The organism is Corynebacterium sp. HMSC074C05, from assembly GCF_001838325.1.
Lineage (GTDB): Bacteria > Actinomycetota > Actinomycetes > Mycobacteriales > Mycobacteriaceae > Corynebacterium > Corynebacterium amycolatum.
In genome coordinates this window covers 94645-193188 of the sequence record NZ_KV836291.1, presented here as the reverse complement: position 1 = coordinate 193188, position 98544 = coordinate 94645, and the positions used below count along the sequence as shown (strand labels likewise).

Below are 98544 nucleotides of genomic sequence, written 5' to 3'. Positions count from 1 at the left end.
ACCCCCACCAAAGACACAAAACCCCAGGTAGATAGATGCGAACTAGCGTTTTGCCTGTGCAGCAGAGCGATTCCCCAAAGACCATAAGCCCCCTCCCCTTAACGAGGGTCGGTAGCTTTCGCTCATCACTACCACCTTGGCTCCGGTTTCTACGCTCCCCTAAAACAACCAAGACTCCGGACTGACCAGGAGTCAATGATTCTGAAATCATCATTCTCCTAGCTTGCCCGGAGCCTTAGCCCAGCTACCTAAAAAAGAATCAAGCTGCATAAACACCAATTGATCTAGAGGCCAACAACGCACCTGTACGGAGACCAACCAGCGCCTACACGAACTTCACACCAGCGAAGTTCTTCTTACCGCGGCGCAGCACAATCCACTTGCCGTGCAGCAGGTCCTCGGCGGCAGGCTCCCACGCTTCGTCCTCGATGCGCTGGTTATTGGCGTACGCGCCACCTTCCTTAATAGTGCGTCGTGCTTCGCCCTTCGACTTGGCAAGGCCAGCAGCAACGAGAAGGTCGACAACAGTACGCGGCTCACCTTCGGCAATCTCCGCAACCTCAGTCTCGGAAACCGCACCCGCCAGAGTGGTCTCGTCCAGTTCGGTCAGCTCAGCGCGACCAAACAGTGCCTGCGCTGCCAGCTCAACAGCCTTGGTGGCCTCTTCGCCGTGAACCAGGTTGGTCATCTCCTGAGCAAGGCGGCGCTGCGCTTCACGCTTGAACGGACGCTCCGCAACAGCGACCTCGTACTCCGCGATCTCCTCCTGAGTCAGGAAGGTGAACCAACGCAGGTAGTCGATAACAACCGAGTCACCGGCATTGAGGAAGTACTGGTACCAGGAGTACGGCGAAGTCTTTTCAGCATCCAGCCACAGCTTGCCACCACCGGTGGACTTACCGAACTTCTGCCCCTGCGCATCGGTCACCAGCGGCACGGTCAGACCGTGCACCTTGGCGCCGTCGATACGCCTGTTCAAGTCGACACCAGAGACGATGTTGCCCCACTGATCGCCGCCGCCAATCTGCAGCACGCAATCGTAGTTACGGCGCAGCTGCACGTAGTCGTTGGACTGCAGCAGCATGTAGGAAAACTCGGTGTAGGAGATACCGTCGGACTCGAGGCGACGCTTCACAGTGTCGCGGTCGAGCATGGTGTTGAGGGAGAAGTTCTTGCCGACATCACGAAGGAAGTCAATGACGGACATGTTCATAGTCCAGTCCGCATTATTGACCATCGTCGCCGGGGCCTCGCCCTCAAAGTCAATAAAACGACGCAGCTGGCCCTTGATGGCCTCCAGGTTATGCTCAATGGCGTCCTGGCTGAGCATCGAACGCTCACCGACATCACGCGGATCGCCGATGAAGCCCGTAGCACCACCTGCCAGCGCAATTGGGTGGTGCCCGGCCAGCTGGAAACGACGCAACATAATCATCGGAACCAGGTGGCCCGCGTGCAGCGAATCGCCCGTTGGATCAAAACCGCAATACAGAGTAATGGGGTTTTCGCACGCCTCGCGCAGCGCGTCAACATCGGTGGACTGATTAATCAGGCCACGCCACTGTAGTTCGTCGATAATGTTCTGTTCAGTCACGTCCCCTATCGTAACGTTTCGCTTGCCGACGTTCACCGCGAGGGTGACCTAGAACTCCTCAACCGCCTTCTTGTGGCGTCGATAGGTCGATACGGAAGCGTCCGGAAGCCACAGCCGCCACGGCCTATTCGCAGCTCGGCGAACACCCACGCGCGGGCCTGCGTGGATGTCGCTAACTAAATCGGCGGTCTCCGGCTGCGCCACAAACACGCGTGACGACGGATCCAGCGCATCTGCCCCATAGTCGCTTAGGTCAAGGCCAAGCGCCTGACCAACATTGCCCGGACCACGTCCGAGACCCGCAACCGCGGGCTTTTCACCACGGCGACGACGCACCGCATCCATCCCCTGCTCAATGCGAACGGAACGGACTAGCACTCCCCCGCCCGTGCCGTCCGTAGCGCTGGTGATGTTGGCACAAAAGTGGATGCCATAGGAGCGGTAGATATACCAATGCCCCGCCGGGCCAAACATGGCGCGATTGCGTTCGGTTGGCCCCATAAAGCAGTGCGCGGCCGGGTCGGGATAGCGCTGGTCAGCTGGACCGCCGTAGGCCTCGACCTCGGTGATGGTGGCGATGACATCCTCAGCGCGGATGACAATCACGCAGCCGAGCAGCGTCTGCGCAGCATCGATGGGAGCTCCCGACAGCATAGTGCGGTCGAGGACGCTGTAGCCGTCGGGAAGCGGGAAAGGCAATTACTTGTCCCAGGCGATAGCTTCGTCGGAAAGCATGACGGGAATACCTTCGTCGATGCGGTAGGCAATCTTCAGGCGAGGATTGACCAGCACCTGCTCGTCTTCGAGGTATTCAAGCGGCCCCTTGTCACGCGGGCAAGCGAGGATATCAAGGAGTTTCGGATCAAGGCTCATAGTCCACTACCTTACCGAACTGAATTGCCAGGGTGTCACGCTGACCTTCCAAAGCAATCAGGTTGTCCTGGCCGATGGCATCCTGAATCTTCTGCACCGCGGAATGCAGCAGCTCGATGGACTCCCGAGCCGGATTCTCGGCCTTATGACGCAGGCGCTCCGGGACTGCGAGGTAGGAGTTGGCCGTCTGCGGCAAGTACTCCTGGATAATGCCGCCGATGACTACCTTCTGCTCGGGATAATCTTTGAGGTACTTCCACTCGCTCAAGACAGATTCCAACGTCGCACCCAGGTCATTTGCGGCATTGCCAAGATCATCGCCAGGCTGTGCATCGAAAAGCCTGCCCAATGTCCGATGGAGCTTCCTACACAGCTCAGCTGGATTGAGCGGGCGGCGCTGTGCAAGCGCTGGCTTCGGAGCCGGGCCAACGGACTTCTGAGCCCCCTTGCTCTGCCTCGGCAACAAAGCAACCGACGCGCCCCACGCGGCAATCGCAACAACCGGCCACAGGAAACCAAGCCCCACAACCAGGTGCAGCACCACTACTGAGATGGCAAGGACGAGCCCGACAATGTTGGCGGGGCTGTTAAGAAAGCCACCGCCAGAGGAAGTGCCGGAGGATTTACTGGTAGCCACGAATCTCCTTGAACACATCAGCAAGCTCGGTCTCACGGGATTCAAAGACCTTACCACCAGTCAGGTTCGCAAGTTCCTGCATTTCTCTCGGGTCCGCTTCGCCATAACGGATGACGAATACCGGTGGCAGATTCCCGCCCTTGGACTGGTAGAAGTCGCGGAATTCAGTAAAAGTCTTGCCCGATGTTACCTGTCCATCGGTCAGAACCACAATGGACGGGATGGAGTTCTTATCAGAGCTACCGAGAAGGTCGAAGGCTTGGATCAGGGCGTCGTAAAGCGCGGTTTCACCTTCGGCAAGCAGTCCATCAACGGCGGCGGTGAGCTGCGCGCGCGATTCCGGACCGTCGATTGTCGTGGTCGTGGGCTCGCCGACGCTCGTGCTGAACGGCAGAATCGTCGCGATCTCCCGGTTTCGCAACCCCACACTTCCCGTCTCGGTGCGCGCGCTGCCGTCGACGATGGCGCGCATTGTCGCCTGCAGATCAGCGATACGCTCACCGAACATAGAACCGGAGGTGTCGAGAACGAAGACCGACTCGCCGGGCACGCGCAGGTCATTGTCGTATGCCTCAATGAGGCGGTCCGTGACTGTGCGATCGCCCGGGAAAGGCAGCTCGATAATCACGTTGTTGGTCATGCTTTCCGGCAGGTTGGCGTCATCGGAGACCGGGCGCAGGAAGTGGTCGGCAAGAACCTGTGAGTTGGCTTCCAACCACTGTCCGAGTGCTTCCGTCTGCCGCGCGGCAAGGTCGTTAGCAGGCTGAGCTAGTGGCGTCAGCGGGTAGTCCGCACTGATGACACCGTCGCTCGGCACAACAACTTCCAGGTCAGAGCCCTCTTTGTTCATCTGCTGCAATACAGCTTCATAGTTGATGAGAGCGTCGACGGAGCCCGGCTCGCCCAGGAATTTATCGCGCAGCCACCCCGACGAACCCGAAGTCATCTTCTGCCCCTCGAAGAACTTCTGCAGTTCAGGCGTGGTGCGGTTGATATCCCCCGTAGTCAGCGCCGATCCGGTGTCGGCGAACGCGGTCGCAACCGACACCACACCGGAAAAGCCCGAGTTCGATTCCGTGGGGTTGGTCATGCCGTAGGTCAATTTTCCTGACGACGCAGCCTCCGCGATCTCACCCCACGTCGGCTGCTTGGTATCCCAACCGAGTTCCCGCGCCTTGGACGAATGGATGCCAAATGCGACCGGCGAGGTGGCAACTTTCTTGGCTTCACCGAGCTTGTCAGCCTCGCCGAGAAGATCAACGTACCGGTTGGTAGCAAACCAGGTGGCATCAAATTGGTTGTCGAAGTCACCGTCGACAAGTGCGTGGCTGTTCTTCACAGTGCCGTCGAGAAGCTCGAGGTTAATAGTAAAACCGAGGTCGTCGGAGGCCTTTTCCATCAGCCGCTGGAGCTCTGCAAGCTCCGTGGCACCGGCGATGCGCATGGTCGAGCCCTTGAGGTCCGAATCGACATTGACCTTGTTCGTCTTCTCATCGTCGGAGCCCAGCGACAGGTTCAGGCCACCGTCGGAGCAGGCCGCGACAGTGAAGATGCCGAGCACACCGACGAGAGCAAGAAGCATTTTGCGGAGGGCAGTTGGTGCCTTGTCCATAAACATTCTGCTTTACCCCTCTTCCGTTTCCGGCTTCGGCGGGCCCTGGTATCCGCGGGAGACACCCTCAATGAGCTGCTCGAGGATATCGAAACTCGGTGGGTCAATGGAGTCCACAAAATCGGTGGAGACCTCCTGCCCCGTCTTCAATTGCGTCTGGAACTCCTCCATCGCCTCAGGCTGGCTGGATCGGTAGCCGTGCTTGGCCGCCAGCTTCTGAAGCTCAGGGTCTTCTGCGAGAAGCCGTGCGACCGCAGCACCGTTGTCGTTAAAGCCCAATGCCACGTGAGTGCTCAGAATCGTCGGCGATGGATATGCCAGACGCATTTCCGGCTTCAATCGGCTGTTCTGGGCACCATCCTCCCCCAGGAATTGCGACTCGTAGACCATCACCATTGGCTTCGAACCGACGCCCTGCGAGAGGTAGTCCGAGAATGGCGCAGCCGACGAGGATTCCGTGTACCCCTGTCCAGTGAACAGCGGCGTGAGCTCCGGCAAGACCGCATTGACCTGCCTATTGTCGGACACAATCCGGCCTTCATTGGTAATCCAAGACATGAGCGACAAGTACATCGCGGCCGAGTTTGACGAACGGATGTCAGTCGTGGACATCTGCACTGTGCGTGGCGACGGGTAGTCATTCTCCGCGAAGTCACGCCAGCGGACATTGTCGTGCTGCATCGTGGCCAGTGCGGCCATATCTACCTGCCACGTAGTGCCCTGTTGGCGAGCAACATTTTCCCGTTCCAGCGCCTGCAAGATGTTGTCGAAAGTAGCGATCGCCATCGGGGTGTAAAAGACGTCGTACCGCTCAGCACCGCTCATCTTCTCAGCAATCTTCTCCGCTGCAGGGGCCGATGATGGAAACGCCATGTCGAAGGAATCCAGATTCACATCCGTGGCCATCCGACGCGAACCCGCCGTCTTTACTTCCACCGCAAAGCCGTGGGAGGCAAGAGCCTTTTGGACCTCTTTGTCTTCGAAGAAGGGCTTCTTCTCAGAGCCAACAATCGCCTTGACGACGGTCTTTTCACCACCGAAGAAATCACGGCTTCCTCCGGAGTTGCCACCAGAAAAACCTGGAATACTACCGCCACGACCGACATAGACCGCGACAGCCGCGATAACAATCAAAATGACTGCAAGAATTGCCCCCGGGCCCATACACCCTTTCTTGCTACCACTTTGATTTTTATTTTTATCTCGTGAGCTGTGATTTCCACCGCTCGACCGCGTACTTTCCGCCATGAAATTATGGTAAGAGACCCGGTCAAACCTGGCAACAGATATAGAAATAATCAGTAATCTGCGTCACTTCGGGCGTACCGTGGCATTACGGGTTTACTGGCGGCGGCGGGTCGATCCGAGTTACTGACTGCGTTTATGACTGGCGGCGGCGGGTCAATCCGAGTTACTGACTGCGTTTATGACAAAAATGGCCCGAAAAATGGCCTGAAAGTGTCATAAACTTACACAGTTTCACATTTGCAGCCCGTATTCGCACGTGGAGCCCGTAATTTTTCGGGTTGCCAGTTATCGGGTTGCTAGTTACCGGGTCATCAGTTGTCGGGTTGCTGGTTTTTCTACTCCCCCCCCCGGGCTGTAAAAAATCGGCGTGCGGTCGATTGACCGCACACCGATTAATTAGCTGCGTTAGCTGGGCTAGCAGGTTTGCTAGCTCTAGCAGCTTTAGCCGCGAACCGGCTTTTCAGCCCACTGCTTTAGCTCAGTGTTCTTCTCGTCGACACGAGCGAGTTGCTCTGCAACACGGACACCCGCGGTGCCACCACGGGTGTCGCGGGAAGCGACAGCGCCGTCGATAGTAAGCACTTCGCGGACCTTCGGAGTCAGTGCCGGGTGGACACCGGCGAGGTCCTCGTCGGAAAGCTCGTCCAGACCGATACCGCCCTTGGACTCTGCAATGCGGACGCACTGGCCGGATGCCTCGTGAGCATCACGGAAAGGTACGCCTTCGCGGACCAGCCATTCAGCCAGGTCAGTGGCCAGGGTGTAGCCTGCCGGAGCGAGCTCGCGCAGACGATCCTCGTGGAAGGTCAGCGTTGCCACCAGACCGGTCAATGCCGGCAGCAGCAGGGTCAGCTGCTCGACCGAGTCCACCAAAGGCTCCTTGTCCTCCTGGAGGTCACGGTTGTAAGCCAGCGGCTGAGCCTTCAGCGTGGCCATGAGACCAGCGAGATTACCAATCAGACGACCGGTCTTACCGCGAGTCAGCTCTGCCACGTCCGGGTTCTTCTTCTGCGGCATGATGGAGGAACCAGTCGACCAGGCATCAGCCAGAGTGACGTAGCCGTACTCAGGGGTGGCCCAGTAAATGATTTCCTCTGCCAGACGAGACATGTCCACGGCAATCTGGGCGAAGACGAATGCCGCCTCAGAGGCGAAATCACGCGAAGAGGTGCCGTCAATGGAGTTGTCCGTGGCAGAGTCGAAGCCGAGCTCCTCAGCGATGGCCTCCGGATCCAAGTGCAGCGAGGATCCTGCCAGCGCACCAGAGCCGTACGGGGATACAGCCAAACGACGGTCGAGATCGCGGATGCGGTCGAGATCACGCAGCAGCGGATGCGCATGTGCCAGCAACTGGTGCGCCAGCAGCACCGGCTGAGCCGCCTGAGAGTGAGTCTTGCCCGGCATGATGGCATCCGGATGTGCCTTGGACTGAGCAACCAGGGCGCCGACCAGGTCCGTGACATCCAGTGCGATACCGCGGACGGCATCGCGCAGCCACATGCGGAACAAGGTTGCCACCTGGTCATTGCGGGAACGACCAGCGCGCAGGCGACCACCGACCTCCGGGCCGACGCGATCAATCAGACCGCGCTCCATGGCACCATGGACGTCCTCATCCGTCGGCTCTGGACCAAACTCGCCGGAGGCAACGTCGCGGCCGAGCTGATCAAGGCCTGCAATCATGGTGTCAAAGTCGGCATCGCTGAGCAGCCCGCGAGCATGCAGCACTCGGGCGTGGGCCTTGGACGCAAGAACGTCGTAAGGCGCGAGCACCCAGTCAAAATGGGTGGACTTGCTCAATGCGGCCATCGCCTCGGACGGGCCACCGGCAAAGCGGCCGCCCCACAGGGAGCCTTCGTTGGTACCGTGCTTTTCGACCATTGTCTTTTCCAATAGGCCTTTCGCTCTAGTCGCTCTGGAGAATCTTTACAGGTTGAAGTCGCGCTTTGCGGCCATCTTCGAGGACAGGCCGTGCAGCTCGACGAAGCCGCGAGCCAGGGTCTGGTCGAAGGTGTCGCCCTCGTCGTAGGTAGCCAGGTTGAAGTCGTACAGCGAGGTGTTCGAACGGCGACCGTTGACGTTGCAGTGACCAGCGTGCATGACCATGCGGATATCACCGGAAACGCCCTTCTGGGACTCCTCGATGAAGGCATCCAGCGCGCGCTTCAGCGGCGAGAACCACAGGCCGTCGTAGACCAGGTTGGCCCACTCGCCTTCGACCTGACGCTTGTAACGAGCCAGCTCACGCTCAACGGTGACGTCCTCAAGAGCTGCGTGTGCAGCCATGATGGCCATAGCACCCGGTGCCTCGTAGATCTCGCGGGACTTGATGCCGACCAGGCGGTCCTCAACCATGTCCAGACGACCGATGCCCTGAGCACCAGCGCGGCGGTTCATCTCTTCGATGGCCTCGAGCACGGAAACCTTCTTGCCGTCGATGGCAGTCGGCTTACCATCCTCGAAGGAGATGATGACCTCATCCGGAGAGTTGAAGTTCAGGGTCGGATCCTCGGTGTACGCGTAGACATCCTTGGTCGGTGCGTTCCACAGATCCTCCAAGTAGCCGGTCTCAATGGCGCGACCGAAGAGGTTCTGGTCAATGGAGAACGGCGACGACTTGGACTGCTCAATTGGCAGCCCCTTTTCCTCAGCGAAGGCGATGGCCTTATCGCGGGTCCACGCGAAGTCACGAGCCGGAGCGATAATCTTCAGATCCGGTGCGGTGTTGGCGAAACCGACCTCGAAACGGACCTGGTCATTGCCCTTACCGGTGCAACCGTGAGCAACGTGGGTGCCACCGAACTCCTCTGCAGCCTTCGCCATGTGCTTAACAATCAGCGGGCGCGACAGTGCAGAAACCAGCGGGTACTGCTTCATGTAAAGACCATTGGCCTTAATGGTCGGCAGGCAGTACTCCTCGGCGAACTCGTCCTTGGCGTCGACAACGACAGCTTCGACAGCGCCGGCGTCCAGAGCGCGCTGACGCACGGACTCCATGTCCTCGCCGCCCTGTCCGACATCGATAGAAACTGCGACGACCTCGCCGTCCGTCATTTCCTTGAGGTACGGAATAGCAACGGTGGTATCGAGGCCACCAGAGTAAGCAAGAATAACCCGGTTGGTCATAGGGTAAGCGCTCCTTTAATCGGTGCTTTAAAGCATTTCGTGAAATAGTTTACTGGTTCGTTCCGGCGGCTAGACGCTGGGCTAGGTCAGCGCCGGAAAGTGGTTCTCTAGCCAGGCACATTACGGTGTCATCTCCCGCAATTGTGCCAACGATTTCTTTGAGTCCCGCACGGTCAATCACACTGGCTAGATACTGTGCGGCTCCCGGTGGTGTACGCACAACCGCGATGGTGCCCGAATGATCAATGGAGACCAGCAGCTCGTCTAAAACGCGCCGCATCCTGGCCACTGCCCCGCTGGAGACAGCGAGTGCATCTTCGACGATGGAATAACGCGAACCGTTGACTCCGTCGCGAATCTTTCGGGCGCCCAGCTCATCGAGGTCTCTGGACAACGTCGCCTGCGCAATCTCAATGCCTTCGTCGGCAAGCAGCTCGACGAGCTGAACCTGACTGGACACGTGATGCTGCGCCAACAGGTCAGCGATGCGCGTCTGCCGAGCTGTGCGAGAACCTGGTTGTGCTGCGGTCATGACCTTACTGCCTTTCCACCAGCCAGGTCAGCAACGCCTTCTGAGCGTGCATGCGGTTTTCCGCCTCGTCAAAGACTACCGACTGCGGGCCATCGATGACCTCGGCAGTAACTTCGTTGCCGCGGTATGCCGGCAGGCAGTGCAGGAAGATGGCATCCTCATTTGCCTTCGCCATCAGCTCAGCGTTGACCTGGTACGGCAGAAACGGAGTGCGACGATCCAGGCCGTCGTTCTCCTGCCCCATGCTGACCCAGGTATCGGTGATGACAACGTCGGCACCGGCAATGGCCTCATCGACGTCTGCGGTTACGGCCACGGCCGCACCGGTCTGCTCCGCGACCTTCTTGGCGCGGTCGACGTAGACCTGCTCCGGCTGGAAGTTCTCCGGTGCACAGATGGTGACGTCCAGCCCTGCGGTGGCGAAGCCTACTAGGTAGGAGTTGGCCATGTTGTTGGCACCATCGCCAAAGTAGACAGCCTTCTTGCCACGCAGTCCCGCCTGGCCTTCTTCCGGGCATTTGTGCTCGATGATGGTCTGCAGGTCAGCGAGAATCTGGCACGGGTGGAACTCGTCGGAAAGCGCGTTGACAATCGGCACCGTCGCGGTCTCAGACATGGCCTCCAGCCCTGACTGTGCGTAGGTACGCCAGACGATTGCCGAGACAAAACGGCTGAGCACAGCAGCGGTGTCCTGGTAGGTCTCACCCTTGCCCATCTGCGAGTTTCCGGTTTCAACCACAATCGCGTTGCCGCCCAGAGCCGCAATGCCAGCGTCGAAGGAGAAACGGGTACGAGTCGACGTCTTGTCGAACAGCACCGCAACCGACTGTGGCCCCTCAAACGGCCGGCGGGAGTACGGCGCTGCCTTCAGCTCTGCAGCCAACTGCAGCACCTCAGCCTGCTCCTGTGGAGTCAGGTCATCATCGGCGAGAAAATGACGGAGCATCAGTTCCTAATTCCTTCCATTGTTGGCGACAGCCTCGGCGGCGTCGTTCAGGCAGGCATCAATCAACTCGACGGCGCGATTGATTTCCTCATCACTGAGGTTCAGCGGCGGCACAATTCGCAGCACATTCGCCTGCGGCGCGTTCAGAATGACACCGCGCTCATAACCGGCGTTAACTGCTTCCTTCGCCAGGTTCTCGCACAGCACCAGCCCAAGCATGAAGCCGCGACCGCGCACGTGATCGACATGGTTTAACGACGCAAGCTTGCGAGCCAGAACCTTGCCCTTCTCGGTGACTCGATCGAGCAGCTTTTCTTCTTCCAGCGTCTCGATGACGGCCAGGCCGGCAGCGGCACAGACCGGGTTGCCACCAAAAGTGGTGCCGTGCGCACCGGGAGTGAACAGTTCCGCTGCGCGACCGTTGGCGATGACAGCACCCAGCGGCAGGCCGCCGCCGAGGCCCTTGGCCAGGGTCATGACATCCGGGACGATGCCGTCGTGCTGGTGGGCAAACCACTGTCCGGTACGGCCAATGCCGGTCTGCACTTCGTCGACGATCATGAGGACGTCGAAGCGCTTGGTCAGTCCGCGGACCTCGGCGAGGTATCCCTCTGGCGGTGCGACCACACCGGTCTCACCCTGAATTGGTTCCAGAATCACCGCTGCGACACCCAACGGATCGGATTCGATGGTCTTGGTGAGGAAGTCGATGTCACCGTAGGGCACGAACTCGACTCCACCCGGCATCGGTTCGAACGGGGTGCGTTTGTCCGGCTGACCGGTCATGGCAAGTGCTCCCATGGTGCGGCCGTGGAACCCGTGGTGGGTCGCGATAATACGGTTGCGCCCCGTCAAACGCGCCAGCTTGAATGCAGCCTCATTGGCCTCGGTACCGGAGTTGCAGAACATAACCCGGGTGTCATCAGTGTCCCAGCCAGTGAGCTCAATGAGCTTCTCGCCCAGTGCCAGTGGTGGCTCAGAGGCGAAGATGTTGGACACGTGCCCCATCGTGGAAATCTGCTTGGACACGGCTTCCACGATGGCCGGATGTGCGTGACCCAACGCGTTGACTGCAATACCGGCGAGCAGGTCCAGGTATTCCTTGCCCTCGGAATCGGTGACAATAGCGCCCTTACCCTGCACAAGCTCAATGCGCGGCGTGCCGTAATTGTTCATCATCGTGTGTTGCCACTGCTGCTTGAAGTCACTCATGTCGTCTTTCGACCTGCCTAACGTGTGTGTAGGTAAATTCTTATCCGTCTTTTCTGCCTTATCCGGGCTCTACCATTGTGCCGATACCGCCGGAAGTCATCAGCTCCAGCAGCACCGAGTGTGGCTGGCGGCCATCGATAACGTGGGCCGCAGGCACTCCCTGATCCACTGCGTTCAGGCAGGACTCCATCTTCGGAATCATGCCCGAGTCCAGCGTCGGAAGGATTTCTCGCAGGTGCGAAGTGGAAATCTTGGACACCAGCGAATCGCGGTTCGGCCAATCCGTGTAGAGACCCTCGACATTAGTCAGAATCACCAGACGGTTCGCGTTAATTGCCGATGCCAGTGCACCTGCTGCCGTGTCGGCGTTGATGTTGTAGACCTCTTTGCCGTCAGCGGACGGCGCAATCGTGGAGACCACCGGAATACGGCCAGCATCAATCAGGTCCAATAGCGTTTCCGAGTGCACCTCGGTGATATTGCCAACCAGCCCGATATCTGTCTCCTTGCCACCGACGTTTACCGTGCGTCGAGTACCGGTGAACAGGCCACCGTCCTCACCAGAGGTACCCACTGCATATGGGCCGTAGGCGTTGATGAGGTTCACCAGTTCGCGGCCGACCTGCCCGAAGAGAACCATGCGGACAATTTCCATGACCTCCGGAGTCGTGACACGGAAACCGCCTCGGAACTCTCCCTCCAGCCCCAGGCGCTTGAGCATCGCCGAAATCTGGGGGCCACCGCCATGGACAACCACCGGCTTCACCCCCACGGTGCGCAGGAAAACCATGTCCTGTGCGAAGGCCTTCTTCAGTTTCAGGTCGGTCATCGCGTTACCGCCGTACTTGACCACCACAATCTTGTCACGGTGGTGCTGCAGCCACGGCAGGGCTTCCGCCAGCACATGTGCCCGCTGTTCGAAGGACAGCCCTTCGGTCAACTGGTGAACCATTGCAGAGTCTCCTCAAACCCGTTACGACGAATATGCCGAGTTGATGTGAACGTAATCGTGGGAAAGGTCCGTCGTACGAATCGTGGCCTCTTCCGGATTACCAGTACCGAGGTCAACCTCAACGGCGATGTCCTTGCCGGACAGATCCACTTCACGAGCATCAGGCGTGCCACCGGTATCGCGACAGACTACGTGACCATTGAAGGAAACCGTGATGTGCTCCGGATCCATATCCACCGGCGCGGTGCCGACAGCCGCCAACACACGACCCCAGTTCGGGTCCGAACCGAACATCGCACACTTGAAGAGGTTGTCGCGGCCGATAATGCGAGCAGCTACCAGGGCATCTTCAGCGCCACCGGTGCCACGCACGGTCACCGACACACGTTTGGTCACGCCTTCGGCGTCCGACTGCATCTGGCGTGCGATGGAATCACACACGCTAAGCACTGCCTGATCGAGCTCCTCCTGCGAGGGCTTCACGCCAGAGGCACCGTTGGCCAAAATGATGACGGTGTCATTGGTGGAGGTGGAGCCATCAATATCTAGGCGGTTAAACGTAACCTCGCTCGCCTTGGCAATAGCCTCGTGCGCCATTTCTGCGCTTACCGACGCATCCGTCGTAATCACACCGAGCATCGTGGCCATCGACGGACTAATCATGCCAACACCCTTGCCCATAGCACCGACAGTGAATCCGTCACCATGCGCAACGGCCTGCTTTGCCACCAAGTCAGTGGTCAAGATGGCCTCTGCTGCAGCCGTACCTGCGGCGACATCGCCGCCCAGTTTCTCAATCAGCTTCGGCACACCTGCCAGCACAATGTCCATCGGCAACCGGTCACCAATCAAGCCAGTGGAACAGGCGCCTATCTCGGTAACGTCGACGCCGAGCCCATCTGCGACCTTTTGGCAAACTTCGAGGGCGTCGGCAATACCCGGCTGGCCATTGCAGGCGTTGGCATTGCCGGAGTTCAGCACCACTGCCGACAGCTTGCCGTCAGCGATGTGCTTCTTGGATACCGTCACCGGCGCAGCCTGGACACGGTTGGTGGTAAAGACAGCCGCCGCGGTCTTCTCCGGCCCCTGGTTTACGATGAGCGCCATGTCCGGGTTTCCGCTGACCTTGATGCCTGCAATGACACCGCTGGCCGCGAACCCCTGAGGTGCACATACGCCGCCTTCGTCACCGGCGACGTTGACGAGACCTTCTTTTTCTTCCTTCATCATGGGGCAACTCCTACCAGTGGAAGTCCTGCAGTTTCATTCTGTCCAGTAACCAAATTCATGCACTGAACTGCGGCACCACCGGTGCCCTTTGTCAGATTGTCAATCGCCGAGGTCAGCACCAGGCGCTTGGCGCGTTCATCTACCTCGACCTGAATCTGAACCAAGTTAGAGCCAATTACCGACTGTGTCTGCGGCAGCAGCCCTTCGGCCAACACCTGCACAAACGGCTCATCCTTGTAGAACTCGAGGTAGGCTTCCCGTGCGGCTGCCTCCGTAACCCCGTCGACAAGCGGGGCGGTAATAGTGGTGAGAATGCCGCGCGACGTCGGGGCGAGTACGGGCGTGAAGCTGACGGTGAGATCCTCTGCGTACGGCTTGAGGTTCTGCAGGAACTCTGCGGTGTGGCGGTGCTTGCCCGCAGTGTTGTAGGCGCGGAGATTGCCCATAACCTCGGACCCGAGCAGGGGCACAGCCGCCTTCTTGCCCGCACCGGAGGTACCGGTGATGGAAACAACGGACAGGTCCGGCTTAACCAGGTTCTTTGCAACTGCCGGCAGCGCCGTAATTGTACCCCCAGTGGGGAAACAACCCGGCACAGCAATGCGCTTCGAAGCAGCCACTACTTCCCTGTTGCCCGGCAGCTCTGGAATACCGTAAGCCCAGGTACCGGCGTGCTCCGAGCCGTAGTAGTGCTCCCACTCAGCGGCATCCTGCAGGCGGAAATCCGCGCCGCAGTCAATAATCACCGTGTCATCCCCCAACTGCTCTGCAATCGCAGCCGAATGACCGTGGGGCAGACCGAGGAACACCACGTCATGTCCAGCGAGTGTGTCACCATTAGTCGGCTCAATACGACGGTCAGCCAAAGGTGCCACATGAGGCATAATGTCGCCCACACGAGCACCCGCGTTGGATGCTCCCGTCAGTGCGCCGATGGTCAGTTCGCCGGAAAGGTACGCCGGGTGCGACAACAGGATGCGGAGGATCTCTCCTCCTGCGTAACCGGTCGCACCGGCAATGGCAACGGAAATACTCATGTCAAACATTCAACACTTTTATTCACTGCGTTGCAAGATATTCATAGAATTCGTTGCCAAAGTGCTGGAATCCTACCAATGTGACGTGAGTGATTTATGAATATAACGCCATCGTCGGTACATACACTTCGCTCAACCAGCACGCCGGACTATTCAACACCGGACTACTCAACGCCGGACTACTCAACGCCGGACTATTCAACTACGCCGCTTGACTCCTGGCGCATCACACCATCTGCCCACTGCGCCACCGATGACGTCGTGGTGTAGAGATAGTAACCCGACTCCTCCGGTGCGACGCTGCCATCAAAAGCCACCGCACCCGAGAACACCGCAGCCAGCTGGCCGTCGATAAAGAGCGGTCCGCCCGAATCGCCCACCTGCAACGCCGCGGGGCGCTCCATGTGCGCCAACACTGAGTCTTCCCGCACGCACTGCTGATACTTCACCGGGCACATCGACGCGGTGACGGTCGCCATCGGCAGCGCGCCATCCGCAACATCGCCGAGCAGCGATCGCCCATAGACCGTGCCTGCCGTTTCTTGCTCCGAAAACGCTTGACGACGTTCCATTGCGGGATACTCCCGAAGAGCTGCATCGCCCGCAAGGTGAATAAGCACTACGTCACCGCTGGGCGCAATCTCCCAGCGATCAATCGGTACACGCCGGGCATCCGGGCCGGAACCGACCTCGACTTCCCCAACCTGCTGCGGGACATCACGCACGCAGTGAGCTGCGGTCATTACCCACTGCGGGGCGATTGCAGTTCCCGTGCAAAAGTTTCCGGTATGGGGACTGGTCCGGACCATGACCGACACCACGGAGTCCGCCGCCGCACTGGGCGCAGCAGCCTCCCCACCAACCAGCGCAGCCGCACTCGGCGCGCCGGTGAGCAATAGACCTGCCGTGACAGCAGCTGCAGCCACAGTCGCCGCAGGCTTCGCACTGCTCACAGCGCGCGCTCCGACGCGCTGCTCTCGTGCCTCTGCGCTATTCAGCCTGTTGTCGCGGTGCCGCAAGATGCCAATCATGGGTATCTCTCCCTGGGGCCTCCCCTTTTAGCCGCGCAGCTGAGCGCCGTGACGGGTAGTGGCCAACTCAATGGCCGCCTCGCGAGCTGCGGAAGCTTCCTCTTCCTTCAGCGTACGGTCCGGTGCGCGGAAACGCAGGGAGTACGCCAGTGAGCGAACGCCTTCGCCCATCTGCTCGGAACGGTAAACATCGAAGACACGGATGGATTCGAGGAGCTCACCGGCACCTTCCACCAGAGTCTTCTCCACCTCTGCGGCAGAGACCTCATCGCTGACAACAAGCGCGACGTCCTGGTGGACGGCCGGGAACGGGCTGAGTACCGGCGCCGGCAGGTGCTCCGTCACTGGCAGTGCATCGAGATTGATCTCCATAGCGCAGGTGCGCTCCGGCAGACCAGCATCCTTGCACACCTTCGGGTGCAGCTCACCGGCGTGGCCGACGACGTGACCGTCGACAAACAGCTCAGCGCAGCGGCCCGGGTGCCACGGCAGCACCTCAGCGTTACGGATCTCCAGCTCGACGTTGGCGGCGCGGGCAACAATGCGTGCAGCTTCGATGGCATCGGCGACGGTGTACGCGGCCTCATTGCCCCACGGGCTGTCCAGGCGGATCCGCCCACAGGCGACAGTGGCGACGTGCAGTGGCTGCTCCGGCAGCGAGTCCAGAAGCTCAGCGCGCTCGGCCTCGCTCGGCAAGCCGGCAGTCGACGGCATCGGCGAGACACCGTTACCGCGCTCGATGGATACCTGCTCCACACCGTAGAGCGACAGGTCGACCTGGCCGCGAGCAACATTGCGCTTCAGCGACTCCAGCATGGACGGCAGCAGAGTCGTGCCCAGCTGAGCGTGGTCGGACTCCAACGGGTTGATGACCTTGACGGTGTTACGACGCGGGTCATCAGCGTCCAGGCCCCAGACGTCGAATACATCGTTGGCAATGAACGGCGTCGGCAGAATCTCCAGGTAGCCATTGTGGGCCAACGCGTGACCGACGAAGCGGCGGCGCAGCTGACGCTCGGTCAGACCGCGACCGGCCGGAGCGATTGGAAGGATAACCGGAATGTCTTCCAGACCCTCCAGTCGCAGGATTTCCTCAACCAGATCAGCGGACATGGTCAGATCCGAGCGCCAGGTTGGCGGAGTGACAGCCAGGCGGTCACCGTTGTCAACGACCTCGCAACCGACCTCGCGCAGGCGACCAATGACGGTTTCACGCGGGTAATCAACGCCCGCAACTTCGCTGGCGCGGTTGACGGCAAAGTCAATAGTCGGCATGGTGGCAACCTCGCCGAGCAGGGTGCGACCAGTGTCGATAGTGCCGCCGGCGATGTCAGCGAGCAGCTGGCAGGCCAAGTCCAGAGCCGGCTCGACAAGGGCGGTGTCCACGCCGCGCTCGAAACGTCGTGAAGCCTCGGAGCTCAGCTTGTGGCGGCGACCGCTGCGGAAGACGTGCAGCGGCGACCAGTTGGCGGCCTCGAAGACCACATCGGTGGTGTCGTCGGCAATCTCGGAGGTAAGTCCGCCCATGATGCCGGCCAGTGACTGAATACCGTTGTCGTCGCAGATGACGACGTCCGCCGGGTCGAGCTTGCGGTCCACGTGGTCGAGAGTCGTCAGAGTCTCGCCGGCCTTAGAGTTGCGGATGTGCAGGCCACCAGCGATCTTAGAGCCATCGAAGGCGTGCATCGGCTGACCGAGCAGCAGCATCACGTAGTTGGTGACGTCCGTGGTCACGTTGACCGGACGCTGACCAGCCAGCAGCAGGCGGCGGCGCATCCACCATGGGGTCTCGGCGTTCGGATTGATGCCGGTGACACGGCGCAGACCAAAGCGGCGGGTGTCGGTGTCCTCGTCGATGGTGACATCCAGGATCTCACCTTCGACCGGTAGCTCCTTGACCTTGGCCGGATCGGCGAAGTCGAGGTTGAATGCGGAGCAAATCTCGCGGCCAAGACCGCGGGCCGACAGCGCATAACCGCGGTCCGGAGTGATGTTGACCTCGAATTTCTCGTCATCGAGACCGATGAACTCCTTGGCGCACGAACCCAGCTCAGCCGGGGCCGACGGGAGCGTCAGAATACCCGCGGAGGAATCGGTCATGCCCAGCTCAGCTTCGGAGCAGAGCATGCCGTTGGAAACCTTGCCGTAGGTCTTCCGTGCGGAAATCTCGAAACCACCCGGCAGCACGCAGCCCGGCAGTGCGACGACGACAATCGAGCCCTCTTCGAAGTTGCGGGCACCACAGATAATCTCCTGCAGTTCGCCGGTGCCATTGGCATCGCCGACGTTGACCTGACAGAAGCGAATTGGCTTCTTGAAGCCCTCGAGCTCCTCAATGTGGTCGACACGACCGAAAACCAGCGGACCTTCGATCTTCTCCAGCGGCTCGTGCCCCTCGGTTTCAAAACCAACGCGGACAAAGCCCTCATCCAGCTCGTCCGGGGTAACGGACCAGTCCGGGTTGATGGTGTTCTCTGGGCCGCGAACGATTTCAGTGACCCACGACTGTGGAATGAACATGTAAGTAAAACTCCTATCTGTAGGTCAGTGAATTAGCCGCGGATACCGAACGGCTGCGTGAAGCGAACGTCGCCTTCGACCATGTCGCGCATGTCGGTCAGACCGTTGCGGAACTGCAGGGTGCGCTCCAGGCCCATGCCGAACGCGAAGCCCGAGTACACCTCCGGGTCAATGCCGGAGGCCCGCAGCACGTTCGGGTTCACCATGCCGCAGCCGCCCCACTCGATCCAGCCGGCACCGCCCTTCTTGTTCGGGAACCAGACGTCAACCTCAGCCGACGGCTCGGTGAACGGGAAATAGTTGGTGCGCATACGGGTCTTGGTCTCCGGACCGAACAGCGCCTTTGCCATGTGATCCAGCGTGCCGCGCAGGTGCCCCATGGTCAGGCCCTTGTCCACAGCGAGCCCCTCGACCTGGTGGAAGACCGGGGTGTGGGTGGCATCGAGCTCATCGGTACGGAAGGTACGCCCCGGGCAGATAACGTAAATTGGCAGGTCACGCGACTGCAGAGTACGAACCTGAACTGGAGAGGTGTGCGTACGCAGCACCTGCTTGGATCCTTCCGGCGCAATGTGGAAAGTATCCTGCAGGGTACGAGCCGGGTGATCCGGCAGGAAGTTCAGCGCGTCAAAGTTGAAGTACTCGGCTTCGACCTCCGGGCCCTCGGCAACTTCCCACCCCATGCCCACGAAGATGTCACCGATCTGCTCGGACAGGATAGTAATTGGGTGCATACCGCCACGCTGGCCTCGCGTGGTGTCCACCGACACGTCGATGCGCTCCGCGACCAGACGGCGCGCGTTTTCCTCTTCCTCCAGCACCGCAAGACGCTCTGCATAGTGCTTCTCGACGGCTCCGCGAACAACATTCACGCGACGACCAGCATCCTTGCGCTCAGCCTTCGGAATAGAGCCCAGCGCGCGGCGAGCCTGCGGAATGTAACCTTCATCCCCCAAGTGCTCACGACGGGCGACAGAAAGCTCATCCAGGTTGCCGGCAGCGTCAAAGGCATCCGTGGCCTTCTGCGCAGCCGCCTGGAGGGCGTCCTCGGAAAGATCGATAGGATTTGGCGAATCGCTCACGTGTCAACCACTTCTATATAGGACTATCAGTTCTTGTGATGGAACAATCATAGTCGAGGATAACTGCACGCGTGCACGCACCTCACCATCGAGGTTTCCTACTTACCCCGAACCGTCTCCCACAGGCACATAGCCGCTGCGGTGGCGAGGTTCAACGACTCCGCCTCGCCCTTAATCGGGATGGCCACACTCGCCCCCGCCGAGGCCGTAATCTCCTCCGACAGGCCATGTGCTTCGTTGCCAAAAAGCCAGGCGACGGGACCGTCGGGAAGCGCATCAACGCCGAGTGTGAGAGCGCCATCCATCGCCGTAGCGAGGGTGGCAAAGCCCGCTTCCCTGACTCTCTCCACAACGACATCGATATCGCGCTCGCGTGCGACCGGTGTATGGAAAACAGACCCCGCAGAGGAACGCACGGCCTTCGAGTTCAAAGGGTCAACCGAATCGCCAGCAAGGATCACCGCACCAGCACCGAGGGCATCAGTCATGCGCACAATCGTGCCAACATTGCCCGGGTCATTGCACTCCACCGGAATCACCAGACAACCGGACTGCTTTCCAACCTCAATGGCCTCCTCCAACGAAGTGGACACCACACCTGTGTCGCAGACGGCGAAAAGCCCGGTAGTGGTGACGGTTTCGCTTAATGAGCGGGCGGCGGAGTCGTCGATAAGCGAAACAGACTTACGCTGCGTCCAAGATCCGAGATACCCCGTGAGCAGCTCACGGAACTGCTCGGCGGCGGGTGCCGTGACGAAGATTTCCACGACGGCCTCTGCGCGGATAGCCGCATCGACGGAATTGAAGCCCTCGACGAGGAAGCGCCCGGACTTCTTCCGCTTGGCCGCACGGTGGAGCTGAATAGCCGCCGAGACGCGTGGAGTGCGGGGAGTAAACGGCTCGTCGTTGAAGTACAGCGCAGAGTTCATAGTGATTAATCCTAGCGATGCGATTCGGGATTCATAACCGCCAGTGCGGATACGAAAAACCACCGCCGGGGTTATTCATAAACCCAATCGACGGTGGTTTTTTCAAAGATGTTGGCAAGACCGCGCTGCCAGTCGCAGGCGCTTGCCGACGCTACGTACGAGTTACCTCGTAGCTGCTTTACTTAGCAGCAGGAGCGTTGACGTCCTCCGGCAGAGCGTCCTTAGCAACCTTGACCAGAGCAGCGAATGCCTGCGGGTCGTTGACAGCCAGCTCAGCCAGGTTCTTACGGTCAACCTCAACGCCAGCCAGGTTCAGGCCCTGGACGAAGCGGTTGTAGGTGATGTCGTTAGCGCGGGCAGCAGCGTTGATGCGCTGAATCCACAGACGACGGAACTGCCCCTTACGGTGGCGGCGATCGCGGAACTCGTAAGTCTTGGAGTGGAGCATCTGCTCCTTGGCCTTGCGGTACAGGCGAGAGCGCTGACCACGGTAGCCCTTTGCGGAATCGAGAACTTCGCGACGCTTCTTCTTAGCGTTAACAGACCGCTTCACACGTGCCACGGTGATACTTCCTTTTCGTTGTCTTTAAGAACTAGTGAAATTAAGAGGGCGATTGCCCTGGGACGAGACTTGAAAAATTAAGCCTTGCCCAGCAGACGCTTGACGCGCTTGACGTCCGACTTAGCAACGTCCGTAGTGCCCTTCAGGCGACGGGTACGAGTGGACGGCTTGCCCTCCAGGAGGTGGCGGCGGTTAGCCTGCTCGCGGCGCAGCTTGCCGGAACCGGTAACCTTGATGCGCTTTGCGGTGCCCTTGTGGGTCTTCTGCTTCATGTTAAAACTCTCCCCTACCGATCTTTGACGCTCGTGGCGCAAAAATCTCGTTTACAACCATTTCTGGTCAGGTCGGTTACTTCTTACCCTTATTCCGAACCGGCCCCAGGACCATAGTCATGTTGCGACCGTCCTGCTTCGGGCGAGACTCGACGGTGCCGTACTCTTCGACATCGGCGGCCAGACGCTCCAACAGGCGGAATCCCAGTTCTGGACGAGACTGTTCACGGCCACGGAACATAATCGTGACCTTGACCTTCGAACCCTTCTCCAAGAAACGAACAACGTTGTTCTTCTTGGTTTCGTAGTCGTGGTCATCAATCTTCGGACGGAACTTCTGCTCCTTGACCACAGTCTGCTGCTGGTTCTTTCGAGCCTCGCGTGCCTTCTGGGCTTGTTCGTACTTGAACTTGCCGTAGTCCATAATCTTGGCGACCGGCGGCTTTGCTCGCGGAGCAACCTCAACCAGGTCAAGGTCTGCTTCGTAAGCGAGCTTGAGTGCGTCACCGGTGCGGACAACGCCCACCTGCTCACCATTCGGTCCTACAAGGCGGACTTCCGGTACTCGAATATCCTCGTTAATACGAGCTTCAGCGCTGATGTGGCCTCCTAGGTTGAACCTGAACAATCTTCGTTTCAAACCGCGATAGCAAGCGGGAAAGGAAGAAAAGCCACGCGTCTACAGCGGATTACTACACACTGTATAAGGACGCCTTCCAATCGTGCGATGTGACATCACCGATTAGGGTGGACCCCGGCGCTACCGTAATTCTTTGGCGCACCTAGGGTGGGACTTAAATCCTCTTCGCTGCCGAATGCAACTAAATGCTCCCCGAAGGCAGCAAGAAGCATCACATTCTGGCGGTCGTAGACGCGATGCTAACACAAGCGTTCTCGCATACCAAAACCGACTCTTACGCCAGGTTATTCACCATCAGCCCCCGGCGCACTACCGAGCGTTAAAAAGTGCAATCGGAATTGTAATCAGATTGGTAGATTCTCTCCATAGTTTTTAGGTCAAACACGATTAAAGTCGTCACCATGAATACTGGCTCCAACGGCTTTGGCCCTAAAACCGAGAACTCCAACCCTAATCAGCATTCCGCCCGATACGGCAAGCCCCCGACCCGAGATTTTGTCCTGACCGGCGACTCCGTCTCAGAGCTTTCCCATGCTCTGGCAGATTTGGAGGCCAGCTCGCTTCGGCTGGCTCGGCTCACCCGAACTTGGCAGGTGCGCCTTTCGCAGGCAAGCGGGCAAGCGCCGACTGCACCGAGCGCGCCTCAAACTACGGGAACGGAATTTGCGCCGGTACCTAAATCGGCGCCTGAGCGGACACCTCAAGCGCCGCCCCATGCTGCGCCCCAAGGGGTACCTCAACATAATTGGCAACCACCGCCAACACAAGCGGACTGGCGGAATCAACCGGCTCCCCTGCCACAGAGCGACGCAACTGCGCAGCCCATGTTCGGCTTCCCCTCTGCCCACCAGTGGCGGCGGGATTCGAAGTCGCCGCAGTCTTCTCCCTTACCGCAGTCTTCTCCCTCACCGCAGTCTTCCCCAACCGGCTCGGCCCCGCCGCCGAAGCTGCCGGAGGCACCGCGTGAACCTCGCGAGCCCCGCGAACCCTGGTGGCGCAACGAGAAGGCGATCATCAAGATTATTGCCATCTTCGGTGGTCTCATTACCGCTGCCGGTATCGCGTTCTTCGTCGCGGTTGCAATCCAATCCGGCCTGATTGGACCGGCCGGGCGTGTGGTTCTGGCTTACTTGTTGGCCACCGTGCTCGCGGTCGCGGCTGTGCGAGCGCACCGTCGTCAAGCACCGCCTGCTGGCGTAACGGCATTGATTGCGACGTCGCTAGCCGCTGCGCACCTGACAACGATGTCGATGTCCTACCTCCTCGACTGGATTCCGGTGGCGGCGACGCTGGTCATCATGCTGCCTTTCGCCGCTGTCGGCCTATACGGCGCGCGGTGGACAAAGTCGAGCGCAACCGCCGCGTGGACCATCACAATCAACACCGGATTAATGCTGTGGGCGACGATCGGCCTCAACTTCCACGCCCGCCCGCTGAGCTCTTCGCTCGCGCAAATCACCCTTCAACTGATGGTTATCGCCGCTATCGTCTGCTTCTTGAACATCCCCTTCCGGAAGTACGTAGTCGCATTCCTGCTCGGCGCAAACGTTCTCATCGGCGTGATCACGACCAACAATGCACTGGTGATGCCTGCAATCGCCGCACTCACCATTGCCCTTTTCGTGTTTGCTCAGTTCGGCCCGCTGGCGTTGGCTCGCCAACTCACTCCCGAGCTTGACGACGAGTCTTCGGAGACCAGCACTTGGGAAGACGATCTGGTCACCATCACGTCAGTAGTTGCCTTCTCGACTCCGGTTGTAGCCGCAGTCCCAACGGTCAACGCCACACAGTCCACCTCCAGCCTCTGGTTGCTGTTCTACGGCGGATTCGTGCTGTTCATCGCAATTGCCGCGGTATTCCTTTGGAACCGTGCCATCTTCCGCTATCTCGCCCCAATGGCCTTGGCCACGGCAATTCTGCCCTGGCTTGCACTCGCGGTGGCGGGCCCAGAAGGGGACGCAGGAGCCGGTACTGGAACCCACACCTGGGGTCTCATCCCAATCTCCATCGGTGCCGCGCTCTTTGTCTGGGCGCTGGCCACAGCACCGAAGTACAGCGCGATTGGTGCACGCCTACAAGCTCCTGAGCCAACGCGGGATGCCGTCGCACCCTATACAAAGATTGCGGCGCTGACCTGGCTGCTCGGCGCAACGGTAGTACACCTCTACATCCTGCCCGCAGCGTTGAATGCCGGTGCTGCGGCTGACTACTCGGCAACGTGGGCAGAAATGCTTTCGCTGTTGTTCCTGCTGTGCGCCGATGTCGGCCTGGCCGTGACGGCGGCGAGGTCGCAGCTGCCGCCAGCTTTTGCACTGATCGGCCTGGCTGCGCTGGGTATGCCATTTATCGTGCTGCTTACAACTATTGGCGTGAGCTTCAACGCCGCTCACATGTTGCTGAGTATTTTCTGGGCCACGATTGCCGGCATGCTGGTGCTATCGAAGAGGTTCCACCACATTCCGGCGCGACTGGCAGCGGGTTTGACCATTGCGGCGCTATCTATCGTCAAGCTGATCTTCTACGACATGGCAACACTCGATGGTGTTATCCGCGCCCTGGCGTTCCTCGGCTGTGGTCTGATTCTGCTAGCCATGGCGGTCTCCGGGGCGAAGCAGAAGAATGCCGAGGAACCAGCGGCAGCGGACTGTGACGGCACCGCCAGCGATTCTGACGCTGTCGGCGCTGCCGCTGCCGCAAATGCCGATGCTGCCGATACCGCCCCCGCTGCTGACAGACTGGAAGGCATCACCCGCACCGACGGTCCAGGAATTTCCGACGGAAACGAGCCGACTACCTAAGCTACTTAAGCAGCGGCTTCAGGTACTGCCCGGTGTGGGAACCGGAACAGTTCGCGACATCCTCCGGCGTGCCCTCTACAACCACCGTGCCACCGCCGGAGCCGCCTTCCGGCCCCATGTCGATGATCCAGTCCGCAGATTTGATGACATCCAAATTATGCTCAATGACAATGACGGTGTTGCCCTTGTCCACCAGGCCCTGCAACACCAACATGAGCTTGCGGATGTCCTCAAAATGCAGACCCGTGGTCGGCTCATCCAAGATGTAGACCGTCCGGCCATTGGAGCGCTTCTGCAGCTCACTGGCCAGCTTCACGCGCTGAGCCTCACCACCCGAGAGCGTGGTTGCCGCCTGTCCGAGACGGACATAGCCCAAGCCGACGTCGACAAGCGTATTGAGATAACGCGCAATCGACTGAATCGGCTCGAAGAACTCCGCTGCCTCGGAGATGGGCATATCCAGCACCTCAGCGATGGTCTTGCCCTTGTAGCGAACCTCCAGCGTTTCGCGGTTGTAGCGCGCGCCATGGCAAACCTCGCAAGGCACGTAGACATCCGGCAGGAAGTTCATCTCAATTTTGATGGTGCCGTCGCCCTTACACGCCTCACAGCGACCGCCCTTGACGTTGAAACTGAACCGGCCCGGCTTATAACCGCGAACCTTGGCCTCTTGTGTCTCTGCGAAGAGGTTGCGGATCTTGTCGAACACGCCGGTGTACGTCGCTGGGTTGGAACGTGGAGTGCGACCAATCGGCGACTGGTCAACCTGCACCAGCTTGTCCAGCTGATCTAGCCCCTCCACGCGGCTGTGTCGCCCCGGCACCTGACGAGCACCGTTGAGCTCGTTGCTCATCACCTTGGCCAGAATTTCGTTGACCAAGGTGGACTTGCCTGAACCGGAAACACCCGTCACACAGGTCAACACGCCGAGGGGGAACTTCACGTCGATCTTCTTCAGGTTGTTTTCGCGAGCGCCCTTGACCGTCACCATGCGCGATTTATCAATCGCACGCCGGTTCTCCGGCACCGCCAACACCCGACGACCCGAGAGGTACGCACCTGTCAGCGACTCTTCGCAGTCAACAATGCCCGACGGTTCGCCCTGGTAGACGATCTGTCCACCGTATTCACCGGCCTTGGGCCCAATGTCGACCAGCCAATCGGCCTCGCGAATCGTCTCCTCATCATGCTCGACCACAATCAGCGTATTGCCCAGGTCGCGCAGGTTCTTCAGAGTCTTGATTAGACGACTGTTATCGCGCTGGTGAAGACCAATCGACGGCTCATCCAAGACATAGAGCACGCCGGCGAGCCCCGAGCCAATCTGGGTGGCCAGACGAATTCGCTGCGCTTCGCCACCGGACAGCGTGCCCGCCGAACGCGACAGGGACAGATAGTCCAGCCCCACATCCAGCAGGAACTTCAGACGAGCCTGCACCTCACGCAGAACGCGACCGGCAATCATTTCCTCGCGCTTGCCCAAAGTCAGCGAATTCAGGAATGCCGAGCCATCGTGGACCGACAGCTCTGTGAGCTCGGCGATATTCTTCTGCCCGAACTCCGCCGAATCCAGCGTCACCGAAAGAATTTCTGGCCGCAGACGCGTGCCATTACACGCAGGACACGGCACTTCACGCATGTACCCCTGGAAGCGATCCTTCTGAGAGTCACTCTCTGCCTGCGACAGCTTGCGGTGCAGGTACGGCATCACGCCTTCAAACGGCGCGGTGTACTGGCGAGTACGGCCGTACCTATTGCGGTAGCGCACCGTGACCTTGTGGCTGGAACCATGCAGCAGGGCCTTACGCTGCGGTGCTGTGAGATCTTCGAAAGGCGTGGTCGGGTCGAAGCTCATCTCGGTAGCGAGCCCCTCGACCAACTTTTCAAAGTACTTCTTGTTCAGCGTCTGTCGCCACGGCGCAATAGCCTCGATCGTCGGCAGTGACGGATCTGGAATGACCAGGTCCGTGTCCACCTCCAGCTTGGTGCCAATGCCGTCGCACTCCGGGCAGGCACCATACGGCGAGTTAAACGAAAACGACCGTGGCTCCAGCTCATCGATAGCAATGCGGTGCCCATTCGGGCAGGCCATCTTTTCCGAGAATCGCTGGGTTCGACGCGGGTCATCTGCCTCTAGCCCGACTGCGTCGATGACCACGACGCCGTCGGCAAGCAGAAGCGCCGTTTCGACGGAATCGGTGAGCCTGCGCTGCTGCGACTCCTTCACCTGGAGGCGGTCAATAACCACGTCAATGTCATGCTTGACCTGCTTCTTCAGCTTCGGCGGATCCGTTAGGCGATGCATTTCGCCGTCGACGATGACACGCGCGTAGCCCTCAGATGCGAGGCGTTCAAACAGGTCGACGAACTCGCCCTTGCGCGTACGCACGACGGGTGCGAGGACCTGGAATTTGGTGCCCTCCGGCATCTCCATGACCTGATCGACAATCTGCTGTGGAGTCTGTGAGGAGATTACTTCCCCACAGGTCGGACAGTGCGGAGTACCGGTGCGCGCGTAGAGCAGACGCAGGTAGTCATACACTTCTGTGATGGTTCCGACGGTCGAGCGCGGGTTGCGGTTCGTCGACTTCTGGTCGATCGACACCGCCGGCGAGAGCCCCTCAATCATCTCTACATCGGGTTTTTCCATCTGCCCCAGGAACATGCGCGCATAGGAGCTCAGCGACTCCACGTAACGGCGCTGGCCCTCGGCGAAGATTGTGTCAAATGCCAGTGACGATTTACCCGACCCCGACAGACCGGTGAAAACCACCATCTTGTCTCTGGGCAAATCGATGTCAACACCCTGCAGGTTATGCTCGCGGGCGCCTCTGACCACTAGACGTTCAGCCACAGTGGGAAACCTCAATTCGTCGACGATTCACTGCCGACTAGTCTACAGTCCATAACCAGTTTTTCGCACATGTGTTCAGAGACTCGCGGTTACGTTGCGTTCCTAGCGCGCCGACAGACACCTCATTACCCTGGGGCGCATGAACGACGTCATTACAATTAGCCCCTACTCCAACGCGCCGAGCACGCGCGGCGTTGAACGCATTGACTACGGCAATGTCACTATTTATAAGACCTCCGTCGGACCGATGGAAAACAACGTCTACCTTTTGGTCGACTCCCGCGAGCCCGACAATTCCCTACTTATCGATGCCGCCACCGACGCCGACCATTTAATCCGCCTGGTCGAGCACGTCGGCGCGCAGGTCCGCACGATTGTCACCACGCACTCCCACGGCGATCACGTCCAGGCGCTCGGCGAGCTCCTGCAGGCATTCCCTGCCCGCCACATCACGTCAAGCCTCGACGCTGCAGACATTCCCGAACCCGCCGACCAGCAACTCGACGGCGGCGAGACCATTACTTTCGGCCAGGGCATCACGCTTCCCACGTTCATCCTGCGCGGGCACACCAAAGGCGGCCTCTGTCTCGACCTGTCCGCCAAGGAAACCGGCGCGCTTTCCGACGACACCCCGTCACACCACCTCTTCGTCGGTGACAGCATCTTCCCCGGCGGCGTCGGTAAAACGTACTCGCCCGAGGATTTTTCGCAGCTTATCGACGATGTCGAGAGCCGTGTCTTCCACGTCTACCCCGCCGACTCGGTGATTCACCCCGGCCACGGCAAGGACACCACAGTTGGCGTCGAGAGCCCCGAGGTGGATAACTGGCGTGAGCGCGGTTGGTAGTGCTGGATGAGCGTGGTTGGTAGTGCTGGATGAGCGCGGTTGGTAGCGCTAGATGCAGTCGCAGCGTCTGAAAACTCGTCATTCCCACGACATAAATAGGCCAGGCTGCGTAGGATTAATAGTGAATTACAGCGACCAGGTGGCCAAAAACACGGTTTCACCTGGACGACAAAGGAGATGGAATTTAGATGATTCGCAAGTTTGCCCGACCAATGCTGGCCTCGGTTTTCGTTGCCGACGGTGTCGACACGCTGATGAACCAGAAGGATCATGAAGAGGGCGCACGCGACCTGATTGCCCGCGTCCGCTCCGTAACCCCGAACCAGTACAACAAGTACGTGCCAAATAGCGAGAAGCTGGTTGTTCAGGCCGTCGCTGGTACCAAGGTTGCCGCCGGTTCCCTCTACGCTCTGGGTAAGGCCCCACGTCTGTCCGCCACGGCTCTGGTCGCTGCACAAATTCCGACGATGCTGGCTCGCCACGCATTCTGGGAGACCCAGGACTCGAAGGAGAAGGCGGCTCGCCGCACTGGATTCCTGACCGACATCGGTCTGCTGGGTGGCCTCTTCCTGGCTACCGCTGACACCGACGGCAAGCCGGGTGTCGCTTGGCGCGCTGAGAAGGCTGGCAAGCAGCTGAACAAGAAGGTTCAGGCTGCCCTGCCGACCAAGTCTGAAACCGAGCAGCGCACTGAGGAAGTCAGCGCAGCTTTCGCTTCCGCCGGCGAGAACGTCCGCGAAAAGGCCGGCCTGCTCCGCGACCGCGCTTCTGAGGCCACCGATGGGGCTCGTGAATACGTCGAGGACAACAAGGACGGCTGGCGCGAGCAGCTCACCGGCGCCTTCGACACCGCTAAGAGCTACGTCGAGGACAACAAGGACGACTGGATTGCCAAGGCTAGCGAGCTCGCTGAGGACGCTCGCGACTACGCCGAGGACCTGGGCAAGGATCTCAAGAAGGACACTCGCAAGCAGCGCAAGGAACTGCGCAAGCGCGCAGCCAAGGCTTCTAAGGAGGCCAAGAAGTCTGCAAAGAAGGCGCAGAAGCGCCTGCAGTAAGTTTGCTGCCGCAGTTAAAGCGGTATACTTAAACGCTCCCCACGCCACGACGCGTGCGGGGGCGTTTTCATATTTTTATATTCATTCAGCACATCAATTAGCACTAGTTTTAACGAACTGTTGAGGAGACCAGGTTGGCGTCGCGCGCATCCGAGCCCGGGCAGGACCAGACAGGCCACACTGGCCGCACTGGCCAGGCAGGTCTGCCGGACCAGGCAAGTTCAGCACCACAGCGAGAAGAAGAGAGTACCCTCGCTGCAGAACAGACCTACGTCAATCGCGCGTTCAGCTTCCTCGACCGGGCACGCGAGCGCGACCAAGAGTACCTGCGCCAGGTCATGCTCATCGACGACCCGGACCCGCAAGCCCGCGTTGAACGCGAGGTGGAATACCACCGACTACAGGCTAACCTGGACCGCTACCGCTCAGCCGAGATTGGCCTGGTCTTTGGTCGAATCGATATCGATGACCCAGACCCCGACAATCCTTTGGCAGAGGAAGGGCCGGGGGCGACCGTCGATAAGCGATACATCGGGCGAATCGGCCTGTCCGATGAAAACGACGACTACCGCACGGTCATCATGGACTGGCGTGCCGATGGTGCGCGCCCGTTTTACCTGGCCACGACCGCGCATTCCGAGGGAGTCAGCCTGCGTCGACACCTGCGCACGCACGGCCGGAAGGTCCGCAGCATTGACGACGAATGGCTCTCCGGCGAGGAAGCCGACAGCGCACACGAAACCGAAGTCGAGGCTGGTGTCGGTGGCGAATCGGTGCTGCGCGAGGTCATGAATCAAGCGCGCACCGGCCATATGCGCGGCATTGTGGAGACCATTCAGCGCGAGCAGGACCTCATCATCCGCGACTCCACCCGCGGCACCCTGGTCGTCCAGGGCGGTCCCGGCACGGGCAAGACGGCGGTGGCGCTGCATCGCGTCGCGTGGCTTCTCTACACCTACCGCGATCAGCTGGCGAAAACCGGTGTCCTCATCATCGGCCCGAACACGACCTTCCTCGACTATATCTCGCGCGTGCTGCCGAGCCTCGGCGAAACAGGCGTGGTGCTGACCACCATCGCCGATCTCTACCCCGGCGTGCACGCTTCCGACGCGCTTATCGACGGGCACAACCCCGAACCCCTGGTTGCGCAGGAAGTTAAGGGCTCGATTGAGATGCTCACTATCCTGCGCGAAGCCGTGCGGGCCTACCAGGAGCTCCCCGCGGAGTCGCTTGAAGTCCATAACGACAACATCATCCTGACCATCACGCCAGAGATGGTGAAAGCCGCGCGAACGCGTGCGCGGCGGACTCGTAAACCACACAATCTGGCACGTCCGATTTTCCGGGATCACGTGGTGGAACTCCTGGCCGCACAGATGGCCGAGGTCATTGGCGCCGACCCGCTGGGCGGCGAAAACCTGCTGTCCGTGACCGACGTTGCCGACCTGCGCGACGAAATTGACGAATCCGGAGCAGTCGCTGACATCCTCGACGAGCTGTGGCCCGCACTCGCACCCGAGCAAGTGCTGTCGGAACTGCTGAGTTCCCGCGAGGCCATCGACTACGCCGCCAGCGATTACGACGAGCTGACGCGCGAGGCTCTCTACCGGCCGGAAGGCACCGACTGGATGCCTTCCGACGCCCCGCTTCTCGACGAGCTGGCGGAGCTCCTCGGCCCGGTTGGTGAAGCGGAGACCGATGACGAGAATTGGCAGGCCCGCGTCGAGGAGGCGCAGGGCGCGTTGGATACCCTGTCCAGCTCTGCGTCCCAGGACCTTGACGACGGCTTCGAGGCCGAGATTCTATCTGCGTACGACGTCATCGATGCCGAGGCACTGGCCGAACGCCACCGTGAGCGCGACCTGCGATCCACCGCCGAGCGGGCGGCGGCGGATCGCCTGTGGGCCTACGGCCATGTCATCGTTGACGAGGCGCAGGAACTCTCCGCAATGGCCTGGCGAATGCTGCGCCGCCGCAGCCCCAATGGTTGGATGACCCTCGTCGGAGATGTGGCCCAGACGGGCTCCCCCGCAGGCGCTGCGACCTGGGACGATGTGCTGGAACCGATTATCGGTTCGAGGTGGCATCTCCACGAGCTGACCGTCAACTACCGCACTCCGGCTGAGGTGATGGAGGTTGCCGCCAGCCTCCTGGCGGAGATTGATCCGGAGCTGGAGGTGCCACAGTCGATTCGCGCGACCGGCCGCAAGCCTGTTCAGGCCTGCACTGTGACGGAGGCGTTGGCACATGTGGAGCGGGTGGCGCAGCCGGATCGCCTGGTCGCGGTCATCGCCCCGGCAGAGTTGCTCGACGCCACGCGCGCGGAGGTGCGGGATTTTCTCGCTGGCCGAACTGGTGGAGATGGTGAAGATGGCGGGGCTGGTGGCTCTAATGCTGCCGACGCGACTAGCACCGATGACGCACCTTCTACTCACCCCAACAAACTCACCAACTGCGCGGTCTACGACATCACGACCTCAAAGGGCCTGGAATTCGACGAGGTCATCGTCGTCGCGCCCGACCAGATTGTGGCGCAATCTCCGCAGGGGCTACAGGACCTGTATGTTGCACTAACTCGTGCGACCCAGGGGCTAATTGTTGTGGCGCCTCAGCAGTCGAGCGTTTTGCCGGAGCTGCAATGGTTAGAATGACGAGGATAGTGCCGTACAGAATGAGTGAGACATAATGTCCCAAAACTATCTACCTCAGTTAGCTGAACTTCGCGCACGCCGTCTCATTGCCCAGAGGTTAGCTGCAAGTCAAGCACGCAGCGATTGGAATACAAATCTCAAGTCGCCTGCATTATCAGCAACGCATGGCATGGTTGCTCTACAAGGGCAGAATTATTCGAACGGTGTTAATGCCATCGCCCTACGCAGTGGCAGCACCTCCGACGATGTTTTAGCAGCCATTTCTTCTTTCGACATCGTTCGCTGTTGGTCTCAACGAGGCACCCTGCACTTTGTTTCAGCACAAGACGCGGAAGCAATTATGAGGTTGACGAATCCGCGCATCGAAAAGGCGGCAGCAAGACGCCGTACGACACTCGGACTTTCTCAAGATGATGTGCAGACCGCACGGGCAGCATTTCATTCCGAATTGCGCTCACGTGGTCTGTCCGACCCGCTGACTCGGACCGAAGCCTATGAGGTTTTCGCAGATCATGGAATAGACCCCACGGAACAAAGAGGCCCTCACCTACTGCGCACATTCGGCGGCGAAGGCGCTGTCATCCAAGGGCCACGAAAAGGAGCCCAAGATACCTTCGTCCTGCTTACCGACGTAACTTTCAAAGGCGGCCTCTCAGAAAAAACCACAGAGGGCTCCAGCACAGGACACTCAGCTGAATCCACGCTGGCCGACATTGCCTGGCGCTATGTTGATTCCCGCGGACCTATCTGTGTAGCTGACTTCGCGTGGTGGCTGGGACTGACGAAAACTCAAGCGAAAAAGGCCCTTAAGCTTATCGACCACTTAATAGTTCCTTTCTCCCTCGATTCCTCCGCCTCTTCGCACGCGCCAACTGACACAGAATTCACCGGCGAACCCCTCACGCAAAATGAGTACTTCATGCCGGCATGGCAGCAGAACGTAACTGAGGCCGAGCTTGAAGCCGCGCTTTCACTGACGCTTCGACTGCCCGCTTTTGACGAGTACCTCATGGGCTATGGCAGCCGTACCGAAGTTCTTCCTGAATCCCTTCGCAACCAGGTCTTAACTAGAAATGGAATTAGCTGGCCTTTTGTAGTTGAAGAAGGAGTTATCACCGGACGGCAATAGAAAAACCGGCACCTCAACTCAGAGGCGCCGGTTTAAAACGAAAGCTAAATTGTTAGCTCACGGTTTTATTAGCTCACAGTGTGAACGATCATGACGTCACAGTCCGACTGACGAGCAACATCAGCCGGCACGGAGCCCAGCAGACGACCAGTCAGCGAGTTAATACCGCGGTTACCAACCACCAGCAGGTCAGCGCGACGGTCGGTGACCAGGGACATCAGAGCCTCAACCGGGGAGCCGGAGCGAACCTCGGTCTCAACCTTGGTCGCGCCGACGGCCTCTGCGGCCTCCTTAGCAGCAGCCAGGTTCTTCTGAGCCGGGTCATCACCGAGGACCTGGACCGAATCCTGGCGCAGGGTCTTGGACGCATCCTCTGCAGTCTCGTAGTAAGCGCAGCCGATAACCAGGGTGGCATCGAAAGCGGCAGCAATCGAGGCAGCGCGCTCTACTGCGAGCAGCGACGACTTAGAACCATCCGTGCCGACAACAATGGTCTTGTAATCACTCATGAAAACTATCCCTCACTGTGGAAGTTGCATTAAAACAGTTCATCGTGCGTAACGCCGTCGTTGCCCCGAACTCACTGGCCAGAGGCACTTTCGCGAATACACTGTTTTACTTCCCACAACAGTAGCAAAAAACTACTCGACACCGGCCTCAATCATCCCCTTAAGTTCCTTCTTGAGGTCGAAAATCTCATCGCGCAAGCGCCCCGCGAGCTCAAACTTCAACTCACGCGCAGCCGCGGCCATCTGCTCCGACAGATCCGCGATAAGCGCCTCCAGCTCAGCCCGCGGCATCTGCTTACCGCTGGCACCATCGGCTGCGCCCGAGCCGTCGGCACGCGAGAGCAGCGCATCGGCGGCCGCACCGGTCTTGCCTTCGTAATCGGTGTCCGCGTTGTCGTAAACCTGATCCAGGATGTCCGCAATCTTCTTGCGCAGCGGCTGCGGATCGATACCATGCTCGGTGTTGTACGCAATCTGCTTTTCGCGGCGGCGCTCCGTCTCGTCGATGGCGAACTGCATGGAATCGGTGATCTTGTCGGCATACATGTGCACCTCGCCGGAGACGTTTCGCGCGGCACGACCAATCGTCTGAATCAACGAACGCTCCGAACGCAGGAACCCCTCCTTGTCAGCGTCAAGGATTGCCACCAGCGAAACCTCGGGCAGGTCCAGCCCCTCGCGCAGCAGGTTAATACCGACCAGCACGTCGTACTCACCGAGACGCAACTGTCGCAGCAGCTCAACGCGCTTGAGCGTATCCACATCCGAGTGCATGTACCGCACCTGTACGCCATTTTCGAGCAGGTAGTCGGTCAGGTCCTCCGCCATCTTCTTCGTCAAGGTGGTCACGAGCACGCGCTCGTCACGCTCGGTGCGCTTTCGGATCTCGCCGATCAGATCATCAATCTGTCCCTCAGTCGGCTTAACGACGATCTTGGGGTCCACCAGCCCAGTCGGACGAATGACCTGCTCCACATACTCACCACCGGCCTTCTCGAGCTCATAGTCACCCGGCGTTGCGGACATGAACACGACCTGGCCCACGCGGGCATCGAATTCATCGAACGTCAGCGGGCGGTTATCCAACGCCGATGGGAGGCGGAAACCGAAATCGACGAGGTTACGCTTACGGGAGGCATCGCCCTCGAACATGCCGCCAATCTGCGGCACGGTGACGTGCGACTCATCGATGATGGTGAGGAAGTCCTCCGGGAAATAGTCGATGAGTGTCGCGGGGGCCGAGCCCGGCGCGCGACCATCGATGTGGCGCGAGTAGTTCTCAATACCGGAGCAGAAGCCGACTTGCTCGATCATTTCGAGGTCGTACTCCGTGCGCATTCGCAGGCGCTGTGCTTCCAGCAGCTTGCCGCGGTTTTCTAGGTCTGCCAGGCGTTCGGCGAGCTCGGCCTTGATGTCCGCGACGGCACGTTCCATGCGCTCCGGGCCGGCGACGTAGTGCGTAGCAGGGAAAATGCGCAGCTCAGGGACTTGGTCGATGACATCGCCTGTGACTGGATTGAGGTAGTACAGCGAATCAATCTCGTCGCCGAAGAACTCCACTCGCACGGCCTTTTCTTCGTAGGCCGGGATGATGTCGACCACGTCGCCTTTTACTCGGAAGGTGCCGCGGGTAAAGGCGATGTCATTGCGGGCATACTGAATGTCCACCAAAAGGCGCAGGAACTGGTCGCGATCGACTTCCTCGCCCTCCTTCAGCCACACCGAACGGTCGAGGTAAGACTGCGGGGTACCCAGGCCATAGATGCAAGAAACAGAGCTGACGACGACTACGTCGCGACGCGACAACAGCGCTGAAGTAGCCGAGTGGCGCAGGCGCTCCACATCCTCGTTGATGGAGGAATCCTTTTCAATATAGGTATCGGTCTGCGCGATGTAGGCCTCGGGTTGGTAGTAGTCGTAGTAGGAAACGAAGTACTCGACCGCGTTGTTTGGCAGCAGGCTGCGGAGCTCATTGGCCAGCTGTGCCGCCAGCGTCTTGTTCGGTGCCATGACCAGGGTTGGCCGTTGCACCTTTTCAATCAGCCACGCTGCGGTGGCTGACTTGCCGGTACCCGTGGCACCCATCAGGACTACCTCGCGCTCGCCTCTATCTAGGCGCTCCGACAGTTCCGCGATTGCCTGCGGCTGGTCGCCCGAGGGCTCGAACTCGCTGATGACCTCGAAGGTTCCCTCCGCGCGCTCGACTTCACCGACGGGACGGAACTCCGAGTGTGCGAGGACGGGTTGCTCTGCTGCAAATGCCATAGTTCCCAGCGTAGCGAAGGCTGCTTTACATGGGCTGGTTATGCTCGCTTCCCTGGGCTTTGGGGTGGCTGTGGGGATTTGGGGCCAGCACAGGCACCGCAGGCATCGCAGGCATCGCAGGCATCGCAGGCGGGGTTCCGCTTCACCAGCTGGCCCTTAGTACGCAGCGACTGGCTCCTGGTGAAGCGCAAGCCGTCTTATCGATGGTCCGCGGGTGCGAGGTTGAGGTTGAGGTTGAGGTTGAGGTTGAGGCTGCGGCTGGGCGGCTGCGGGCGGCCGGGGTTATCCACACCTTGAAAGTTGTCCACAGATTGGACGCGGAGCCTCTCTCAAAGAAAAGCCCCTGGATCAAAAAGACTTAGAGTCCCGACCATGGGAAGTTTCACCACGGCCGAGTTACGTGCACTCGGCATCGGAGAGAAAAAGACCAGAGCCCTCCTACAACAAGGCAGGCTAACTAAATTAGTACGTGGCCTCTACATTGACGACCATTCTCCCGCCTCAGTCGCCCGAGCAATCACAGGGCATTACAAAAAGATTGCTCTAAGCGGTAAAAGCGCAGCTCAAATCCACTTGAGACTTCCCCTGACATTTCCTATTCAGACAGAAGGCGCGGGATCAGTTCAAGCCGAAACCTTCTCCATTAGGCATAGCCGCCTGCCGGCCTGCACCAACATCAATGGCCTCCCAGTTGTCGAAGCACTCTGGGCAGCACGAGCTTCAAAAGACTATGCACGCAGAATCCTGGAAACACACTACTCCGGCCGGGACGGCGAGAAGCGACTCAACCACGACCTCAGCCGGATGCGGAAAGTCCCCGCATGGCTGCGTGAAACCATCGCCACCACGCCAATCGGCGCATGCAGCGAACTCGAGCGCAAGCTGGCTCGCCCATTGATTAAGCGCGGGTACCGGATCCGAATGAACCAATTCATCGGCCCCTACTGCTTCGACATCCTGCTTGACCAGTGGAAAATAGCCATCGAAGTCGACTCCGAGAAGTACCACGCGAACGAGGACTCATTCATCTCAGATCGTTGGAAGACCAACTCCGGCACGCTGCACGGCTGGATAGTCCTGCGGTTCACAGACTCATGCATCAATTGGAATCTCGACAGCGTCCTCGACGAAATCGAGCAGGCAATCCGATGGGTACAAAAGCGCCGTCCCCGCGTGGACTATAAACCAGGATGGCCTGCCTGCCAGAAAGTCTGGGAGTGGAATCCAACGGTTGGCTACGCCAATAAGCCGCGATAAAAAGCCGATATCGCGAGATAAACGGCCATCCATTTGCCGAATTGTTATTTATTTTGTAATGAAAACTGACCAAACAGCAACTAGCCTGGCGCCTATGAACACCTCGCGCCGCACACTAGTCCACACACCCGCTACGACTCGCCCAGGTTCCACCACTCGAAAAGCATCCTCACACCGAGCCTTTGTGGCCGGTATCCTCGCTACCACCGCATTGGCTTTCACCGCCTGTTCCGCACAAGGAAATGAGGCGGCGACTGACCCGGCTAGCGCTGAGAATGCTAATGTCGAGGGCACCGCGGCTGACGCAACCGCTGCAGAAACCACTACCATTACTCAGACCGAGAATGGCGTGTCTGACAAGAGTTCAGGCAACACGCCCAACCCAACCGGCTCTGCACCGGATCAGGGAGACGATACAACGACGGCGGAGACCGGCGGCACGTCGACGTCGTCAAGCGAAAGCGGTGACAACGGCGAAGGCAGCGGACTTCGTCAGGACATGACCGCTGAAATCTACAACAACCCCTCGCCGGGATCCACCTTCATGGCGGCCGGCGAACAGGCAACCACCTGCATCTACGGCGATGGGCACGGCCTCAACCTCATCGCGGCGGGGCCAAACACCAGCTGCGACTTTGCGAAGGCTGTATTCAACCAGCAGACCGAGGGCCTTAACGCCTCGGAGGACAATATCCGCGACCATTTGCAGCCAAACATCAAGGCCAAGAGCCCCGCGACCGGCAAGACCTACGACCTCAGCTGCAGCACACAGGACGACGTTGTCGTGTGCACCGGCGGCAACAGCGCGAAGATTTACATGTACTAGCGCACCAGGTGGCGGTCGGCAGGCGGTGCAACTGCTGGCCGCCGGCTGCAATCCCCCGAAAGAAACTGCAACAAGCGCACAATCTTCCGCCTACAGTAAAACCATGACCGTTTCCCGCTTGCGCCCTTTCGACGAGACCATTTTCGCCACCATGTCCCGCCTCGCCACTGAGTACGATGCAATCAATCTTGGGCAGGGCTTCCCGGATTGGGACGGGCCGGCGAAGGTGCTCGCGGAGGCGCAGCATCAGATAGCTGGCGGAAATAACCAGTACGGACCCGGCCGCGGTATGAAGGTACTCCGCGAGGCCATCGTCGCCGATCGCGCCCGCCGTACGGGGCAGGTCTACGATGCCGACGCCGAATGCCTCGTCACGGTCGGAGCCACGGAGGCGATTGCCGCCACTGCCTTGGGGCATCTCGAACCCGGCAGCCACGTCATCGTCATCGAGCCGTACTACGACTCGTACAAAGCCGCCATCGCACTGGCTAACTGCACATATACCGCGGTGCCGCTCATCCCCACAGCTTCCGGCACGGCGCGCTCCTGGTCGCTCGACCGCAGCGCGCTTGCCGATGCCGTCACCGCCGAAACGGCCATGATCATCATCAATTCGCCGCACAATCCCACCGGCACCATCCTCAAAAACGAGGACTTGCAGGCCATCGCCGATGTCGCCATCGCAAACAATCTGCTTGTGCTTGCCGACGAAGTCTACGAACGCCTGTACTTCAACGGATTGTCGCACTCTTCCATCAGCACTCTGCCCGGCATGCGTGAGCGCACCATTGTTGTGTCCAGCGCCGCAAAGACCTTCAACGTCACCGGCTGGAAGATTGGCTGGGCGCTCGCTCCGGCCGAGTTGCTCGATGGCGTGGTCAAGGCCAAGCAGTTCTTGAGCTATGTCGGTGCCACTCCTCTTCAGCCCGCAGTCGCTCGTGGCCTGAAAGAATGTGCTTCATGGGTGGACGACCTAGCGAGGCAGCTCGAGGGGAACATGCGGCTCCTCGCCGATGGGCTGGAGGGTCTTGGCGCCGACGTCTTCACGCCGCAGGCAGGGTATTTTGTCGTCGCTGATGTCTCGAGCTGGGGGCTTGGCGACGCACTGGAGACCTGCACCCGCCTGGTCAAGGAATGCCGAGTCGCAGCTATCCCCGTTACCGCTTTTGTGGATGACCCGGAGTCAGAAAAATACCGCTACCTGGTGCGATTCGCTTTCTGCAAGCGCGCCGAGGTGATTGAGGAGGCGATCGCGCGGCTGCGGGATTATCTTGCCGGTCGGTCTTCCTCCTAGATGGGCTTCCGCTGGTCAGCCTGCTTGCGGAACTGTTTACTGGTCAGCCTGCTATTGCCCGGCCTGTAGCTGACGAATCTGGTTCAGCGGCTGAATAATCCGCTCCCAAATCCGGTCGACCTGGCGCACGAGATTCTCCTCGGTGCCTGAGTTTTCCAGGACCACATCGGCGAACTGCAGACGCTTGTCATCGCTGATTTGCTTAGCGATCCGCTGCTTCGCATCCTCTCGGTCTACACCGCGGCTTTCCACCAGACGGTCGAGACGGACCTCCACCGGGGTATGCACAACCACGACGAGGTCCTGCGCGTCCGACTGCCCCATTTCAATTAGCAGCGGAGAGTCGAACACGATGATGGCGTCACCTGCCGCGTTGAACTGCTCTTCGGTGCGCTGCTCAATACGCGGGTGAGTGATGGAGTTCAGCAGCTCCGTCTTCTCCGCGGATACGAAGGCCCGCTTCGCAAGCTCGCTGCGGTTGAGGGAGCCGTCGTCAAGCAAAATGCCCTCGCCGAAAGCTTCGGCGAGTTCGGCCAGCGCCGGTTCGCCGGGTTCGACGACGTCACGAGCAATCTGATCAGCGTCGATGATGGCGGCACCGAGCTCGGCAAACCTACGGGCGACCGTAGATTTTCCACTGCCCATGCCACCGGTTAGTCCTACTTTGAGCATGTCTCTAAGGGTACGTGGACACGCCCCGGCACGTTAGTGCTTTACGACGAGATCCTCGATGCGGTGGCCCTCTTCAACGGGATCCGGGTTGACTGGGTCCGGAGCAGTGCCATTACCGAATGGGCTGCCACCAAGGGCTTCACGGCCGTGCGGCTGGAGCAGGTCGGAGAGCTCCGGGCCCTTCGGGACAATGCCAAGCGGATTGAGGTCGCGGTGGACCTCGTAGTAGTGGCGCTTGATGTCGACAAAGTCAGTGGTGTCGCCGAAGCCAGGTGTCTGGAAGAGATCGCGCAGGTAGTTGTATAGAACCGGCATCTCGGAGATCTTGTTCCGGTTGCACTTGAAGTGGCCGTGGTAGACCGCATCGAAGCGGATGAGGGTCGTGTAAAGGCGAATGTCGGCCTCAGTGATGTGGTCGCCCATGAGGTAGCGGCGGGTCTCTAAGCGCTCAGATACCTTGTCTAGGGCGCTGAACAGGCGGTCGTAAGCCTTGTCATAGGACTCCTGCGAACCCGCGAAGCCGCAGCGGTAGACACCGTTATTGATTTCGGTGTAGATGAACTGCATGAGCTCATCCATTTCCTCACGCATCTCCTCCGGGTAGAGATCCGGGGCGCCGTCGCGGTGGAACTCGACCCACTCGGTAATGAAGTCCAAGGTGATCCAAGGGAAGTCGTTGGTGACGACCTCACCCGACTCGATCTCAACGATGGCGGGGACGGTAATACCTCGCTGGTAGTCCGGGAAGCGCTTGAGGAATGCCTCCTGCAGGCGCTCGTAGCCGAGTATTTCGTCGCGGCCACCTGGTCCCTTATCGAATGTCCAGGAGCGGGCATCGTGAACCGGCCCTGGAATTCCGACCGAAATTGCATCTTCCAAGCCGAGCAGCCTGCGAACGATAAGCGTGCGGTGTGCCCACGGGCACGCACGAGCCGCAACAAGACGGTAGCGCCCGGCTTCAACGGGCCACGTCTTAATCCCCTCGCCTATCTCGCGACCGTTCTTGACAATCCGGTCATTGATATAGCGAGTGTCGCGGTTAAAGTCCTTGCCCTCCTGGGAGTACACCCCACCGGTGGAGTGCGAGGAGTCCTCTACCTGATTAGCTTCATACTTTGTTGTCATATCATCAACCATATGGGTAGGCAGACAGGCTGTCAACGGCGGCCAGGACAGCCAGAGCCCCAAAATCGACAGGGCCACCAGGGCCATTAGGGCCATTAGGACGGCTTGCGCTTCGCCAGCAGCCGGTTACTGTGCAGCAAGCCACTTCTGGTGAAGCGCAAGCCCGCCTTAGGCAGCAGCGGTGCCACCTTCAGCGCCCGAAGTCCCAACACCAGGACCAAAAATGCAGCAAGCACCCAAGCCGCCACTAGAAAAACAAGGCCGAGCGGGTGCCCGTCGTAAAGCAAAGAAAGCACGAAAAAGCCCCAGCGAGGAAAACCTCGCCGGGGCGACTTCTCAAAGGGCCGTATAAGCCTTTAGCGGTCTAGCTTAGTTGCCAGCCAGCTTCTCGCGCAGTGCAGCGAGCTGCTCGTCGGAAGCCAGGGTGCCGCCTGCGTTGTCTGCAGCCGGTGCGGCCGGAGCAGCCGGAGCTGCCTCGCCGGACTCGGAGGAGTAGTTCGAAGCGGTCTCTGCAGCCTCGGCAGCTGCAGCGCGGTGACGCTCGATCTGGGCAGCGTGCAGCTGGTGGTGACGCTCTGCCTCTGCGTAGCGAGCCTCCCACTCTGCGCGCTGGGTCTCGAAGCCCTCCATCCACTCGTTGGTCTCCGGGTCGAAGCCCTCCGGGAAGATGTAGTTGCCCTGCTCGTCGTAGGAATCGCCCATGCCGTACTTGGTCGGGTCGAACTCTTCGGTGAAGTCCTCATCAGCCTGCTTGAGGGACAGGGAGATACGACGACGCTCGAGGTCGATATCGATGACCTTGACCATGACCTGCTCGTCGACGGAGACAATCTGGTCCGGAACATCGATGTGGCGGGAAGCCAGCTCGGAGATGTGAACCAGGCCCTCGATGCCTTCCTCGACGCGGACGAACGCACCGAACGGAACCAGCTTGGTGACCTTGCCCGGAACAATCTGGCCGATTGCGTGAGTGCGGGCGAAGACGCGCCACGGATCTTCCTGAGTAGCCTTCAGGGACAGGGAAACGCGCTCGCGGTTCAGGTCGACCTCGAGAACCTCGACGGTGACCTCGTCGCCAACCTGGACAACCTCGGACGGGTGGTCGATGTGCTTCCAGGACAGCTCGGAAACGTGAACCAGGCCGTCAACACCGCCGAGATCGACGAATGCGCCGAAGTTGACGATGGAGGAAACGACACCCTTGCGGACCTGGCCCTTCTGCAGCTGGTGCAGGAACTCGGAGCGGACCTCAGACTGGGTCTGCTCGAGCCATGCACGGCGGGACAGAACGACGTTGTTGCGGTTCTTGTCGAGCTCGATGATCTTGGCCTCGATCTCCTGGCCGATGTACGGCTGGAGATCGCGGACACGACGCATCTCAACGAGGGAAGCCGGCAGGAAGCCACGCAGGCCGATGTCGAGAATCAGGCCGCCCTTGACAACCTCGATGACGGTACCGGTAACCGGCTCGTCGTTCTCCTTGAGCTGCTCGATGGTGCCCCAAGCACGCTCGTACTGAGCGCGCTTCTTGGACAGGATGAGGCGGCCTTCCTTGTCTTCCTTGGTCAGGACCAGCGCGTCGATCTCATCGCCAACTTCGACCACTTCATCAGGGTCGACATCGTGCTTGATGGACAGTTCGCGGGAAGGAATGACACCTTCAGTCTTGTAGCCGATGTCGAGAAGAACCTCGTCGCGGTCAACCTTAACGACGGTGCCCTCAACGATGTCACCATCGTTGAAGTACTTCATCGTCGAGTCGACAGCGGCCAGGAAATCCTCAGCGGTGCCAATGTCGTTGATGGCAACCTGAGGGACGTTAGAAGTGGACATATAAGATGTGCTCCGAAGCGGATAGAAATCGAAAAACGGACAATTTCGGCCTTGCCGCTCAAAGAAACTCCTGGACAACCGGGCCAAATCCGCTTTCGGCGAATCTCGCCATTGGCAATTAGTTAACCCGATGTCCCCCGGAACTCGAGGCTGCAAAGTCGGCATGCTAATGCATACCTAGCGAACAATACCGATTTGAGCTGCGACATTCAAGTCCGCAACTCATGCCCGGCAAGTCCGCAAAAGGTCCGCCGGCCGCGACCGCCGCCCCGCCTTCACACCACTAATGCGCAGCAGCATCCCAGTTCACACCAGCACCGATGGAAACATCCAGCGGTACCAGCAATTCAGCCGCCGAGTCCATCTCCCGATGCAACAGCTCCTTGATTGCCGCCTCTTCCCCATCTGCAACTTCCACAACCAGTTCGTCGTGAACCTGCAGGAGGACACGCGAGCGCAACCCGCCGCGTCGTAAAGCATCGTCGACCCGGAGCATCGCAATCTTAATAATGTCTGCCGCCGACCCCTGGATGGGCGAGTTCAAAGCCGCGCGTTCCGCGTTATCGCGAGCGATGCGGTTGTCGGCGTTGAGTTCCGGCAGGTAGCGGCGCCGATCGAACATCGTGGCCGTAAAGCCGTCCTTGCGCGCCTGCTCAACAACCTTGTGCAGGTAATCGCGCACGCCGCCGAAGCGCTCGAAGTAGTCCTCCATGAGCTTCTTCGCCTCGCGCTGCGGGATATCGAGCTGCTGCGCCAGACCAAAAGCACTCAGACCGTAGGCCAGTCCGTAGCTCATCGCCTTCACACGACGACGCAGCTCGGGCGTGACCTCATCAATGCCGACGCCGAAGACCTTCGAGCCGACGTAGTTATGCAGGTCCTCGCCCTGTCGGTAGGCCTCAATCAGCCCCGGATCCTGCGACAGGTGCGCCATCACACGCATCTCAATCTGCGAGTAATCCGCGGTGATCAGCTGCGCATAGCCATCGCCCACCACGAACGCCTCACGAATCCGTCGCCCGAACTCCGTGCGCACCGGAATATTCTGCAGATTCGGCTCCGTCGACGACAGGCGCCCCGTCGCCGCGACCGTCTGATTAAAAGTCGTATGAATACGGCCATCATCGGCGACGGCCTTAATCAACCCCTCGACGGTTGACTTCATCTTCTGCGACTCGCGGAACTTCAGCAGGTAATCCAGGAACGGATGTGGGTTGACCTTCGCCAACCCCTCAATTTCCTTCGCCGCCGTGGAATAGCCAGTCTTCGTCTTCTTCGTCTTGGGCATTCCCAGCTGGTCAAACAGGACTTCTTGCAACTGCTTCGGCGATCCGAGATTCAGCTCAGGCTTATCGACGAGGTTGCGAGCCTCACTCTCCGCCTCATCGGTAGCCGCCTGCGCCTGCTTGCGAAGCTCCTCGAGCGCATCGACATCCACAGCGATGCCAGCGCGTTCCATCCGGCCAAGCACTGGAGCAAGCGGAACTTCCAGGTCGGCGTACACACTGTAGAGCCCGGCCTCGTCGAGTTCGACAGCCAGTCGCTCAGCCAGGTCGATAACGGCGGCGACATGGGAAGCGTCTTCGGCCGGGCCATCGAGCAGGGTCATCTGACCGTCGGCCTGCGAAAGAGTCTGCCCCAGGTGTCGCTGGACAACGTTGTCCAAGCTGTAACTGCGCTGACTTGGGCGCAGCAGGTACGCGGCCAGGAAGGTGTCATGGATGACCCCTGCCAGCTCGAAGTCGTAGTTCCAGAGCGCATGCATGGCCGTTTTACAGTCATGCACCAGCTTCGGGTGGTCGCCTGCGAGCCACTCGCGCAGTGTGTCGGCATCTTCTGCGGATAGCTCGCCGAGGTCGAGAGAAACGGCCCGACCGGAGGTCTTGCCCTTCTCATCGGCGGAGCCAATCATCAAGGTATGCTCCCCGACCTGCAACGCGGCTGGCTCTTGCAGTTCATCGAGCCAGGCAGCCAGGGCACCGTCGTCAAGCGAAACAGCCTCGAGCTTTGTCGCGCTGTCGCTGGTGGAGGCGGTGACGCCCGCACCTTCGATGGAAAGGGTGCGGAACACGCGCTCGCGAAGGTTGTCGCCGAATTCGAGCCGGTCGAAGAAGTCGATGATTCCCTGGGCGTCGGCGGGACGGAGCTCGAGCTCGTTCGGACCGTACGGCAAGGGCAGATCCTTGACCATTTCGGTGATGTCGCGGTTTAGCTGGACGTTTGCGACGCGCTCGCGGAAGTTGTCGCCGACTTTGCCGCGGATTTCGTCGGCGTGGTCGATGAGGTTCTCCAGCGTGCCGTACTGAACGATCCACTTCGTCGCGGTTTTCTCACCGACCCCCGGAATGCCCGGGAGGTTGTCGGAGGGGTCGCCGCGGAGAGCCGCGAAGTCCGGGTACTGAGTCGGCGTTAGGCCATACTTCTTCTCAATAGCCGCAGGCGTGAAGCGATGCAGCGTGGTGACGCCGCGCATTGGATAGAGCACCGTGGTGGTGTCGTTGACCAACTGGAATGAGTCGCGGTCGCCGGTGACGATGAGAGTTTCGAAGCCCTCAGGCTTGGCCTGGGTAGCCAACGTCGCGATGATGTCGTCGGCCTCGTAGTTGTCCTTTTCCAGTGTGACGATGCCCATCTCTTTCAGCACCTGTTGAATAAGCGGCACCTGACCACGGAATTCCTCAGGAGTCTTCTCACGCTGGGCCTTATACTCCGGGAAAATCTCGTTGCGGAAGGTCTCGCGGGCGACATCGAAGGCGACCGCCACGTGCGTGGGCTTTTCCTCGCTGAGGATATTGGACAGCATGGAGAGGAAGCCGTACACCGCGTTCGTTGTCTGACCGCCGGTGGTTGAGAAATTATCCACCGGAAGGGCAAAGAACGCGCGGAAGGCCATGGAATGACCGTCGATAAGCATGAGGGTCTTCTTCATGACATCCCAGTGTAGGAAAATATTGAACAGCGTAGGAAAACTGAGATTCGCGCTGGGGACTCGCGGGCCGCGCAGGATGAACTGTTGGCCGACCAGCTTCGGTGAATAATAATTACGGTAATCAGGCTGTATTTTGAAACGGGTTCAGCAGCCCCTTAGTCCACCTGAACAGTGATTCGCAAGAGGGAGCCTCCCGAGCGTCGCCTGGTACTTGTTTTCAGTTTCCGAAATGCTGTAATCCAACTTTAATATTCGCCTTATTTTCCTGGAGTTTTTCCATATTTTCCAACGATTGTTCAACAACAGGCATAGAACCTGCCCCCAATGAGGCGTCTAGAAATTACCCCCTCTTTGAGGTGGCCGCGAAAACATATCGCCACGTCCTGCGCGTGCACCTGAAAGCAATTGGCGTAGTTACGCTTTCATGGCTTTAGACTCGTCAGCATGAGTGAGTTCGATTCGACCAATTTCCAACGGAGTGCCCAGTCCACCCGCGAGCGCATTATCGCGGCTGCAGCTCGGCACTTCGCGCGCAAGCCTTTGCGAAGCGTGCCGCTGAAGGAGATTGCCAGCGATGCTGGCGTTAGCGCGCCGCTCATCATCAAGTACTTCGGCTCCAAAGAAGGCCTCATGGCCGAACTGATTGACTTCAGCCAGTTCAAAGGCACGCTCAGCCGAGCTCCCTTCAATGAACTTGGCCAGCGGATGGCCAGCGCAATTTTGACTGGTCAAGGAATGGCCGGACAGTCCATGATTCCGCTGATTGTGGGATCCCTTGACTCCCAGGAAACTGCAAAAGTCATCGCCGAACGGTTCAATGAAGCTATCGCCGACGACTTGATTCACCGCATCGAAGAAGACGGCCCAGAGGACATCAGCCACGAAACTGCTGTGTACCGCAGCCAGATGGTTATTTCCCTCTGCGTCGGATACCTAGTTCTTTCCGATACCGGTTTGATCGACGAGGCCAACGCGCCGAAGATCTCGGTCGAGGCCCTGGGTAGCTGCCTGCAGCAGATTATCGAGCACGGCTAAGGTCCGAGCACAGCTGAGGAAGCAGCCTCACCACCCAGCACCCACCGCCTACTCCTGCGTAACTCACTGAATCAGCAGCGCCGCCCCAGGCGCTGCTTTTTTATTTTGTGTCCTTAATCGCACTCCGAAGCTGCTAATACACACACGGAAATACGGTTCTTCTCAGGTGGAAGACATACAATGGCCTGCGATGTCTACTGAAAATATGAGCGCTCCTGGTGCAGAGTCGACTACGCTGCCGACCACGAGCCCCTACTCTGAAATCCCGAAGCCGACCCCGCTGGGTGTCATCGTCAACGCGGTGCGTGGTGGTCTCATTGGTCTCGCCGAGACGATTCCGGGTGTCTCCGGAGGTACGCTTGCGCTGATTACGGGCATCTACGGACGCCTGATTGAATCGGCAAAGCGCATCACCGACCTGCCGCGGGCAATCTCCAAGGGCACCTTCAAGGAGGACCTACGCAGGGTTGACTGGTGGCTGCTCATCCCGGTGGCTATCGGCATGGTTGCCATAGTTTTCTCCATGGCTGGCATCATGGAGGACTTCGTCACCAATCAGCCGGTCGCTTCCCGAGCACTGTTCATGGGCATGATCGCCGCCTCAATCACCATGCCGCTGAACGAGCTGCAGCCGGGTGCCCTGCGTCAGCCGGGTATGCGAGGCAAGGCCATCGCTGTCTTCCTGTTTTTCAGCGTCGCCCTGTTCGCGCTGACTTCGCTACCCCAGGCCGCACCGACACAGCCACCTCTGTGGCTCGTGCTCATCGCCGCTTCGATTGCCGTGTGCGCACTAGTGCTGCCGGGCGTTTCCGGTTCCTTCTTCCTGTTGGTCATCGGACTCTACGCGCCGACCATGGGCGCAATTCATGACCGTGACGTCGCCTACATCGGCACTTTTTTCGTCGGCGCACTGATCGGTATCGTCCTGTTCATCCGCCTCCTCGAATGGCTGTTGAGCACACACCAGGCGCTCACGTTGGTCGCCATGTCCGGACTCATGCTCGGTTCGCTGCGCGCTCTCTGGCCGTGGCAGACCAAAAACAACGAGCTCCAGGGCATCGGCTCCGACTGGGGACTCGCCCTCGGACTGTTCATTCTCGGCGCCGCAATCGTCAGCGTCGTCGCTTATGCGCAGCGCCGTTTTTCTAATTCGGGGTCGATGGACTAGACTAGTCAAGGTCGCTTCGGCAGAGCATTTTCGCTTATCGACGGCTTTGCGCCCCTGTAGCCCAATTGGCAGAGGCAACGGATTCAAAACCCGTCCAGTGTGAGTTCGAGTCTCACCGGGGGCACGATTTTAAAACCCGCTTTCACCTGACGTTTAGCCTGGTGGGGGCGGGTTTTTTCTTGGGTTAGTATTCACTATCTTTCACTCTTTTCACGCACTTTCACGTACTTTCACGGGTATTTTGAGCCAAAAGTGAGCCAAAAATGAACCGCGTATTACGTGCTAGGTCCTGCGTTAGCTCCTGGGTGAATCAGTTTTCGGGCATAAGAAAACCCCGCCACCACCGATGAACTGCTCCCCATTAGTTGGACTGAGAAATCAGTTACCGACTAGTGGGGAGCAGTTCAAGTGGAACGGGGCATCAACTGTTTTGCCAACTATGCGGACTCATCAATTCCGCAGCGCTCAATCGCGTTGTCAAGCGCTTCCTCAACACCAAACCAATCATCGTTGAACTCATTCAGCTTCGGGATGTATGACCGAATGATGTCAACAGCACTTCGGGGTATCGGTACTTGGATAGCACAAAGCGCTGAATTGAGCGCCTCCGCAGGATATCCGCCGTCCTCATAGTCTTCCATCGTGTGCCGTCGTGCTGTATTTCCAAGCAACAGAAGGAGTTTGTCGGCTACCGCATCAAACGCCTCATATTCAATTTCATTGTCAACGGGGAGAACTCGGCTAGGGTCAATATATGTCACCTTCGCCGGCATAACATCATCTAGTGCCATACGATTTTCCCTCTCTTTCTTACCTCGGATGTGCCGCTACCTGGAGGTTTTAGCGGGTAGTCAAACTCCGTACGACACATTTTAGTAAAGGCATTATCCAGCCCATACTGCAGCATTTTCACAGTTATTTTCGTTTACGACTACTCATTTGGTCACTTTGACTGCACGAGATATGAACTCATCAATCTCTGGTGAATCTTGGTGTGTCTTCTTAATGCATTTTCCTCCAACAGTTAATAAATAAGCTGGACTACCTTCAGGCTCGCCTTCAGCAGCACCTATCATCCACGAGCCATTAGAGAAATATGCATAATCAGCCATCTAATCCACATTTTTCTCGGCACAATCTGCACCGCGCCGAAGTTTTGCTGCCGACAGTCGCTCAACTGCCAGGGCACGCCATAAAACAGCCAAGACGGTTTCCGCTTCACCAGCAGCCGTTCAGTGTGCAGCAAATGCATTCTGGTGAAGCGGAAGCCGTCCTTTTGCAGCATGCATCCAACTGGGGCTCAGGCCAATCGGCGTCATCACCAAACGAAACCCGCTGCTACAGGTTATCCACCGCGTACTGAGCTTCCTCCGGAGTAAACTGTTCGCCGTATTCCGACGTCAGTTGCTCGTAAACCGCATCCGGGGACATAGCCATCGAATCCTGGTAAGAGCGCGCCTTTTCCAGTGCATTCTTATTCCAGTCCACTTCAAGGTTGTCCATTGCATACTGGGCAGCCTCCGGCGAGAACTTCTCGCCATACTCCGAGGTCAGCTGGTCATAGATGCCGGCCTTGGACATGTGCATCAGATCCGAGTAGCTCTTGGCCTTTCGGAGAGCATTCTTGTACTCGGTCGGAACCTTCTCATCCTGCTTATCCTGTTTTTCCTGCTCCTCCGCCTGGCCCTGCTCCTCTACAGCAGCCGCAGGATCCTCAGCGAAATCGGCATTCTCAACAGAGCTCGAATCAGCCGCAACTGCAGTATCCGAACCAAAGAGAGACACAGCTTCAGAATCGCCGCCCGAATCAGCATCGCCGCCACCGGTCAAGCTGGCCGCCACGGCTAGGACCACGACAGCACCCGCGGCGATACCACCCCACTTGAAGCAGCCACCCTTCTTCTTTTCTTTCGGAGCCTGAGCCATCTGCCCAGCTGCCGACGAACCCTGCGGGTAGGACTGCTGACCAAGCGGATCCTGCGGGTTGTGCTGGTAGGACTGCTGCCCCAGTGAAGCCTGCGGATTCTGGGAGCCATACGACCCCTCGGGGCCATACGGGTTCTGTGGGCCCTGCGGGTTCTGAAGGAAACTGGAATCGGACATCGTAAGAAGCCTCCTGTGTAGAAGTTGCAATAAACGAACAGCTCTCTGTCGTCAGTTGGAACTATCTCAGCAACCCCGGATTCAATCTTTCGCACTACACAAATATTTTCGATTCACGAACCATACCCCCCGCTGGAGGTAAGAAAAAACCAGGCCCTACCCCGCCAAACAGGGCATTGACCTGGCTAAACTCTCTAAAACCTAGCTTTCAACCTTGGCCAGCGCTTGCTCAATATCGGCGATAATATCGTCAACATTTTCCAAACCAATGGACAGTCGGACAAGACCAGGGGTGATCCCCACCGACGGCAGCTGCTCATCCGGAACCTGGCGGTGCGTAGTGGAAGCCGGGTGCAGCACACAGGAACGAGAGTCGGCCACGTGCACCTGACGAGTCACCAGCTGCAGCGCATCCATGAAGGTCGTACCAGCTTCACGGCCGCCCTTGAGGTCAACCGTGACCACGCCGGAAGCTCCGTCGAGGTACTTCTGAGCAAGCTCGTAGTATGGAGAAGATTTCAGGCCGGGGTAACGAACGTCGTTAAGCAAATCCGTGCGCGATTCGAGGTATTCGGCGACCTTCAGTGCGTTCTCGCAGTGACGACGCATGCGAACGTCGAGACTTTCGAGCGACTGATTCAGCATGAAGGCTGAGTGAGCAGCTGGGTACGCGCCAAAGTCGCGCTGTAGCTGCATGCGCGCCTTAATGACGAACGGCGCGACGGCGTAGTCCTTGGTGTACACGACGCCGTGGTAGGACTCGTCGGGCTCGGTAAAGTCGGGGAACTTGCCGTTGGTGAAGTCAAACTTGCCAGAGTCGACGATGACGCCGCCGACCTGGATTGCGTGGCCGTCCATGTACTTAGAAGTGGAGTGGACGACGATGTCTGCGCCGTGCTCGATGGGCTTACACAGGATCGGGGTGGCGAAGGTACTGTCGACGATCAGCGGTACCCCCTGGCCGTGGGCGATGCGGGCGAACTTCTCGACATCGAGCACACTCATCGCCGGGTTGGCGATAATTTCACCAAATAGCGCCTTGGTGTTCGGCTTGAATGCTGCGGCGATTTCCTCCTCGGAGGCATTCTGATCGACGAAGATCGCCTCGATACCGAAGCGCTTCAGAGTGGTAGCGAAGAGGTTTGAGGTACCGCCGTAAATCTCAGAAGAGGTGACAAACGAGTCGCCCGCGGAGCACAGGTTCATGATTGCGAGTGCAGTTGCCGCCTGGCCGGAAGTGGTAGCCATTGCTGCGGCGCCGCCCTCAAGGTCGGCGATTTTCTCTTCGACGGCCATAACCGTTGGATTGGCGAAGCGGGAGTAAATCAATGCGTGAGTTGGTTCGTCGAAGACCGCAGCGATGTCGTCGGAGGAGTCGAACGTGTAGGTCGTAGACTGGATAATCGGCACCTGACGCGGGTCTTTATTACCTGGTACGTAGCCGGAGTGAATGAGTTTAGTCTGATCTTGCATGGGACGAAATGGGCCTTTCAATTGATTGAATTCTGATTATAGGGCGCGAAGTGGCGCAATTTGAGCTTCAGCAGCAAGGTTCCGCCCCCGCTCCCCCAACCGCTAAGATTTTATTTTCCACCCCACCGTCCATATAATGAGATACCAATCCCGTATGGCAAGACTGGTTTAGTTTTACGCACACCACTACGTATCACCTGCCAGGCTTTGCTCCCGGCTTTACGCACTGCCCACCAGCAGCTCACGCCGCGGTCGAGTTTTCTCAAAGTACAAAGTACTCAGTACTCAACACGTTTTGGACTGTCATCATGCCTGCTGCGAATTCTTCCTCTAGCTCCTCCGACCACACTGCGAACGCGAACTCCCCTAAGACGCCGCTTCACGTCGTGCCGGAGGACACCGCCCCCACAGATCCGTCGTCCATCACAGATGCGGAAATCTTCGAGGCACACCGCGGCGGTAAGCTCCGCTCGCACTCGACCATGAAGCTCGAGACGATTCGCGACCTCTCCATCGGCTACACCCCAGGTGTCGCCCGCGTCTGTGAGGCCATCCACGAAGATCCGGCCCTGGCCCGCACCTACACCTGGACCGGCCAGAACGTCGCGGTGATCTCCGACGGCACCGCAGTCCTTGGCCTCGGCGACATCGGCCCCAAGGCCGCACTGCCTGTGATGGAAGGAAAGGCCCAGCTCTTCGAGCAGTTCGCCGGTATCTCCGCAGTGCCAATCGTCCTGGATACCCTCGACACGGAGGAAATCATCCAGACGGTCAAGGCGCTGGCACCGTCGTTTGGCGGAGTGAACCTCGAAGACATCTCCGCGCCTCGCTGCTTCGAGATCGAGCAGCGTCTCGACCAAGAGCTCGACATTCCTATCTTCCACGACGACCAGCACGGCACCGCCATCGTCATCGCCGCCGGCCTAATCAACGCCTGTAAACTGACGGGCCGCAGCTTCCAGGATCTCCGCGTGGTCATCTCCGGCGCTGGTGCCGCTGGTGTCGCTGCGACGAAGATGCTGCTGTCCGCTGGCGTGTCCGACATCGTTGTCGTCGATTCGCGCGGCATCATCCACCCGGACCGCGAGCCGCTGAGCGACATCAAGCAGTGGGTCGCCGGCATGACCAACCCACGCGGCATCACCGGCTCGATCAACGATGCGCTTGTCGACGCTAACGTGTTCATCGGCGTCTCTGCCGGCCGTATCGGCGAGGATGCGATTAGCCAGATGGCCGCTGACCCGATTCTGTTTTCGCTGGCCAATCCGATTCCGGAGATTCCGATGGAAGTCGCACGCAAGTACGGCGCAGTGGTGGCCACCGGCCGCTCGGATCATCCGAACCAGATTAATAATGTGCTGGCCTTCCCGGGTCTGTTCCGCGGCGCACTGGAGGCGGGCGCCAAGCGGATCACCGAGGCCATGAAGCTGGCTGCTACTCAGGCGATTGCAAATGTCGGTGTAGAAGACCTGAGTGCCGACCGCATTATCCCGTCGGCGCTGGATTCGCGCGTGATGCCAGCCGTGGCGAAGGCGGTCCGCGATGCCGCGCTGAGCGACCCGGCATCCGGCGCGGTCGGCGCGCTCGATGTCACTGGCAATGGTTTTGCCGCAGCTGAAGCAAGCTAGAAAACCAGCGGTGATTAGCGCCCCCGTGTAAATCGGGTCTGGATAAGGTTTTGTTCCTTAGTTCAGACCCGATTTTTGTTAGATACTTCGCACCAACACCCGCAGTTCCCCACTCCCAGAAGCCTGAAAAGTGTGTGGTTTTCCTGCACCAGCCCAAGGCGCAGCTGAATAGGGGTACCGAATTTAAGGTATTACTGCGCCTAGGTAACATATTCAGATATGAAAAGACCCATCGCATTGGCGGCTGCCACGCTGACTGCGACCTTGTTCTTAGGGCTTACAGGCTGCGTCACCAATGACGAAAGCGGTAACCCCGAGGGCTGGTCAGAAATCAAACCGGCAGCGGTCCCCGAACTGGCGAAACAGGTCCCAGCAGATCTTCGTAAGCGCGAAGTATTGCGCATCGGCACCAACCCAACATTCGCCCCGGCAGAGTTTAAGGATTCCGCCGGTTCCATCATTGGCTTCGACATCGATCTCATCCGAGCCATGGCCAGTGTCTTGGACCTGAAGATTGAAATCCAAGAACAGGATTTCGCACTGATTCTGCCGGCCCTGTCGGCCGGCGCAGTCGATGTTGGCGCATCTGGATTCACGTCAAACGAGGAGCGCCGCAAGACGTACGACTTCGTCGACTATCTGGATACCGGCCTGCAGTGGGCACGTCGCCCGGGCAGCGACGCCAGCTCCGACAACTACTGTGGCAAAACTGTCGCCGTTCAGCGCAATACCGTCGCTGACATGGAGGACCTGCCGGTAAAGAATCAGGATTGTCTGGATCGTGGTTTGCCACCAATTAACAAGTTGGCCTACCAGGATGCTGGTACCGCAGCTACCACCGTGGTGCTGGGGCGTGCTGACGCGCTGGCAGCTGACTCACCAGTCAGTGCCTACGCGGTCAATCGCTCCGAGGGCAAACTCGAACTTGCCGGAGATATCTACGATGGTGCCCCGTTCGGCTTCGCTATTCCGAAGGATTCAGAACTCGGCCCAGTGCTGCAGCAGGCACTGCAGTACCTCATCGACAACGGCCAGTACAAGGAAATCCTGACCACATGGGGTTTGGAAGACGGTGCTTTGGAACGCGCCACTATTAACGGAGAGGAACTTTAAGTGAGCGACTCATCTGCGTCTGGCGCCCGCTACGAGGCCACACAGGCGGAACTCAACGAAGAAATTAAGGCCAAACCGCTGCCACACCCGGGGCGCTGGATTACCGCAGCAGTGCTGCTGGTGCTCTTCCTGTGGTTCATCATCGGTGCCGCCCGCAATGAGGCCTACCACTGGGATGTTTACTTCCAGTACCTGTTCGACACACGAATCGCCGCTGCCGCTGGCTGGACCATTGCTCTTACGGTCCTAGCCATGCTCATCGGCATCATCGGCGGTGCCATCGTCGCAGTGCTCCGCATGTCGGAAAACCCCGTGCTGTCCACAGTTGCTTGGTTCTACCTGTGGGTTTTCCGAGGAACGCCGGTCTACGTGCAGCTGGTCTTTTGGGGTCTCCTCGGCACTATCTACTCGACGATTGACCTGGGCGTGACCGAGGTTGATTTAAGCACCATTCTCTCCAATACCTTCGTGCTGGCATTCGTCGGTCTCGGCTTGAACGAGTCCGCATACATGGCTGAAATTGTCCGTGCCGGCATTCAAGCTGTCCCAGAGGGGCAGACCGAGGCATCGAAGGCATTGGGTATGAGCTGGTGGCAGACCGTCCGCCGCACTATCCTGCCGCAGGCTATGCGCATCATCATCCCGCCGACGGGCAACGAGTTCATCTCCCTGCTGAAGACCACTTCGCTGGTCATCGCAGTGCCGTTCTCGCTGGAACTCTACGGCCGCTCCACGGATATCGCCAATGCTCTATTCCTGCCGGTGCCGATGCTGCTGGTCGCCGCCACCTGGTACTTGGTCATCACATCGATTCTGATGGTCGGCCAGTTCTACCTTGAGCGCTACTTCGCCCGCGGCGCTACCCGTCAGCTCACCGCCCGCCAGCTGGCCGCGCTTGCCGACGCCGAAGGTGTGCCGCTTGCAAATGCTCGCGTTGTCGATAAGGACGAAGAGCACTTCTACCGAGAGGATCCGCAGTAAATGACTACCAAAGATTTGATGGTTGAGGCGCAAAGGGTTCGAAAGAACTTCGGCCGTCTCGAGGTCCTCAAGGGCATCGACCTGGAGGTTCCACGCGGTACGGTTACCTGCCTCATTGGCCCTTCGGGCTCCGGCAAGTCCACACTGCTGCGCTGTATCAACCACCTGGAGAAGGTCAATGCAGGCCGTCTCTACGTCGATGGTTCCCTGATTGGCTACCGCGAAAAGAACGGTAGCCTCTACGAAATCTCCGCCGCAGAAGCTGCGCGCCAGCGTCGCGACATTGGCATGGTATTCCAGAACTTCAACCTGTTCCCGCACCGCACGGTGCTGGGAAATATCACCGAGGCACCAGTGCTGGTAAAGGGTGTCTCCCAGGAGCAGGCTGAAAAGCGTGCCATGGAGCTGCTGGAGACTGTTGGTCTGGCTCACAAGGCCGACGCCTACCCTGTTCAGCTCTCGGGCGGCCAGCAGCAGCGAGTTGCCATTGCTCGTGCACTGGCCATGGAACCGAAGCTAATGCTCTTCGATGAGCCGACTTCCGCTCTTGACCCGGAGCTCGTCGGTGAGGTTCTCAACGTCATGCATGGTCTGGCCGATAAGGGTATGACCATGGTCGTCGTGACGCACGAGATGGGCTTTGCCCGCGAAGTCGCCGACCAGGTTGTGTTCATGGCTGACGGCGTGGTCGTGGAAAAGGGCGCCCCGGATGCGGTGCTGAGTAATCCGCAGCACGAACGCACCCGCAACTTCCTATCTTCGCTGTTGAAGTAACAGCCGTTGAAGTAACAGCCAGGGGAGGCTGGCAGGCGGAACAGCAAGCCTAAGCGCCAAAAGTTGCGGAGATTCCGCGAAGCATAGTGACTGCCGCGCCGGTAGTCGCCAGAATGACCGCGAGCTTTCGGGCTTCCACAATGGGCACTCGCCGAGAAACGCGAGTGCCCAAAAATATACCCACCACCGTGGCAGCCAGACACAGCGGCCAGAGTATAACCGGCGTGGTGGAGAAGACGGAGACATCAGCGCTGATTTCCTTGAACAGCAAGGACAACCCACCGGAGACAAAGAACAGCGGCTGCAGCGTGGCTGCAAAAGTCTGCGCTGGCCAACGAGATGCCTGTGCATAGACGGTGATGGCAGGGCCCGCAATGCCGGCCAGGGTGTTCATAAAGCCGCCGGCAACGCCAGAGGCAACGGCGTACTGTGGACCGTCGACACGCATGCGCTGAGGCATAAAGGATGTCACCAGCAGCGCAAGCAGCACTAGCCCACCGACCAGAACCTGGAGTGGCCCGCTGGGCGTGTTGTGAACCACCCAGGCGCCTGGCAGCGCCCCAAAAGCCATCACCGGACCAATTAGCCAGAACTTCTTCCAGTCGACGTTTTCTCGCACCGAGATAGTCTGCATGACCGCATTGACGGTGGCGAGCACGTTGATAATCAAGATACCTGCTACTGGGCCTGCAATCAGTGAGAGGACTGGCCCTCCCAGCAGGCCGAGTCCCATGCCAGCTACTCGCTGCATCAGTGCCCCGATGAAAATCGTTGCCACGATAAAGACAAAAGCCCACACTGATAACTCCATGGGAGGGAGTTTACAGCGTGGGCTTTTTGGCTACTCCACGGGCGGGGTCTCCGGGAACCCGTCGTAAAGCGGAGACGTTAGCGGACTCGATGCGAACTAGATGACGCCCTGAGCCAGCATTGCGTTAGCGACCTTCTTAAAACCTGCGATATTGGCACCGAGCACGTAGTTACCCTCGTGATCGTACTCAGCTGCGGTGGTCTCGCAGTTTTTAAAGATGTTGGTCATGATGCGCTTCAGGCGCTCATCGGTGTAGGAGAAGGACCAGGAATCGCGGGTCGCGTTCTGCTGCATCTCCAGAGCGGAGGTAGCAACACCGCCAGCGTTTGCAGCCTTGCCCGGTGCGAAGTGGACACCGTTGGACTTAAAGACCTCGATAGCCTCCGGGGTGGAAGGCATGTTTGCGCCCTCGGCAACGAAGCGGCAGCCGTTGTCGACCAGCAGCTTGGCGGACTCGCCACTCAGCTCGTTCTGAGTTGCACACGGCAGTGCAACATCGGCCTTGAGCTCCCAGATGTTGCCACCCTCGTGGAACTCAGCGCCCTCAGCCTCGGCCACGTACTCGGAGACGCGAGCACGACGAACTTCCTTGATCTCCTTCAGCAGCTCGACGTCGACGCCGTTCGGAGTGGAGACGTAACCGGAGGAGTCAGAGAAACCGACGACGGTAGCGCCGAGCTCCTGAGCCTTCTTAATGGCGTAAATGGCGACGTTACCGGAACCGGAAACGATGACCTTGGCACCGCTGATGTCAGCACCGTTGGCCTTCATCATCTCTTCGGTGAAGTAAACACAGCCGAAACCGGTAGCTTCGGTACGAACCAGGGAACCGCCCCAGGTCAGGCCCTTACCGGTGAGAACGCCGGACTCGTGCTGATTGGCCATACGGCGGTACTGACCGAACAGGTAGCCAATCTCGCGGCCGCCGACACCGATGTCACCGGCAGGCACATCGCGGTACTCACCGATGTGGCGGTGCAGCTCAGTCATGAACGACTGGCAGAAGCGCATGATCTCCAGCTCAGACTTGCCCTTCGGATCAAAGTCGGAGCCGCCCTTGCCTCCGCCGATTGGCAGGCCGGTCAGGGAGTTCTTGAAAATCTGCTCGAAGCCCAGGAACTTGATGATGCCGAGGTTCACACTCGGGTGGAAGCGCAGACCGCCCTTGTACGGGCCCAGCACAGAGTTGAACTGAACGCGGAAGCCACGGTTGACCTGGACCTGGCCCTGGTCATCGACCCACGGCACGCGGAAAATAATCTGGCGCTCCGGCTCACACAGACGCTGAACCAGGCCGTAGTCACCGTAGTGTGGATCCTTTTCCAGGACGACCTTCAGGGACTCCAGAACTTCTGCCACTGCCTGGTGGAACTCCGGCTCACCGGCGTTTCGGGTGAGAATCTGGTCATAGAGTCCCGAAACCTTCTGCTCGATATTCAAAATAAACCTCTCTGCGAAACCATTATGGCGCCCACGAAGAACAAACCGTCAGCGGTTGTAAACCGCTTCCCGGCTGCCGTAACTCGGTGGCACAGGTTGTGTGCACAAGGACTGGGCAACTGTCGATATTGAAGCGGACATAATTATACAACGGCATATTGCTGGGAAAACTCGTAGCGTTTCGCGCTACACCCGCTGGCCAAGCCAAGCACCGGCTTCGTGGAGACTTACGCTTTTCACGAATTAGGTAGGAAATTACCTAAATACGGCAACATTCCAGGGATACGTCGCAACAGATTCGAGTAATTCGTCGAACTCACGCAGCACCGGGTCCGGGGGCAATTCTGCACGCGGAGTCAGTAGCTCCGAGAGGTCCATAGCGAGTTCATTGAGAGAACCACCGTGCTGATCGAAGCTCAAGAGATAACGGAATACCTTCCTCTCTCCGAGCGGCTCCTTCGGGTTCTCACGCTCCCACTGCTCCACCAACTGCGCGTCAGTGTCCGCCGACGCCACCGACACAGCCACATCACTAACTCGCCCGGCGCGGTCAAACTCACTCAACTTGGTACGAAATGCCTCGGCCAGCGCCTCCGATTCAGTCGGCTTCACCAGGCAGTGAAAAACAATCTTCGACATAACTTCACAGGCTAAGCCACGCGAGACGGCCAGACAATAACTAACCGTCGTCAAGCTCCTATCCGCCTGCGTTGGCGCGCGCCCATCGCTGACAACGACGTAGTGTTGAATTTATGCAGGCTTTCAGCAATCCCCTCATCACGCTTGCCGACGGCACGGTGAAGCAAGTCAATCCTTTTTCCGGTACCCAGGTGTGGACAGTCCCCGGTCGTGGCAATCGGCCGCTGGGAATTAAGCACCCGGATCCGCAGCCACTGAGCGAGGAGGATTTTGGTTCCCGCGATTCCTTCGGCTGGAACAATCTGCTGCAAACCCCGCCAGAGAAGGCCCGCGTTGTCCTCGATGACTCAGTATTCGGCGGTTACACCACAGTGACCGGAGTACTTCCTGACCAGCTCTTCGACACCACTGCGGAATTCCGCCGCGTGCCCAACCTGTTCGAAATCGTCTCGTATGACTACTGGGCGGACAACTACGGGTTCGAGCCCGACCGCGAAACTCAGCAACGCATGGAGGCCTACCTCGACGACCCGAAGGGCCGCGAGCACGTGCTCAACATCATTCGCACGCGCTACCGCGCCGCTGGACGCAGCGAAGAGGAAATCAGCGCGCTTTCCGACGAGGAATTGCTGCGCCGCGCCCCAAGCTATTTCGCCGGCGGCCACGATGTGATTGTTGCCCGTCGCCACTTTGTCGACGGCGCTACTCACGATAACCAGCTGGCTTCTTCTGGCACGTTGAGCGTTGCCGAGCACCACGCACTCATTGCGTTTACCGTCGAGTCGATTGCTGACCTGTACCGACGTAACCGCTACGTGCGTTATGTGGCCGCTTTCCAAAACTGGCTGAAGCCGGCGGGCGCGAGCTTCGATCACTTGCACAAGCAGCTTGTGGCCATCGATGAGCACGGCGAGCAGCTCAAGCGCGAAGTGCAAGCGGTGCGCAAGAACCCGAATATCTACAACGAGTTCGCAGTGGACTATGCTGCCCGCCACAATCTGATCATCGCGGAAAATGAGCATGCAGTGGCCTTTGCCGGATTCGGACACCGCTACCCCACACTCGAGATTTTCTCGAAGTCGGACATCTGCGAACCGTGGCTGCAAACCCGCGCTGAAATCGACGCTATGTCGGATCTGATTCACGCCTGTCATGCCGCTGCCGGCCCCACCATTCCATGCAATGAGGAATGGCATCACCGTCCTGTCGATTTGGATGCTCGCATGCCATGGCGGGTGATGATTAAGTGGCGCACCTCGAACTTGGCCGGCTTTGAAGGTGGCACCAAGATTTATCTGAACACCATCTCCCCATGGGATCTGCGCGACCGCGTTGTACCAGAGATGTACCGTCTACGGGAGACCGGGAAAATCTCGGACAGCATTCACATTGCGACCGAGTGCCAGTGCCTGCCGAATTCCCTGAAGTACAACCCGCTTGTCGAGGACGGAACGCGACTGTAGGCCTATGGGCAGAATAGAGAAAGAAGTAAGGAGTCTTAATTCAGGTGAGCAACAATGAAGCACGATTGAGCCGCATTCGCGACCTCATCGCCACCCATCGAGTGCCGTTGGACAAGCAGTGGGAAATCTACCGCTACCTGCACCAGCACCCGGAGCTGTCTCAAGCAGAGGAGAAAACTGCCGCGTATCTGGCCGGTGCTCTTCGCGACATGGGCACTTACACAGTGCATGAGGGAATCGGTGGCCACGGCCTCGTTGGTGTCATGGAAAATGGCCCCGGCCCCACCGTGCTGTTCCGCGCTGATATCGATGCGCTTCCAGTTTTCGAGGAAACAGGTGTGGACTTCGCTTCCTCAGCCACCGGTACCGCCCGCGATGGTTCCGCCACCGCCGTCATGCACGCCTGCGGCCATGATATGCACATGACGGCCGGTCTTGGTCTGGCTAGCCTGATGGCAGCAACTAAGTCTGAGTGGTCGGGTACTTTCATTGCTCTGTTCCAGCCCGCCGAGGAATTGGCCTGCGGTGCACAGGCCATGATTGACGATGGCCTAGCAGACCTCATCCCCACCCCAGATGTGTGCTTCGGCCAGCACATTGTTCCCGGCCCCGCAGGTCAGGTAATGACCATGCCCGGCCCGGCACTTGCTGGCTGTGACACCATCAGCATCACGCTGACCGGTCGCTCCGCGCATGGATCTATGCCGCACAACGCCATTGACCCGACGTACTTGGCCGCCGCGATTGTTCTGCGCTTGCAAGGAATTGTGGGGCGCGAGATTCCTCCCCACGAGTTTGGTGTTTTGTCCGTCGGCACGCTGCAGTCTGGCAATTCGAATAACACAATCCCAGGTCAGGCCAAGATTGTGCTGAACATTCGCTACTACTCCAACGAGGTACGCGCCAAGCTCATTGCGGGCATTGAGCGCGTTGTTCGTGGCGAGTGCCTGGCTTCCGGCACTGAGGTTGAACCTGTGATTGACTACTCGGATCACGGCGAAGTCACTGACAATGATTCGGAGGCGTTTGCCACGATTCGCCCGGTCATGGACGCTGTTCTCGGCGAAGATTCCACCGATGCTGTGCCGTGGACGGCGTCGGAGGACTTCTCAGACCTTCCCCGTGGCCTGAACTGCCCGTATGTCTACTGGACAGTTGGCGCGACACCTCGGGATACGTGGGAAGCCGCCGTTGCTGCCGACCGCGTGGTCGAAGACGTACCGTCAAACCACATGCCGACCTTCCTGCCGGACTTCAAGCCAACGGCTACCTCCGCGACTTCTGCCGCCGCTGCCGCCGTGCTGTCCTACCTGGCAAAGTAAAGGTCTTTTGTCGGCCACTTGCCACCGCACACCGGGCCGAAAAGACAGCCCAGGTCGAAAGGCTCTAGCAAAAAAGCCGGTAAGCCCCAAAAGGGCTTACCGGCTTTTCAAACGTGCCAAAGAGCTAGCGTGCGTCCTCGCCAATAACGTGGACGTGAATCATGTTGGTATTGCCCTCATTTCCTGGAGGGGTACCAGCAACAACGACCAGCGTGTCACCAGCGTTGTAGTTTTCCATGGTCAAGAGCTGCTCATCGATGACCTGCATGATCTCATCCGTGCTGTTAACCTCGCGCACCAAGAAGGTCTCCGCGCCCCACGTCAGCGCAAGCTGCGAACGAACCTGCTGATTCGGAGTGAATACCAGCAGCGGCAGGCGAGAGTGCAAGCGTGCCACACGGCGAGCGGTATCACCCGAGGTGGTGAAAGCAACCATAGCGCGGGCATTCAAGCGCTCACCAATATCGCGAGCTGCGTAGGAAATAACACCACGCTTAGTGCGCGGCATGTGAGTCAGCGCAGGAACTTCCCCCTCGCGCTCAGCGGCGGTAACGATACGAGCCATAGTCTTCACCGTGGCCTGCGGGTACTTACCAATTGAGGTCTCACCCGAAAGCATCACGGCATCTGCACCATCGAGCACAGCGTTGGCCACGTCGGAGGCCTCCGCACGAGTCGGGCGCGAATTCGAAATCATGGAGTCGAGCATCTGGGTGGCTACGATGACCGGCTTGGCGTTCTCGCGGGCAATCTGAATAGCGCGCTTCTGAACCAGCGGAACATCTTCCAGCGGCACCTCAACACCGAGGTCGCCACGAGCAACCATCACGGCATCGAAGGCCAGGATAATCGCCTCAAGAGACTCGACTGCCTCTGGCTTCTCCAGCTTGGCGATAATCGGGACACGACGGCCAACCTCATCCATGACTGCATGGACCAGTTCGACGTCGGAAGGCGAACGGACGAAGGACAGCGCAATGAAGTCCACACCCAGCTTCAGAGCGAAGCGCAGGTCGGCGATATCCTTCTCCGACAGAGCCGGCACCGAGATGTTCATCCCCGGCAGGGAAACACCCTTGTTGTTAGAGACCGGACCGCCCTCGATGACACGGCACACCACATCATTGCCATCTACCTCGATGCACTCCAGGCCGACCTTACCGTCGTCGACAAGCAGGCGATCGCCCGGACGGGCATCGTCAGCGAGGTTCTTGTACGTGGTGGAGACGCGGTCGTGCGTGCCTTCGACATCGTCGACGGTGATGCGCACAATCTCGCCGTCAGCCCAATACGTCGAGCCTTCCTTAAAACGACCGAGGCGAATCTTTGGCCCCTGCAAATCGGCGAGAATACCGACGGCACGTCCCGTAGCATCGGATGCTTCACGCACCCAGTGGTAGTTCTGAGCGTGGTCCTCATGCTCGCCGTGAGAGAAATTCAGACGGGCAACATCCATGCCGGCGTTGACCAGCCCGGTAATCCCCTCCAGCGAAGCAACTGCTGGACCGAGGGTACATACAATCTTCGTTCGTCTAAGCACGGCCTCCAGCCTAGTCCCTTAACGGGCTATGCGTCAGTTGGAAACACTGTGAGCTTCAGCAGCCTCGCGCTCTCCCCTGACTTCAGCTGCGGTTTCGCGGCTCTTCGCTCGCAGAATCCACATAGCAATTACAGCGCAGAAAAAGACTACGAGCGACGTGATGTTATTAATACGCACACCGAATATCAGCGTTGCATCATCGACGCGCATGAGTTCAATGAAGAAACGTCCCAAAGTGTAGGCCGCGACATAGAGTGCAAAGACGCGACCGCCGCCCATCTTGAACTTTCGGTCCGCCCAAACAATGACCAGACAGGCGAGGACGTTCCACACCATCTCGTAGAGGAACGTTGGATGCACCACGGCCAGCACTTCGCCTGTCGACGTTCCGGTGACAGGGGCAACCCGGCCAAACTCATCAACTCGTTGGTAAATTTCCAGACCCCATGGAAGCGACGTTGGGCCACCGTAGAGTTCCTGGTTGAACCAATTGCCCAGACGCCCAATGGCCTGACCAAGGATGATTGCGGGTGCGGCCGCGTCAAGAACTGGCGCAAACGGCACCTTCCGCCACTTAGCGACCGCCCACGCGGCCAGCACCCCCAGCGCCACTGCTCCCCAAATACCGAGACCGCCATTGGTGATCTTCAGTGCATCGGCGGGATTGGCGCCGGGGCCAAAGTACTTCTCCCAGTCGGTGGCGACGTGGTAGAGACGGCCGCCGATAATGCCCGCAGGAATAACCGCAATGGCAATGTCGAGGACCAACTCCGGGTCTCCACCCCTGGCCGCGTAGCGGCGCTGCATCCAGTAAATGCCGACGAGTACGCCAACCAAGATGGAAATCGCGTAACCGCGCAGTGGTAGCGGCCCTAACTGCCACACCCCCTGCGGCGGAGAGGGAATGTTGGCCAGATACGTCGTTGCAGTCTCAGCGAGAACAAGGGTGGAACTCATAAATGCGCTAGCTCTCTCCTCGTACGCCCGCGGCGAGTTCACGGGCGAGCGTTACCAGGTCATCGGTGCTCTTCATCGCGGCCTTGATCAGTGCCGAGCCAACGATTACGCCATCTGCAAACTCGGCAATCTCCGCGGCCTGTTCCCCATTGGAGACGCCCAAACCGACGCACACCGGTGTATCGGTAACCTCACGCGTGCGGGCAACCAACTTGCCGGCGGCCGAGTCGACACTAGCCTGGGCACCTGTGACTCCCATGTGGCTAGTGGCGTAGACGAAGCCGGTCGACGCGGTGGCAGTTAGCTGCAGACGCTCGTTGGTCGATGACGGAGCAACCAACATGATGTTGGACAGACCATTGGCCTCAGCTGCACGCTGCCATTGGCCGGCCTCCTCGGGGATGAGATCCGGGATGATGGTGCCACGACCACCAGCGGCGGCCAAGTCCTCAGCGAAACGCTCCGGACCATACTGGAGAATCGGATTCCAGTAGCTCATGACCACACAGGTACCGCCGTGCTCGGTGACTTCGCGGACCACACGCATAATCTCACGGGTGCGGAAGCCCGCATCCAGAGCCACGTTGGCGGCATCCTGAATGGTTGGGCCATCCATCATCGGGTCGGAGAAAGGCAGACCAACCTCGATGATGTCGGCGCCAGCGTCGACAATCGCCTTGATGTTCTCAATCGACTTATCGGTGGTCGGGAAACCCGCTGGGTAGTAGCCGATAAACGCTGCGCGGTTTTCCTCACGGACTTTGTCAAAGACGTCACTCAGACTCATTTAGGACTCCTCCATCAGATCAAACCACTTAGCAGCGGTGTCGACATCCTTGTCACCGCGACCGGAAACATTGACAATAATCAGCGGCTTACGGCCCAGCTCTTCATTCAGGTCACCGCTGATGAGTCGGGCGGCAGCCACCGCGTGTGCGGACTCGATAGCGGGCAGGATGCCCTCCATCCGAGTCAGATCCTGGAATGCCTGCATCGCCTGGGTATCGGTCACCGGCAGGTAGGACGCGCGATCAATATCAGCCAGATAAGAGTGCTCCGGGCCCACACCCGGGTAATCCAGACCCGCAGAAATCGAATGCGACTCTGTAATCTGGCCGTCCTCGTTCTGCATCAGGGCGGCGAAGGAGCCCTGGAACACACCCGGATTACCGGCGGCCGAAATAGGGGCTGCGTGGCGACCGGTCTCAACACCATCGCCGCCAGCTTCAGCGCCAATCAGGCGAACCGATTCATCATCGATGAAGTGGTGGAACGCGCCGATTGCATTAGAACCGCCGCCAACACAGGCCACGACAGCGTCGGGAAGCGAGCCGGTTTCCGCGAGAATCTGCTGGCGTGCCTCGGCGCTGATGATGCGCTGGAAGTCGCGCACCATTGTTGGGAACGGGTGCGGACCGGCTGCAGTGCCGAAGCAGTAGTAGGTGTCATCGGCGTGTGAAACCCAAAAACGCATGGCCTCATTGATTGCGTCCTTGAGAGTCTTCGAGCCAATCTCGACCTCGATAACCTCAGCGCCAAGCAGGCGCATGCGGGCGATATTGAGACGCTGGCGAATCGCGTCGACCTTGCCCATGTAAATACGGCAGTTAAGGCCGAGCAGCGCACAAGCGGTGGCGGTTGCAACACCGTGCTGTCCGGCACCGGTCTCGGCAATGATGTTCTTCTTACCCATGCGCTTGGCAAGCAGAACTTGGCCCAAGACGTTATTAATCTTGTGGCTGCCAGTATGGTTCAGATCCTCGCGCTTGAGCCAGACGTCAGCGCCGATGTCAGCGGAGAACTTCTCCGCGTAGTACAGCGGCGAGGGACGTCCAACATAAGTACGCTGAAGCCGGTCGAGCTCATCGAGAAAATCCTGATCAACGCGGGCCTTCGCGTAGCCATCGGTGACCTCACCGATAACGGCCATCAGCGCCTCCGGCACAAACTGGCCGCCCCACTTACCCCAGTGCCCAATGGCATCAGACTCGTGGTTCGTTGTCTCCGCGATAACCTCACCCATCGTGGGCAGGCGATCACCGCGGGCATCATGATTCTTGAAATCTTGGTCACTCACAGTTACCTATTGTGGACTATCCCCACCCGTTGCGGGGAGATAAGGCCTAAGAAACTGTGGTGTGCCAGCACAACAGGTGTGACACACAACCAAATGAGGCGGAAATTCGCGGTGCGATGCAGCTGATTATCGCAACCGTGGGCTATCGCTACTCGCTGCGGAGTGTCGGGTGAACACCGGCGGCAACGAGACGTCGGCAAGCCTCACCCGGCTTGCCCGCGGTGACCAGCCCCTCTCCCACCAGCACCGCGTCGGCGCCGTGGGAGGCGTAGTAGCGCAGTTCCTCCGGCCCCTTGACACCGGACTCTGCCACCTTCACAACATGATCCGGCAGCATCGGCGCAAGACGTTCGTACACGGAGAGGTCGACGTCGAGAGTCTTCAGATTGCGGGCGTTGATGCCGAGGATCTTGGCACCAGCGGCCTCGGCACGCTCGACCTCTTCGGCGGTGTGCGCCTCAACCAGAGCGTTCATACCGAGCGACTCGGTGCGATCCAGCAGCGACTCCAGCGTCGGCTGATCTAAAGCGGAGCACATCAACAGCACCAAGTCAGCACCATGCGCGCGGGCCTCATGGACCTGGTACGGAGTGACGATGAAGTCCTTGCGAAGCACCGGAATGTTCACCGCGCGGCGCACGGCATCGAGGTCAGCGAGCGAACCGCGGAAGCGGCGCTCCTCAGTCAGACAGGAAATGACAGCCGCACCACCCTGCTCGTACTCTGCCGCCAAAACTTCCGGCGAGGGGATGTCAGCCAGCTCTCCTTTTGACGGAGAGGCACGCTTGACCTCTGCAATCACCTGCACCCCAGGCTTTGCCAGTGCCGCCACGGCATCAATCGGCGACGGTGCCTTCAGCGAGAGCTCCTTGATTTCACGGTAGGAAATCTTGGCTTCCCGAGCAGCGAGATCTTCCCGCACGCCCTCAATAATCTTGTCCAGAACGTTAGCCACGGCCTTACTCCTTATCCAGATCCGTAGGATCTACACCGGCATCCAAAGCATCCCACAGAACTCGACCCGACTGCGGGTCTTCCTCCAGATCCTCGGCGATACGCTGACGGCGTACCTCCGGGGTCTCATACGCGCTGGACTTCTGTTTCTTCACAGCACCCGGTCGACGCACCAGCAATACCGCCCCGACCAGCGCCAATGCACAACACAGCAGGGCCAGAGCTGGCCCCATCGCGTGTACCTGAATCTTATCGACCTGCGCCCAGTCTGCCACAGTCACCGCATCACTGGCGCGCTGTGAGGCGCTTCCCGATGTCAACAAATCCAGCGCCCGTTGGGAGTCCACACCGTCTTCTCCGCTGGCAAGCAAAGTCATCGGAGTCCACGACGCCGCAATTGCGAGCAGCGCCGCAAGCCCACCGACGATACGGCGGCCGAGTGCGCCCAAAATGGTGGTGGCAAACAGCGCAGCCACCATTGCCAGTGCAATCGACGTCAACTCTGGAGCCCAGACAGCGCCCACCAAATCAGTGGTCGCCGGACCAGACTTGTCATCAACAGTATCGACTGTCAGCCACGCACTTCGGCTGCACAACCACATTCCCGCCGCGGCCACACCAATGAGGCCACCGGAGAGCATCGTTGTCGACTTCATCGAAAACCTAGCTCCTTTCCGCTGGGACTAGTGTCTCAGCTGCCGCGACAGCTCGCAGCACAGCCGCGGCCTTGTTGCGGGTCTCTTCATCCTCTGCCACCGGGTCAGAATCACTGACAATTCCGCCACCGGCCTGAACGTAGACCGTATCGCCCTTCTTCACACCCGTGCGGATGGCAATTGCCTGATCGGTATTGCCCCGGAAGTCAAAGTATCCAACAGTGCCACCGTAAACACCCCGGCGAGTGTCTTCGAACTTGTCGATAATGCTCAGCGCGGAAGGCTTCGGCGCACCTGAGAGCGTTCCCGCTGGGAAGGTGGCCGCGAATGCGTCGACAGCCGTGGCGTCGCTGGAAAGCTCGCCAGTGACGGTAGAGACCAGATGCATAACGTGACTGTAGCGCTCAATATGACGGAAGTCGTGCACAACAACACTGCCCGGGCGGCAGACACGTCCGAGGTCATTGCGCCCAAGATCGACGAGCATCAAATGCTCACTATTTTCCTTCTCGTCTGCCAGCAAATCAGCTTCCAGCGCATTGTCCTGCTCCACCGTGGCACCGCGCGGGCGTGTGCCCGCAATGGGGTTGGTGATGACCTCACTGCCCTGGACTGCCACGAGTGACTCCGGGGAGGAACCGACAATTTGGAAAGCCGTATCGGAGAAGTTCTTGGTTGGAACGTTGACCAGGAACATGTAGGGCGACGGATTGGAAACCCGCAGGATGCGGTAGATATCAAAGGCGGAGGCCTGCGTGTCCATCTCGAACCGCTGCGAGAGCACAATCTGGAACGCATCGCCGGCGCGGATGTGGTCCTTGCAACGCTCAATACGATCCATGTGGTCCTCGGCGGCGCGCTGGCGACGAATCACCGGCTCTGGGAAGCTAACTTCCGCCGGACGCAGATCAGAGGGCTCTGACAACCGCTCCACCATCGCATTGACACGATCACAGGCGGTGTCATACGCCTGATCAATCCGCTCATCCGAGCCGTCCCAGTTGACGGCATTGGAAATCAGCCACAGCACACCCTCGTGGTGGTCAAAAGCAGCCAGGTCCTCCACCAGCAGCTGCATGAGCTCCGGAATCTGCAAATCATTGTCAGTGGTATCCGGCAGTTGTGGCTCGATGTAGCGGACAATGTCATGCCCGAAGTAGCCGACAAGACCAGAGGTGAGCTTGGGCACCGAGGCATCGTCGGCAAGCGGGAGTTCCGTGTGCAGCAGCTCCAGCGTACGACGCAGCGCATCCAACGGATTTCCGCCCTCTGGCGCACCCGACGGCGCATTGCCAATCCAGGTTGCCTCCCCCGCATCATCCACCGTCAGCGCGGCGCGACTGCCGCAACCGATAAATGACCAGCGCGACCACGACTGCCCCACATCGGAGGACTCCAGCAAGAAGGTGCCGGGACGATCGGCCGCAAGCTTGCGGTAGGCCGACAGCGCCGTTTCGCCGTCCGCCAAAACCTTGCGAACCACGGGTACGACCCGATGATGTGCAGCCAGTTCGCGGAAGCGCTCACGCGTGGTCATGGTGATACGAGTCATAGCCGCTATTGTGCCACGCACCCCGGATTGCACATCACTTAACCCCGGACTTCACCGGAGGTGGGCGCGCTTGACGACGAAATCCCCACCTCGGCAGCCACGGTTGACCGCCTAGTCCTCGAACACGGGATGCACGTCAAAGCAGCTGTGCGAGCCAGTGTGACATGCGGCGCCATCCTGCACCACCTGCATCAGCACGGTATCGCCATCGCAGTCCAACGCCAGCGATGTCACCGTCTGGAAATGACCACTGGTCAGACCCTTAATCCAGTACTCCGATCGGGAGCGCGACCAGTAGGTGCCGCGTTTGGTAGCGATGGTGTACGCCAGGGCGTGGGAATCCATCCAGGCCATCATGAGCACGCGGCCAGTGGATTCTTCCTGCACGATGGCGGGAATCAAGCCGTCAGCGTTGAACTTGGCGATGTTCGCGATGTCCGCCGGGAGCGTGTACTCACGCGGATCATCTCCGGCGCCGTGAGCTGCCGCGCCCGGGGCTAGACCAGTCACTGGCGCACCTCGATTCCCTCGCGGGCCATCTCTTCCTTAACCTCAGCAATGCTGACCTCGCCGAAGTGGAAAATGGATGCGGCCAAAACCGCGTTGGCACCGGCGCGCACTGCTGGCGGAAAGTGCTCGGCCTTACCCGCACCGCCAGAGGCGATCACCGGGACGTCGACGGCAGCGCGGACTTTCTCCAGCAGCTCCAGGTCGAAGCCGTCCTTGGTGCCGTCGCCGTCCATGGAGTTCAGAAGAATCTCGCCGACACCGAGTTCCTCGCCGCGGCGCGCCCACTCGACGGCGTCGATTCCGGCCGAGCGGGAACCACCATGCGTAGTGACCTCGAAGCCCGACGGCTGGGGCGTGCCTCCCTCGGGAACACGGCGGGCATCCACCGACAGGACGACGCACTGCGCGCCGAAACGACGCGACAGCTCGCTGAGCAGTTCCGGGCGTGCAATCGCAGCGGTATTGACACTGACCTTGTCGGCTCCGGCGCGGAGCAGCTGATCGACATCCTCGACGCTGCGCACGCCACCGCCAACCGTCAGCGGAATGAAGACCTCACTCGCGGTGCGGCGCACCACTTCGAGCATGGTGCCACGGCCATCCTTGGAAGCCGTGACATCCAGGAAGGTCAGCTCATCAGCACCCTCCTCGCCATAGCGGCGGGCCAGCTCCACCGGATCGCCGGCATCACGGAGATTCTCAAAGTTAACCCCCTTGACGACCCGCCCATTGTTGACATCCAGGCAAGGAATCACGCGTACTGCCAGAGACATAGTTTTTAAGTTCTCCTCGTGTTAGCTCAAAATTGTGGCTCGACGGTTTGCGCAACCACCCAGCTCGGGGCATTGCCCACGTTTTAGCTCCGGAAAGTCTCCGGACGACCCAGTTGGTCAATAATCGACCGCAGCGTGGCATGAACATCTCGAGTTCCCGCCAGCACGCCTACCGAATCATGTCGCCAGGGATTGCCCGCCAAGTCCGTGACCACGCCACCGGCTTCGGAAATCTGCAGTACACCAGCTGCGTTATCCCACACATGCGGCGAGAAAGTCACGGTGCCGCCGAATGCCCCCATCGCGGTGGAGCCCAAGTCCACTCCGACAGAGCCGGTAATTCGGATCGTCGGATAGCGCTCGCCCACCTTTGACAGCAGCAGTTGGCGCCACTTGCGTGGGAGTGTGCCGTCAGTACTCGCGATGACGGACCCAAAGGCAATCGAAACCGGACGGCCAGCCTCGGCATCGATGTTGACGCGACGGCCGTTGACAAACGTGCCGCTACCCTTAGCTGCGGTGATACGACGGCGCAGCAGAGGCATGGAGGTGATGCCGACCACCGGCTCCCCCTCGTGCATGAGTGTGAGCAGCATGGCACACAGCGGAAAGCCGTTGGAATAGTTCGTGGTGCCGTCAATCGGATCGATGACCCAGGCGGTATGTTCCTCAGGGACTTTGCCGCCGAATTCCTCGCCGTAGACGGGCAAGCCAGAATACTGCGTGAGGAGCTGGCGTAGACGACGCTCAATTTCCAGGTCGGTCTCCGTCGCGAAATCTCCGCGCGGCTTCATGACAACCGGATCCGCGCCCACCTGCTGTGTGAACAGGCCTTCAACCTCATCGAGCGCCGCTTCAGCAATAGCGAGCATCGCCCGCGGTTCCAGGGCATCCATACTTTCTAAGTCCTTCATCCGCCGTCTCAGCCGGGGTGCCGTTTGCTCGTTAACGCTTTCGCTTGACGACGTTTCCCCGGCCCGGCCACGAAAGTGTTCTCTTTAGCCGCGGGCTACTGCCAGGGCCTCTTCAAGGGTGAAACGCCCTGCGTAGAGAGCCTTACCCACAATTGCGGAGTCAACGCCCTCATCGACCAGCGTGGCAATAGCTGCAATGTCGTCCAGGCTACTGACACCGCCGGAAGCGACGATTGGAGCATCGGTAGCAGCGGCGACCTCGCGCAGCAGTTCCACATTCGGCCCCTGCAGGGTGCCGTCCTTGGAGACGTCAGTCACCACGAAACGGGATGCCCCCTGGGCATCCAGGCGCTCCAGCACCTCCCAGAGGTCACCACCGTCGGAGACCCAGCCGCGACCGCGCAGGCGCCACTGCCCCTCTTCGTTAAGAACGTCCAGACCGATTGCCACACGGTCGCCGTAGTTGGCGATAACCTCGCGGCACCACTCCGGGTTCTCCAGTGCGGCGGTGCCAATATTGACGCGGGCACAGCCGGTGGCCAGCGCAGCCTCGAGCGAAGCGTTGTCACGGATACCGCCGGAGAGCTCCACCTTCACGTCGAGCTTGCCCACGACGTCGGCAAGCAGGTCGTAGTTCGAACCGCGGCCGAACGCGGCGTCGAGGTCGACCAGGTGGATCCACTCAGCGCCTGCGTTCTGCCAATTCACGGCAGCTTCCAGCGGTGCACCGTAGGAAGTCTCGGTTCCAGCAGCACCCTGAACAAGGCGCACAGCCTGGCCATCGGCTACGTCTACAGCGGGCAGCAGGGTCAAACTCATGGGGGCTCTACTCTCTTCGACTTTTGGGCGTTGTGGCCATAGTCGCCACGACGCTTGTTGCTAGTTATCTCAGTATAGGTGGTCTAGGTGGCGAAATTCCGTCACCTACCAGGTAGTGCGGTTAGGGCAGATACTACCGATTGGGCAACTACAGCGTGTCCACCCAGTTCTGCAGCAGCTTCAACCCTGCTTCGCCAGACTTCTCAGGGTGGAACTGCGTGGCCCACAGCGGACCGTTTTCCACGGCTGCGATAAACCGATCGGATTCGTGGGCAGACCACGTCACCAGCGGCGGAGCGATGCGAGAATCCGTATCAAGGTCCCACGTGCGCACACCGTAGGAATGGACGAAGTAAAAACGCTGACCCTCCAGCCCCTTAAACATCTTTGAACCTTCCGGCACTTCAACCGTGTTCCAGCCCATGTGCGGCAGAATCGACGCCTCGAGGCGCTCGACAGTACCGGGCCATTCACCACAACCCGGGGTGCCGGTGACAGCTGCGGATGCGTCGGTCTCCGCTGCATGGATGCCGTCGGCGTACTCGACGCCGCGATCAAAGAGCACCTGCATACCAACGCAGATTCCCATCACCGGCCGACCACCTGCGAGTCGAGAACCAATCAGGCGCGGCCCTTGCACTCGATGCAAACCCTCCATGCATGCGGCATAGGCACCGACGCCGGGAACGAGGAGACCATCGGCCTCCATCACGGTCTTCGGATCGGCGGTCACAATAACCTCGGCACCCGCGGTGGCCACAGCGCGCTCAGCTGAACGCAAATTACCGGAGCCGTAATCAAGGATGGCAACAGTTGGGGTCTTCGTCGAAGGTGAGACTTGTTCCATAGTTGGACATTTTAAGGCGCTGGGAATCGATGTTTCCCATTTACCCCAAGAAAACTGCCTGGACAGGCAAAAGCGCTGGTATACGCCCACCGAATACTTTGGTAAACTCACGGTTAACAACAGGTTAACTACGTTATTGATTTATCCCTAATACCCCTGATTACTTTTTCACAGAGAGACTCAGACGCTATGACTACCGCATCCGTTCTTAGTAAATCATTTGCCATTGTCCGCGAGGACCTTCACCGGCTCTACGGTGCAGCCTGCGACGCTGCGACCATCGATTCCATCCTCGACGATGTCATTGCAGAGCTGTCCGGCTCTGCGAAGGTGACTAACTTCCTCCCCGTCCTCGCCGAACGCGAGGCCACCGAGCGCATCAAGGCCGAGAGCGGATGCAAGGACTTCGCCCCGCGCCAAGAGATTCTCTTTGCCGATAGCCGTGGTTCCGGCCGCAGCCAGATTGCCACTGCCCTGGCCTACCACCTGGTTGGTGATGGAGTCTTTATCCGCACTATCGGCCTCAACCCAGAGGATGGCCTGAACCCGCGCGTCGTCGCGGCTCTTCGCGACCGCGGCGTGGACACCTCACGCCTCACCCAAAAGGCGATTACTCCCCGTGTTTCCCACCGCGCTGATGTTGTCGTACTCATGGGCATCGACGAGACACCAGCAGTCCCCGGCGACCGCTACGTGGAATGGGATGTCGCGGATCCGGACCAGCTCACAGACGACGAGCTCCAGTCGCTTATCGACGATATCGAAACCCGCCTGCGGTCTCTCTTCACCGAGATGGACGTCGCCGTCGCGTAAACAGGCACGGCTGATCACACACCGGGGGGTTGCATTTATTAACCAAAAAAGAGTGGCTGCGCTAGGACTAGCGCAGCCACTCTTTTTCTAACGTCTCTTTTTATGTAGTTACTTCTTCTTGCGGTCCCGAACCGTCAAGCGCGTCACTGCGTTCTTTGCCGGGCGGGCAACACGCACGGCTGCCTCCGGCGTATGACGCTTCACGGCATCTCCCAGACGACGCAGCGTAGCGCGGGTGTTGTGGTACTCCGCCACGCGGTGCTTTCCGATGATTCGGTCGAGCACCGCACCAATGAGGCCAACTGCCAGCAGAGCTGCTGCAAAGGCAAAGACAGCCGGGTACGGACGGAGTGCAGCCGCAGCTACGGCTCCCAGAACGAACGAGCCGATACCTGTGCCCGAGTCAAAGGACATGTTCCAGAAGGCACTGGCCTCAGCAGTACGGTCACGCGGCAGGCGGGCAAACATCAGCAGCAGAGCCTCATTTTGCACAATGCCGAAGCCCGCGCCGTAGAAAATGGCAGCGACCAGCAGCAGCCAGGCCGACAGATCAAAGAGAACCACGCCGGACATCATCAGCAGGCCAATAAAACCACTGATCAATGCCGGAATCAGCAGAATTCCAGCCTCGGACTTACGGTCGGCGTAGATTCCTGCGAAGTAACGGAATACCATCTGCGCGCCACCGAGAACCGATAGCGCCAGACCAGCGACAATTGCACCAGAAACAGCATCAACCTCTCGAGCTGCCGGTGCAAGGAAAGCGGAAATACCACCGAAGCCCATAGCAATCGTGCAAATTGCAAGCGCGGGAATGGCCACCAGCTTCCAAGTGGCAACGTGCTCAACTGGGCTCGGCTGAGTTGCTGCAGATCCGGGCACAGGATCGCCGACGTCTTCCTTGCCGCCCTTGCCCTCCTTCGGCGCTGGCTTAATCTTCGGGATAAAGAGTGCCATCAACGAACCGACAAGCGAGATGACGGCGCCCAAGACATAAACAGGGGTGTAAGAACCCGTCTTGTCCGCAATGATTAGTCCTAGTGGCAAGAAAATGAGCTCAGATAAACCAACTGCCACACCGAGAACGCCAGAGGCCTTACCCAGAAATTTCATTGGCACTAGCTCGGCAATCAATGCGGACTCGGCGACAGTCAACGCACCGAAGCCCATACCGCGGAGAACCGCAATGATGAGCACCAAAGCAGCATCGGTGCCAAAGATGTGCAGAATCGTCGGCAAGCCCAGAAACAGACCTGAAATCAGCATGGTCATGCCGTAGCCAAGACGGCGACACATACGTGGAGTCTGCGTCTGTGTGAGAACGGTAGCGGCCATAAAAACACCGGTGTAGGCACCGGCGAGCGAGGTTCCACCGCCATCGTCAAGAATTGCCTGCGGAATGACAGGCATGAGGAGTGACCAGCCACCGAAGGCGGCCATCACGGCGACTAGCGTAGGTACTAGTCCGGGCGCTTTCCACATGCTGTCCAGTTCGTCCAACTGCCTGCGGTCCATCACCCGGGACGCCATTTACTCCATCACTCCTATCAACCACAAAATTGCGCCGGCGAGCGCGATCACAGATAAGAGACCAAGGACAATTGTTCCGACCCTCGATCCGGATTTATAGAGTGACCATGTTCCGCCCACCAGCAGACCAGCGACAATGAACAAAAAATAAGTGCTCAGCGTCGATGCGGTAGACACCTGCGCTAAAAGCACGTCTACAGACGTTGTTACCATCGATTCCCCTAAAATGCCAGCTAAGGCGGATTTTCCGGTTTCCTACAGCGGCCGTCTACTTCAGCTGCGACCTACAGAGTGCCCTTGGTCGACGGCACACCGTGGACGCGCGGGTCGTCCTCGACGGCAGCACGCAGGGCACGGGCCACAGCCTTGTACTCAGCCTCGGTGATGTGGTGCGGATCGCGCCCGTAGAGACAGCGAACATGCAGCGCAATACGGGCATTTAGGGCGAAGGACTCAAAGAAATGCTCATTGATAACCGTTGCGTAGTGACCACCAATGACGGCAGTCAACATCTGCTCTGGTTCGCCAGTGCCAACGAAGTACGGGCGACCAGACACATCAACCACTGCGTGTGCCAGCGTTTCATCCATCGGGATATAGCAGTCACCAAAGCGACGAATACCAGACTTGTCCCCCAACGCCTGGGCGAAGGCCTGCCCCATCACAATGCCGGTGTCCTCCACCGTGTGGTGCGCATCGACCTCGGTGTCGCCGTTGGCGTGCACAGTCAGGTCGAAGCTGCCGTGGGAGCCGAAAGCGGTCAACATGTGGTCGAAGAACGGCAGACCGGTCGAAATATCGGCCTTGCCGGTGCCATCGAGATTCACCGAGCAGACGATGCTCGATTCGCGGGTGGCGCGCTCGATACGGCCAACGCGCTCAGTGCGCTCTGCCTTCAGATGGTCCTTATCACTGGCGTGCATAAGTCAGATTTCTCCTTATAGTGGGATGTACCAGCAGCATTTCGCTTAAGCCAGCGCGGTCGCTGCCAATTTCTTGGCCGCCGCCAGCAGTGCATCATTTTCACTGGGCAGACCAATAGTGGCACGCAAACGACCGGGCACGCCAACATCGCGGATGAGTACTCCCTCGTCCAAGAAGCTCTGCCATGCCGTCGAGGCATCGGCGAAACGACCGAAGAAGACAAAGTTCGAGTACGAGTCAATCACGTCGTAGCCATAGCTGTTCAGGGCGGCTACGACGCGGTCACGCTCGTCGGCAAGCTTTGCGACGGTCGACAGCGTCGCATCCGAGTGGCGAAGTGCAACTGTGGCTGCGGCCTGTGTCAACGTCGACAGGTGGTATGGCAGACGTACGAGCATCACAGCATCAATAAATGCCGGGTTAGCAACGAAGTAGCCGAGGCGGCCTCCTGCGAAGTCGAAAGCCTTGCTCATCGTGCGGGAGACAACCAGCTTCGACGGGAACTCAACCAGCAGCGTTGTCGCCGACGGCTCCTCAGTGAACTCGGCGTAGGCCTCATCGACAATGACGATGCCCGGCGCGGCTTCAATAATGCGGCGCAAGTCAGCGAGCGTAGTCAGGTTGCCAGTCGGGTTGTTCGGCGTCGTGATGAAGATGACGTCAGGACGGTGCTCGGCAATTGCCGCGAGCGCACTATCCATGTCGATGTCGAAGGTCTCCGGGTCGCGGTCGATGCCGATAAACTCCGTCTGCGTGCCGGACGAGAGGATTGGGTGCATTGAGTAACTGGGCACAAACCCCATTGCGCTGCGCCCTGGCCCGCCGAATGCCTGCAGCAGCTGCTGGAGAATCTCGTTGGAGCCGTTGGCAGCCCATACCTGGTCAACGGTGATGTCCACGCCGGTCTGGCGGGTGACATAGTCGGCGAGTGCGCTGCGCAGTACTACTGCGTCACGGTCCGGGTAGCGGTTGAGGTCAGAGGCGACCTTCTCCACTTGCGCCACCAGGTCGGCGATGAGGTCATCGGATGGCGGGTACGGGTTTTCGTTGGTGTTCAGGCGAACATCGACGTCGAGCTGCGGAGCACCGTAGGCTTCCTCGCCGCGCAGTTCGTCGCGCAGTGGCAAATCTGCCAGCACCAACTTGGCTACCGACTGCTGTGACTGGTTCTCAGGCTGGTTGCTCATTAGTTGTCGTTCCCCTTTTCTGCGCCATTGCTCTCAGAGCCGAGAAGCGTCTCAAAGCGGGCGCGGATGGCCTCGCCGTGCGCTGGCAGTCGTTCTTCGTTGGCCAGGACTACTACGCTGTCGGCAACTTCCTTCAACGCGGCCTCGTTGTAGTCAATCATGTGGACCGACTTGAGGAAGGTGTGCGTTGACAGCCCCGAGGCGTGGCGGGCGGTACCGGAGGTCGGCAACACGTGGTTGGAGCCAGCCGAGTAATCGCCCAGCGGCACCGGCGAAAAGCGACCGATGAAGATTGCGCCAGCGTTGGTAATGCGTTCGGCAACGGCCTGTGCGTTTTCGGTGTGGATCTCCAGGTGCTCAGCGGCGTAGGCATCTGCAACCTGGATGCCGATATTCATGTCGTCGACAAGCACGATGCCAGACTGCTTGCCGGTGAGCGCCTCACGAACGCGGTCGGCGTTCATGGTGACCTCGTAGCGGTTTTCGACCTCGCGGTCGACAGCGGCGGCGAAATCGGCGTCGTCGGTAATAAGTACGCTGGCGGCCATGATGTCGTGCTCTGCCTGGGAAATCAGGTCGTAGGCGACGGAGACAGGATCAGCGGCGTTATCTGCAAGAATGGCGATTTCGGTCGGACCAGCTTCGGCGTCGATACCGACGACCGAGCGGCACAGGCGTTTAGCGGCGGTAACGAAGATGTTGCCCGGACCGGTGACCATGTCGACCGGCTCGAGGCTCTCATTTTCATCGCCGTATGCGAGCAGTGCGACGGCCTGTGCACCGCCGACGGCCCACACCTCGGTCATGCCAAGCAGCTTGCAGGCAGCCAGGATGGTCGGGTGCGGCCAGCCGTCGTTGTCGGCCTGCGGCGGAGAGGCGACGACGAGGGACTCCACACCAGCTTCCTGAGCTGGGATGACGTTCATCAATACAGACGACGGGTAGACGGCGTTGCCCCCGGGGACGTAAAGACCGACGCGCGAAATCGGAATCCACTTCTCACGGACAATGCCGCCGGGAAGAATTTCAACAGTCTTGTCATTCGGCTTCTGAGCAGCGTGGAACGCGCGCACGCGCCCAATGGACTCCTGCAGAGCAGAGCGGACGTCGTCTTCCAGCGCGGCTTCCGCGGCATCGATAACCTCCGCTGGAACGCGCATGGATGCCGGACGAATACGGTCGAACTTCTCGGAGTACTCCATCGCCGCTTCCACACCACGGGCTGCCACGTCATCGACAACGGGTTTGACCGTGGGAATCATGGAATCAACGTCTGCCGCACCGCGCGGCAACACTCGACGCAGAGTGGCGGTGGTGGGAGTCTGACCGCGAAGATCAATAGTGGACAACATAATTAATTAGTAACCGCCTATTCGCACGATGGATTCATACGTGAGCACTTCAGAGTGACAAAGAAATGACAACAAAGTATTGAAAATCTGGGTCAAGCCAAAGACTTTATCCACGGTTTTCGCTACTATTCGCCCTTAAAGGCACCCTTGAGTATGAACTAAGCATATCTTTCTCACGCCCGGTTCATACCGATTGCCCCATTTAACCCCTCATACTGTGGCGCAAGTTAGCTCCGCCACAGTGACCCATTACAGTGTTAAGGAAAGTAGTAACCAGTCGTAGAAAGGTCAGCTGTTGAACCAGGAAGGAAACAGCCCGGATTTGCCGGAGCTCGTCGCAGCCTACGCAGATGCGACCGCAGCCGACAATTCCCTGGCCACGCGCCAACTGGAATCAGTTTTCGCGCATCATTTCTACAACCCACAACTCTTTTCTGCTCCGGAAGCCCACGGCGTTACCGAACACGTCGGCGCGTTTTACCGCATAGTCCGCGAGGTCACCGAATCGCTCGGCATGATGACAGCTGCGCACGATGCCGCCCTGAACTGGATGGTATGGGCATCCGATAACGACAATGTGCCGGAGTACTGGCGCGCCCGGGCACGGCTGGCAGCAGACGAAGCCCGCCGCTACACCACCTTTATCGCCGATGGTCCAACCTCTGCTGCCGCAGAGACCGAAATCCCCCTCATCGCACGCATGAGCAGGGAAATCACCTCGTACCGGGCACTCGTGCTTGCCGACGATCTGGATGCCCCAACCAGCAGTCACAGCGCGGTGACCACGGATGCGGATGGGCTGCGGCCGCAGGAATCGTCGGCAAGCGAAGAAGCGGATGAACCGTTTAGCCCCCGCCAGTGGAAGAAGCGGGCGGCACTGACTGACGCGCTGATTCGGATTGCGAGCGCCTTGCGAAAGGTCAACCGTGAGGACTTGGCACAGGAGCTGCACGAGATGATTCGGGCACTGCCGAATGAGGATAAGTTTGAGTCGATTGCGCTGGCGAAGACTCTAACGGAGGCATCACTGCTGCACCGAGCCGGGAAGGTCGTCGACGCAGCGCGACTTTGCGCCTCACAGCTCAATGCAATCGGTAACCGCTCCGTAATCGCGGGCCTTGAGCTGAGGCAGAATTTGGCACGGTACTCGATAGAGACCGGTAATAGCGATACCGCGTTCCGAATGCTGTCGAACAACGTGGCAGTCGCGGACCAGCACAGACTGGACACTGACTATATTCTCGCGGTTCGTGAGATGGCAGACATCAACTTCGAGGTCGCACACAACAAACCCGATGCCGAGGAGATGCTGAAGCTGACTCAGCGCGCCCAGGACGTGTCAGAAGACTACCCCGACTGTGAAGTCACCATGGAAATCGCGCTGCTGAAGGCAACGGCACTGTACGAGCTCGGAGATTTCCGCCACGCCGGCCAGGAAGCGGAGTCGGTTGCAAAGTGGTCTGAGCCTACCCAGGATTCCGCGCGTACTGATTTTTCCTGTGCTATTGCGGCGGAATCGGCAGTCCAAGAGGGAAATACTGAACATGCGGCAGTGCTCTTCGACGCGCTGGCCGATATTCGTGCCGGATACTCGTCACCGATTTCACCTGCGGAAACTCTGATGAATGCCGCACTATCACTCAGTAACGTGGGCGCCACAAGTGAGTTGACCGACCACCTGATGGAACGCTCACGTGGCTACGTGGTTGGGTCCTGGGAATCGGCCAAGTGGCACGAAGCGCAGGCGCTGCTGTGCTGGTCTGTGTGGGACAACGACGGCGTGTACAAGTACTCCGACGAAGCTGCCGAGCTTTTCTTAGAAGCCCACGCCCCTGCCGACGCGGCCCGCACACTGACTATCGCGGTGCGTGCTGCTGCTAGTGATAACAATGAGGAACGCGCCCGCCGGTTCGCGATTCGCATCGGCGACCTAGTCGGCCCGGATCACCCGGTGCGCGATGAAGTTCGTGAACTAATGCGTAGCTTTTCAAACCCGGATTAACAGCGCATCCGGCTGTACAGGTCTGAAAAGCAAAGCAGTTTTGCATCTTCCCGATGCCACGGGCGAAGATAGTCCAATGGTCTGGTGGGAAGAAGAAAACTCTGAGTCTGAAATTCAAGTTGGCGATTGGGATGCCGGCATCGCTGCCGACCACGTGTCAGTGAATTCGGAAAACGCATCAGCAACGGAGAACTCGTCCGATCCCTTGGACTTTCCTCCCCTGCCCAATCCGCTAAAGGCATTGCCGGACTCCCTCCCGGAGCTGCTGGTTATTTCCCGCAAGGCCGGTGCCACGCTCGACCACGTCACCAGTTGGCGCGCTGTCACCAAGTTCGCCCACACGCACTGGTTGGCCGACGCGCCTACCAACTCCCCCGATGTCATTGGCGAATTCCACGCACTTAGGCATGCAGTTGCCGACCAACTGGAATTGGTAGAAGAAGCCGCTGCTGCACGCGCCGAGTGGCTGCGCTGGGCAACTGAGGCCAACATCCGCCCCGCGATCTTGCACGCACGCTCCTACGGAGCATTCGCCGAGGCTGAGGCCTTCATCGACGCCAACCCAGGTGATGCCATCACCGGCCGGCGCCCCGAGGACTCCGAAATCCCTGAGCTGATCAGCCTTGCTAAGGGCATCGTCGCCACCACTCCACAGCCCGGCGAGGCCTATTACTACCTGGTCAGCGCGGCTGTTGCCGGCGCCGCAGCATCGCTGGCGCGCCGGGCGGAAATCGCCGGTCAGCTCTCTGAATGGTCCGCACGCTGGGCACCAAAGCGAAGCAGTTTCGACGACCGGAAGCTGTTGGAGGCGCAGCTCGCGCACAGCCGTGGTGAGCTGCGCAGGGCCGCCCGCATCGCTGCCAGCGTCGCAGCGGCTCCTCAGTCGGAACCCGTCACCACGACGATTGAAGCGCGCCAATTTCTGGCTTTTCTCTCTCTGGAAGCTGGTGAGGAAGCGGAGGCAATCCGCCAGCTACGCCCAATCGTGCAGGCTGGTCTCGATGCAGGACTCACGGTCGCGGTGCTTCGCAGCGTGCGTCTGCTCTGTGCGCTTCTCAACGCCCACGGCGATTTCGCGGAATCCGCCGAATTTGCCCGCCGCGCGCTCGCCAGCGCCGAGGGCATGCCAGTCAACCCCATCACCATGGATATCCAGCTCGTTTTGGCCCGCAGTCTCCTCGATGCCGACGAGGTTGACGAGGCACTGCGCTTTGCCGAACCAGTTGCGCACTGGTCAGCATTTACTGCCGATGAAGAACGCACCGACGCGGCGTTTTCTATTGCCTCCACAGCCGCGGGGCTCGGCAATAATCCCCGCCAGGCGGCAAAGCTGCTCATCGAACACGGCGAGCACCTTGAACGCAACGGCGATACCAAGGGCGCTGCCAAGGCCTACCGTCAGGCTGCGCGTTCCATCATTCATGTCATTGACCTGGTCATTTCCGAAGAGGGCTCCGAATTCACCGGCGAGATTGTCTCTGAGGACGCTTCCGCCGCCATTGACCACACGCTCAACGAGGCTGAGGACCTTCTGCTGCGTTCTCAGAAGCTCATCTCCGACGACTGGTCACTCGCCGACTGGCACGACGATGCCGCCTACGTCTTCTACTCCGCTGGCCGCGACACGTTGGCTATCAACCATGTGGAAGCCGCCGCGAAGGGCTACCTGCAGTCCGGCGATGGCGAGGAAGCCGCCCGCGCGCTGCTGGCGGGGGTTCGCTACCGTCTCGACGCGGGTGATTCCGACGGAGCCGCCGCCTATGCTCGGCGCGTCGAAGAGCTTCTGCCCCGCGACGTGTGGGAAGGCCATCCTGTTCTCGATGCCCTTGACGTCATCATCATTCAGTCGCTTGACGACGAATACTAGCGCCCCGCCCACTTCGGTACTGGCGGTGACACAAAGTAGAGTGTTAGGTCATGACTACTTCTGGTGATTCCGCGACTTCTAGCCCGCAGCAGCTTTTCGACGCCGCCACGGCATTGGCTGAGGAAAACAACCTCTGGGAAGCAGCCCTAACTCTGATGCAGGGGTTCGAGGAACTCGGCGACAAGGCTGATGCCCCGCAGACCGACAGTCTGGGGCGCCCCATCCGTGGCTCTGCACCAAAGCTGATGGACAAGGCCGCGGATTGGTTGGATCTGCTGGATAACCTGGAAAAAGACGGCTTCGAGCCGACCGCGGACACCCCACCGCGCCACTTGCGCTGGGCGATGTGGCACACCTTGAACGGCCAGGCAGAGATTCGTCGAGGACATCAGGGGCGCGCCATTGATCACCTGGAGTTAGCGGCGGGACTTTTCCAGTCCGACAAGCTCAATATCCAGGCCGTGCCTCTGCTTGCACAAATTGCACAGTGCCACCTGCATTTGGGCGATGTCGGTGCTGCGGAGAAGGCGCTTTACCGCGCACAGGAAACCTGTGATGAGCAATCACGGGAGCGCTGGGGGTCGGCACTAAGCGAGATTGGGGCAGAGATCGCCCGTCGCCTGTAGGCGAAGCTACGAGGCGAAACCGGGGCTGATTCAGCTACTGCTCGTCGAAGTCGAGTCCGACATCGAACACCTTGGCCGAGTGGGTCAGCGCGCCCACAGCCAGGTAATCGACACCACAGGACGCGTACTCACGAGCCACATCGATGGTCAGTCCACCAGAGGACTCCAGCTGGGTGGCCGGAGAAATCTGCGAGCGGCGCTGCACCGCGATCTGGGTCTCCCAGACCTCGAAGTTGTCCAGCATGACGATGTCCGGCTTCATCGGCAGGATTTCATCGAGCTGTGCGAGGGTATCGACTTCCACCTCGCACGGCAGCTCCGGATACTGAGCCCGCACCCTCTTCAACGCACCGGACACGGAACCGACGGCCACCACGTGGTTGTCCTTAATCAGTGCCTCATCGCCCAATGCATAGCGGTGGTTAATTCCACCACCGCAGGTCACCGCATACTTTTCCAGGTTGCGCAGACCCGGCAGTGTCTTTCGGGAATCGCGCACCCGCGCACCGGTGCCAACGATTGCGTCAGCCCACTGGCGCGTCGCAGTAGCTACACCACTGGCGTGCGTGAGGATATTCAGCATTGTCCGCTCAGCAGTCAGCAACCCCCGAGTCGGCGCAGAAATCGTTGCCAGCACTGTGCCAGGACGCACCAGGGTGCCATCTTCAACGTGCTTTTCGACGGTGAACTCACCCGAGATGACCTCCTGCAGCGTCCACTCCACCGCATCGATAGCCGCGATAACGCCCTCTTGCCGGGCCACCAGCCGGGCGCGTGCCTGCGCAGCTGCCGAGACTGTCGACAGCGAGGTCACATCCGGCCCGAAGCTCATATCTTCCTGCAGTGCCGTCCGAATGAGTCCGCGGGTGATGTTTTCGTTCAGCACCCCGCGCAGAGTGTCCTTCTCAAGAGTCATGGCTAGCTAATCCCTGTCCTTTTCAAACCAAGTGTGGCACCCCAAAGTATATGGTCGTGCCAATGCCGCTTCGACAACTTTCCTTGCGGCTACGACCTGAACCGATTGCGGGAGCCGATCGATAACCGCCAAAGCCTGCCGCAAACTCTGCTCATTGCGCGTTACACCAGCACCTTCCTGCATCGCAGTCTGCAACCGGAAAAGCTGGCGCGGTTCCAGTTCCGGCCGTGGCTGCGGCAGGCCTTCAACCGCCGCTGCGAATTCCTCGTCCCCGACCGGCACAGCGTGTGTTTCAGCGACTTTTTCGGCCACCCGCTTGCCGACGACCAGTCCTTCCAGCAACGAATTGGAAGCCAACCTGTTGGCACCGTGCAGCCCCGTCGCGGAGCATTCACCGGCTGCAAAGAGACCCGGCACGCAAGTTGCACCGAATGGGTCGACGGCAATGCCACCACAGGTGTAGTGGACCGCCGGGGCCACGGGAATGAGGTCCTTGGTCGGATCAATCTCCGCTGCGGTCAGGCCCGCTGTAATCGTCGGAAAGCGGACGGCGAAGTTGTCGATGTGACGTGCGTCGAGGAAGACATGGTCCTCGCCGAGCTGGCGCATGCGAGTCGCGATGGCGCGCGAGACGATATCGCGCGGAGCCAGGTCCCCGCGAGGGTCAACGCCGGCGGTCACACTGTTTCCCCGGGAATCGACGAGGATGGCTCCTTCACCACGGACAGCCTCGCTGATGAGATGGCGTCGGCCGGTGCCGTCTGATGCCGAGCGCTCGTCATAGAGCACTGTCGGGTGGAACTGGATAAACTCCATGTCACGAATCTCCGCGCCAGCGTCGGAGGCCATGCCGATAGCCTCACCGCGGGCGCCCGAGGGCGCCGTGGTCGCGCGGTAAATATGCCCCACGCCACCGGTAGCCAGCAGAGTTGCACCTGCGCGAATAGCGCCGCCACCGCGGGGATCCGCTACCAGCGCCCCCAGCACGCGGCCGTCTTTGCCAACGATGAGCTGGCGCGCTGTAGCGTTCTGCAGTACTCGCACGCCGGTAACTGAGGCTTCTAGGGCGCGCTCAATTTCAGCACCAGTGGCGTCACCACCGGCATGAATGATGCGCCGCGCGTGGTGTCCGCCCTCTTTGGTGCGGGAATATACGGCCGGGTTATCCGGCGCCGGGTCAAATGTGCCGCCTAGCCCAATCAGCCACTCGGTCGCCGCAGCGCCGGCACGGATGATAGAAGCCACGGCCCCTTCATCGCAGTGGCCGGCACCGGCATCGATGGTGTCCGCGATATGGGAATCAGTGGTGTCGTCGAACCCATTGGCCACACGGCCGCTGGGGTCGTCGTCAAGCCCGACGACCGCGAGCCCGCCCTGTGCGAGATTCGTGGCGGCATCGGCGAAACGCAGCTGTTTGCGGGCACCGACCCGCCACTCGACGCTGTCGATAACCAGCACGTCGAGGCCGAGCTCAAGGGCCCTACGCGCAGCACTGAGCCCTGCGACTCCCCCGCCGATGACGAGGAAGTCACACGTCAGTGTCCAACTGTCGAATGATGGGCGCAGACCAAACGTGTTACTCGCCCCCGCCTGGATTACCGATGGCGATCATGCGCTCGACCGAGGCGCGCGCCTTGTCGGCGACCTCAGGGGCGACGTCGACCTCATCGGTGCCCTCAACGAGGCAGCGCAGCAGAGCCGCCGGGGTGATGAGCTTCATGTACGAGCAGGAAGCGCGGTCGTTGACTGGCTCAAAGTCGACATCCGGTGCGGCCTTGCGCAGCTGGTGGAGCATGCCCACCTCAGTGGCCACGAGCACCTTGCCGTTGGGCTCGTTCTCCTTCAGCTTCTGCGCCTCGGTCAGCATCTCGCCGGTGGAGAGCATCTGCACGCGCTCCGGCTCAATAGTGCCTTCACCCGCGAGGTAAATCGCAGAGTTCGCGCAACCGCACTCCGGGTGGATGAACAGCTGCGAATCGGCGTTCTCTTCCGCGCGGTGCGCGAGTTCCTCACCGTTGATGTTGGCGTGGACGTGGCACTCACCAGCCCATACCTTGATGTTGTCGCGGCCGGTCTCACGGCGAACGTGTGCGCCGAGGAACTGATCCGGGTTGAACAGGATCTCTTGGTCTTCCGGGATGGACTTGACCACGTCGACGGCGTTGGAGGAAGTACAGCAGATGTCGGTCAGAGCCTTTACGTCTGCCGTGGTGTTGACGTAGCTGACCACCAGTGCGCCGGGATTCTCAGCCTTCCACTCGGCCAGTTCGTCTGCAGTGATGGAGTCCGCCAGGGAGCAGCCGGCGCGCTCGTCCGGAATAAGGACAGTCTTCTCAGGGCTCAGAATTTTGGCGGTTTCCGCCATGAAGTGGACACCACAGAAAACGATGACATCGGCATCGGTTTCCGCAGCGATGCGGGAAAGCCCGAGGGAATCGCCGGTGTAATCGGCAATATCCTGAATCTCCGGCAGCTGGTAGTTGTGCGCAAGAATTACGGCATTGCGTTCGCGGGCGAGGCGCTTAATCTCCTGAGCCCAGCGCTCATCTGCAATTACGCCACCGTAGCGGCCATCTTTATCGACTACCGATTCGTACAGATCCGATTCAAGGCGCGGCAGGCTGGAAGCATTGGCCGCAAGGCTGGTATTCACGGAAAACTACGTCCTTACTTCAATGGGCTGTGGCTACGACCGGAGAAAACGCCGTCACCGTTACCGGCAACAATCCCCGGAGGCATTCGCAGCGGACTCAAACGGGCAAGTGCAAGAGACCTAAGCTCGCCACACAATATCGAAAATGCCCCTAAAACGGGGCGAATACCGGCATCGAGGACGAGCCTATTTCCCAAAATTGTAAGGCTTGTATAAGCCTATTTCCCAATAACTACCCCTGTTCAGTAGGAAGTAGTGCTTTACGACGGCCCCCGCGCAGAACCTCACTGTCTCACTTAGTGACCGAATCTGCGTCCGTAGCATTGTCCGCAGCGCTCTCGTTGCCTTCCGTGAAGTCCGTTTGGAACAACACCCGGGACCACAGTGCGAGCATGGCAACCAGTGGCGCGACCAGCAGTGCTACATAGGTTTTGAAGTCCGGAATCACCGCGAACTTATCGCCCGGCTGCATTCCCGCCAGATCCGGCTGGAGCAATGCCGCAACCGACTGACCGACAAGGTACGTCACTGCTGCGCTCATCAACGCGGAGAAACCTGCCCATCCAATTGCTGTGAGCATCTGTGCAGGGGTCGTGATGGCACGGTTTCGGAAGGTAGTGATTCCCAGCACCAGGCCGCTGAGGGCAGTGACAGCAACAAACCAGAGCAGCCCAATAAAACCAGCGTCAACGGTTTCCTGAATAATCGCTAGTTGGTTATTGGGGAGCATTTGCACTTGCTGCTTGGGTCGCAGAAACGCCCAGGCCACTCCCGTTATCGCTCCCGTTACAACGGAGAAGAGAACAATACCCGAGGCCATTGCCACGCTCTGCTTTTCAACGTGTGGGACTCGGGTATTTTTCATAGTCATAGTTGACAAACTTACCTCACGGCGCGCATCCAGTACTAGCGCGCCTGAACGGCGCACTTGCACAACCAGCACCTTTTATCGCTGCTCCAACATAACGGAGTCTACTTCGCCGTGGCGCGAGCACTTTGCAGTCCAGCCGTCCGGACGCACCTGCACCACCATCCGACGTCCACAGAGCTGGCAGAACCGAGGTGCCTCCAATCCAGCTTTTGCACCATAAGAGCGTTCGCGCACTTCACCAGCTTGGAGGTCGGCGCCGGTAAAAGGATCGAACTTGGGCTCGTCTCCCAGCACCATGGCCTGTAGCAGCTCTGTGGAGTCGACTTTCCTACTCCGCGTCGCGCGCGGGCTAGATGGCCGAGGCTTAGACAGTTGCATTGAGGGCCTTAATTGGAAGTCGTACCTTGCCAAGCATGTCCAGGTCCTGTTCTGCTGGACGACCGAGCGTAGTCAGGTAGTTGCCGACAATGACAGCGTTGATACCGCCGAGCAGCCCCTTTTCTGCACCCAGGTCTCCCAGGGTGAGCTCACGACCACCAGCAAAACGCAAGATAGTCTTCGGCAGTGCCAAACGGAAGGCACCGATGGCACGCAGTGCATCCTTAGCTGGCATCGGCTCGCGACCGGCGAACGGAGTGCCCGGGCGCGGGTCGAGGAAGTTCATCGGCACCTCGGTCGGGTTGAGCGCCGCCAGGTCCTGAGCAAACTCAGCACGCTGCTCAAGGGTCTCGCCCATACCCAGGATGCCGCCACAGCAGACTTCCATGCCAGCTTCGCCGACCATGCGCAGGGTGTCATGGCGCTCTTCCCAAGTGTGGGTGGTCACGACCTGCGGGAAGTAGCTCTTGGCGGTCTCAAGGTTGTGGTTGTAGCGGTGAATACCAGCCTTGGCCAGGCGATCCACCTGTTCCTGCGTCAGAATGCCCATCGATGCGGCCACATTAATGTCAACCTCTGCCTGAATGGCGGCGACGGCCTGTTCCATCTGGCTGAGCAGTCGCTCATCCGGCCCCTTTACTGCAGCAACGATGCAGAACTCAGTCGCACCAGACTTTGCAGTCTGCTTGGCGGCGTCCACCAGAGCCGGAATATCCAGCCATGCCGAACGCACCGGGGACTCGAACAGACCCGACTGCGAACAGAAGTGGCAATCCTCTGGGCAGCCGCCAGTCTTCAACGAGATAATGCCTTCAACCTCGACCTCTTCGCCGCACCACTTCAAGCGCACCTCATGAGCCAGCGCCAGCAGTTTCTCGATGCTGTCGTCGTCGAGGTTGAGAACCGCCAGGGTCTCCTCGTAGTTCAGCCCCTCTCCGCGGGCGAGCACCTTTTCGCGGGCGAGTTCCAAAATGTCCTGCTGCTGTTGAGTCATGGGGGCGACACTCCTTGAGGCTGGGGATAAAACTTGAACACTGTTTGAGAAGTTGTTCAGTTATCAAACTTAATACCGCATCTACAGAATGTCGAACAGGGTTCAATTCCCGTCGTGTCGCGGTTTTACGCTCCGCATTTCAGTCTTGAGACATCTTCCAGATGATTCTTCTTTCGTCTACGGTAGGCAGTGTGCAATTGACCAAGGACATCATTGTCGACGCAGCTCTTACCATTCTCAACGAGTATGGACTCGGCGATCTCACAATCCGCCGCCTGACTCGCCACTTGGGTACCGCCGCTGGCGCAATGTACTGGCACTACCCTTCCAAGCAGGCACTGCTCGGCGCCGTCGCTGACCGCATCTTGACTCCCTGCACAGAGTTTTCCGCCACAGGCGATTGGCGCGCCGACACCGAAGCCATCGCCGAGCTGCTCTACTCCTGCCTCACCGCTCATCGGGATGGCGCCGAGGTCGTCTCGGCCGCACTGGCTACGGGCTCCGCCACGATTCGCCCCGAGCAATTGCTTGCCGACGTCCTGGAGAACGCACCCGAAACCTCCATCAGCACCCCATCAGCGACTGATACCGCGTCCGTCCTCGTGTATTTCATTCTCGGCGCGACAGTCGACCAGCAGACAGCCATCGCGCTTAATCTGAACGGCGCCAAGTCTGTATCTGACACGGGTGACACTAATGGCGAGAACAACGCTAGTACGGGCGCTGCGGCCGAGGCTTCCTCTGAAGATGCCGCTGAACAGGCAAAAGAGCTCGGTCGCCAGCGCATTGCACTGGGAACCGAGCTCTTTATCGCCGGAATTGCGGGGGTTGCCGGGATTAAGGGACCCGCAGGTCAGTAAGCCCCACTGAAGCATTCACGGTCATAGCCAAACCCTGGCATTAGAGCACCAGAGCTGCTACCCAACCAGCTGCCAGCAGCGGCAGGTTGAAGTGCAGAAAGGTCGGGATAACCGAATCGCGAATGTGGTCGTGCTGCCCATCGGCATTGAGACCCATCGTCGGGCCGAGCGTCGAGTCCGATGCTGGCGAACCAGCGTCACCCAGAGCACCTGCAGTACCAATGATGGCGACGGTAGCCATCGGCGAGAAGCCCAGCGACAAACACAACGGCACGTAGATGATGGAGATAATCGGCAGCGTCGAGAAGGATGAACCAATACCCATCGTGACCACTAGACCGACGACCAACATGGCGAATGCAGCGGCAGGCTTGTTGCCCGCAAACAGGTCTGCAGTGGCGGTCACCAGCGGCTCGACCTGGCCGGACTCTGACATCACCGAGGCGAAGCCCTGTGCGGAGATCATGATGAAACCAATCAGGGCCATCATCTTCATACCGGCAGTGAATACGTCGTCCGCCTCACGCCAGCGCACGGCACCGGTAAGCATGAAGATTGCCAGACCAGTGAGCGCACCAATCAACAATGGATCGGCATCGGTCTCCATAGAGTTCATCACAATCTGGACGACGAAGGTCACCACAATCGCAACGAGAGCAACGATGACTCGGTACTTCGACACCGGTTCGTCAGACTGGGATTCCACGCGCGAGGACTCGGCGATTGGCAGATCTTCGTAATGACGTGGCTTCCGGTAGGAGAAAAACACAGCAATGGCCAGACCCGACAACATACCGAGAGCCGGGATGCCCATCGTCATCATGATGTTGATATTGGAAACATCAAGACCAGCATTCTCGATATTCCCCAGCAGAATGTCGTTCAGGAAGATAGAACCGAATCCGACCGGAACCCACATGTAGGTGGTGATCAAACCGAAGGTCATCACACTGGTGATCATTCGGCGGTCGATGTTGAGCCGGTTAAACACCGGCAACAGCGGCGGAATAATCAGCGGGATAAACGCGATGTGAACTGGGATGAGGTTCTGCGACATAATCGCCATGGCCAAAATACCGGCCACCATACCCCACTTGGTCCATGCTTCTGCCTTAGATTTAGCGCCTTCATCCTCTGTGCCAATCTTGGCAATCAGCCAATCGGCCAGCAATTTGGGCAGCCCAGAGGACGCCACTGCCATGGCAAAGGCACCCAGCATGGCGTAACTCAGGGCAATCTTCGCACCACCAGAGAGGCCTTCCTGGAAGGCAACCATTGTGGCATCGAGCCCCATACCGGCGGAAAGACCACCGACCAAGGCGCCAATAAACAGCGCTAGCACAACGTGTACCCGGCAGACCGCCAGGATTAGCATCACCAAAACGGCGAGAAGAACGGCATTCATAAGGAAAATATTAAGGCAACCTTAAGTATTTCCAGCAACCGGGGCTAGAAAGATTTCACCCCAAAATCTTTACACCCCGGCTAATGCGACTAATCAATCGAGACGAGTCCCTGGCCGCCCTGCACTGCGTCACCGACTTCGACATGAATAGAGCCGACGGTGCCTGCAGCCGGGGCCGTAATCTCGGTTTCCATCTTCATTGCCTCGAGAATGAGCAGCACCTCCCCGGCCTCAATCTTCTGGCCTTCCTCGACCAAAATCTTGCTGACCGAACCTGCCAGTGGCGCCACCACCGAATTGGCGGAGACACCCGAGACACTAGCGGTGGCCGGCTCAACGGAAGCGCTAGACGACCCACCCAAAACGATGGGCGAAAGACGCTTGGGCTCCTCAACTACTTCAACGTCGACATCGTAGGCAATGCCGCCGACAGTCACTTTCAATTTCATGGCTCAACAATCCTCACGTAGCAAAAGTCAATGAGTCAGGCTCAAATAAGTCGGTTATCGAAAATTTCCAACTAACGCAGGTTGCGCTGCTGCTGGATCTGGCGGCCCTGCGCAGCCCACGTCTTGTGGCGGTTGTAACGAATTGCCTTCACCTTGCCGCGATTGCCTAGGTACGCAGACACCGCTGCCGAAATGGCGATGACAGTGTCCTCGGGGATATCTGCGTCCACGCGTTTGCGCAGTTCAGCCAACTCGCTTTCTGCCTGATTCAGGCGTGCCGTGGCCTTCTGCAAGCTTGTCGAGGTCGCATCCAACCGGTCGGTCAGTTCAGCGACGAGCGCTCGCAGCTCCTTAATCTCACCGATGCTGTCCGACATTACTGTGGCCCCAATCCGTGCTTCTTGGCCGGGCGAACCTCACGCTTGTTGCGCAGAACCGACAGTGCGTCAGCCACACGCAGGCGAGTTTCCGCCGGGTCAATCACGTCGTCGACCAGTCCTCGCGAGGCAGCGACATACGGCGTCGAGAAGCGTGTCTTGTAATCGGCGATACGCTCGTCGCGCACGCGCGCCTGCTCTTCCTCGTCGCCCGCGGCCGCAATTTCCTTTCGGAAGACCACGTTGACCGCGCCTTCTGCGCCCATCACCGCAATTTCTGCGGTCGGCCATGCGAATACGTAGTCCGCGCCGAGGTCCTTCGAGCACATCGCCAGGTACGCACCGCCGTAGGCCTTACGCATGACGACGGTCACCTTGGGCACAGACGCTGCGGAGTATGCGTAGAGCATCTTTGCGCCGTGGCGGATGATGCCGCCGTGTTCCTGGGTGACGCCCGGCATGAAGCCAGGAACGTCAACCAGGGTGACCAGCGGGATATTAAAGGCGTTGCAGAAGCGGATGAACTTTGCGCCCTTGTCCGAGGAATTGATGTCCAACACACCGGACATCACGTTCGGCTGGTTGGCGACAAAGCCCACGGTACGGCCCAGAACTCGACCAAAGCCGACAACCAGGTTAGTGGCAAAACCCGCCTGGCACTCGAGGAAGTCGCCATTGTCGGCGATACGGATGATGACCTCGCGGACGTCGTAGCCCTTTTTGCCGTCCACAGGGACGATGTCGCGGAGCTCTGAATCCGGCTCGGCATCGAATACCGGATCAACAACCGGCGGCTCTTCTGTGTTGTTCTGTGGCAGGAAGCTTAAGAGCTTCTGCGCAATTAGGATGGCCTGCTCGTCATCGTCGGCAACGAAGTCGATATTACCGGCCTTAGCCATGTGCGCATCAGCGCCACCGAGCTGCTCGGAGGTGACTTCCTCGCCGGTCACAGACTTAATAACGCCCGGACCGGTGATGAACATCTGTGCCTTGCGAGTCTGAATGATGAAGTCGGTCAGCGCTGGCGAGTAGGCAGCGCCACCAGCACATGGACCTGCAATGATGGAAATCTGCGGCACCAGACCGGACAGCCAGACATTATTGTAAAAGACCTGGCCGTAGCCCGACAGAGAGTCAATCCCCTCTTGAATGCGAGCACCACCGGAGTCGTTGATAAACACGAACGGAGTGCCGTTGTCGGCAGCGGCACGCATAGTGGCTGCAACCTTGCGGGACTGCGTTTCACCAGCGGAGCCACCCATGACTGTGAAGTCCTGGGAGGCCACGTGCACTGCCCGGCCGAGAACCGCGGCAGTGCCGGTGACCACACCGTCGGCAGGCGCATCGGCGGTATCCATGCCGAAGTCGGTGGTGCGGTGAGTCATGAACATGCCGGTTTCACGGAAAGTGCCCTCGTCGACGAAGTTGTCGATACGCTCGCGGGCAGTCATCTTCCCACGTTCGTGCTGCTTGGCCTGCCGGGCTTCACCGCCACCGGCCTCAACACGGCGACGCTGAGCATCCAAATAATCCAGGCGCTCCGCCATCGAGGCATCGACGCCCGGCGCGACGGCATCCGCCGAAGTCGGCTGGTTTGCTGAACTTTGCGACATTGCTATCTCTTCTCCCGATGTTCCTAGGCGGGTTCCACCTGGACGGTCTGCGAGCGACCGCCGACGGTGACCTTGTAGCGAATTGGCTCGCGAATGGCATTGGCTGCACCAGAGGCCTGCTCTGCCTCGCGCTTGAGCTGTTCGACAGTCTTACCGACGTTCTTCGGCCCTTCGCCGCGCGTGGTGAAGAATCCCGGTGCGACAGATGGGAACAGTGCGTTGGTCAGGACGTCTTCCGCGGTGCCGTTGTAACCGTCGAGCTCCTTGGCCTGCTCGACCAGGTCGTCCCACTCTGGCTCGAGGAGATCAGCCGGACGAACCGTGATTTCTTCCTTCTTGGTCTGCTCCGCTGCCTGCTTGATCAGCTCTGGGTTGCGCTCACCCGGGCACTGCCCGTAATAGCCGAGCATGAGGTCGGCGAACTCAGCCGTCATAACCTTGTAGCGTCCCATCAGTACGTTAAACACAGCTTGCGTGCCGACGATCTGCGAGCTCGGAGTCACCAGCGGCGGGTAACCGGCGTCCTTTCGGACAATCGGTACTTCACGCATGACCTCTTCGACGCGGTCGCCCGCGCCCTGGGCCTTGAGCTGGTTTTCCATGTTCGACAACATGCCGCCAGGAATCTGCGACATGAAAATGTCGGTATTGACCAGGGTTTTCGACTCGAACTCTGCGTACTTCGGACGCACCTTGCGGAAGTGGTCACGAATGGTGATCAGATTATCCATGTTCAGGTCGGTGGTGTAGTCGGTTCCCTCCAACATTTCCACCAGCGACTCGGTCGGGTTGTGTCCCGGCCCCAGCGACATCGACGAAATTGCTGTGTCCACGACATCCGCACCAGCTTCGATGGCCTTCATCAAAGTCACCATGGTGACACCGGTGGTCGAGTGACAGTGGACGTTAATCTGGGTGTCCTCGCCGTAAGTTTCCTTGATGCCACGGATGATGTCGTAAGCCGGCTGGGGTTTCAGCAGCGCTGCCATGTCCTTCAACGCAATGGAGTCCGCCCCCATATCCAGTAGACGACCAGCGAGCTTAACGTACCCGTCGACGTCGTGAAGCGGAGACGTCGTGTAGCAGATCGTGCCCTGCGCGTGCTTGTCGACGTTCTTGACCGCGCGCATGGCGTGCTCGAGATTGCGTGGATCGTTGAGGGCGTCGAAAACACGGAATACGTCCATGCCGTTTTCAGCGGACTTTTCGACGAACTTGTCAACCACCATGTCCTCGTAGTGGCGGTAGCCGAGGAGATTCTGACCGCGCAGCAGCATCTGCAGGCGGCTGTTCGGCATCAGTTTGCGGAATGTCCGCAGTCGCTCCCAGGGGTCTTCGTTGAGGAAGCGAATGCAAGCGTCGAAGGTTGCGCCACCCCAGCACTCCACACTCCAAAAACCGGCCTTGTCCATTTCTTCACAGACATCGACCATGTCTTCCATAGCCATTCGCGTTGCCATGAGGCTCTGATGAGCGTCTCGGAACGCTACTTCCGTTACACCAATGGTTCGTGGACTCATAATTCCAAAAGTAAAGGCCTTTGGGAATCTTCGCGCGTTGGTGACCGCGAATATTGGGGATTCGGCGCCCACCAAGGTGCGTTTAGAGTGTCAAATTGCCCACTTGCAGGGTTAAATACTTATTTTCGCGCGAACTTTACGCGCTTAACCGTTCAACTCGACTTTTTGTCTGGGGGTCGTTTCTGCGAAGTGCGCTCGACGAATAGGACGGTTTGCGCGCCCACACGGGACTGAAAATGGCTCATGTTTTTTACAAAGCGGTTAAGGTAGTCACATGAACCAAGCAAATACAGTCGGCGATTATCAAGTATGGCCGGGTGAGCCTTACCCGCTCGGATCTACCTACGACGGCGCTGGCACCAACTTTGCGCTCTTTTCCGATGTTGCGGAAAAGGTGGAGCTTTGTCTGATTAGCGCCGAAGGCGAAGAAACACGCATTGCGCTGGAAGAAGTCGATGCGCATATCTGGCACTGCTACATCCCGTCCATCATGCCGGGTCAGCGCTACGCCTACCGTGTACACGGCCCATTCGATCCGGCAAACGGTAAGCGTTGTGACCCCAACAAGCTGCTGGTCGACCCATACGCCAAGGCTTTCGACGGCGAATTCGACGGTCACCCATCACTGTTCAACTACGACATTCATGACCACTCGAAGCGCAACACCGAGGACAGCCTGGGGCACACCATGACCTCCGTGGTCATCAACCCATTCTTCGACTGGGGCGCTGACCGCGCACCTCGCACGCCGTACAACGAGACCGTGATTTACGAGGCCCATGTCAAGGGCATGACCATGACTCACCCGGAGATTCCTGAGGAGCTACGCGGTACCTATGCCGGTCTCGCTCATCCGGCGATCATTGACTACCTCAAGGACCTTGGTGTCACGGCTATCGAACTGATGCCTGTCCACCAGTTCCTCCAGGACGACCACCTGCGTGAAAAGGGGCTGCGCAACTACTGGGGCTACAACACCTTCGGCTTCCTGGCGCCACACCAGGACTACTCGGCTTCCCAAAAGCCAGGCGGCGCAGTCAGCGAGTTCAAGGGCATGGTGCGCGCATTTCACGATGCGGGGATTGAGGTTATCCTCGACGTGGTCTACAACCACACCGCTGAGGGCAACCACATGGGCCCAACCATCTGCTTCCGAGGCATCGACAACGAGGCCTACTACCGTTTGGTCGAGGGTGACCGACAGCACTACATGGACTACACCGGCACCGGTAACTCCCTGAACGTGCGCCACCCGCACTCCCTGCAGCTGATTATGGATTCGCTGCGCTACTGGGTCTCCGAGATGCATGTCGACGGCTTCCGCTTCGATTTGGCCTCCACCCTGGCTCGAGAATTCCACGATGTGGATCGCCTCTCCGCCTTCTTTGACTTGGTGCAGCAGGATCCGATTGTCAGCCAGGTCAAGCTCATCGCAGAGCCGTGGGATGTCGGCGAAGGCGGCTACCAGGTCGGTAACTTCCCACCGCAGTGGACTGAATGGAACGGTAAATACCGCGACACTATCCGTGACTTCTGGCGCGGTGAGCCATCCACGCTCGGCGAGTTCGCTTCGCGTATCACCGGTTCCTCGGACCTGTATGCAAACAATGACCGCCGCCCAACTGCGTCGATTAACTTCGTGACCGCGCACGATGGTTTCACTCTCAACGACTTGGTCAGCTACAACGAGAAGCAGAATATGGCCAACGGCGAGGACAACCGCGACGGCGAGTCCCACAACCGTTCGTGGAACTGCGGCGTGGAAGGCCCGACCGACGACGAGCGCGTTCTTTCTCTGCGCTCCCGTCAGCATCGTAACTTCCTGACCACTCTCCTACTGTCCCAGGGCACTCCGATGATTAGCCATGGCGACGAAATGGGACGTGGCCAGAAGGGCAACAACAACGTCTACTGTCAGGACAACCGTTTGTCATGGGTGGACTGGAATCAGACTCGTACTAACTCTGAACTGGTCGAATACACCCAGTTCCTGACTGAACTGCGTGCAGAACACCCAGTCTTCCGGCGCCGCCGCTTCCTGCGCGGTGGCCCGCTCGGTGCGGAAACCGATGATCGTGACATTGCCTGGCTGACCTATGAGGGTCGTGTCATGACTACCGATGACTGGAACTTCGACTTCGGCAAGTCGTTGATGGTCTGGCTCAACGGCGATGCCATCACTGAACCTGATCGCCGAGGTCACCGGATTGAAGATGACTCCTTCCTCCTGTGCTTCAACGCCCACCACGAGGACATCATGTTCCAAATTCCGGGCACCGAATACGCACACAGCTGGGAAGTCATCATCGACACCACAGAGATTACGGGTCGACCGACTCGCGAGCGCATCGTTGAGCCGGAAGGCGAGCTCCGCGTGCCGGCCCGTTCGACCATCGTGCTGATCGAGCGACACTAGCCGCGTCCGCGTTGGATCCTACACAAAAATCCCCTGTCGGCGGAAGACTTTTCTTCCACTGACAGGGGATTTTCGGCTCTGAGTTCAACTCAAAACAGGGTTACGTAGCAAAAATTGAGGGCTGCAAATTTGAAACTGTGCGAGTTTATGACACTTTCAG

85 protein-coding genes and 1 tRNA gene are annotated in these 98544 nt (G+C 59.3%); 23 read left to right on the top strand and 63 right to left on the bottom strand.

Features of this window, described 5'->3' with window-relative positions; genetic code table 11:
* Positions 1-325: 325 nt before the first annotated feature.
* The 21 genes from tyrS to infC form a co-directional block, all read right to left on the bottom strand.
* Positions 326-1594 carry a tyrosine--tRNA ligase gene (gene tyrS / locus HMPREF3042_RS06240; RefSeq protein WP_210403438.1) on the bottom strand — a complete coding sequence of 423 codons (1269 nt, stop codon included), beginning with the start codon at positions 1592-1594 and terminating at the stop codon, positions 326-328.
* A 48-nt stretch (positions 1595-1642) separates the two neighbouring features.
* The gene (locus HMPREF3042_RS06235; protein WP_070856581.1) at positions 1643-2248 is read right to left on the bottom strand and encodes a DNA-3-methyladenine glycosylase; all 606 of its coding nucleotides are present in this window, start codon (positions 2246-2248) and stop codon (positions 1643-1645) included.
* A 45-nt stretch (positions 2249-2293) separates the two neighbouring features.
* A complete protein-coding gene (locus HMPREF3042_RS06230; RefSeq protein WP_005511714.1) occupies positions 2294-2467 on the bottom strand; it encodes a Trm112 family protein in 174 nt (57 codons plus the stop codon).
* A complete protein-coding gene (locus tag HMPREF3042_RS06225) occupies positions 2457-3104 on the bottom strand; it encodes a hypothetical protein (RefSeq protein ID WP_070856548.1) in 648 nt (215 codons plus the stop codon). Before HMPREF3042_RS06225 ends, HMPREF3042_RS06230 begins: the two co-directional genes overlap by 11 nt.
* A complete protein-coding gene (locus HMPREF3042_RS06220; RefSeq protein ID WP_070856547.1) occupies positions 3091-4722 on the bottom strand; it encodes a VWA domain-containing protein in 1632 nt (543 codons plus the stop codon). The genes HMPREF3042_RS06225 and HMPREF3042_RS06220 overlap by 14 nt, the downstream gene beginning before the upstream one ends.
* Positions 4723-4728: 6 nt before the next feature.
* Positions 4729-5880, bottom strand: a complete 1152-nt coding sequence (locus tag HMPREF3042_RS06215) for a hypothetical protein (protein WP_070856545.1) — start codon at positions 5878-5880, stop codon at positions 4729-4731.
* A 525-nt stretch (positions 5881-6405) separates the two neighbouring features.
* Positions 6406-7845 carry an argininosuccinate lyase gene (gene argH, locus HMPREF3042_RS06210; RefSeq protein WP_070856543.1) on the bottom strand — a complete coding sequence of 480 codons (1440 nt, stop codon included), beginning with the start codon at positions 7843-7845 and terminating at the stop codon, positions 6406-6408.
* 45 nt (positions 7846-7890) lie between these two features.
* Positions 7891-9090, bottom strand: coding sequence for an argininosuccinate synthase (locus tag HMPREF3042_RS06205; RefSeq protein WP_048758336.1), 1200 nt, complete (start codon positions 9088-9090; stop codon positions 7891-7893).
* A gap of 49 nt (positions 9091-9139) precedes the next feature.
* A complete protein-coding gene (locus HMPREF3042_RS06200; protein WP_038625622.1) occupies positions 9140-9622 on the bottom strand; it encodes an arginine repressor in 483 nt (160 codons plus the stop codon).
* A 4-nt stretch (positions 9623-9626) separates the two neighbouring features.
* Positions 9627-10568: an ornithine carbamoyltransferase gene (gene argF, locus HMPREF3042_RS06195; RefSeq protein WP_038625624.1), complete on the bottom strand. Its 942-nt coding sequence runs from the start codon at positions 10566-10568 to the stop codon at positions 9627-9629.
* A 6-nt stretch (positions 10569-10574) separates the two neighbouring features.
* Positions 10575-11780: an acetylornithine transaminase gene (locus HMPREF3042_RS06190; RefSeq protein ID WP_070856541.1), complete on the bottom strand. Its 1206-nt coding sequence runs from the start codon at positions 11778-11780 to the stop codon at positions 10575-10577.
* A 58-nt stretch (positions 11781-11838) separates the two neighbouring features.
* Positions 11839-12732: an acetylglutamate kinase gene (gene argB / locus HMPREF3042_RS06185; protein ID WP_070856539.1), complete on the bottom strand. Its 894-nt coding sequence runs from the start codon at positions 12730-12732 to the stop codon at positions 11839-11841.
* A 21-nt stretch (positions 12733-12753) separates the two neighbouring features.
* Positions 12754-13962: a bifunctional glutamate N-acetyltransferase/amino-acid acetyltransferase ArgJ gene (gene argJ / locus HMPREF3042_RS06180; RefSeq protein ID WP_070560048.1), complete on the bottom strand. Its 1209-nt coding sequence runs from the start codon at positions 13960-13962 to the stop codon at positions 12754-12756.
* Complete coding sequence (argC, locus tag HMPREF3042_RS06175; RefSeq protein WP_210403437.1) at positions 13959-14999, bottom strand: N-acetyl-gamma-glutamyl-phosphate reductase; 1041 nt, start codon at positions 14997-14999, stop codon at positions 13959-13961. Before argC ends, argJ begins: the two co-directional genes overlap by 4 nt.
* A 194-nt stretch (positions 15000-15193) precedes the next feature.
* Positions 15194-16030, bottom strand: coding sequence for a trypsin-like serine protease (locus HMPREF3042_RS06170; protein ID WP_070856536.1), 837 nt, complete (start codon positions 16028-16030; stop codon positions 15194-15196).
* Between the two features lie 27 nt (positions 16031-16057).
* Positions 16058-18550, bottom strand: coding sequence for a phenylalanine--tRNA ligase subunit beta (pheT, locus tag HMPREF3042_RS06165; RefSeq protein WP_070856534.1), 2493 nt, complete (start codon positions 18548-18550; stop codon positions 16058-16060).
* 32 nt (positions 18551-18582) lie between these two features.
* Complete coding sequence (pheS, locus tag HMPREF3042_RS06160) at positions 18583-19632, bottom strand: phenylalanine--tRNA ligase subunit alpha (protein ID WP_070856532.1); 1050 nt, start codon at positions 19630-19632, stop codon at positions 18583-18585.
* Between the two features lie 98 nt (positions 19633-19730).
* The gene (locus HMPREF3042_RS06155) at positions 19731-20561 is read right to left on the bottom strand and encodes a TrmH family RNA methyltransferase (protein ID WP_070560056.1); all 831 of its coding nucleotides are present in this window, start codon (positions 20559-20561) and stop codon (positions 19731-19733) included.
* Between the two features lie 178 nt (positions 20562-20739).
* Positions 20740-21123: a 50S ribosomal protein L20 gene (rplT, locus tag HMPREF3042_RS06150; RefSeq protein ID WP_005511721.1), complete on the bottom strand. Its 384-nt coding sequence runs from the start codon at positions 21121-21123 to the stop codon at positions 20740-20742.
* A 77-nt stretch (positions 21124-21200) separates the two neighbouring features.
* Positions 21201-21395, bottom strand: a complete 195-nt coding sequence (rpmI, locus tag HMPREF3042_RS06145) for a 50S ribosomal protein L35 (RefSeq protein ID WP_005511726.1) — start codon at positions 21393-21395, stop codon at positions 21201-21203.
* A 76-nt stretch (positions 21396-21471) separates the two neighbouring features.
* Positions 21472-22023 (bottom strand): translation initiation factor IF-3, encoded by a 552-nt coding sequence (infC, locus tag HMPREF3042_RS06140; RefSeq protein ID WP_005511730.1) that lies wholly within the window; start codon positions 22021-22023, stop codon positions 21472-21474.
* Positions 22024-22436: 413 nt separating this feature from the next.
* Here infC and HMPREF3042_RS06135 point away from each other — a divergent pair, with 413 nt between their 5' ends.
* Positions 22437-24833, top strand: a complete 2397-nt coding sequence (locus HMPREF3042_RS06135) for a DUF2339 domain-containing protein (RefSeq protein ID WP_070856530.1) — start codon at positions 22437-22439, stop codon at positions 24831-24833.
* Position 24834: 1 nt separating this feature from the next.
* Here HMPREF3042_RS06135 and uvrA read toward each other — a convergent pair whose 3' ends face one another.
* Positions 24835-27687, bottom strand: a complete 2853-nt coding sequence (gene uvrA / locus HMPREF3042_RS06130) for an excinuclease ABC subunit UvrA (RefSeq protein ID WP_049170364.1) — start codon at positions 27685-27687, stop codon at positions 24835-24837.
* A 139-nt stretch (positions 27688-27826) separates the two neighbouring features.
* On the opposite strand from uvrA, the gene HMPREF3042_RS06125 reads away from it, so the two are divergent.
* The 4 genes from HMPREF3042_RS06125 to HMPREF3042_RS06110 all read left to right on the top strand — a co-directional run bounded on the left by HMPREF3042_RS06125 (position 27827) and on the right by HMPREF3042_RS06110 (position 33372).
* The gene (locus tag HMPREF3042_RS06125; RefSeq protein ID WP_070856527.1) at positions 27827-28534 is read left to right on the top strand and encodes an MBL fold metallo-hydrolase; all 708 of its coding nucleotides are present in this window, start codon (positions 27827-27829) and stop codon (positions 28532-28534) included.
* Between the two features lie 188 nt (positions 28535-28722).
* Positions 28723-29592: a DoxX family protein gene (locus HMPREF3042_RS06120; protein ID WP_049170361.1), complete on the top strand. Its 870-nt coding sequence runs from the start codon at positions 28723-28725 to the stop codon at positions 29590-29592.
* 134 nt (positions 29593-29726) lie between these two features.
* Positions 29727-32243 (top strand): HelD family protein, encoded by a 2517-nt coding sequence (locus HMPREF3042_RS06115; protein WP_070856525.1) that lies wholly within the window; start codon positions 29727-29729, stop codon positions 32241-32243.
* Between the two features lie 34 nt (positions 32244-32277).
* Positions 32278-33372, top strand: a complete 1095-nt coding sequence (locus HMPREF3042_RS06110; RefSeq protein WP_038625658.1) for a DNA glycosylase AlkZ-like family protein — start codon at positions 32278-32280, stop codon at positions 33370-33372.
* A gap of 68 nt (positions 33373-33440) precedes the next feature.
* On the opposite strand, the gene HMPREF3042_RS06105 is transcribed toward HMPREF3042_RS06110, so the two are convergent.
* Together HMPREF3042_RS06105 and uvrB are read right to left on the bottom strand one after the other, a co-directional pair.
* Positions 33441-33881, bottom strand: coding sequence for a universal stress protein (locus tag HMPREF3042_RS06105; protein ID WP_005511992.1), 441 nt, complete (start codon positions 33879-33881; stop codon positions 33441-33443).
* Between the two features lie 132 nt (positions 33882-34013).
* Positions 34014-36146 carry an excinuclease ABC subunit UvrB gene (gene uvrB / locus HMPREF3042_RS06100; RefSeq protein WP_070600849.1) on the bottom strand — a complete coding sequence of 711 codons (2133 nt, stop codon included), beginning with the start codon at positions 36144-36146 and terminating at the stop codon, positions 34014-34016.
* Between the two features lie 372 nt (positions 36147-36518).
* Between uvrB and HMPREF3042_RS06090 the strand changes: the two genes are divergently transcribed.
* From HMPREF3042_RS06090 to HMPREF3042_RS06080, 3 genes are all read left to right on the top strand, one after another.
* The gene (locus HMPREF3042_RS06090; RefSeq protein ID WP_070851924.1) at positions 36519-37403 is read left to right on the top strand and encodes a DUF559 domain-containing protein; all 885 of its coding nucleotides are present in this window, start codon (positions 36519-36521) and stop codon (positions 37401-37403) included.
* 94 nt (positions 37404-37497) lie between these two features.
* On the top strand, positions 37498-38229 hold the full coding sequence (locus tag HMPREF3042_RS06085) for a hypothetical protein (protein ID WP_246822350.1): 732 nt from the start codon (positions 37498-37500) through the stop codon (positions 38227-38229).
* A 103-nt stretch (positions 38230-38332) separates the two neighbouring features.
* Positions 38333-39523, top strand: a complete 1191-nt coding sequence (locus HMPREF3042_RS06080) for an aminotransferase class I/II-fold pyridoxal phosphate-dependent enzyme (RefSeq protein WP_070600846.1) — start codon at positions 38333-38335, stop codon at positions 39521-39523.
* A gap of 51 nt (positions 39524-39574) precedes the next feature.
* Here HMPREF3042_RS06080 and coaE read toward each other — a convergent pair whose 3' ends face one another.
* The 5 genes from coaE to polA form a co-directional block, all read right to left on the bottom strand.
* Positions 39575-40195 carry a dephospho-CoA kinase gene (gene coaE / locus HMPREF3042_RS06075; protein ID WP_070600845.1) on the bottom strand — a complete coding sequence of 207 codons (621 nt, stop codon included), beginning with the start codon at positions 40193-40195 and terminating at the stop codon, positions 39575-39577.
* A 33-nt stretch (positions 40196-40228) separates the two neighbouring features.
* Positions 40229-41320 (bottom strand): glutathione S-transferase family protein, encoded by a 1092-nt coding sequence (locus tag HMPREF3042_RS06070; protein WP_246816224.1) that lies wholly within the window; start codon positions 41318-41320, stop codon positions 40229-40231.
* Between the two features lie 95 nt (positions 41321-41415).
* Complete coding sequence (locus tag HMPREF3042_RS10790; RefSeq protein WP_141764788.1) at positions 41416-41616, bottom strand: hypothetical protein; 201 nt, start codon at positions 41614-41616, stop codon at positions 41416-41418.
* A gap of 73 nt (positions 41617-41689) precedes the next feature.
* Complete coding sequence (gene rpsA, locus HMPREF3042_RS06065) at positions 41690-43153, bottom strand: 30S ribosomal protein S1 (RefSeq protein WP_005510285.1); 1464 nt, start codon at positions 43151-43153, stop codon at positions 41690-41692.
* Between the two features lie 283 nt (positions 43154-43436).
* The gene (polA, locus tag HMPREF3042_RS06060; protein WP_070856563.1) at positions 43437-46067 is read right to left on the bottom strand and encodes a DNA polymerase I; all 2631 of its coding nucleotides are present in this window, start codon (positions 46065-46067) and stop codon (positions 43437-43439) included.
* Between the two features lie 459 nt (positions 46068-46526).
* On the opposite strand from polA, the gene HMPREF3042_RS06055 reads away from it, so the two are divergent.
* The 3 genes from HMPREF3042_RS06055 (at position 46527) to HMPREF3042_RS06045 (ending at position 48409) form a co-directional block, all read left to right on the top strand.
* On the top strand, positions 46527-47117 hold the full coding sequence (locus tag HMPREF3042_RS06055; protein WP_070856520.1) for a TetR/AcrR family transcriptional regulator: 591 nt from the start codon (positions 46527-46529) through the stop codon (positions 47115-47117).
* Between the two features lie 190 nt (positions 47118-47307).
* Complete coding sequence (locus HMPREF3042_RS06050; RefSeq protein ID WP_070856518.1) at positions 47308-48285, top strand: DUF368 domain-containing protein; 978 nt, start codon at positions 47308-47310, stop codon at positions 48283-48285.
* A gap of 50 nt (positions 48286-48335) precedes the next feature.
* Positions 48336-48409, top strand: a tRNA-Leu gene (locus tag HMPREF3042_RS06045).
* Positions 48410-48722: 313 nt separating this feature from the next.
* On the opposite strand, the gene HMPREF3042_RS06040 is transcribed toward HMPREF3042_RS06045, so the two are convergent.
* From HMPREF3042_RS06040 to HMPREF3042_RS06025, 4 genes are all read right to left on the bottom strand, one after another.
* Positions 48723-49076, bottom strand: a complete 354-nt coding sequence (locus HMPREF3042_RS06040) for a hypothetical protein (protein WP_070831628.1) — start codon at positions 49074-49076, stop codon at positions 48723-48725.
* 144 nt (positions 49077-49220) lie between these two features.
* Positions 49221-49397: a hypothetical protein gene (locus HMPREF3042_RS10865; protein ID WP_168168089.1), complete on the bottom strand. Its 177-nt coding sequence runs from the start codon at positions 49395-49397 to the stop codon at positions 49221-49223.
* A gap of 226 nt (positions 49398-49623) precedes the next feature.
* Entirely contained in the window at positions 49624-50388 is a 765-nt protein-coding gene (locus tag HMPREF3042_RS06030; RefSeq protein ID WP_083327432.1) for an Ltp family lipoprotein, read from the bottom strand.
* Between the two features lie 201 nt (positions 50389-50589).
* Entirely contained in the window at positions 50590-51861 is a 1272-nt protein-coding gene (locus HMPREF3042_RS06025) for an O-acetylhomoserine aminocarboxypropyltransferase/cysteine synthase family protein (protein WP_070856514.1), read from the bottom strand.
* A 308-nt stretch (positions 51862-52169) separates the two neighbouring features.
* Between HMPREF3042_RS06025 and HMPREF3042_RS06020 the strand changes: the two genes are divergently transcribed.
* The 4 genes from HMPREF3042_RS06020 (at position 52170) to HMPREF3042_RS06005 (ending at position 56357) form a co-directional block, all read left to right on the top strand.
* Positions 52170-53489 (top strand): NAD(P)-dependent malic enzyme, encoded by a 1320-nt coding sequence (locus tag HMPREF3042_RS06020; protein WP_070856512.1) that lies wholly within the window; start codon positions 52170-52172, stop codon positions 53487-53489.
* Positions 53490-53708: 219 nt separating this feature from the next.
* On the top strand, positions 53709-54602 hold the full coding sequence (locus HMPREF3042_RS06015) for an ABC transporter substrate-binding protein (RefSeq protein ID WP_070851318.1): 894 nt from the start codon (positions 53709-53711) through the stop codon (positions 54600-54602).
* A gap of 63 nt (positions 54603-54665) precedes the next feature.
* Entirely contained in the window at positions 54666-55583 is a 918-nt protein-coding gene (locus tag HMPREF3042_RS06010) for an amino acid ABC transporter permease (RefSeq protein ID WP_370551012.1), read from the top strand.
* A complete protein-coding gene (locus HMPREF3042_RS06005) occupies positions 55584-56357 on the top strand; it encodes an amino acid ABC transporter ATP-binding protein (RefSeq protein WP_070856508.1) in 774 nt (257 codons plus the stop codon).
* A gap of 49 nt (positions 56358-56406) precedes the next feature.
* Here the strand turns inward: HMPREF3042_RS06005 and HMPREF3042_RS06000 are convergent, their stop codons facing one another.
* From HMPREF3042_RS06000 to HMPREF3042_RS05990, 3 genes are all read right to left on the bottom strand, one after another.
* Complete coding sequence (locus HMPREF3042_RS06000; protein WP_070856506.1) at positions 56407-57168, bottom strand: sulfite exporter TauE/SafE family protein; 762 nt, start codon at positions 57166-57168, stop codon at positions 56407-56409.
* 96 nt (positions 57169-57264) lie between these two features.
* On the bottom strand, positions 57265-58608 hold the full coding sequence (gene gdhA, locus HMPREF3042_RS05995; RefSeq protein WP_070856504.1) for an NADP-specific glutamate dehydrogenase: 1344 nt from the start codon (positions 58606-58608) through the stop codon (positions 57265-57267).
* Positions 58609-58863: 255 nt separating this feature from the next.
* The gene (locus HMPREF3042_RS05990; RefSeq protein ID WP_038625702.1) at positions 58864-59247 is read right to left on the bottom strand and encodes a hypothetical protein; all 384 of its coding nucleotides are present in this window, start codon (positions 59245-59247) and stop codon (positions 58864-58866) included.
* Positions 59248-59360: 113 nt separating this feature from the next.
* On the opposite strand from HMPREF3042_RS05990, the gene HMPREF3042_RS05985 reads away from it, so the two are divergent.
* On the top strand, positions 59361-60710 hold the full coding sequence (locus HMPREF3042_RS05985) for a DUF4921 family protein (protein WP_070856502.1): 1350 nt from the start codon (positions 59361-59363) through the stop codon (positions 60708-60710).
* Positions 60711-60754: 44 nt separating this feature from the next.
* Entirely contained in the window at positions 60755-62032 is a 1278-nt protein-coding gene (locus HMPREF3042_RS05980; RefSeq protein WP_070856500.1) for an amidohydrolase, read from the top strand.
* Between the two features lie 124 nt (positions 62033-62156).
* Here the strand turns inward: HMPREF3042_RS05980 and pyk are convergent, their stop codons facing one another.
* From pyk to hisH, 12 genes are all read right to left on the bottom strand, one after another.
* Positions 62157-63572, bottom strand: coding sequence for a pyruvate kinase (gene pyk, locus HMPREF3042_RS05975; RefSeq protein ID WP_038625706.1), 1416 nt, complete (start codon positions 63570-63572; stop codon positions 62157-62159).
* A 33-nt stretch (positions 63573-63605) separates the two neighbouring features.
* Positions 63606-64529, bottom strand: a complete 924-nt coding sequence (lgt, locus tag HMPREF3042_RS05970; RefSeq protein WP_070851325.1) for a prolipoprotein diacylglyceryl transferase — start codon at positions 64527-64529, stop codon at positions 63606-63608.
* A 7-nt stretch (positions 64530-64536) separates the two neighbouring features.
* Positions 64537-65316, bottom strand: a complete 780-nt coding sequence (gene trpA / locus HMPREF3042_RS05965; protein ID WP_070429589.1) for a tryptophan synthase subunit alpha — start codon at positions 65314-65316, stop codon at positions 64537-64539.
* Positions 65317-66606 (bottom strand): tryptophan synthase subunit beta, encoded by a 1290-nt coding sequence (trpB, locus tag HMPREF3042_RS05960; RefSeq protein WP_005510336.1) that lies wholly within the window; start codon positions 66604-66606, stop codon positions 65317-65319.
* A 148-nt stretch (positions 66607-66754) separates the two neighbouring features.
* On the bottom strand, positions 66755-67561 hold the full coding sequence (trpC, locus tag HMPREF3042_RS05955) for an indole-3-glycerol phosphate synthase TrpC (protein WP_070841030.1): 807 nt from the start codon (positions 67559-67561) through the stop codon (positions 66755-66757).
* A gap of 4 nt (positions 67562-67565) precedes the next feature.
* Positions 67566-68216 carry a TIGR02234 family membrane protein gene (locus HMPREF3042_RS05950; protein WP_070856498.1) on the bottom strand — a complete coding sequence of 217 codons (651 nt, stop codon included), beginning with the start codon at positions 68214-68216 and terminating at the stop codon, positions 67566-67568.
* A gap of 7 nt (positions 68217-68223) precedes the next feature.
* Positions 68224-69768, bottom strand: a complete 1545-nt coding sequence (locus HMPREF3042_RS05945) for an anthranilate synthase component I (protein WP_070856496.1) — start codon at positions 69766-69768, stop codon at positions 68224-68226.
* A gap of 111 nt (positions 69769-69879) precedes the next feature.
* Positions 69880-70278 carry a phosphoribosyl-AMP cyclohydrolase gene (gene hisI / locus HMPREF3042_RS05940; protein WP_005510296.1) on the bottom strand — a complete coding sequence of 133 codons (399 nt, stop codon included), beginning with the start codon at positions 70276-70278 and terminating at the stop codon, positions 69880-69882.
* A complete protein-coding gene (gene hisF / locus HMPREF3042_RS05935; RefSeq protein ID WP_070566039.1) occupies positions 70275-71051 on the bottom strand; it encodes an imidazole glycerol phosphate synthase subunit HisF in 777 nt (258 codons plus the stop codon). The genes hisI and hisF overlap by 4 nt, the downstream gene beginning before the upstream one ends.
* 83 nt (positions 71052-71134) lie before the next feature.
* Positions 71135-71947 (bottom strand): inositol monophosphatase family protein, encoded by an 813-nt coding sequence (locus tag HMPREF3042_RS05930; RefSeq protein ID WP_048734639.1) that lies wholly within the window; start codon positions 71945-71947, stop codon positions 71135-71137.
* 102 nt (positions 71948-72049) lie between these two features.
* The gene (gene priA, locus HMPREF3042_RS05925; protein WP_070856493.1) at positions 72050-72784 is read right to left on the bottom strand and encodes a bifunctional 1-(5-phosphoribosyl)-5-((5-phosphoribosylamino)methylideneamino)imidazole-4-carboxamide isomerase/phosphoribosylanthranilate isomerase PriA; all 735 of its coding nucleotides are present in this window, start codon (positions 72782-72784) and stop codon (positions 72050-72052) included.
* Positions 72785-72932: 148 nt separating this feature from the next.
* On the bottom strand, positions 72933-73631 hold the full coding sequence (hisH, locus tag HMPREF3042_RS05920; protein ID WP_070856492.1) for an imidazole glycerol phosphate synthase subunit HisH: 699 nt from the start codon (positions 73629-73631) through the stop codon (positions 72933-72935).
* 189 nt (positions 73632-73820) lie between these two features.
* On the opposite strand from hisH, the gene HMPREF3042_RS05915 reads away from it, so the two are divergent.
* Entirely contained in the window at positions 73821-74444 is a 624-nt protein-coding gene (locus tag HMPREF3042_RS05915) for an arsenate-mycothiol transferase ArsC (RefSeq protein ID WP_070856490.1), read from the top strand.
* 108 nt (positions 74445-74552) lie between these two features.
* On the opposite strand, the gene HMPREF3042_RS05910 is transcribed toward HMPREF3042_RS05915, so the two are convergent.
* The 4 genes from HMPREF3042_RS05910 to hisD all read right to left on the bottom strand — a co-directional run bounded on the left by HMPREF3042_RS05910 (position 74553) and on the right by hisD (position 79437).
* Positions 74553-75974 (bottom strand): MFS transporter, encoded by a 1422-nt coding sequence (locus tag HMPREF3042_RS05910; RefSeq protein WP_070856487.1) that lies wholly within the window; start codon positions 75972-75974, stop codon positions 74553-74555.
* Positions 75975-76258: 284 nt separating this feature from the next.
* Positions 76259-76897: an imidazoleglycerol-phosphate dehydratase HisB gene (hisB, locus tag HMPREF3042_RS05900; protein ID WP_070438967.1), complete on the bottom strand. Its 639-nt coding sequence runs from the start codon at positions 76895-76897 to the stop codon at positions 76259-76261.
* A 45-nt stretch (positions 76898-76942) separates the two neighbouring features.
* Positions 76943-78085 (bottom strand): histidinol-phosphate transaminase, encoded by a 1143-nt coding sequence (locus tag HMPREF3042_RS05895; RefSeq protein ID WP_070545583.1) that lies wholly within the window; start codon positions 78083-78085, stop codon positions 76943-76945.
* A complete protein-coding gene (gene hisD, locus HMPREF3042_RS05890; protein WP_070856485.1) occupies positions 78085-79437 on the bottom strand; it encodes a histidinol dehydrogenase in 1353 nt (450 codons plus the stop codon). Before hisD ends, HMPREF3042_RS05895 begins: the two co-directional genes overlap by 1 nt.
* Positions 79438-79732: 295 nt before the next feature.
* On the opposite strand from hisD, the gene HMPREF3042_RS05885 reads away from it, so the two are divergent.
* Genes HMPREF3042_RS05885 through HMPREF3042_RS05875 form a run of 3 tightly spaced genes read left to right on the top strand, consistent with a single transcriptional unit; the run spans position 79733 to position 83932 of the window.
* Positions 79733-81439 carry a hypothetical protein gene (locus tag HMPREF3042_RS05885; RefSeq protein WP_049190029.1) on the top strand — a complete coding sequence of 569 codons (1707 nt, stop codon included), beginning with the start codon at positions 79733-79735 and terminating at the stop codon, positions 81437-81439.
* 40 nt (positions 81440-81479) lie between these two features.
* On the top strand, positions 81480-83306 hold the full coding sequence (locus tag HMPREF3042_RS05880; protein WP_246822348.1) for a hypothetical protein: 1827 nt from the start codon (positions 81480-81482) through the stop codon (positions 83304-83306).
* A gap of 50 nt (positions 83307-83356) precedes the next feature.
* On the top strand, positions 83357-83932 hold the full coding sequence (locus tag HMPREF3042_RS05875; protein WP_048734664.1) for a hypothetical protein: 576 nt from the start codon (positions 83357-83359) through the stop codon (positions 83930-83932).
* Between the two features lie 34 nt (positions 83933-83966).
* Here HMPREF3042_RS05875 and nadC read toward each other — a convergent pair whose 3' ends face one another.
* The 6 genes from nadC to bioB form a co-directional block, all read right to left on the bottom strand.
* On the bottom strand, positions 83967-84848 hold the full coding sequence (gene nadC, locus HMPREF3042_RS05870; protein ID WP_048734667.1) for a carboxylating nicotinate-nucleotide diphosphorylase: 882 nt from the start codon (positions 84846-84848) through the stop codon (positions 83967-83969).
* A gap of 6 nt (positions 84849-84854) precedes the next feature.
* Positions 84855-86366, bottom strand: coding sequence for an L-aspartate oxidase (locus tag HMPREF3042_RS05865; protein ID WP_246816228.1), 1512 nt, complete (start codon positions 86364-86366; stop codon positions 84855-84857).
* A gap of 58 nt (positions 86367-86424) precedes the next feature.
* Positions 86425-87501 carry a quinolinate synthase NadA gene (gene nadA / locus HMPREF3042_RS05860; RefSeq protein ID WP_070438948.1) on the bottom strand — a complete coding sequence of 359 codons (1077 nt, stop codon included), beginning with the start codon at positions 87499-87501 and terminating at the stop codon, positions 86425-86427.
* Positions 87502-87793: 292 nt separating this feature from the next.
* A complete protein-coding gene (locus HMPREF3042_RS05855; RefSeq protein WP_070438944.1) occupies positions 87794-88372 on the bottom strand; it encodes a hypothetical protein in 579 nt (192 codons plus the stop codon).
* 75 nt (positions 88373-88447) lie between these two features.
* On the bottom strand, positions 88448-88750 hold the full coding sequence (locus HMPREF3042_RS05850) for a biotin synthase auxiliary protein BsaP (RefSeq protein WP_070600833.1): 303 nt from the start codon (positions 88748-88750) through the stop codon (positions 88448-88450).
* Positions 88737-89744, bottom strand: a complete 1008-nt coding sequence (gene bioB, locus HMPREF3042_RS05845) for a biotin synthase BioB (RefSeq protein WP_049193982.1) — start codon at positions 89742-89744, stop codon at positions 88737-88739. The genes HMPREF3042_RS05850 and bioB overlap by 14 nt, the downstream gene beginning before the upstream one ends.
* A gap of 191 nt (positions 89745-89935) precedes the next feature.
* On the opposite strand from bioB, the gene HMPREF3042_RS05840 reads away from it, so the two are divergent.
* Positions 89936-90604: a TetR family transcriptional regulator gene (locus HMPREF3042_RS05840; RefSeq protein WP_246822347.1), complete on the top strand. Its 669-nt coding sequence runs from the start codon at positions 89936-89938 to the stop codon at positions 90602-90604.
* A 40-nt stretch (positions 90605-90644) separates the two neighbouring features.
* Here the strand turns inward: HMPREF3042_RS05840 and HMPREF3042_RS05835 are convergent, their stop codons facing one another.
* The 5 genes from HMPREF3042_RS05835 to HMPREF3042_RS05815 form a co-directional block, all read right to left on the bottom strand.
* Complete coding sequence (locus HMPREF3042_RS05835) at positions 90645-92009, bottom strand: Na+/H+ antiporter family protein (RefSeq protein WP_070600830.1); 1365 nt, start codon at positions 92007-92009, stop codon at positions 90645-90647.
* 89 nt (positions 92010-92098) lie between these two features.
* Positions 92099-92458: a biotin/lipoyl-containing protein gene (locus tag HMPREF3042_RS05830; protein WP_016422964.1), complete on the bottom strand. Its 360-nt coding sequence runs from the start codon at positions 92456-92458 to the stop codon at positions 92099-92101.
* A 71-nt stretch (positions 92459-92529) separates the two neighbouring features.
* Positions 92530-92835, bottom strand: coding sequence for a hypothetical protein (locus HMPREF3042_RS05825; protein ID WP_049182113.1), 306 nt, complete (start codon positions 92833-92835; stop codon positions 92530-92532).
* Positions 92835-94448: an acyl-CoA carboxylase subunit beta gene (locus HMPREF3042_RS05820; RefSeq protein WP_070600829.1), complete on the bottom strand. Its 1614-nt coding sequence runs from the start codon at positions 94446-94448 to the stop codon at positions 92835-92837. The genes HMPREF3042_RS05825 and HMPREF3042_RS05820 overlap by 1 nt, the downstream gene beginning before the upstream one ends.
* Positions 94449-94471: 23 nt before the next feature.
* Complete coding sequence (locus tag HMPREF3042_RS05815; protein WP_070841042.1) at positions 94472-95968, bottom strand: methylmalonyl-CoA carboxytransferase subunit 5S; 1497 nt, start codon at positions 95966-95968, stop codon at positions 94472-94474.
* A 274-nt stretch (positions 95969-96242) separates the two neighbouring features.
* Between HMPREF3042_RS05815 and glgX the strand changes: the two genes are divergently transcribed.
* Complete coding sequence (gene glgX / locus HMPREF3042_RS05810) at positions 96243-98384, top strand: glycogen debranching protein GlgX (protein ID WP_070600827.1); 2142 nt, start codon at positions 96243-96245, stop codon at positions 98382-98384.
* Positions 98385-98544 lie beyond the last annotated feature (160 nt).

Bases quoted from the DNA above. Each gene is read 5' to 3' on its own strand.
- polA (WP_070856563.1), bottom strand. From the start codon at position 46,067: ATGCTTATCGACGGTCATTCCATGGCCTTCCGCGCGTTCTTTGCCCTT.
- hisF (WP_070566039.1), bottom strand. From the start codon at position 71,051: ATGTCTCTGGCAGTACGCGTGATTCCTTGCCTGGATGTCAACAATGGG.
- HMPREF3042_RS05850 (WP_070600833.1), bottom strand. From the start codon at position 88,750: ATGCAACTGTCTAAGCCTCGGCCATCTAGCCCGCGCGCGACGCGGAGT.
- HMPREF3042_RS06155 (WP_070560056.1), bottom strand. From the start codon at position 20,561: ATGAACTCTGCGCTGTACTTCAACGACGAGCCGTTTACTCCCCGCACT.
- argB (WP_070856539.1), bottom strand. From the start codon at position 12,732: ATGGTTCACCAGTTGACCGAAGGGCTGTCCTTCGAACAGCGGGCACAT.
- HMPREF3042_RS06205 (WP_048758336.1), bottom strand. From the start codon at position 9,090: ATGACCAACCGGGTTATTCTTGCTTACTCTGGTGGCCTCGATACCACC.
- HMPREF3042_RS05930 (WP_048734639.1), bottom strand. From the start codon at position 71,947: ATGGATGCCCTGGAACCGCGGGCGATGCTCGCTATTGCTGAAGCGGCG.
- HMPREF3042_RS06235 (WP_070856581.1), bottom strand. From the start codon at position 2,248: ATGCTGTCGGGAGCTCCCATCGATGCTGCGCAGACGCTGCTCGGCTGC.
- HMPREF3042_RS06040 (WP_070831628.1), bottom strand. From the start codon at position 49,076: ATGGCACTAGATGATGTTATGCCGGCGAAGGTGACATATATTGACCCT.
- HMPREF3042_RS06050 (WP_070856518.1), top strand. From the start codon at position 47,308: ATGTCTACTGAAAATATGAGCGCTCCTGGTGCAGAGTCGACTACGCTG.
- HMPREF3042_RS06135 (WP_070856530.1), top strand. From the start codon at position 22,437: ATGAATACTGGCTCCAACGGCTTTGGCCCTAAAACCGAGAACTCCAAC.
- HMPREF3042_RS06020 (WP_070856512.1), top strand. From the start codon at position 52,170: ATGCCTGCTGCGAATTCTTCCTCTAGCTCCTCCGACCACACTGCGAAC.
- HMPREF3042_RS05915 (WP_070856490.1), top strand. From the start codon at position 73,821: ATGACTACCGCATCCGTTCTTAGTAAATCATTTGCCATTGTCCGCGAG.
- HMPREF3042_RS05855 (WP_070438944.1), bottom strand. From the start codon at position 88,372: ATGACTATGAAAAATACCCGAGTCCCACACGTTGAAAAGCAGAGCGTG.
- HMPREF3042_RS06200 (WP_038625622.1), bottom strand. From the start codon at position 9,622: ATGACCGCAGCACAACCAGGTTCTCGCACAGCTCGGCAGACGCGCATC.
- HMPREF3042_RS06025 (WP_070856514.1), bottom strand. From the start codon at position 51,861: ATGCAAGATCAGACTAAACTCATTCACTCCGGCTACGTACCAGGTAAT.
- HMPREF3042_RS05990 (WP_038625702.1), bottom strand. From the start codon at position 59,247: ATGTCGAAGATTGTTTTTCACTGCCTGGTGAAGCCGACTGAATCGGAG.
- HMPREF3042_RS06215 (WP_070856545.1), bottom strand. From the start codon at position 5,880: ATGGGCCCGGGGGCAATTCTTGCAGTCATTTTGATTGTTATCGCGGCT.
- HMPREF3042_RS06125 (WP_070856527.1), top strand. From the start codon at position 27,827: ATGAACGACGTCATTACAATTAGCCCCTACTCCAACGCGCCGAGCACG.
- HMPREF3042_RS05895 (WP_070545583.1), bottom strand. From the start codon at position 78,085: ATGAGCAACCAGCCTGAGAACCAGTCACAGCAGTCGGTAGCCAAGTTG.
- HMPREF3042_RS06120 (WP_049170361.1), top strand. From the start codon at position 28,723: ATGATTCGCAAGTTTGCCCGACCAATGCTGGCCTCGGTTTTCGTTGCC.
- HMPREF3042_RS05835 (WP_070600830.1), bottom strand. From the start codon at position 92,009: ATGAATGCCGTTCTTCTCGCCGTTTTGGTGATGCTAATCCTGGCGGTC.
- trpA (WP_070429589.1), bottom strand. From the start codon at position 65,316: ATGAGTCTGAGTGACGTCTTTGACAAAGTCCGTGAGGAAAACCGCGCA.
- hisB (WP_070438967.1), bottom strand. From the start codon at position 76,897: ATGCACGCCAGTGATAAGGACCATCTGAAGGCAGAGCGCACTGAGCGC.
- HMPREF3042_RS06230 (WP_005511714.1), bottom strand. From the start codon at position 2,467: ATGAGCCTTGATCCGAAACTCCTTGATATCCTCGCTTGCCCGCGTGAC.
- argJ (WP_070560048.1), bottom strand. From the start codon at position 13,962: ATGATGAAGGAAGAAAAAGAAGGTCTCGTCAACGTCGCCGGTGACGAA.
- HMPREF3042_RS06085 (WP_246822350.1), top strand. From the start codon at position 37,498: ATGAACACCTCGCGCCGCACACTAGTCCACACACCCGCTACGACTCGC.
- hisH (WP_070856492.1), bottom strand. From the start codon at position 73,631: ATGGAACAAGTCTCACCTTCGACGAAGACCCCAACTGTTGCCATCCTT.
- HMPREF3042_RS05875 (WP_048734664.1), top strand. From the start codon at position 83,357: ATGACTACTTCTGGTGATTCCGCGACTTCTAGCCCGCAGCAGCTTTTC.
- argF (WP_038625624.1), bottom strand. From the start codon at position 10,568: ATGCTCCGTCATTTTCTCGCCGATGATGACCTGACTCCACAGGAGCAG.
- pheT (WP_070856534.1), bottom strand. From the start codon at position 18,550: ATGTTCATTCCACAGTCGTGGGTCACTGAAATCGTTCGCGGCCCAGAG.
- HMPREF3042_RS05830 (WP_016422964.1), bottom strand. From the start codon at position 92,458: ATGAAATTGAAAGTGACTGTCGGCGGCATTGCCTACGATGTCGACGTT.
- coaE (WP_070600845.1), bottom strand. From the start codon at position 40,195: ATGCTCAAAGTAGGACTAACCGGTGGCATGGGCAGTGGAAAATCTACG.
- HMPREF3042_RS06055 (WP_070856520.1), top strand. From the start codon at position 46,527: ATGAGTGAGTTCGATTCGACCAATTTCCAACGGAGTGCCCAGTCCACC.
- HMPREF3042_RS06005 (WP_070856508.1), top strand. From the start codon at position 55,584: ATGACTACCAAAGATTTGATGGTTGAGGCGCAAAGGGTTCGAAAGAAC.
- argC (WP_210403437.1), bottom strand. From the start codon at position 14,999: ATGAGTATTTCCGTTGCCATTGCCGGTGCGACCGGTTACGCAGGAGGA.
- HMPREF3042_RS06110 (WP_038625658.1), top strand. From the start codon at position 32,278: ATGTCCCAAAACTATCTACCTCAGTTAGCTGAACTTCGCGCACGCCGT.
- HMPREF3042_RS06080 (WP_070600846.1), top strand. From the start codon at position 38,333: ATGACCGTTTCCCGCTTGCGCCCTTTCGACGAGACCATTTTCGCCACC.
- HMPREF3042_RS06000 (WP_070856506.1), bottom strand. From the start codon at position 57,168: ATGGAGTTATCAGTGTGGGCTTTTGTCTTTATCGTGGCAACGATTTTC.
- HMPREF3042_RS06030 (WP_083327432.1), bottom strand. From the start codon at position 50,388: ATGTCCGATTCCAGTTTCCTTCAGAACCCGCAGGGCCCACAGAACCCG.
- argH (WP_070856543.1), bottom strand. From the start codon at position 7,845: ATGGTCGAAAAGCACGGTACCAACGAAGGCTCCCTGTGGGGCGGCCGC.
- HMPREF3042_RS05820 (WP_070600829.1), bottom strand. From the start codon at position 94,448: ATGTCGCAAAGTTCAGCAAACCAGCCGACTTCGGCGGATGCCGTCGCG.
- HMPREF3042_RS06190 (WP_070856541.1), bottom strand. From the start codon at position 11,780: ATGAGTGACTTCAAGCAGCAGTGGCAACACACGATGATGAACAATTAC.
- HMPREF3042_RS06090 (WP_070851924.1), top strand. From the start codon at position 36,519: ATGGGAAGTTTCACCACGGCCGAGTTACGTGCACTCGGCATCGGAGAG.
- HMPREF3042_RS05815 (WP_070841042.1), bottom strand. From the start codon at position 95,968: ATGAGTCCACGAACCATTGGTGTAACGGAAGTAGCGTTCCGAGACGCT.
- glgX (WP_070600827.1), top strand. From the start codon at position 96,243: ATGAACCAAGCAAATACAGTCGGCGATTATCAAGTATGGCCGGGTGAG.
- HMPREF3042_RS06015 (WP_070851318.1), top strand. From the start codon at position 53,709: ATGAAAAGACCCATCGCATTGGCGGCTGCCACGCTGACTGCGACCTTG.
- HMPREF3042_RS05910 (WP_070856487.1), bottom strand. From the start codon at position 75,974: ATGGCGTCCCGGGTGATGGACCGCAGGCAGTTGGACGAACTGGACAGC.
- HMPREF3042_RS05825 (WP_049182113.1), bottom strand. From the start codon at position 92,835: ATGTCGGACAGCATCGGTGAGATTAAGGAGCTGCGAGCGCTCGTCGCT.
- rpmI (WP_005511726.1), bottom strand. From the start codon at position 21,395: ATGAAGCAGAAGACCCACAAGGGCACCGCAAAGCGCATCAAGGTTACC.
- HMPREF3042_RS05950 (WP_070856498.1), bottom strand. From the start codon at position 68,216: ATGAAGTCGACAACGATGCTCTCCGGTGGCCTCATTGGTGTGGCCGCG.
- HMPREF3042_RS06170 (WP_070856536.1), bottom strand. From the start codon at position 16,030: ATGATTGGCATCTTGCGGCACCGCGACAACAGGCTGAATAGCGCAGAG.
- HMPREF3042_RS06220 (WP_070856547.1), bottom strand. From the start codon at position 4,722: ATGTTTATGGACAAGGCACCAACTGCCCTCCGCAAAATGCTTCTTGCT.
- bioB (WP_049193982.1), bottom strand. From the start codon at position 89,744: ATGACTCAACAGCAGCAGGACATTTTGGAACTCGCCCGCGAAAAGGTG.
- HMPREF3042_RS05985 (WP_070856502.1), top strand. From the start codon at position 59,361: ATGCAGGCTTTCAGCAATCCCCTCATCACGCTTGCCGACGGCACGGTG.
- HMPREF3042_RS06070 (WP_246816224.1), bottom strand. From the start codon at position 41,320: ATGACAACAAAGTATGAAGCTAATCAGGTAGAGGACTCCTCGCACTCC.
- lgt (WP_070851325.1), bottom strand. From the start codon at position 64,529: ATGAGTTCCACCCTTGTTCTCGCTGAGACTGCAACGACGTATCTGGCC.
- HMPREF3042_RS06105 (WP_005511992.1), bottom strand. From the start codon at position 33,881: ATGAGTGATTACAAGACCATTGTTGTCGGCACGGATGGTTCTAAGTCG.
- hisD (WP_070856485.1), bottom strand. From the start codon at position 79,437: ATGTTGTCCACTATTGATCTTCGCGGTCAGACTCCCACCACCGCCACT.
- priA (WP_070856493.1), bottom strand. From the start codon at position 72,784: ATGAGTTTGACCCTGCTGCCCGCTGTAGACGTAGCCGATGGCCAGGCT.
- rpsA (WP_005510285.1), bottom strand. From the start codon at position 43,153: ATGTCCACTTCTAACGTCCCTCAGGTTGCCATCAACGACATTGGCACC.
- nadC (WP_048734667.1), bottom strand. From the start codon at position 84,848: ATGACTCTTGAGAAGGACACTCTGCGCGGGGTGCTGAACGAAAACATC.
- uvrB (WP_070600849.1), bottom strand. From the start codon at position 36,146: ATGGCATTTGCAGCAGAGCAACCCGTCCTCGCACACTCGGAGTTCCGT.
- HMPREF3042_RS10865 (WP_168168089.1), bottom strand. From the start codon at position 49,397: ATGGCTGATTATGCATATTTCTCTAATGGCTCGTGGATGATAGGTGCT.
- HMPREF3042_RS05945 (WP_070856496.1), bottom strand. From the start codon at position 69,768: ATGACTCGTATCACCATGACCACGCGTGAGCGCTTCCGCGAACTGGCT.